Origin of the sequence: Sphaerotilus sp. (genome assembly GCF_034519685.1) — a bacterium.
GTDB lineage: Bacteria > Pseudomonadota > Gammaproteobacteria > Burkholderiales > Burkholderiaceae_C > Sphaerotilus.
In genome coordinates, this window is sequence record NZ_JAXHOF010000003.1 from 1,357,642 (window position 1) to 1,470,341 (window position 112,700).

A 112,700-nucleotide genomic window follows, 5' to 3' on the forward strand; every position below is an offset into this window, starting at 1 on the left:
CCACCGAAGTCTGTTCCAGATCATTGGTCACCACCCATTCCGTGCGACCGTTTCCCGTCGCCACCCGAAACAGCTTGACCTTGAGGCTGCCTGGAAACTTGTTCACCTTGACGAGCTTGCCGTGCGCGGCGCCTTGGTCGCTCCACTGCAACTCACTGACGGCCTGATAGGGCGCCTGCGCCTGACTGTCATCGACCAGGCGATTGCTCTTGAGCGGGCAGTAGAAGATCTTGCCCGCACGATGGATGTGCACCATCAGCTCCTTGGTGGCGTACCAGGAGTCCATCAGCACCACGCGGAATGGCAGCTTCTTGCCCGTCATGGCCTCGTCGAACATCTCCTGGACGTGCTGGAGCTTGGTCTTGTGGTCCACCTGCGGGGCGAACACTCGCCAGTCGATGATCCAGTAGCGACCGCTGCGGGGGTTGACGTACAAGCAGTTGACCACACCGATGCCCTTGATCAGGCCATGGGCATTGCCGCTGTACTGCCGCCGCACCAGCTCGATCGCATGGGAGTGGTTCTTGTCCGAGACGCTGTCGTCGAACAGCAAGAAAGCGTTCGGATCAGGTTCGATGGATTTCTCCACCTGCTCCCAGACGATGGCAGGCGTTATGTTTTCGTCTTGCAGGTAACGGTTGATGGCGTCATGCGAGAAATGCGGGTGATGGTCGGCGAAGTAGGTTTGGGTATAGTTGGTCTGGGTGGAGATCAGAAACTGACAGTAGTCGCGTCTTGTCGGCTTCATCATGGCTCCTGTTGAGTTGAGGCAAGCCAATTGTAGGCATATTTAATGAATCCGAACAGCCAGTTGAAACAAGATATTTCAGTGCACATCGGGTGCCGGATCAATCCATGGATCAGAATATGGCACTCAAAACTCAGTTGAGTTTGAAAGTTTCTTTTGCGTAAGTCCTATAAATTTTCTGTCGTGAGGCACTGAGCGCGGCCACAGGGCGAGCGTGCAAACTGAGGTTCCGAAGACAGGAAGCTGAGTGAGCGACGATGAGCGAGAAGGCGAAGCTGGGCCTGCTGGAGCACTTTGCGCAGGTGCCGGACCCGAGGATGATGCGCACGAGGCGGCACGGGCTGCTGGACATGCTGGCGATGTCGGTGTGCGCGGTGATCGGCGGAGCAGACTGCTGGACGGAGGTGGTGAGCTTCGCACGAGCGCGCCGTGGATGGTTTGAGACGTTCCTGGAGTTGCCCAACGGGATTCCGTCGCACGACACGTTCGCGCGGGTGTTCCGACTGTTGGACGCGGACGCGCTGGAAGGGGCGTGCGTGCAGTGGTTGCGCGGGGTGGCGGGCGCGGTGGACGGGGTGGTGGCGATCGACGGCAAGAGCGTGCGGGGCTCGGCTGACGGGGGCCGGCATCCGCTGCACGTGGTGAGCGCGTGGGCGGCGCAGCGGGGGCTGCTGCTGGGGCAGGTACGCACCGAGGAGAAGTCCAACGAGATCACGGCGATTCCGGCGCTGCTGAAACTGCTGAGCGTCAAGGGGTGCATCGTGACGATCGACGCGATGGGGTGCCAGAAGGCGATCGCCGGGGAGATCCGCAAGGCCGAGGCGGACTACGTGCTGAGCTTGAAGGCAAACCATCCGACGCTGCACAACGATGCGTCGCTGCTGATGCAGGTGTGCGTGGACAACGGGTTTGCGAACCGCAAGCACGCCTATCACCTCAGCGACGAGGGCAAGTGCGCGCATGGGCGCATGGAGCGGCGCGAACACTGGGTGATCGAGGTGCCGGAGCATCTGAGGAAGAAGGCGGCGCAGTGGCCGGGGCTGCAGACGCTGGCGATGGTGCGCCGGCACCGTCAGGTGGGCGACAAGTGCAGTGTGGAGGACAGCTACTACCTCAGCAGTCTGGGCTTGAGCGCGGGGGCGAAGGTGGTGGCGGATGCGGTGCGCAGCCACTGGGCAGTGGAGAACGCGCTGCACTGGTCGCTGGATGTGGGCTTCCGCGAGGACGCCAGTCAGGTGTGCAAGGACAACGCGCCGGCCAATCTGGCGGTGATCCGACGCATCGCGCTGACGCAGATCAAGCGGGAGAAGACCCTCAAGCTGGGCGTTCAGGGCAAGCGCCGCACCGCTGGGTGGGATCTGGACTACCTGGAGACGGTCTTGGGGATGGTCAGAATTTAGATGCGATCGCCCTGGGGCGATTACCGAAGCTAGAAATTCTGGTGCATCGGGGAATTGGAATTTATCAGCCGGGAAAAATTTCTTCGACTTGCAGGCATGGTCTTTAATTCTAGGCGTCTTAACACTAGCCGTAACAATATTATTAAGCGGAGAAACAAAGGATTCTGAACTCGATAAAAAAGTTGAGATTTTAGAAAAAAAATTAATTGCCCTTGAAATAGCAAGCCATGGGGAATTTCAGAAAATACATTCCGCAATTAAGGCAAAAGAAACCCAAGTCGACCAAAAAACAAAGTAGAATCCAGTAACAGTCTCATGCAAATATATTAACCGCATGAAAACCCAGTTCTACACCGCCTCCAGCCTCGACGGCTTCATCGCCACCGAAGACAACTCGCTCGACTGGCTGTTCCCGCTGGGTGACATCAACGACACAAGCTACCCAGCCTTCATCGCCGAGGTCGGCGCGCTGGCCATGGGCGCGCATACCTACGAATGGATGCTGCGCCACGCCCAGACCGTCGCCGCCGAAACCGGCTCGGCGTGGCCGTACACACAACCCACCTGGGTGTTCTCGACCCGCACCCTGCCCGCCATCCCGGGCGCCGACCTGCGTCCAAGAGTAGCGGCCTGTCACCGCCCAGTCACCGGATCGCCGACAACGGAATGAACATCGGCGACGGGTCCGGACGCTTGTCACCCTCCAGCAGCCAGAAGCCCAGTCGCTGATAGAAGGAAACCGCCCCGGCATCCGCATCCAGGTACAGGCCATAACTGCCGATGTCCTGCGCACTGCGCTTGACGACATCAAAGGCATGGTTCATGAGGTGGCGACCATGACCATTTCCTGCGTCACTCGCCTGGATACCCAGCATGATCAGGCGAATGCAGGGAATGATTCGGGGAAGTGACCCCAACTGCATGGCAGAAAACACGGAGATCGGAACGGAATGGTTGGCGATCGTGTAGAAGCCGACAAATCGGTCGAGGCCACCGTCTTGCCCTTCCTCCAGCATCACATAGGCCACGCTGAGCCCCTGCTTGACCTGCTTTTTCAGCGAGTCCTTGACAAACTTGTTGACCAGGTGCAATCCGCAATCGAACTGATTGAAACCAGCGTACTTGACGGCCGGGTCAAAGCGGTCAATCACGAAACTCATTCGCCGCGCACCTTCACGCGAGGCTGGCTGCGCAGGGCGATCATCGCTTCAGTGGGTTCAGGTGGTGCCTGCAGCAGTTTCACGAGTTGCCGCTGCCCCTCGGCAGACAGCGTGATCGCCGTGTGGTCGCGCAAGATGGTGCGCGCCTTCTCGATCGCCGACGCCAGCATGAAAGCGGACAGATCCATCCCGTCCAGGATGGCCGCCTTGCTGAGCAACTCTTTCGTTTCCCTCGTCGTCTTCAGTTCCATGCGTGCGTCTTTGAGTGTCATGGCTCTCATGAGGCCTCCGTACAAAAAGAAAAAAGGAGCACCGAAATCATACGGCCATCGCCCGTACCAATCAAGTCACTATGCGGCTGACCCTTACGGGATTCCCCGTTAACCACAGGTCATCATTCATCATACGATCGCCGCACCCCCTTCGGGACATCAACCGTGACGAACGACACGAGGAGACACGCGATGCAGGCGAAGACATGGATGAGCAGCGCCCTGGCCGCTGCGGCACTGCTGGCGATGGCGCCGGCCCAGGCTCAAACCTCCGAGACCCTCACCGTCTGGTGGGGCAAGGGCTTCTACAAGGCTGAGGACGATGCGCTGTTCGCGGCCATCAAAAAGTTCGAGGCCAAGAACAAGGGCGTCAAGATCGACCTGTCGCTCTACGCGCCCCAGGAAATGATCCCGAAGTCGGTCGCCGCACTGGACGCCGGCAACCCGCCCGACGTGGCCTATGGCGACGTCTACGACTTCCAGGTCACCGCCAAGTGGGCCTACGACGGCAAGCTCGAAGACGTCTCGTCCATCATCGACCCGCTGCGCAACAAGTTCGAGGCCCAGGCGCTGTCCACCACTTTCTTGCTGAACAACACCGACGGCAAGCGTGCCTACTACGCCTACCCGATCAAGCAGCAGACCATGCACATCCAGTATTGGAAGGACATGCTCGCCGACGCTGGTTTCAAGCCCAGCGACATCCCGACCAACTGGAAGGACTACTGGAGCTTCTGGTGCGAGAAGGTCCAGACCGGCTACCGGCAGAAGACCGGCAAGCGCGCCTTCGGCACCGGCTTCCCGATGGGCGTCGATTCGAGCGACTCGTTCTTCTCCTTCCTGACCTTCATGGACGCGCACAACGTCAAGCTGGTCAACGACTCCGGCAAGCTGCTGGTCGACGACCCCGCCGTGCGCCAGGGCCTCATCAACGCGGTCACCGACTACACCTCGGTCTACGCCAAGGGCTGCACCCCACCGTCCTCGACCAGCTGGAAGGATCCGGACAACAACGTCGCCTTCCACAACAAGACCATCGCGATGACCCACAACGCCACGATCTCGATCGCGGCGAAATGGCTCGATGACATGAACAACGCCACCCTGACCGAGGCACAGCGCGCCGAAGCCAAGAAGAATTACACCGAGCTGATCGCCACCGCTGGCTTTCCGACCAAGCCCGACGGCACGAAGATGCAGTACCGCGCCGCCGTCAAGACCGGCGTGATCTTCAAGGACGCGAAGAAGAAGGATCTGGCCAAGAAGTTCGTCGCCTTCCTGCTCGACGACGCTAACCTGACCCCGTATGTCGAAGGCTCGCTCGGACGCTGGTTCCCTGTGACCAAGGCAGCACAGGAAAGCGCATTCTGGAAGGCCGATTCCCACCGTCTGGCGGTCTACAACCAGTTCAAGTCGGGCACGGTGCCGTTCGAATTCACCAAGAACTACAAGTTCACGGTGCTGAACAACGAAAACGTCTGGGCCAAGGCGATGAACCGGGTGCTCAGCGAGAAGGTGCCAGTGGACAAGGCCGTGGACGAGATGATCGCCCGCATCAAGACCGTCGCCGCCAACTGACCCGGATCGTGTCGTGACCGCCACCGCCCTGCCCGCCGCCGAACGGCCGAAGTCACGTACCAGCACCTGGACCTTCTGGGGCCGGCTGCTGCTGGTGCCCTACGTTCTGGTGTTCCTTGTCTTCGTGCTGTTCCCGGTGGGTTACGGGCTGTGGCTGGCGCGTGATCCGCAGAACTACGTCAAGCTCGCGGAAGACCCGATCTTCTTCCGCACCGTCGTCAACACCGTCATCTTCCTGCTGGTGGCGGTGAACCTGAAGATGGTGATCGCGCTGGGCCTGTCGGGCTTCTTCGTGCAGACCCGCTGGTGGATCAAGGCGCTGTCGCTGGTGTTCATCCTGCCGTGGGCGGTGCCGTCGATCCCGACCATCCTGTCGGTGCGCTTCATGCTCAACCCAGAGTGGGGGGTCATCAACAGCACCTACTTCAGCATGACGGGGCTGGACGGCCCGAACTGGCTGAACGAGCCGACGCTGGCGCTGTGCCTGTCGATGTTGATGCACATCTGGAAGTCGCTGCCGTTCTGGACCGTGATCCTGATCGCGGGTCGGCTGGCGATCCCGACCGAGCAGTACGAAGCCGCCAGCGTGGACGGCGCCACCCGCTGGCAGAAGTTCCGCTTCATCTCGTGGCCGGCGATGCGCGACCTCTACCTGACCTGCACGCTGCTGTCGATGATCTGGACGCTGGGCGACTTCAACAGCGTCTACCTGTTGACCGGAGGCGGGCCTGCGGACCTGACGCATGTGCTGGCCACGCTGGGCATCCGCTACCTGCGGCTCGACCAGATCGAACTGGCGATGGCCTCGATCGTGGTGGCCCTGCCGCTGGTGCTGCCGATGGTCGGCGTGATGATGAAGAGGCTGTCCAAATGAGTCGCCGAAGCAAGTTCTCCTGGAAGGCCGTCTCTCGGGAGGCACAACTGCTGCTGGTCGGCATCCCTGTGCTGCTGTGGACGCTGCTGCCGATCTACCACCTCGTGCTGTTCGCGATCTCGCCGCGCGACAAGGCCACCTCGGGCCGCCTGTGGCCCGAGTCACCGACGCTGCAGAACTTCGACGTGGTGTTCGGGCAGAAACATTTCTACCTCGCCCACTTCTGGACCCAGCTCGGCAACTCGCTGTTCATCGCCCTCTCGGTCGGCGCACTCACGCTGTTCGTCGCCACCTGTGCGGCGTTCTCGATCAGCCGGCTGCGGGTCAAGGGCGGGCGCACAGTGATGAACCTCGCCCTGTTCACTTACTTCATTCCGGCCGCCTTCCTCGCCGTGCCGATGTACAAGACGATGGCGACCTACGGGCTGCTGAACAACCGCTGGTCGCTCATTCTGGCGATGGTGACGATCGCCTCGCCCTACTGCATCTGGGTGCTCAAGCAGGCGTCCGACAAGCTGCCCTGGGAGCTGGACGAGGCCGCGCGCATCGACGGCGCGTCGCCGATGCAGCTGTTCCGGCTCGTGTACCTGCCGCTGATGGTGCCGTCGCTGGTCGCCGTCGGGACGTATGCACTGCTGCTGGCGTGGAACGAGTATCTGTATGGTTTCCTGCTGCTGTCGAAGGAAACCGACCTGACGCTGGCGGTAGCGCTCGGCAACTTCCTCGCGGCGGACGACTCGCCCTGGGAGCTGCTGATGGCCACCGGCCTCGTCTACGCGCTGCCCCCAGCGGCGATCTACTACGCCTTCAAGCGTTACATGGTGTCCGGCCTGACGGCGGGCGCGGTGAAGAGCTGAGTTGGTCTGAGCTAGCTAAGAAAGAACCCGATGGCTTCCGTATCGTTCCGCAACGTCCAGAAAACCTATGGCGGCAAGGTCAAGGTGCTGCACGGCCTGAGCTTCAACATCGTCGATGGCGAGTTCGTCGTGCTGGTGGGTCCGTCCGGTTGCGGCAAGAGCACACTGCTGCGCATGCTCGCTGGGCTGGAGGAGATCACCGACGGCGAGATCCTGATCGACAACACCATCGTCAACGACCTGGAATCCAAGGACCGCGACATCGCCATGGTCTTCCAGAGCTACGCGCTCTACCCGCACATGACCGTCGGCGAGAACATGGGCTTCAGCCTGCGCCTGCGCAACGCGCCGCAGAGCGAGATCGACCGCCGCGTCGGCGAGGCGGCCAAGATCCTGAACCTCGACACCCTGCTGCACCGCCACCCGCGCGAACTCTCCGGCGGCCAGCGCCAGCGGGTCGCGATGGGCCGGGCGATCGTGCGCGACCCGAAGGTGTTCCTGTTCGACGAGCCGCTGTCCAACCTCGACGCCAAGCTGCGCGTGGCGATGCGCGCCGAGATCAAGGCCCTGCACCAGCGCCTGAAGACCACCACCGTCTACGTCACCCACGACCAGATCGAGGCGATGACGATGGCCGACCGCATCGTGGTGATGCACGACGGCATCGTCGAGCAGATCGGCACGCCGCTGGAGCTGTTCGACCGGCCGGACAACCTGTTCGTCGCGCAGTTCATCGGCTCGCCGGCGATGAACGTGTTCAGCGGCACGGCGCGTGGCGACACGGTCGAAGCGCTAGGCGCGCGCTGGCCGCTGCCACCGGACGCCGCCCGCGCGGCCGACGGCACGGCGGTGCATTACGGCATCCGCCCGACCGATCTCTCGCTGGCGCCCCAGGGCATCGCGGCCCGCGTGGTCGTGGTCGAGCCGACCGGCGCCGAGACCGAGCTGCTGGTGCAGATCGGCGACACGCAGCTGGTCGTCGTCATCCACGACCGCACCGACGTGCAGCCGGGCGACACCGTCCACCTCGTGGTCGAAGCCACCAAGGCGCATGTCTTCGACAGCCAGTCGCAACAGCGCCTCTGACACACCACGCGACGATGCCCAGCACCGAGACGCCGCGACTGCCCGTCATCGTCGTGATGGGCGTGAGCGGCTGTGGCAAGTCCACATTCGGCCTGGCGCTCGCCCAGGCGCTCGGCGTGCCCTACATCGAAGGCGACGCGCTGCACCCGCCGCGCAACGTGGCGCTGATGGCCGCCGGCACGCCGCTGACCGACGCCGACCGCGCCGGCTGGCTCGACGTGATCGGCGACCGGCTGGCGCAGGCGGGTGAGCACGGCGCGGTGGTGGCCTGCTCGGCGCTGCGGCGCGTCTACCGCGACCGGCTGCGCACGGCATCGCCGGGCCTGCGTCTGGTCTACCTGGACGGCGACCCGGCGCTGCTCGCCGAGCGCATCGGCCAGCGCACCGGCCACTACATGCCACCGGCGCTGCTGCCGAGCCAGCTCCAGACGCTGGAGCCCCCGGACCCGGACGAAGCGGCGCTCACATTCGACATCGCGCAGCCGCCCGAGGCGCTTGTCAGGCGGGCGCTGCAGGCGCTGCGCTAGGCTCGCCGCCATGAAAACGAACCAGAACGTCCTTGGTCAGACACTCGACCAGCTCGGTGAAGCCATCGTCTGCGGCCGCCACGCCCCCGGCAGCACCATCCCGCCCGAACCCGTGCTCGGTGAACAGCTCGGCGTCAGCCGCACCGTGGTGCGCGAGGCCATCAAGTCGCTGGTCGCCAAGGGACTCGTCGTCACCGGGCCGAAGGTGGGCACGCGCGTGCTGCCCGCCGACCAGTGGAACTGGTTCGACCAGTCGGTCGTGCGCTGGCACACCCGGGTCGGGCTGTCGCACGAGTTCCTGCGCGACCTGCAGGAGCTGCGCCGCGTGGTCGAGCCCGCCGCAGTGCGCCTGGCCGCCACGCGCGCCACCGCCGACGACCTCGCCGAGATCGAGACCGCCTACGCCGGCATGAAGCACGCCATCGAACACGGCGGCGACTACGTGACACACGACCTGCGCTTCCACCAGGGCCTGCTGCGCGCCTGCCACAACCGCATGCTGGTGCAGATGAGCAAGGCGCTCGGCGCGCTGCTGCGCACGAGCTTCGAGCTGTCCACCGCCAAGCCGCACGGCCCGGCGCAGTCGCTGCCGCTGCACCGCGCGGTGCTCGACGCCGTGCTCGCCCACGACGCGGACGGGGCCGAGCGGGCGGCGCTGGTGCTGATCGACGGGGCTTACGAAGACATCCAGGCCGTGCTCGCCTCGCGGCGGACCCTGCCGTCGCTCGCTGCCCAGGCATCACCCCTCAAGGCGCCGCTGCCACCCCCTCCCCTCGCTTCCCTGTTGCCATGAACCTGCTCATCACCGGCGCGGCCGGTTTCCTCGGCGCGCGGCTGGCGCGCACGCTGCTGGCCCGCGGCACGCTGGGCGGCCGGACGGTCCGGCGCCTCGTGCTCACCGACCTGTTCGACCCGCCCGCCGACCTGCTCGCCGACGCCCGGGTCGAGGCCCGCACAGGCCCGCTGCTGGTACAGACCGCGGCGCTGCGTGATGAACATTTCGACGGCGTGTTCCACCTCGCCTCGGCCGTCTCCGGCGAATGCGAGCTGGACTTCGACCTCGGCATGGCGTCCAACCTCGACTCGACACGGGCGCTGCTCGACGCGCTGCGCCATCGGGTCACGCAGCAGGGCGATGCGCCCACCCGGCTGGTGTTCGCCAGCTCGGTCGCGGTCTTCGGCCCGGACGAGGACCACCCGCTGCCCGCGCTCGTCACCGACGCCACGCTGCCCACGCCGCAGACCAGCTACGGCATCCAGAAACACGTCTGCGAGCACCTGATCGCCGACTACACCCGCAAGGGCTTCCTCGACGGCCGCGCCGCCCGGCTGATGACGGTGACCGTGCGCCCGGGGCGGCCCAACGGCGCGGCGTCCTCGTTCTTCAGCGGCATCGTGCGCGAGCCGCTGGCGGGGCTGGAGGCCATCTGTCCGGTGGACCCGGACGTGTCGCATCCGCTGACCTCGCCGCGTGCGACGGTCGAGGGGCTGATCCGCGTCTTCGAGTGCAGCCGCGCCGAGTTCGGTGGCCGCACCGCGCTGAACCTGCCCGCGCTCAACCTGACGGTGGCGCAGATGCTCGACGCGCTGGAGGCGGTGGCGGGGCCGGCCGTGCGGGCGCGGGTGCGCTTCGAGCGCGACGAGCGCATCGCCGGCATCGTGGCGCGCTGGCCAGCGGGCGCCACCGCCGAGCGCGCCGCGCGGCTCGGCCTGCAGCCCGAAACCGCGTTCGAGGACATCATCCGGCAGTACATCGCCGACCACGCCGACCATCCCACCGCCTTGCAAGGCCTGGAGCGCCCATGCGCATGAACCAGATCGACCTCCACGGCCGTGTCGCCGTCATCACCGGCGGTGCCCAGGGCATCGGCTACGCCACCGCCGAGCGGCTGCTGCGCTCGGGCGCCACGGTGGTGCTGTGGGACGCCGACGCGGCGCGCCTGCCGGACAGTGTCGCGGCGCTGTCGGCGCTGGGGCCGTGCCACGGGCTCGTGGTCGAGCTGACTGAGGAGGCGTCGGTGACCGAGGCCACGGCCCGCACCGTGGCCGACCATGGCGGCATCGACCTGCTCATCAACAACGCCGGCATCACCGGCGGCAATGGCCCGACCTGGGCGCTGCCGCCGGACGTGTGGCGCCGGGTGCTGGAGGTGAATCTGGTGGCGCCGTACCTGACCTGTCGGGCGGTCGTGCCGGGGATGGTCGCGCGCGGCTGGGGGCGCATCGTCAACATCGCCTCCGTCGCGGGCAAGGAAGGCAACCCCAACGCCAGCCACTACAGCGCGTCCAAGGCCGGCCTGATCGCGCTGACCAAGTCGCTGGGCAAGGAACTGGCGCAGACCGGCGTGCTGGTCAACGCCATCACGCCGGCGGTGGCCAAGACGGCGATGTTCGACCAGATGACGCAGCAGCAGATCGACTACATGCTCGGCAAGATCCCGATGGGCCGCTTCGTGCAGCCCGACGAGATCGCGGCGATGGTGGCGTGGCTGTGCAGCGAGGACTGCTCGTTCACGACCGGCGGGGTGTTCGACATCACGGGCGGTCGGGCGACGTACTGAGCCGGAGCCGCCAAACGCGGCAGCGGCAGCGCCGGGATCAGCTCCCGGCCACCATCATCTTGTCGACCAGCACCGAGCCGATGGTCTTGCTGCCCATCGTGTACTCGTCCGCGCCGACGGCGACGATGCCCTTGAACATCTCGCCGAGGTGGCCGGCGATGGTGATCTCCTCGACCGGGTAGGCGATCTGGCCGTTCTCGACCCAGAAGCCCGCCGCGCCGCGCGAGTAGTCGCCGGTCACGTAGTTGACGCCCTGCCCCATCAGCTCGACCACGAACAGGCCGCGGTGCAGCTTGCGCAGCATGGCGTCCAGGTTGTCGCCGGCGGCGGTCAGGCGGCTGCGCAGGTGCAGGTTCTGCGAGCCGCCCGCGTGGCCGGTGGTCTTCATGCCGAGCTTGCGCGCGGAGTAGCTCGACAGAAAATAGCCCTGCGTCACGCCAGCATCCACCACCTTGCGCGCCCGGGTGCGCACGCCTTCGTCGTCGAACGGGGCGCTGCCCTTGGCCTTGCGGATGTGCGGGTCTTCGTCGATGTCGATGTGGTCGGGGAAGATCGGCTGGCCGAGGCTGTCGAGCAGGAAGGTCGCCTTGCGGTAGAGCGCGCCGCCGCTGGTGGCCTGCACATAGGCGCCCAGCAGCCCGGCCGCCACCGTCGACTCGAACAGCACCGGCATCTCGCCAGTCGGAATCTTGCGGCCCTTCAGGCGCGAGAGCGCGCGCTGCGCGGCGTAGCGGCCGACCGCCTCGGGCGAGGCCAGGTCGGCGGCGTCGCGCATCGAGCTGTACCAGGCGTCGCGCTGCATGTCGCGGCCACGGCCGGCGATGGGCGAGACCGAGATCGAATGGCGCGAGCTGGCGTAGCCGCCGCAGAAGCCGCGGCTGTTGGCGGTGTAGAAATGCGACTGCTGGGCCGACACGCCCGCACCGTCCGAGTTGGTGATCATCGGGTCGGTGGACAGCGCCGCCGCCTCGCAGCGCAGCGCGAGTTCGGCCGCCTGCTCGGCGTTGACCGACCACGGGTGGAACAGGTCCAGGTCACACTCCGCCGCCCAGCCCAGCGCCAGATCGGACGCTTCGGGCAGGCCCGCGGCGCTGTCCTCGGCGGTGAAGCGGGCGATGTCGTAGGCCGCCTGCACCGTCTGGCGCAGCGCGGCGGGCGAGAAGTCGGAGGTGCTGGCGTTGCCGCGGCGCTGGCCGAGGTAGACCGACACGCCGATGGCCTTGTCGCGGTTGCGCTCGACGTTCTCGATCTTGCCCTTGCGCACCGAGACCGACAGGCCGGCGCCCTCGGACACCTCGACCCCCGCGTCCGTCGCGCCGAGCGATCTGGCCACCGCCAGGGCGTCCTCGACCAGGGTGCGGAACTGGTCCCGCGTGTAGGAAAAACCGGAGTCGGGACGGGTCATCGCGGCAGTCGTGTCGGTCGTGGCAGTCATGTACGGGTCGGGCCGGTGGTGGTCACTCGTATCATAGCGGTCGCTTTCATCCCGCCTGCCCATGCCTGCCCACGAACACTTTGACCACGACGACGAATTCGCGCCCGCACGGGACGATGATTTCGCCGACCGACCGAGCAAGACCCGGCTCAAGAAGGAGATGCACGACCTCCAGGCGCTGGGCAAGGAGCTGATCGAGATGCCGGATGCGCGCCTGACCGCGCTGGGCATGCCCGAGTTCCTGCTCGACGCGCTGCTGCAGCTCAAGCGCACCCGCTCGCACGAGGGCCGCCGCCGCCAGTGGCAGTACGTCGGCAAGCTGATGCGCCGCGTCGATGCCGAGCCGCTGCGCGAGGCGGTGGCCTCGTTCAAGGTGCCCGGCGCACGGGAGACGCTGGCCCTGCACACCGCCGAGCGCTGGCGCGAGCGCCTGCTGGCCGAGGACGACGCCCTCACGCAATGGATGGCCGAGCACCCCGACACCGATGCGCAGTCGCTGCGCACGCTGATCCGCAACACCCGCAAGGAACAGCTCGCCGCCGCTGCCGCACAACCCCACGACGGCGTCATCGAGCGCAAGGGCCGCGCCTACCGCGACCTGTTCCAGCGCATCAAGTCGGCGCTCGAAGCCGCCGCCAAGGCGGACGAACAGGCGGCCGCACTGGACGATGGCGATGACGAGGAAGACGACGATGAGTGACCTGACCAACGCCGTGGCCACCCTGCCGCCACCGGAGCCGGTGCGCATCGGACTGGTGTCCATCAGCGACCGCGCCAGCAGCGGCGTCTACGAGGACAAGGGGCTCCCGGCCCTGCAGGACTGGATGGCCCGCGCGCTGCACAACCCCGTCACCTGGGTCACCCGGCTGATCCCCGACGAGCAGGACGGCATCAGCGCCACGCTGCGCGAGCTGGTCGACGTGCACCAGTGCAACCTCGTGCTGACCACCGGCGGCACCGGCCCGGCGCTGCGCGACGTGACGCCCGAGGCGACGCTGGCGGTGGCCGACAAGGTGATGCCCGGCTTCGGCGAGCAGATGCGCCAGATCAGCCTGCGCTTCGTGCCGACGGCGATCCTGTCGCGCCAGGTGGCGGTGATCCGCGGCCAGGCGCTGATCCTGAACCTGCCCGGCCAGCCGAAGTCGATCGCCGAGACGCTGGAGGGGCTGCCGAACGCGGTGCCGCCGTGTCCGGGCATCTTCGCGGCCGTGCCCTACTGCCTCGACCTGATCGGCGGGCCGTACATCGAGACCCGCGACGCGGTCTGCAAGGCGTTCAGGCCGAAGACGGCGCAGCGGCCGCCGCGCGGCTGAACGACGGCGTCAAGGCAGCTCGGTCGCCCCCAGATCGGCGGCCGCGCCCCGCACACCACGGGGCTGCGAGCGTCCGCTGGCGTCCAGTTGCCACTCGACCCGCACCGCCAGCGGCCCCGCCACCGCCGCATCCACCAGCGCACTGCCCGCCTGCGGCACCCAGCCGCCTGCCACCAGCGGCGAGCGCAGGCCCGTCAGCGGCGGCGCCGGCACATTCAGTTGCCCGCCCACCGTGTGCCATTGGTCGATGTCCTGCCAGCCGATCGACAGCCAGTTGCGGCCCAGGTTCAGCACGCCCCCGCTGGTCCAGGCGGGACCGACCGACTGGCTCATGCGCAGGCTCTTCTCGGCCACGGTGCTGGCGAACACGAAGGCGTTGTTCCAGACCTCGGCACGCTCCTCGGTGGTCGAGAGCTGGAACACCGCCGCGCTGCGCCCGGTGACGATGACCGTGTTGTGGAAGAAGTACAGCGTTCCCTTGCGGTAGACCGGCTCGCCCCAGGATGCCCCGGGTGTGCTGCCGTAGTGGTCACCGCCGTAGTGGATGAGGCTGCCGGTCTCGCCGTTCTTGCGGATCTGGTTGCCGTAGACCAGCGTGGTGCGGTAGTCGGCCCGGGACATGGCCAGCAGCGGGAAATCCTCCGCTTCGACGAGGTCGAGGGCGCGTGCGCCCTCCTCGATGCGGTTGTAGCGGACGACCAGCCCCGCCGAGCGGTCCTTGATCGCGTTGCCCCGGGCGCCCGGGCGCAGCGGTCCGAAGACGTTGTGCTCGATCACCACGCCCAGGCCCTGGGTGTAGGTGTTGTGCTCCGATTCGCTGCCCGCCAGCCCGTTGCCATGGACCACGTTGCCGACGATGCGCAGGTTCTCGGTGATCGCGCCGCTGCCGTCGTCGGTGGTGCGGCTGAAGACACCCATCACACAGTCGGTCAGTTCATTGTCGGCAATGGTGATGTGGACGCCCCGGTCGATCCAGAGGCAGGCGCCAAAGTCCGAGTAGGGCTTCACCGCCCCGGCTGCATCGCGGAAACGGTAGGCCGGCTGGGCATGGGTGAACCGGAGTCCGTCGATCTGGAGGTGGGACGGTCGCTCGGTCCAGGCCTGCGAGGCCAGCTTCGTGACCATCACGAGCGCACGGCTCTGCTGGATCTCGCTCACGTTGTCGCCCAGCGCTGCGGCCAGCGCCGGGCGGGTCGTGGCGTCCTGGCCATCGATCACCGGCCGCTCGCCATTCGGACCGCGCACGCCACAGACCCGCACGGGCCGGGCGGCCGTGCCCTGTGCCGCGAGCACGAACTTGCCGCGGTAGGGGGTGGCGCGGTGAAAGATGCGCACGGTGTCACCCGGAGCCAGACGCTCCCAGGGAACATCGTCCAGCGCCGCCAGCGCCTGGCCGGGTCCGACGGTGTAGTCCACACCCGATCCGGACGGCTCACAGGCCGGCCAGGCCACCAGGGGACGCTCGTCCGGCGCGGGAAACGGTGCGGTCATCGGCTCGACATTGGACGCCATCGACACCGCCGTGCCACCGCGCGCGGCCACCGATGCGGCATCGCTCGCCCCCCCGCCGCAGCCAACCAGAAACAAGGCCAGCGTCACAGCCAAGGCAGGCATGCCGGCACGCACGCCAGGGGAAGCGTCGGACTGGAGTCGACTGGATTGCATGCACGGTCCCGACACAGAATGTAACGGGACGTAAGGTAGCGCGGAACGCCTCCGCCTACCTTGGCTGGTGCTTTTCAGTACCGCCGGAAAACTGCGCTACTTGACGAGACGGTTCAGGCGCTCTGCGTCGAACTGTTCGGTGGTGTGGGCATCCTGCGGCACACACGCATCGACGGGCAGCTCGCGCGACCGGGCGGACAGCTTCTCGATCGCCTGCCACAGCAAGGCGATCTGGTGCTCATGGCCCGAGGCGTTGTCGATCAGCCCCTTCATCGCCTGCGCGACCGGGTCTTCGCCCTGCGTCACGCCGTAGGCGGAGAAGCCCATGCGGGCGGCGACGGCCTCGCGCTGGGCATCCACCTGGGCAGCGATGATGCGCGCCGGATTGCCGACCGCCGTGGCCCCTTCCGGCACCGGCTTGGTCACGACCGCCCCGGATCCGACCCGGGCACCATCGCCCACCGTGAAGCCGCCGAGCACGCTGGCATGCGCGCCGACGATCACGCCTTTGCCCAGCGTCGGATGCCGCTTGGCACCCTTGACGAGCGAGGTGCCACCCAGCGTGACACCCTGGTAGATGGTGCAGTCGTCGCCGACTTCAGCCATCTCGCCGATCACCACGCCCATGCCATGGTCGATGAAGACACGGCGGCCGAAGGTGGCACCGGGGTGGATCTCGATGCCCGTGAAGAAGCGTCCCAGATGCGACAGGAAACGCCCGGGCCAGCGCAGTCCGCGCACCCAGCACCAGTGCGCCATGCGCTGGATCCACAGCGCATGCAGGCCCGGATAGCAGGTCACCACCTCGAAGGCCGACCGGGCGGCCGGATCGCGTTCCAGGATGCAGGCGATGTCTTCTTTCAGGCGACGGAACATGGCGGTCTCGGGAGGACGGACAGGGGTTCCGAGTGTAGGCGCGGCAGGAAAACCGCGCCTGACATGGTCGGTCGCGCGCGAACCGGGCAGCCCCGGCCCGATCAGCGCATGGCGGCGCGAGGCTCCATCTCGTTCGCCGCCATGGCCGAGGCCGGGTCCACGGCAGACGAGCGCTTGCGGGGCGCAACCAGCGCACGCAGCCATCCCGACATCGGCCGCTCGATCCAGTGGTGGACCATCCAGGACACCCCCACCACCGCCGCGACCACCAGCAGCACCCGCAGATGGAAGTCCAGCGCCCGCCAGGACTCCACCGGGGCCATCAGGGCGATGTAGCCGATGTTCTGGTGCAGCAGGTAGACCGGGTAGGTCAGCACCCCGAACCAGAACACCAGCGGCGAGGCCCGCATCTGCAGCTTGCCGCTGACCATCGCGAGGAACAGGGCATAGAACAGCGTCAGGCAGAGCATGACCTGCGCCGGCAGGCCCAGCCAGACCACCTCATTGCCCAGCTTCGCCCCCGCCGCACCCACCCAGCCGTACCACAGCGTCAGACCGAAGGACCACAGCAGCAGCAGATAGCGCTGCAGGTTCCAGCCCTTGCGGCTGACACGGTAGAACAGCATCCCGGCGGAGAACAGCGGCGCCCAGCGCACATCGAGCCAGAATTCCAGCGGGTACATCGGCCGCAGCGCGTTCACGCTGGACAGCAGCAGCCAGACCCCGACCCAGCGCTCGACCCGGCGCAACTGGCCAAAATGCAGCAGGGCGATCACCATCAGGTAGAACTGCAGCTCCACCGCCAGCGACCAGTAGGCCCCATCCACGAACTCGACCTGCACCCACTGCGGCACCATCGTGAGGTTGACCAGCACCTGCGACGGCGTCACCGCGAACGACTCGCTGCCAGCCGACCATGTCACCACCCCCGTCAGCAGCACGCTCACCCAGAACGCCGGGTACAGCCGCGCCACCCGCGACGCCACGAAGCCACGCACGGTGGTGCCCTGTGCGCTCATCAGGATCACGAAGCCGCTGATCATGAAGAACAGGTGCACCCCCAGATGGCCGAGCGCTGCCAGCGACTGCAGCCAGGGCCAGGTGGTGTCGACCAGCCAGCCGCCCTGCTGTCCGCGGTGCAGGAAATGGAAAGCGACCACGGCCAGACAGGCCAGGCCGCGCAAGAAATCGAGCTGGTGGAAACGGGGTGCTGCGTGCATGCCCGAATCATGTTGGCGCGCCCCCCCCAGCATCGAGGACGGATTTTGCAATTCCGCGCAAAATGTGAATTTCTTCCACGCTCAACTGCGTTCGATTGCACAGTTGGTTCAATCTAGGCAACAGTTTTCGCGGAACTTTCGGATCCAGGAAGCCGATCCGGACCAGCGCCTCCTCCCAGTGCGCCAGCGCGCCTTGCACCATGTCCGCCGACGCCAGCCGCGGGTCGCGCGTGCGCGGCGTCACCGCGAAACCGCCCAGCGCCTGCCGCCAGTCGTAGGACAGCAGTTGCACCGCCTGCGCCAGGTTGAGCGAGCCGTAGTCCGGATTGGTCGGGATCGACAGGCAGACATGGCAGCGGTACACGTCCTCGTTCGACAGGCCGTAGCGCTCGCTGCCGAAGACGAAGGCGACGCTGGCTGCGCTGGCGGCGAGTTCCTCGAAATACGGGCGCGGCGCCACGGTCGGCGGGCCGAAGTCGCGCGGCGTCATCGCCGTGGCGCAGGCGACCTGCACGCCATCGAGCGCCTCGTCCAGCGTGGCGACGATGCGCGCCCGCACGAGGATGTCGGCCGCGCCGCTGGCCATCGCCACCGTTTCCTCCTGGCTGAGCACATTGCCAAAACGCGGCGCCACCAGCACCAGATCGGTGAAGCCCATCACCTTCATGGCCCGGGCGGTGGCCCCGACATTGCCCGGGTGGCTGGTGTTCACCAGCACGAATCGGGTGGAATCGGGCGTCGAAGCCGGGGTGGAGGTCGTGGAATCTGGCATGGGAGGGTCGCGAATGGATCAAAGCACCGTAAAATGGACGGTTATCTTAGGCCCGCAGCACCGCACTGCACGCCCCCGCTCTTTCCTACCGCCAGCCCCTTGCCTTGTCGCCGCGCGTGCCGCGCCGCGACCATCCGCCATTCGAGCCCCCGGAGTTCCATCGCCATGTCGCAAACCAACTTGCATCCCATGCTCAACATCGCCATCAAGGCCGCACGCGCGGCCGGGGCGATCATCAACCGGGCCAGCCTCGACGTCGACCGCCTGACGGTCACCAGCAAGGGGCCGAACGACTTCGTCACCGAAGTCGACCAGGCGGCCGAGCGCGCCATCATCGAGACCCTGCTGACCGCCTACCCGGACCACGCCATCCTCGCCGAGGAATCGGGCCGTTCCATGGGCTCGCAGACCAGCGACTACGTCTGGATCATCGACCCGCTGGACGGCACCACCAACTTCATCCACGGATTCCCGCAGTACGCGGTGTCGATCGCGCTGGCGTTCAAGGGCAAGGTCGAGCAGGCCGTCGTCTACGACCCGGCGCGCAACGACCTGTTCTACGCCACCAAGGGCCGCGGCGCGTTCCTGAACGACAAGCGCCTGCGCGTGTCCAAGCGCATCCGGCTGGCCGACTCGCTGATCGGCACCGGCTTCCCCTTCCGCAAGGGCGACAACTTCAAGCGCTACCTGAAGATCATGGAAGAGCTGATGCCGCTGTGCGCCGGCCTGCGCCGTCCGGGGGCCGCGGCACTTGACCTGTGCTACGTCGCCGCGGGCTGGTACGACGCCTTCTTCGAGACCGGCCTGAGCCCGTGGGACGTGGCGGCAGGCTCGCTGATCGTCACCGAAGCGGGCGGTCTGGTCGGCAACTTCACGGGCGAAGCGGACTTCCTGTACCAGCGCGAAGTGCTGGCTGGCTCGCCCAAGGTCTACGCACAACTGGTCCCGGTCCTGGCGCCCTACACCCGCGTGATCACCGAAGACGACGCTGCGCCCGCCGCCCCGACCCCGGCCGCGGCCACCCCCAAGACCCGCACCCCCAAGGTCCGCGCCAAATCCACCACCCCCGGCACGGACACCATCGCGCCGACCCGCAGCAGCTCCTCGACGCTGACGCCACTGGACGTGTTCATCGCCGAGACGCAGCCGGAACTGGTCGCCGAGCTGGCTGCCGAGGAAGCCGCGGAGCAGGCGGCAGAACTGGCCGCCGAGAAGCCCGTGTACGACATCCCGCTGTCGCCCGCCGCCGCGCTGGCCGCCGCCTTCGAGCCGATGCCGGACGCCGAAGCCGCGCCCGCCCCGGTCGTGACGATCCGCAAGCCGACGCGCATCAAGAAGGAAGACATGCCGCCGAAGGAGGAGCCGGCGCCGGAGCGCAAGCGTGGTCGTCGTGGTGATGACGCGCCGTTCTGACCCCGAATCACCTGGATTCAGGCCATGCCGCCCCCCGCACTGCTGATCGACCAGCCGTCTCTGGACGGCTTCTGTCCGATTGCCGAGGCCGTAGAGCTGCTCGCGCAGAGCGCCAGCACCGATGCGCGTGGGGCGGTCTACACGCGGCGTGAAGTCGTGGAGTTCATGCTGGATCTGGCCGGGTACACGCCGGACAGGCCGCTGTACCGCATGAAGCTCCTTGAACCGTCGTTTGGCAGCGGTGAATTCCTGCTGGCTGCAGCACGCCGGCTGATGGCCTCTGCTGCATCAGCCTACCCCCCAGAGGATCTGGCGGACTGCATCCGGGCGGTCGAATTGCACCGTGACACCTTCGACAGGACGAAGACACGGCTGTCCGGACTGCTGTCCGAATTCGGACTGGAGGCAGCCGAGCGTTCTCGCCTGCTCTCGACCTGGCTGGTGTGCGCTGACTTTCTGCTCTCGCCCATGCCGGATCGCTTCGACGTCGTGGTCGGCAATCCGCCGTACGTGCGCCAGGAACTGATCCCGGCCGCACTGCTGGCGCAGTACCGCCTGCGCTACACCACGCTCTACGACCGGGCGGACCTCTACGTTCCGTTCATCGAGCGCTCGCTGAGCCTGCTGGCCGAACGAGGCCAGCTCGCGTTCATCTGCGCCAACCGCTGGACCAAGAACCAATACGGCCGTCCCCTGCGGGCCATGGTGGCCGAAGGCTTCCACCTTCGGGCCTACGTGGACATGGTGGACACCCCGGCTTTCGATGCCGAGGTGATTGCCTACCCAGCCATCACCCTCATCGAAAAAACCTCCCCGGGGGCCACGCTGGTGGCCACACAACCCGACATCCAGACCTCCACGCTCACCCCCCTCGCGCAGGCGCTGCGCGGGGACGAACCACGTCCTGAACTCGGTGTGTCGCTGGTCGAGCGGGTCGGCACCGGCGACGCGCCGTGGGTGTTGAGTTCTTCCGACCGGCGCGTCTTGCTGCGTCGCCTGGAAGCGCTGTTCCCGACACTGGAGGAAGCTGGCTGCAAAGTGGGCATCGGTGTGGCGACCGGGGCGGACAAGGCCTTCATCGGTCCGATGGACACCCTGGACGTGGAGCCGAGCCGCAAGCTGGCACTGGTCACCACCAAGGACATCGCCAGCGGGTTCGTGCGCTGGCGCGGATTGGGCGTGATCAACCCCTTCGAGGACGACGGTCGGCTGGTCGATCTGGCGCAGTACCCCAGGTTGAGCGCCCACCTGGACCGCCATCGGGACGTCATCACCAAACGCCATGTCGCACAGAAGTCACCCGCAAGCTGGTATCGAACCATCGACCGCATCACGCCCTCGCTGGCGGCACGGCCCAAGCTGCTGATCCCGGACATCAAGGGCTCAGCCCATGTGGTGTTCGAGGAGGGCTGGCTCTACCCGCACCACAACCTCTATTTCGTGGCCTCCGAGGAATGGGATCTGCGGGCCTTGCAAGCGGTGCTGCTCTCGTGTGTCGCACGGCAGTTCATCACGGCTTACTCGACGACGATGCACGGTGGCTTCCTGCGCTATCAAGCTCAGTATCTGCGGCGCATTCGGCTGCCCCGGTGGGAGTCGGTGCCCGAGCCCATGCGCGCCAAGCTCGCCATGGCCGCTCAGGCGTTGGACATCGCCGCATGCGACCAGGCGGCGTGTGAACTCTATGGACTGACCTCCACAGAAGCCCACCTGCTGGCCCAGGGCTGACTCGAAAACAAGAAACGATCACATGGCACTGAATCTCTGCGACTACGAACACAAGGCCCGGGACGCGATCAGGGCGTTCTGGCAAACCCGCGAGCAAGCCCGTCAGAAGCAGGCCAGCACGGGCCAATCCGACCAAGGTGAACGCGCCAGCGTGACCGGCGGCAAGAACCTGGACGGTTTCTCGGATCTGGTGACCGCGCTGGTGCGCGCCAACGGCCTGCCGGATGCGCAGATTCACCACCAGCGAACCGTGCTGACACTGCCCGGTTATTTCCGCCCGACCAAGCTGTGGGATCTGCTGGTGATCGACAAAGGCCACTTGGTCGCCGCCGTGGAGTTCAAGAGCCATGTCGGACCCTCCTTCGGCAACAACTTCAACAACCGGACGGAAGAGGCCATCGGCACGGCACATGACCTCTGGACCGCGTACCGGGAAGGCGCCTTCGGACAGCAGGAGCGGCCCTTTGTGGGCTGGCTGATGGTGGTCGAGGACGCGCCCGGGTCACGAACCGCCGTCCGCGAGGTCTCACCCCACTTCCCGGTGTTCCCGGAGTTTGCGGGAGCCTCGTACCTGCAACGCTACGATGTGCTGTGCCAGAAACTCGTCAGGGAGCAGCTCTACTCGTCAGCGACGGTGCTGGCGACGCCACACTCCGCGATCACCGACGGACACCATGCCGAGCTGTCGGCCATGACAGGCCTGCGCTCCTTCGTGGCCTCTCTGGCCGGACACATTGCCACCCGCGCCGCCCTGTGATGCCCGCCATCATGCAACCGCATACCCCCATGATGGCCCAGTATCTGGGCCTCAAGGCCGACTTCCCCGACACCCTCCTGTTCTACCGGATGGGGGATTTCTACGAAGTCTTCTTCGACGACGCCCGCAAGGCGCACCGCCTGCTCGACATCACGATCACCACGCGCGGCCAGAGCGCGGGCGAGCCGGTGGTGATGGCGGGCGTGCCGGTGCATGCGCTGGAGAGCTACCTCGCCAAGCTGATCCGGCTCGGCGAGGCGGTCGCGATCGCCGAGCAGGTCGGCGAGGTCGGAGCGACCAAGGGGCCGGTCGAGCGCAAGGTGGTGCGCGTGGTCACCCCTGGCACGATCACCGACACCGAGCTGCTGAACGAGCGCGAGGACACCCGGCTTCTCGCGCTGGCTGTGCGCGGCAGCGGGGCGGCGCCGGTGTTCGGGCTGGCGTGGCTCGCGCTGGCCAGCGGGCAGCTCGGGCTGACCGAGTGCAGCGAGCGCGAACTCGGCGCGTGGCTGGCCCGCCTGTCGCCCGCCGAGGTGCTGGTCAGCGGCGAGCTGAACGCCGAGAAGCGCCCGGCCGCGCTGCGCCAGCTCACCGTGCCGGTGATCGGCCGGCCGCACTGGCAGTTCGACCCCGCGCTCGGCGAGCGCAAGCTGCGCGAGCAGTTGAAGGTGGCGCACCTCGCCGGCTTCAATGCACAGGATCTGCACGCCGCCCACGCCGCCGCCGCCGCGCTGCTGGGCTATGCCGAGCACACGCAGGGCCGCGCGCTGTCGCACGTCAACGCGCTGACGGTGGAGCGCGCCCGCGAGCTGCTGGAGCTGCCCCCGGCCACGCACCGCAACCTGGAGCTGACGCAGACGCTGCGCGGCGAGCCGGCGCCGACGCTGCTGTCGCTGCTCGACACCTGCCGCACCGGCATGGGCAGCCGCGCGCTGCGCCAGTGGCTGACGCACCCGATGCGCGACCGCGCCGTGGCGCGCAGCCGGCATGGCGCGATCGCCGCGCTGATCGCCGCCCGCGCTGCCGCCCCGCTGCGCGACGCGCTGCGCCACGTCAGCGACGTGCAGCGCATCACCGCCCGCACGGCGCTGCGGCAGGTCCGCCCGCGTGAACTCGCCGGCCTGCGCGAGACGCTGGCCACCCTGCCCGACCTGCGCCAGCGCGTGCCGGACACCGCGCCGCTGCTGCAGGCGCTGCACGCCGCGCTGACGCCGGACGAGGCCATCGCCACGCTGCTGAAGAGCGCCATCGCCGAGGAGCCGGCGGTGCTGCTGCGCGACGGGGGCGTGATCGCCAGCGGCTTCGATCCGCTGCTGGACGAACTGCGCTCCATCGCCACCAACTGCGACACCTTCCTGCTCGACCTGGAAACCCGCGAGCGGGCGCGCACCGGCATTGGCAACCTGCGCGTGCAGTACAACAAGGTCCACGGCTTCTACATCGAGGTCACCGCCGGGCAGGTGGACAAGGTGCCGATGGACTACCAGCGCCGCCAGACGCTGAAGAACGCCGAGCGCTACATCACACCCGAGCTGAAGGCGTTCGAGGACAAGGCGCTGTCGGCGCAGGAGCGCTCGCTGTCGCGCGAGAAGTGGCTGTACGAGCAGGTGCTCGACGCCCTGCAGCCGCACCTGAACCCGCTGTCCGAACTCGGCCGGGCGCTGGCCAGCCTCGACGCGCTGGCCGCCTTGGCCGAGCGCGCCGAGACGCTGAACTGGTGTGCGCCCGAGTTCGTCGCGCACCCGTGCCTGGACATCGAGCAAGGCCGCCACCCGGTCGTCGAAGCCCGGCTGGCCGAGACCGGCGGCGGCAACTTCATCGCCAACGACTGCCGGCTCGACGCGGCGCGGCGCATGGTCATCCTCACCGGCCCGAACATGGGCGGCAAAAGCACCTTCATGCGGCAGGTGGCGCTCACCGTGCTGCTGGCGGCGATCGGCTCATATGTGCCGGCCGCGCGCTGCCGCCTCGGGCCGATCGACGCGATCCACACCCGCATCGGCGCGGCCGACGACCTGGCGAACGCGCAGTCCACCTTCATGCTGGAGATGACCGAAGGCGCGGCGATCCTGCACAGCGCGACCGAGCACTCGCTGGTGCTGATGGACGAGATCGGCCGTGGCACCTCGACATTCGACGGTCTGGCACTGGCCGGCGCGATCGCCACGCACCTGCACGACCGCAACCGCGCCTTCACGCTGTTCGCGACCCACTATTTCGAGCTGACCGAGTTCCCGGCGCGCCACCGCCATGCGGTGAACATGCACGTCTCGGCAGCCGAGTCGGGCGACGACATCGTCTTCCTGCACGCGATCGAGCCGGGGCCGGCCAGCCGCAGCTACGGCGTACAGGTGGCGCGGCTGGCGGGGATGCCGCCAGCCGTGCTGCGCCAGGCGCGGCAGACGCTCGACACGCTCGAAGCGCAGCAGCACGCGGGCGAAGCGCAGATCGACCTGTTCGCCCCTGCACCGGAGCCGGAGCCAGAACCTGCATCCGCGGCCGGGGCGTCGTCAGTGCCCGCTGTGGCGTCCGCGCCGACGGACCCGCTCGCCGACGAGGTGCTGCAAGCCTTGCGCGCACTCGACCCTGATACCCTCACCCCCCGCGCCGCGCTGGATGCGCTTTACCGGTTGAAGACGCTCGCCGTGGCCCCGAATTCATCGAATCCCTCCCTCAGCTCCTGACCCTCCCATGACTTACTGTGTCGGCATCCGGCTCAACGCCGGTCTCGTGTTCCTCTCCGATTCACGCACCAACGCGGGACTCGACGCGATCAGCACCTTCCGCAAGATGATGGTCTACGAGAAGGCCGGTGACCGCTGCATGGTGCTGCTGTCGGCCGGCAACCTGAGCATCTCGCAGTGCGTGCGCGAGATCCTGCAGACCGAGAAGATCCCCAACGGTGACGGCGAACCCATCACCATCTGGAACGCCAAGAGCATGTTCGACGCGACCCGCGTGCTCGGCTCGGCCGTGCGGCGGGTCTACGAGACCGACGGCAAGGCGCTGCAGAACGCCGGCATCGACTTCAACTGCTCGATGATCTTCGGCGGCCAGATCGGCGACGAGGCGATGCGGCTGTTCCTGGTCTACTCGGCCGGCAACTTCATCGAGGCCACACGCGAGACCTGCTTCTTCCAGGTCGGAGAGTCCAAGTACGGCAAGCCCATCCTCGACCGTGTCCTGACGCCCGACACCCCGCTCGACGAGGCCGCCAAGTGCGCGCTGGTGTCGATGGACTCGACGCTGAAGTCGAACCTGTCGGTCGGGCTGCCGCTGGACCTGCTGGTCTACCGCGAAGGCGAGCTGAAGACCGACAGCATCGTCTGCATCGACGACAAGAACCCCTACTTCAAGATGATCCACGACACCTGGGGCCAGCGCCTGCGCGAGGTGTTCGAGGGCATCGACGACCCAGCCTGGAATGGTGCAGCCGCCGAATTCCCGCTGATGCAGGACTCGCAGCGCTACGAGTCGATGCGCAAGATCACCCACCCGGGCGAGCGCATCGTCTGAGCCGCGCCATGACCCCCGGCGTCATCGTCTTCAGCCACGGCAACAGCTTCCCCGCGGGCACCTACGCGCAGCTCTTCGCGCACTGGCGCGCGGCGGGCTGGCGGGTCGAGGCGGTGGAGAAATACGGCCACGACCCGCGCTACCCGGTCACCAGCAACTGGCCGCGGCTGCGCGACCAGCTCATCGACTTCGTGGAGGGGCTGGCGCTGGGCGCCCCGGTGGTGTTCGTCGGGCATTCGCTCGGCGGCTTCCTGAGCCTGAAGGCGGCGCTGAAGCGGCCCGATCTGGCGCGGGGCGTGGTGCTGCTGGACTCGCCCGTGCTGGCGGGCTGGAAGGCGCACAGCGTGCAGGTCGCCAAGGCGACGCGGCTGATCCAGCGCGTCTCGCCCGGCAAGGTGGCGGCGCGTAGGCGCCACCACTGGGCCTCGGTGGACGAGGCGCGGGCGCATTTCGTGGCCAAGCATGTCTTCGCCCGCTGGGATCCGCGCTGCCTAGAGGATTACCTGCAGGCCGGGCTGGAGCCTGCGCCACAAGGGGGCGTGCAACTGGCATTCGACCGCCAAGTGGAGGCCAGGATCTACAACACGCTGGCCCACAACCTGGGCCACGTGCTGCGCCGCCATCCGCCACGGTTTCCGGTGGCCTTCATTGGCGGCACGCAATCGCGCGAAGTGCGGCAGGTGGGACTGGCGGCGACACGGGCGCTGGTGCGCGAGCGCTTCCAGTGGATCGAAGGCTCGCACCTGTTCGCACTGGAAAAGCCCGAGGAGACGGCCGAGCGTGTATCGGCGCTGATCGGCGCGTTCACCACCCCCTCCAGCGGGCCTTAGCGCGTCCGCAGCCGTCTTCAGCCCACGTGCCGCCAGGTCACGCAGCGGTTGTTCGCCGGCATCGCCCGGTCCTCGACCAGCACCAGCCCCGCCGCCCGCGCCAGCGCATCGACCAGCTCGAATTCCCGCACCCCGCGCTGCGCATCGGACGCACGCAGCGTGGCATCGAAGGCGGCGTTGCTGGCGCTGGTGTGTTCGCCCAGGTACTTGAACGGCCCGTAGACGATCACCAGACCGCCCGGCGTCAGCACCGACCCGACACGGTCGAAGAAGGCCTGCACCTCCGACCAACCCATGATGTGCAGCGTGTTGGCGGTGTAGACGGCGTCGTACTGGGCCGTCGGCCAAGGGCCGGTGACGTCCAGCGCGATCGGCGCCGGCGTGTTCGGCAACGCCGCATCCGCCAGCCACAGGCAGATGCCAGGCAGATTGGCCCGCACATCCGATGTCTGCCAGCGCAAGTGCTGGAGCGTTGCAGCAAAATGCACCGCATGCTGCCCGGTGCCGCTGCCCACTTCCAGCACCGAGCGTCGATCGGCCAGCAAGCCTCGCAGCACGCCGAGGATGGGCGTGCGGTTGCGGTCACAGGCTGGTGCGAAGGGCTTGTCGACGGTCATGGTGAGAACATCGGGCAGTGGATGGATAGGAACGCACGGCGGCGGGTCGTAAAGTATCACTGCTGCAGTGCAACAACGCTGACTAGAATGCCTCAGACCTCTGCAGAACGGGGGTCCGTACCTGAAAAATATTCGCCTGGAGACCCGAATGAGCTCTCATGCACAGCCTGCCACGAACCCGAACAGCCGCAAGCCTGCCACGCTGCACTCCCTGCGCGCCATGCACGCACGAGGGGAGAAAGTCACCATGCTGACCGCCTATGACGCCACTTTTGGGCGTCTGGCGGACGAAGCAGGCCTCGATACGCTGCTGGTCGGCGACTCGCTGGGCATGTTGCTGCAGGGCCACAGCAGTACCATTCCGGTCTCATTGGATGAAATGGCATACCACACCCGGTGTGTCGCCCGCGGCCTTCAAGGCGGCGGCGCAGCCTGGCTGATCGCCGACCTGCCCTTCGGCAGCTACCAGCAGGGCACGGCGCAGGCGATGGCCTCGGCCACCGCGCTGATGCAGGCCGGCGCGCAGATGGTCAAGCTCGAAGGCGGCGGCTGGACGACCGAGGTGGTGCGTTTCCTGGTCGACCGGGGCGTGCCGGTGTGCGCGCACCTGGGGCTGACGCCGCAGAGCGTGCATGCGCTGGGCGGCTACCGCGTGCAGGGCCGGGACGCCGACAGCGCCGCGCTGCTGCGCCGCCATGCCAAGGAGCTGGCGGACGCGGGTGCCGCGATGATGGTGCTGGAGCTGATGCCCACCGCCGTGGCCGCCGATGTGCAGACCGACAACCCCGGCATGATCACCATCGGCATCGGCGCCGGCCCGGACACCGCGGGGCAGGTGCTGGTGCTGCACGACATGCTCGGCGCCACCCGCGGCAAGCTGCCCCGGTTCGTGCGCAACTTCATGGCCGAGGGCGGCAGCATCGAGGATGCGCTGCGCCGCTACGTCGCCGCCGTGAAGGATGGCAGCTTCCCCGACCGGGTCGCCCACGCCTACGCCGCCGCCTGAATCCGCCCGACGCCGCTCGAATCCCACCGACTGCCCCCGACCTGCTCCCTCCATGCGTGTCCTTCACACCCTTGCCGAGCTGCGCGCCGCGCTGGCCGACACCGCCCGTCCCGCCTTCGTGCCGACGATGGGCAACCTCCACGACGGCCACCTGAGCCTGATCCGGCAGGCGCGCACGCTGGTCGGGCCGGACGTGCCGGTCGTCGCCAGCATCTTCGTCAACCGGCTGCAGTTCGGCCCGAACGAGGACTTCGACCGCTACCCGCGCACGCTGGCGCGCGACTGCGAGCTGCTCAACAGCGCCGGCTGCGACCTCGTGTTTGCGCCGGACGAGCGCGAGCTGTACCCCGCGCCGCAGACCTTCAAGGTGGTGCCGGATGCCGCGCTCGCCGACCTGCTGGAAGGGCATTTCCGGCCCGGCTTCTTCACGGGCGTGTGCACCGTGGTGATGAAGCTGCTGCAGTGCGTGCAGCCGTCGGTGGCGGTGTTTGGCCGCAAGGACTACCAGCAACTGATGGTGATCCGGCGCATGGTCGAGCAGTTCGCGATGCCAGTGCAGATCGTCGCGGGCGACACCGCGCGGGCGGACGATGGCCTGGCGCTGTCCTCGCGCAATGGCTACCTCAGCGAGGCTGAGCGCGCCGAGGCGGTGCAGCTCTCGCGGGCGCTGCAGGCGATGCAGGCGGCGATCCAGTCCGGCGAGCGCGACATGGCTGCGATCGAGGCGCGCGCCATGGCGACCATGGCCGCCCGCGACTGGAAGCCCGACTACATGACGCTGCGCCGCCGCGCCGACCTGCTGGCGCCGACCGACGCCGACCTGGCCGACGGCACGCCACTGGTGGCACTGGCGGCGGCCAAGCTGGGCGCGACGCGGTTGATCGACAACCTGGAAATCTGAGCGCCGAGCGCGGGCGGCGGCCCCCTGCTCAGGCCGTCTGGCGGCTGATCTGGTGCGCCGCCCGGTGCAGGTGGGCGATGAAATGCCGCATCGCCGGCTTGAGCGCCGTGTCGGTGCGGGTGATCGCGCCGATCGACAGCTCCAGCGCCCCTTCGCGCAGCGGCGGCATCGCCAGGAACGGCGCCGCCGCCGGGTGCAGCGCCAGCGGACGCGGCATCAGCCCCACATAGTCGCCGCTGCCGATCAGCGACAGCAGCCCGAGCGTCGAGTTCACCGTCGCGCCCACCTGCGGCGGCGGCAGCCCGTTCTGCTCGAACATCCGGCGCGCGTAGCCGGTGACGCCCGACATGCCGGTGTAGACCCAGCGCGCCTCGCGCAGCTCTGACAGTGAGCGTGCCTCGGCCAGCGGGCTGCCCCGGCGCACCACCACGACCATCGACACCGGCATCAGCACCTCGGCGTGGAACTCGCCCGGCGGCAGGTGGTCCGGGATCGGGCCAAGCGCGATGTCCACATCGCCGCGGCGCAGGTTGGTGAGCTGCTCGATGTACAGCTCCTCGCGGATCTGCAGGTGCACGCCGCGGAACGCGCGGCTGAACGTGCGCAGCGTCTCCGGCATCAGCAGCAGCACCGCCATCGGCACCGCCCCGATGCGCAGCTCGCCCACCATCTGCCCGCCGAGCTGCGCGATCTCCTCCACCGCGCCGGACAGCTCGCGCACTGCGACACAGGCGCGCTCGTAGAGCACCTTGCCCTGCGGAGTCGGGACAACACCGGTCGTGGAGCGGGTCAGCAGCGTCGCCGACAGCTCGCGCTCCAGTTCGCGCACCGTCTTGGTCAGCGCCGGCTGTGACACACCGACGCGGCGGGCCGCAGCGCGCAGGCTGCCTTCTTCGATCGCGGCGATCAGGGCTTGCAGGGCATGGAGTTTCATGCGGGCGCATGGTAGGCCCTTCGCGCACGCACAGAGCAATAACCAGACGTTATCGCGACCACGCACGCCACATCTCCACCACCGCACCGTCCATCCCTAGAGTTCGCAGCCACCGGTTGACTCACATCAAGGGCTCGTCGATCAGACCGAGGCCCGACGACCGGTTCCCTGGAACGAGGAGACAAACATGACCCCTGACGGAAACGCTGGTGATGCGATGCATCGCCGACTGGAGCGGCTGTGCGACCTGAGTGCTGCCATCGGCGGGCTGGTGCTCGTGGCGATGGCGACCATGACCGTGGTCAGCGTGGTGGGACGCGCCTTCTTCTCGCACCCGATCCTGGGTGACGTCGAACTGGTGCAACTGGGCTGCGCGGTGGTGGTGGCGTCGTTCCTGCCGTATGCGCAGCACCGCCGCGCCAACCTCATCGTCGACTTCTTCACCAATCAGGCGTCGGCCGCGGCCCAGCACAGGATGGACACCTTCGGCACCGCGCTCTACACGGCCGTGATGGCGCTGGTGTGCTGGCGGGTGGCGGCAGGCGGCCTCGACATCCACGCCAACCAGGAGTCGTCGATGCTGATGAACCTGCCGCTGTGGATTCCCTACGCGCTGATGGTGCCGGGGCTGGCGCTGTGCGTGCTGATCGGTCTGCACCAGACGCTGCAGGCGCTGCGTGGCCCGCAGGCGGCGTCCCAAGAACACGCCCAAGGAGACGCCGCATGAGCACGATGGGCATTGGGCTGACGATGTTCTGCGGCATGCTGGTGCTGATGGCCGTGCGGGTGCCGATCGCGATCGCGATGTTCGTGCCCGGCGCGATCGGCTACACGGCGCTGGCCGGCTGGCTGCCGCTGATGGCGCACCTGAAGGGCGCCGTGTACGGCAGGGTCTCGGTCTATGACCTGTCGGTGATTCCGCTGTTCATGCTGATGGGCGCCTTCGCGGTGCAGGGCGGCCTGTCCAAGGCGCTGTTCGAGTTCGCCAACGCGCTGCTCGGCCGCTTCAAGGGCGGCATGGCGATGGCGGGTGTGCTGGCCTGTGCCGCGTTCGGCTCGATCTCGGGCTCGACCGTGGCCACCACCGCCACCATCGCGCAGGTCGCCTATCCGGAAATGCGCCGCATCGGCTATTCGGGTCGTCTGGCAACGGCTGCGCTGGCCACCGGGGGCACGATGGGCGTGCTGCTGCCGCCGTCCGTCACGCTGATGGTCTACGCCATCCTGACCGAACAGAACATCACCAAGATGTTCCTGGCCGCCTACGTGCCGGCGCTGCTGGCGGCGGTGGGCTACCTGATCGCCATCGCGGTCGTCGTTCGGGTGTGGCCGGACCAGGCGCCTGGGGCGAATCCGGCCTCGGCCACCGACGTGCTGCGCGCCGCCAGCCGTGTCTGGCCGATCCTGACCATCTTCCTGGTCGTGTTCGGCGGCATCTACGGCGGCGTGTTCACCGCCACCGAAGGTGCGGCCATCGGCACTGTGCTGACCTTCGTGATCACCGTGCTGCGCGGCGACATGGATCGCCAGCGCCTGAGCGCCGCCATCCGCACCACGGCGCAGACCAGCGGGATGATCTTCCTGATCTTCATCGGCGCGGACATGATCAACGCGGCACTGGCGCTGTCGCAACTGCCGGCGCAACTGGCGGACCTGGTGGGCCACCTGCAGCTCTCGCCGCTGGTGATCATGGCCGGCGTGATGGTGTTCTACGTGCTGCTGGGCTGTGTCATGGACGAGATGTCGATGATCCTGCTGACGGTGCCGACGCTGTTCCCCGTGATCATGGGCATGGACTTCTTCGGTCTCGCGCCAGCCGACAAGGCGCTGTGGTTCGGCATCCTGATCCTGACGGTGTGCGAGATCGGGATGATCTTCCCGCCCGTCGGACTCAACGTCTACATCATGAACGGCCTCGCCAAGGACGTGCCCATGTCCGAGACCTACAAGGGCGTCGTGCCCTTCCTGGTCACCGACTTCCTCCGGCTCGGCCTGCTGATCGGCTTCCCCGTCATCACGCTCTGGCTGGTCAAGGCGCTGACCTGAGCCGCCCCACCACCCGCTCCCCGCCCCCGATCCCATTCCCCAAGGAGACATCCATGACACACGGCCTGATCAAGTCCATGACCCTCGCGCTGGCGGCTGCCGCCTTCGCTCCGCTGGCCTCGGCGCAGGAGGTGACGCTGAAGGTGCATTTTTTCCTGCCCGCCACGTCCTTCGCCAACACGCTGTTCATCCAGCCCTGGTGCGAGCGCATCGCCAAGGAGTCGAACCAGCGCATGAAGTGCCAGACCTACCCGTCGATGCAGCTCGGCGGCACGCCGCCGCAGCTCTTCGAGCAGGCGCGTGACGGCGTGGCCGACGTGGTCTGGACGCTGCCCGGCTACACGGCGGGCCGCTTTCCGTCGGTCGAGGTGTTCGAGCTGCCGTTCATGATGCAGAACCCGGAAGCCACCAGCAAGGCGCTGTGGGACTACGTCGAGAAGTACGCGCCGGCCGAGTTCAAGGACGTCAAGCCGCTGGCCTTCCACGTCCACGGCGACGGCGTCTTCCACATGACGAACAAGCCGGTCCGCACGGCCGCCGACCTCAAGGGCCTGAAGCTGCGCGCCCCGACCCGCATGACCAACAAGTTCATGGCGTTGCTGGGGGCCACGCCGGTGAGCATGCCGGTGCCGCAGGTGGGCGACGCGCTGTCCAAGGGCGTGATCGACGGGGCGGTCGTGCCCTACGAGGTGGTGCCGTCGGTGAAGATCCAGGAACTCGTGAAGTTCCACTCCGAGACCGACCCGGCCGAGCCGGCGTTCTACACCTCGACCTTCATCTTCGCGATGAACAAGGCCAAGTACGAGTCGCTGCCAGCCGACCTGAAGAAGGTGATCGACCACAACAGCGGCCAGGCGCTGTCGGGCCTGATCGGCAAGGCCTTCCTGCAGGCCGACGCCGAAGGCAAGAAGCTGACCGCGAAGAACACCACCAACGTGATCCCGAAGGCCGAACTGGAGAACTGGAAGAAGCTCGGCCAGCCGCTGACCGATGCCTGGATCGCCGACATGAACGCCAAGGGCCACAACGGCAAAGAGATGCTCGACGGCGCCCGCGCGCTGATCGCCAAGCACGCCGCCGGCAAATAAGGGTGCCTGACATGGCCAAGATCATCGGCGGCGTTGCCGTCTCCCACACCCCCACCATCGGCTTCGCCTTCGACCGCGACAAGCAGTCCGACCCCGTCTGGGCGCCGATCTTCGAGGCCTTCGCGCCGGTCAAGCGCTGGCTGGCCGAACAGCAACCGGACGTGGTGCTGGTCACCTACAACGACCACGTCACCTCGTTCTTCTTCGACCACTACTCGGCCTTCGCGCTGGGCATCGGCGAGCGCTACGAGGTCGCGGACGAAGGCGGTGGGCCGCGCGACCTGCCGCCGATCAACGGCCACCCGGCGCTGGCGGCCCACATCGGCCAGTCGCTGATGACCGACGAGTTCGACATGTCGTTCTTCCAGGGCAAGCCGCTCGACCACGGCTGCTTCTCGCCGCTGTCGGTGCTCTATGACCACGACCATGGCGAAGGCTGGCCGGTGCGGATCGTGCCGCTGCAGATGGGCGTGCTGCAGTTCCCGATCCCGAGTGCCCAGCGTTTCTGGAAACTCGGCAAGGCATTGCGCCGCGCCATCGAGAGCTACCCGGAAGACCTGCGCGTGGCCATCGTCGCCACCGGCGGCCTGTCGCACCAGGTCCACGGCGAGCGCGCCGGCTTCAACAACACGCCGTGGGATCTGCAGTTCCTGGACCTGTTCGAGCAGGATCCCGAGCGGCTGGCGTCGCTGACCCACGCCGAGCTGGCCGAACTCGGCGGCGTCGAGGGGGCCGAGGTGCTGATGTGGCTGACGATGCGCGGCGCGCTGTCGGCGCAGGTGCGCAAGGTGCACCAGGCGTACTACCTGCCCTCGATGACCGGCATCGCCGCGGCGGTGTACGAGAACCTCGCCGGGCCGACGATCGCCGGTGAAATCGAGCGCCACCGGCAGTCGATGGCCGTGCAGCTCGCCGGGGCCGAACGGCTGACGGGCAGCTACCCGTTCGACTTCACGCGCAGCGTCAAGGCGTTCCGGCTCAACCGTTTTCTGCACGGGCTGATCGTGCCGGAGACCCGCGCCCGGTTCCTGGCCGACGAGCCGACGGTGCTGGCCCAGTCGGACCTGACCGACGCAGAGCGCGACCTGGTGCGCCGACGCGACTGGCGGGGGATGATCCACTACGGCGTCATCTTCTTCATGCTGGAGAAGCTCGGCGCGGTGGTGGGGGTGTCGAACCTGCATGTCTACGCCGCCATGCGTGGCGAGTCGCTGGAGGACTTCCAGAAGACGCGCAACGCGCCCGGCGCCCTGTATTCGGTGGCGGGCAAGGATGCCCGACGAACCGACTGGAACACACCTTCGGTCCAAGAGGCCGACGCCGTCCGCTGAACGCGGGTGGTCCACATCCGGGGCACCCGCCGGCAGTCCCCGTTCCACTGATGCACGACAAGGCCCCGCAAAGGGCACCGGGAACACCCATGACAAACAAGACCACCCGGCGCGACATGAAGCGCCATGCCCTGGCCTCGGCCACCTCGCTCCTGCTGGCAGGCGGACTGCTGGCCGGCTGCGGCGGCGCGGAAGGCGAAACGCCGGCCACGCCCGACACCGAAGACACGGCGCTCAAGTTCGACGCCAGCGCCTACACGACGGTCAACGTCACCGTGGACGGCGTGGCGACGAAGGTGCGCCAGTACCGCATCGTCTACGTGGCCAAGCCGATCAGGATGGCCACCACCCAGACGGCGCTCGGCGGCGCCAGCCTCACGCTGACCGACCCCCATGCCTACCAGACGATGATCGTCTCGGTGCCGGAGTCCTCGGTCGCGGACGAGAAGACAGCCCTGTATTTCGCAGTCAACAACAGCGGCTGGTGGGCCAGCCCAGTGGCCACGACCGTCACCGAGGGCAAGGCCTTCGTCAGCACCAGCAACACCGACAACATCGGCGCTGCACTCAAGGCCGGCTACATCGTCGTCAACGTCGGCACCCGCAGCCGCGGTGGCGCCCGCGCCGAAGACGGCCGCTGGACCGGCAAGGCCCCCGCCCCGGTGGTCGATGCCAAGGCGGCCATCCGCTACCTGCGTCTGAACGACAGCCGGATGCCCGGCTCGGCCGAGCGCATCGTCATGAACGGCACCAGCGGCGGTGGCGGCCTGACCGCCGCCGTGTCCGCCAGTGGCAACAGCGCCGACTACCTGCCCTTCCTGGCCGACATCGGGGCGGCCGGCGTGACAGGTTCGGGATCGAGCGCCACCAGCACGCTGAAGGACGATGTCTTTGCGGCGGTCGCTTACTGCCCGATCAACAACCTGGGCAATGCTGACAGCGGCTACGAGTGGGAATACAACGCGGTGCGCACCGACACCAACACGCCGGCACTCAACGGTGTCGCCTACTCGGCTGGCCCGCAGGCCACCGCCTCGGCCGCGCTGGCCGCCGCCTTCCCCGCCTACGTCAACAGCCTCGGCCTGAAGCTCGCGGACGGCAGCGCGCTCACCGACGCCAGTCTGCGCGCCTTGGTCACCGCACAACTGAAGGCGGAGATCGAACGGCAGATCGCAGCAGGCACCCCCGTGCCTGCCCTGGGCGAGAACTTCACCGTCGTGCAGCGCGGCGTCCCCTCCACCGTGCCCAACGACTGGCTGACGCTGAGCGGAACCGGCACCACGGCCACAGTGGCCGCCATCGACTACCCCCGATTCCTGAAATTCGTCACCACGACGATCCCGCTCAAGACGGTGGTGGCCTTCGACGCGGTGGGGGTGACCGAGAACAAGAACGCCACCACCGGTGCGTGGAACATCAGTGGCGAGACCAACTTGTTCGGCTCGGAATCATTCCAGTACGCAAATTTCACCGAATGGGCCTGGACCAACAACGCGGTCGAGGGCGACGGCTCGGGCGTGGACGACACCGGGCTGAGCTGGTCGAACTACCTGACCAGCTCGACCAGCACGCTCGCACAGCAGCTCAAGCTGATCAACCCGCTGGCCTACCTGAACACGGCAGCCGACACCGCGCCGCACTGGTACGTCCGCCACGGCATGATCGACCGTGATACCGCGTTCTCGATGCAACTCCTGCTCCAGCACGCGATCCGCAACGACCCGTCGGTGAAGACGCTCGACTTCAAGCTGAACTACCTGACCGGCCACAGCGGCAACTATGACGTGCAGGAGGCCTTCGCCTGGATCCAGGCACGTCTGGCGGCGGCCAATCCCTGAAACGACCCGCCTGGGTCGACATCAGCGCGTCGGCCCACCCGATGGCGCCAGCCCGAGCACCTCGGCGTAGGTGTATCCGGGCAGGAATCCATCGACACGCCCGGTCCCGGCATCGACCCAGTCCAGGTTCAGCACGTCGTACACCGGCCGCCAGACCATCCGCTCCCCCGCCACCTCGTCGCCCGCTGCGGCCCGCACGCGCAACTGCATCTGCGGGTTGGGCAGGTAGTGGCCCACGCGGGTGCGGACCCAGAGCTGGCGCGCCGGCCGGTAGGTGCTGTCGCATTCGGCGCGGGCGAGCACGCTGCTGACGTAATCGCGCTTGCGCCGCTGAGCGGACCACAGGTGCAGGGGCAGACGGTCGAGCGTCAGGCGCAGGTGGTCGTTGAAGAAGCCCTGGCGATACGGGTACGGCCTCTCGGCGCGGGGCAAGACCTGCGAGCCGAGCGTCTTGAAGCCGGCCAGCATCACGCTGAGCACCCAGTACTCGGCCTGCGTCGGCACCAGCCGCACCAGCCGGTGCGCGGTCTGCACATCCAGCGCCGCCGGCATCAGCCGCTCGGCCAGTCCCGCCAGGGCACGCTCGGCAAACGCGGCGTCCTCGCCAGCCCGGTTCAGGGCCAACCACCAGGCGGTGTGGCCGAAGTCGTCACGCTGTTCCGCATCGGCACCCCGCGCCAGCAACGCATCGACGAGATCGAGGTTGCCCGCCCGTGCCGCCATCATCAGCGGGGTGGCGCCTTCCGGGACACAGTGGTCCACGCCGTACTGGTCGCATTGGCGCAGCACGTCCTTGAACTGGCGACTGGCCCACGGCTGCAGGTGGCGCTGGCGCACGAGGTCAGGGCCGCGCAGCATCGGCACAAACGTGGCCACGGCGGCAACGATCTCTTCGAGCGGGCGGTGCTGACCGTGCCACAGGGCGTATTCATAGAGGGCGTTGCGCTGCTTGGAAGACGGGAATTTCGGATCGACCACCTTCGGCAGCAGCTCCCGCGCCCACGCCTCGGACCACGGTGTCCACGGCGGCGTCGGGCGCTTCAGGAAGGCCTCGCGGATCGCCTGCGCCTGTTCCTGTTTGCCCTGAAGTTCGAGGCGCCGCGCTTCCTGCGCCCATTCTTCCTTCGACGACGTGGCCACCGCGCCGCCCTGCCCCGCCTCGCCGGGCTTCAGGTCGAGCAGTTGCAGCAGCGGATGCCCCGTGTCCTGCTCGACCAGCGTCAGCGTCTCGACCGCCCGGGTCAGCGCGACGTAGAAGGCGTTGACGTAGAACTTGTACAGCTCCAGCGACTTGTCGGCCTTGTCGCGGGCGCGGCGGTAGGCGAGGTCGTCGGCCTGCAGGTCGGCCGGGGTCACGCCGTCGCAGATGTCGGCATAAGCGGCGCGCTGGTCGGAGACGAGGCGGTAGAGGATGACGTGCGGGTACTCCAGCCCCTTGGCCTCATGGACGCTGAACACCAGCGGCGTGTGCAGCACCTGCCGGGCGGCGGCCTTGTCCTCATCGCGCAGCACGATGACGGCGTGGCGGGCGGAGGCACGGGTGCGGGTGTCGAGGTCGCGCAGCAGGCTGTCCTTCGCGGGCAGCAGCCGCACCGAACCCTCGTCGCTCGTTGCCGGCCGGACCAGGAAATTGCTCTCGCGGTCGATCGAGCCGAATCGGGCGTGCTTGATCTTCAGCACCGCGTTGGCGAGCTGGGTCACGGCACGGGTGTTGCGGAAATTGGCCTGCAGCACCGACAAGTCCTGGCGCTGCGCAGCAGCCCCGGCCAGCCCCTGCCAGAACAGCGTGCGCACGGCGGCCCAGGAGAAGAAGTTCGGATGCACGATCTGGTTCGAGTCGCCGCACAGCAGGAACTGGCCCGGCGCCTTCAACAGCGCCAGCACCAGCGCGAGCTGCACGGGCGTCAGATCCTGCACCTCGTCGATGAGCACGAAGTCGTAGGTCGGTGCGGCCAGCGCCCGCCACTCGTGCGCGACGAGGTTGAGGTCGGACTGGCCGGTCTCGCGCAGCCAGTCGCGGTACTTGCCGAACAGGCCATGCACGGCGTCGCGGGCGTCGGGGCCAAACAGCGACTGGCGCGGGCCGAGCGCGCGGTAGGCGTCGAGCGTCAGCGGCCCGGTGGCGGCGCTGCCGATGACGCCGCGAAACTCCTCGAACAGCGCATGGGCATCGGCGTCGCCGAGCGTCGTGCGCAGGGCCTGGCGGTGGCGCTGCACCCACGCCGCGAAGGCCGGGTAGCTCACCTCGCGCCCGTCCGGCACACGCAGCGTTTCCAGCAGCTCGCGGTAGCTGAGGAACTCCGGCTCCTGGTGCGGGTTCTCGTAGCCGTGGCTGGCGTAGAGGGCGCGGGCCGACTGCGCGAGGTACGCCGAGTGCGTCACGTACAGCACCGACCCGTTCGCCTCGCGCAGCTTGGCCAGCGTCACCGCCGTCTTGCCCGATCCCGCCGAGCCGACCACCACGACCGGGCACGGCAGGCGCCGCACGGCCTCCTGCGTGTCGTCAAAGAAGATCGGCTTGTCGAGCAGCTCGAAGGTGGGGCCGGCCGCGGCCTTGGTCGCCGGCGTGGTCGCGCCGGGCAGCCAGCGCAGCGGCACGACCTCGCCTGCGGGCAGCGTGGCGGGATCGGCGGGCGGCGGCTCGGCGTCGAGCTTGGTGTCATCCACCCCCGCGCCGCGCAGAAAACGCGATTTTTCGTAGGCGTGGTTCTCGATGACTTCAAGCGCCAGACAGACCGTCTCGTCCCCGCGCCGGGCGAACTGCAGCAGCAGGCGGTTACTGTCGTCTAGCTTGGCACGCCAGTAAGGGGCCAGACCCGAGCCCGCAGAGAGCTTGCGGACCTGGGCGGAGCGGAAGTCGCCAGCTTCGATCGCCTTGCGAAACTTGTCGAAGGCAGGGCGCACGCGGCGCAGGTTCAGGTCTTGGTAGGTGAGGACGCGCATGGGGCGGTATCGTAGCGAGGCCGCGATGTGGGCGGATGGCCGAAGCCCATCCCGGTCTCCCGCGCCGGAGGAGGAGAAACACCTGCTGCCGCACCAGCTTGGCCGGGCAGCCGGAGGTGGCGGAGCTGGTGGTTCATGATCGGCTCTGTCGGCCACACAGCGCCAATCCTATGGTGCATCCGGCCTCGCAACCCCGGCAAACACGTCTCCCAGCGCCACCTCGCACCCGATGCTCGCCAGCCGCAGCACCGCCCCATCGCTCATGTCATCCAGCAGCCACCCCGCCTCGGTGAGCCGAAACGCCTCGACCCGGCGCGTCTCGGGATCGATCAGCACGTATTCCTTCAGGCTCGCCAGTCGGCGGTAGAGCGCGAATTTCAGGCCACGGTCGTAGTTCCCGGTGCTCGGCGACAGCACCTCGACGATGAGCGTCGGCGCCTGCACAGGGCCTTCACCCGACACGTCACGGGGATCGCAAGTCACGACCACGTCCGGATAGCAGATGCTCTCGTGCACCTGTACCTTGCGTGATTCGCTGTAGACACGGCAAGGGCTGCCACGCAATGCGCCCCACAGCACGGCGGTCACGTTCACGACCACCTCGCAGTGCGTGCGCCGTGCACCCACCATCGCATAGGTTTCCCCCAGCACAAATTCGTGGCGTTCTTCCTGCCGCGCCTCCCATTCGAGGAAGTCGGCAAGGCTGAGTCTGGCAAGTGGCTGTCCCATGGCATGTACCCGATTGGCAAGGAGAGGCAGGTGGCGACGGCAAAGATTGTGGCACCCGCCCCCCACCCTTCGCCGCCCTATAATCTCGTTTTACCACCACGGCCCTCCTGAAAGTTGCTCGCCCGGCGCCCATCCGCCCGCAGCATCGGCAAGGGAGGGCCGCTCCACATGACCAAGTTCGTCTTCGTCACCGGCGGTGTCGTGTCCTCCCTGGGCAAAGGCATCGCCGCCGCTTCTCTGGCCGCCATTCTCGAATCGCGCGGCCTGAAGGTCACCCTCATCAAGCTGGATCCGTACCTCAACGTCGATCCGGGCACGATGTCGCCGTTCCAGCACGGCGAGGTCTTCGTCACCGACGACGGCGCGGAAACCGACCTGGACCTGGGCCACTACGAGCGCTTCATCACGACGCGCATGCGCAAGTCGAACAACTTCACCAGCGGCCAGATCTACACCTCGGTGCTGGAGAAGGAGCGCCGCGGCGACTACCTCGGCAAGACGGTGCAGGTCATCCCGCACGTCACCAACGAGATCCAGGACTACGTGCGCCGGGGCGCGGGCGTCGGCACGCCGGACGCCGTGGACGTGGCGATCGTGGAGATCGGCGGCACGGTCGGTGACATCGAGTCGCTGCCCTTCCTCGAAGCCGTGCGCCAGATGGCACTGAAGCTCGGCCCGACCAACTCCGCGTTTGTCCACCTGACCTATGTGCCGTGGATCGCGGCGGCCGGCGAGTTGAAGACCAAGCCGACCCAGCACACGGTGCAGAAGATGCGCGAGATCGGCATCCAGCCCGACGCCCTGCTGTGCCGCGCCGACCGGCCGATCCCTGACGAGGAGCGCGAGAAGATCTCCCTGTTCACCAACGTCGCGCTGCATGGCGTGATCTCGGTCTGGGACGCGGACACGATCTACAAGGTGCCACGCATGCTCCACGAGCAGGGCCTGGACGAGATGATCTGCATGAAGTTCCAGCTCCTGACCAAGCCGGCCAACCTCGGCCGCTGGGACCGGCTGGTCAAGGAAGTCGCCAGCCCGAAGGGCGAGGTCACGATCGCGATGGCAGGCAAATACACCGAGCTGTCGGACTCGTACAAGTCGCTCAACGAGGCGCTGCGCCACGCCGGCATCCACCACCACGTCAAGGTCAACATCGAGTACGTGGACTCCGAGACGCTGACGCCCGACACCGCAGCACAGCTCTCGAAGTACGACGCGATCCTGGTCCCCGGCGGCTTCGGCAAGCGCGGCATCGAGGGCAAGATCGTCGCGGCGCAGTACGCCCGCGAGCACGGCATCCCCTACCTCGGCATCTGCCTGGGCATGCAGGTCGCCACCATCGAATACGCCCGCCACATGGCCGGCCTGACCGATGCCAACTCGACCGAGTTCGAGCCGGAGACGAAGCACCCGGTGATCGCCCTGATCGACGAGTGGCAGGACGCTGACGGCTCGATCCAGCGGCGCGACGCCAACTCCGACCTCGGCGGCACGATGCGCCTGGGCGCGCAAAGCTCGGACGTCAAGCCCGGCACCATCGCCCACGCCATCTACGGCGACGTCGTCACCGAACGCCACCGCCACCGCTACGAAGCGAACGAGAAGTACCTCGGCGCGCTGCAGAACGCCGGCCTCGTCATCTCCGCGATCACGCAGCGCGAGAAGCTGACCGAGATGGTCGAGCTGCCGCAGTCGGTGCACCCGTGGTACGTCGGCGTGCAGTTCCACCCCGAGTTCAAGTCCACCCCGTGGGACGGCCACCCGCTGTTCATCGGCTACATCGACGCGGCCCTCCAGCACAAGTCATCCGGCAAGGCAGGTCAGTAAATGCAGCTCTGCGGCTTCGAGGTCGGCCTGGACCGACCGTTTTTCCTGATCGCCGGCACCTGTTCGATCGAGGGGCTGGAGATGTCGCTGGACGTGGCCGGACAGCTCCAGGAGGCCTGCACGGCGCTGGGCATCCCGCTGATCTACAAGGGCTCGTTCGACAAGGCCAACCGCTCCTCCGGCACCAGCCAGCGCGGCGTCGGGATCGATGCCGGTTTGAAGATCCTCGACGAGGTGCGTCGGCAGACGGGGCTCCCCGTGCTCACCGACGTGCATGACGAAGCGCAGATCGCCGAAGTCGCCAGCGTGGTGGACGTGCTGCAGACGCCCGCGTTCCTGTGCCGCCAGACCGATTTCATCCGCGCCGTCGCCCAGAGCGGCAAGCCGGTGAACATCAAGAAGGGCCAGTTCCTCGCGCCCTGGGACATGAAGAACGTCATCGACAAGGCCCGCGCCGCCGCCAAGGAAGCCGGGCTGTCGGAAGACCTGTTCCTGGCCTGCGAGCGTGGGGTCAGCTTCGGCTACAACAACCTCGTGGCCGACATGACCAGCCTGGCCGAGATGCGCCGCTCGGGCGCCCCGGTGGTGTTCGACGTGACGCACTCGGTGCAGAAGCCGGGCGGGCTGGGCAATGTCAGTGGCGGTGCACGCGAGATGGTGCCGGTGCTGGCGCGGGCTGGCGTGGGCGCGGGCGTGGCGGGACTGTTCATGGAAACGCACCCGAACCCGGCCCAGGCCTGGAGCGACGGGCCGAACGCGGTGCCGCTGAAGCGCATGCGGGCGTTGCTGGAACAACTCGTGGCACTGGATCGCGTCGTCAAGTCGCAACCTTTGCTCGAAAACGATTTTTCGTGTTGAGCCTTGCTTGAGCCCCACTTCAGGCTGGGGATTTAGGATCACGGGTTGCGTCGGAATGTTCAGCGGGGGTAACGCCCGGAAGGCACCATCCGCACACCAACGACCCAGGACTTTGAAACAGGAGTGAAGAGATGAGCGCCATCGTAGACATCGTCGGCCGAGAGATCCTCGACAGCCGCGGCAACCCCACCGTCGAATGCGACGTGCTGCTGGAAAGCGGCGTCATGGGCCGTGCGGCCGTGCCGAGTGGCGCGTCCACCGGCTCGCGTGAAGCCATCGAGCTGCGCGACGGCGACAAGAGCCGCTACCTGGGCAAGGGCGTGCTGAACGCCGTCCAGAACATCAACACCGAAATCTCGGAAGCCGTGCTGGGTCTAGATGCCGCCGAACAGGCCTTCCTCGACAAGACCCTGATCGACCTCGACGGCACCGACAACAAGTCGCGCCTGGGTGCGAACGCGATGCTGGCCGTCTCGATGGCCGTGGCCCGCGCTGCGGCCGAAGAATCCGGTCTGCCCCTGTACCGCTACTTCGGCGGCATGGGCGGCGTGCAACTGCCGGTGCCGATGATGAACGTCATCAACGGCGGCGCCCACGCCAACAACAACCTCGACCTGCAAGAGCTGATGATCATCCCGGTCGGTGCCCCCACCTTCCGCGAAGCCGTCCGCTGGGGCGCCGAGGTGTTCCACGCGCTGAAGAAGATCATCCACGACAAGGGCATGAGCACCGCCGTGGGCGACGAAGGCGGTTTCGCCCCGAGCGTGCCGAACCACGAAGCCGCGATCCAGATGATCCTGGACGCCATTGAGAAGGCCGGCTACCGCGCGGGCGAGCAGATCGCCCTGGGCCTGGACTGCGCCGCCAGCGAGTTCTACAAGGACGGCCAGTACCACCTCGAAGGCGAAGGCCTGGTGCTGACGGCCGAAGCCTGGACCGACATCCTGGCCACCTGGTGCGACAAGTACCCGATCATCTCGATCGAGGACGGCATGGCCGAAGGCGACTGGGCCGGCTGGAAGCACCTCACCGACCGCCTGGGCAAGAACGTCCAGATCGTGGGCGACGACCTGTTCGTGACCAACACGAAGATCCTGAAGGAGGGCATCGACAAGGGCATCGCCAACTCGATCCTGATCAAGATCAACCAGATCGGCACCCTGTCGGAGACCTTCGCCGCCATCGAGATGGCCAAGCGCGCCGGCTACACCGCCGTGATCTCGCACCGCTCGGGCGAGACCGAGGACTCGACGATCTCGGACATCGCCGTCGGCCTGAACGCCGGTCAGATCAAGACCGGCTCGATGAGCCGCTCGGACCGCATCGCGAAGTACAACCAGCTCCTGCGCATCGAAGAGGATCTGGGCGAGATCGCCGTGTACCCGGGCCGCGCTGCGTTCTACAACCTGCGCTGAACGCCTGAGGGCTGGGCATGACGACCTCGCGCGTCATCACCGTGCTGCTGCTGGGCCTGCTCGGGCTGGTCCACGGCTCGCTCTGGTTCGGCAGCAACGGCACGCCGCGCGTGCGGGAGCTGTCGGCACAAGTGGCCGACCAGCAGACCCGCAATGCCGCGGCGCGCGTGCGCAATGACCAGCTGGCGGCTGAGCTGAAGGATCTGAAGGACGGCCTCGAAGTCATCGAGGAAACCGCCCGCCACGAGCTGGGCATGGTCAAGCCGGACGAGATCCTGGTGCAGTACCCGCGGGCCCCGCGGGCGAACTGACGGCCTGCCCGCGGCGCTCACCCTCCCCCGAGCGCCGCGTCCACCACCTCCACCCAATGCCGCACCGGCGTCGCACAGCGTGACCCGGCTCCCGTCTGCAGATGCGTGATGCAGCCGATGTTGGCCGAGACGATCGTGTCTGGCTTCAGCGCGGTCAGGTTCGCCAGCTTGCGTTCGCGCAACTGCTGCGACAGCACGGGCTGCAGCACCGAGTAGGTGCCGGCCGAGCCGCAGCACAGGTGGCTTTCGTTCGGCAAGGACACCGTGAACCCCAATTCACGCAGGCCTGCTTCCAGCCCGCCCTTGAGCTGCTGGCCGTGCTGCAGCGTGCAGGGCGGGTGCAGCGCGAGCTGTCCGGCCTGTGCGGCGGCGGCCAGCTTTGGTTTGAGGATCGGCACCAGCATCGGCAGCAGCTCGCTCAGGTCGCGTGTCAGCGCGCTGATGCGTGCTGCCTTGTCGGCATAGGCCGGGTCACCAGCCAGGTGGTGGCCGTATTCCTTCACCGTCACGCCACAGCCGGAGGCGTTCATCACGATCGCCTCGACCTCGCCGCGCTCGACCAGCGGCCACCAGGCGTCGATGTTGCGCCGCATGTCAGCCAGCCCGCCGCCCTGGTCGCCCAGGTGCGCCCGGATCGCGCCGCAGCAGCCCGCGCCCGGCGCGGTCACGACTTCAATGCCCGCCGCGTCGAGCACACGCGCGGTCGCGGCGTTGATGTTCGGACTCATCGCCGGCTGCACGCACCCTGCCAGCATCAGCATCCGCCGCGTGTGTGACCGCGTCGGTGTGCCGCGTGGATCGGCCACCACCCGCTCGGGCACCTTCGCCTTCAGCACCGCCGGCAGCAGCGGCCGCACCGCCTGCCCGAGCGCCATCGCCGGCGCGAACAGCGGCGAGGTCAGCCCCTCCTTGAGCAGCCAGCGGGTGGCGCGCTCCAGCGGCGGGCGCTCGACCCGCTCGTCCACCAGCCGCCGCCCGATGTCGACCAGCTCGCCATACGGCACGCCCGACGGGCAGGTCGATTCACAGTTGCGGCAGGTCAGGCAGCGGTCCAGGTGCAACTGCGTCTCGCGCGTGGCCGGCTCGCCTTCGAGGAAAGCCTTCATCAGGTAGATGCGGCCGCGCGGGCCGTCCAGCTCGTCGCCGAGGAGCTGGTAGGTCGGGCAGGTCGCGGTGCAGAAGCCGCAGTGGACGCACTTGCGCAGGATGGCCTGCGCGGCCTCACCATCGGCGGTGCCGGCGAATTCGGGGGAGAGTTCAGTGTGCATGGGTGGAGGCGTGCGGAGAGAACAATCCGAGGGGATCGAAGGACGCGCGGACCTGCCGGTTCAGCCGCGCCAGCACCGGCGACAGCAGCGCCGTGCGGGCCTCGCCGGGCGCGGCTCCGACGTGGCACTCGGCGTGTCCGCCCGCGTGGGCTGCCGCTTCGTGCACCGCCGCCGGCGGCTCGTCGCTCAGCAGCCAGCGCTGCCCGCCATGCCACTCGATCAGCCCCTCGCCGCGCAGCCGCAGCATCGGCGCGTGCGGCGCCACCGACAGGCGCCACAGCCGCTGACCCGCCGGCAAGCCCTGCGCCGCGAACGCCCACAGCGCGTGGGTGCGGTCGCGCAGGCTGTTCCACAGCGGCATCGCCACCGCGTCGTCCAGCAGCTCGCCGCCCAGGCTCTGGCAGGCCGCGTCCACCGCCGCCTGCGCGCCGCTCAGGCGCAGCAGCAGCACACCCTCGTGCCACAGGCTGGCGTTCAGCGGCAGCGGCTGACGCGACCACGCGGTGAGCCTGGCCAGCGCCTCTGGCGCGCTCAGCGCGAACCGCAACGTCACCGTCGCCACCGGACGCGGCAGCACCTTCAGCGACACGTCGCACAGCACGCCCAGCGTGCCCCACGATCCGGCCAGCAGCCGCGACACGTCGTAGCCGGCGACGTTCTTCATCACCTGCCCGCCGAAGCTCAGCAGCTCGCCCCGTCCGTTGAGCATCGTGGCGCCCAGCACGAAGTCGCGCACGCTACCCACCGACGCCCGCGACGGCCCGGCCAGGCCGGAGGCGACCATGCCACCGACCGTGCCGCGTCCGCCCAACCGGGGCGGCTCGAACGCGAGGCACTGGCCCTGCTCGGCCAGCGTCGCCTCCAGCTCGGCCAGCGAGGTGCCGGCGCGCACGGTCACGACCAGCTCGGTCGGCTCGTAGGCGCTGATGCCGGCCAGCTGGGTCAGGTCGAGCACCCGGGCCTCGGCGCGGACCGGCTCGGGGCGCCACGCGGCCTTGCTGCCATGGCCACGAAGGTCGAGCGGCGTGCGGGTGGCCGCCGCGTCGAGGAGCTGCGCGCGCAGCGTCTGCAGTGCGTCGTCCATCAGAAACGCTCCAGTTCGGGGAACGGCAGCAGGCCGCGGCTGACGTGCATCTTTCCGTACTCGGCGCAGCGGTGCAGCGTCGGGATCACCTTGCCGGGGTTGAGCAGGCCAGCCGGGTCGAACGCCGCCTTCAGCGCCAGCATCTGCGCCCGCTCCTCGGGCGAGAACTGCACGCACATCGAGTTCAGCTTCTCCACGCCGACGCCGTGCTCGCCGGTGACCGTGCCGCCCAGGCGCACGCTGGTCTCCAGGATGTCGGCGCCGAACTGCTCGCAGCGGTGGAGCTGGTCCGGGTCGTTGGCATCGAACAGGATCAGCGGGTGCAGGTTGCCGTCGCCCGCATGGAAGACGTTGCAGCAGCCCAGGCCGTATTTCTGCTCCATCGCCTCGATGGCGCGCAGGATCTCGGCCAGCCGCTTGCGCGGGATGGTCGAGTCCATGCACATGTAATCCGGACTGATGCGGCCGGACGCCGGGAAGGCATTCTTGCGCCCCGACCAGAACCGCAGCCGCTGCGCCTCGTCCCGGCTCACCGCCAGCCGGCTGGCGCCGCAGCGCTGCAGCACGGCGGTCATGCGGCCGATCTCTTCCTCGACCTCCTCGGGCGTGCCGTCGCTTTCGCAGAGCAGGATGGCCGCGGCGTCGAGGTCGTAGCCAGCGTGGACATAGTCCTCCACCGCCGCCGTCATGCGCTTGTCCATCATCTCCAGCCCGGCCGGGATGATGCCGGCAGCGATCACGGCGGCCACGGCGTCGCCGGCGGCCTCCACCGTGTCGAAGCTGGCCATGATGCAGCGGGCGAGCTTCGGCTTGGGCACCAGCTTGACCGTGACCTCGGTCGTCACCGCCAGCATCCCCTCGCTGCCGACGACCACGCTGAGCAGGTCCAGCCCCGGCGCATCGAAGGCCTCGCCGCCGAAGGTCACCGCGTCACCCTCGGCGGTGTAGCCCTTCACGGCCAGCACGTTGTGCAGCGTCAGGCCGTATTTCAGGCAATGCACGCCGCCCGAGTTCTCCGCCACGTTGCCGCCGATGGTGCAGGCGATCTGGCTCGACGGATCGGGCGCGTAGTAGAGGCCGAACGGCGCCGCCGCCTCGCTGATCGCCAGGTTGCGCACACCGCACTGCACGACCGCCAGCCCGGCCTCGGCGTCCAGCCGCAGGATCTTGTTGAACTTCGCCAGCGACAGCGTGACGCCTTCGCGGTGCGGCATCGCGCCGCCGGACAGGCCGGTGCCCGCGCCACGGGCGACGACCGGCACGCCCATCGCGTGGCAGATGCGCAGGATGTCGGCGACCTGCGCGTCGGTCTCGGGCAGCGCCACCAGCAGCGGCCGCTCGCGGTAGGCGGTCAGGCCGTCGCACTCGTAGGGCGTGACGTCGGCGCGGCGCGACAGCAGCGCGTGGGCCGGCAGCACCGCGCGCAGGCGGGCGAGCACGGAAGCCTGGCGGGCGTCGCGGGCGGCCTCGTCCAGGCGGGGTTCGGGGGTCGGGATCGACACGGCGGGGTCTCCTCACCCAGGGCGGGTGCAGTGCCGTGGATCCTGCCGGGCCGCTGCACCGCCGACGTGAGAGTTGTTGCCCGCCAGCGTGAAGGATTTTCAGGCAACCGGGCCGAGCGCCTGCCGCAGCCAGTCCGCGAACGCCGCGCACTCCCAACGCTCCATCGCCCCCGGCCGCCAGCAGAGGTGGTGGTGCTGCGGCGACGCCACCGCCCGCGGCGACAGCCGCACCAGCCGCCCGCTGTCCAGCCACGCCGCACCCAGCCGCCGCCGCAGCAGCGTCACGCCGAAGCCGCAGGCTGCCGCGTCCAGCATCAGCCCGACATCGTTGAACTGCGCCCCCTCACGCGGCTCCGGCAGGCTCAGCCCGCAGGCGCGGAACCAGGTGCTCCATGGCTCCAGCGGGCTGCGGATCAGGCGCACACGCCCGATGTCGCCGGCGGTGTCGAAGGCGCCGAGCGGGCCCACCTCGTGCAGGTACTGCGGGCTGCAGGCCGGGAAGACCTCGTCACTCAGCAGGCGCACCTGCTCGACATCGGCGTAGGGGCCGGGGCCGTAGCGGATCTCCAGATCGGCCTCTTCGGACGTGACATTGGTGAAGGGAATCACCACCTGCAGCACGAGTTCGATGTCCGGCCACGCCTGGCGGAACAGCGCCAGCCTCGGCAGCAGGATCTCGCGCGAGAAGGTCGGCGTCACCGCCACACGCAAGGGCGTGCTGCGCCGCTCGGCCGCCGCGCCGGGTACCTGCTGCAGCGCCAGCAGGCCCTCGCGCACCCGGGCCAGATACGCCGCACCTTCCGGCGTCAGGCTGAAGTCGCCACGGGCGAAGAGCTTCACGCCGAGCTGGGTCTCCAGCTGGCGCAGGCGGTGGCTGACGGCGCTGGGCGTGACGCTGAGTTCGTCGGCCGCGCGCGTGACGCTGCGCAGCCGGGCCAGCGACTCGAAGGCGGCCAGGCAGTGGATCGGCGGAATGCGGCGGATGGCATCGGGATGCATGGCGTGTCATGATCGTCGATTTGTCACACTCTGACACCGCGAAAGACCCTGCCGATGGACGCCATCACCACTGCCCTGCAACCGATCCTCATCCCGGCGTTCACGCTCTGGGAGGCGCCCTTCACCTGGCTGGAGCTGATCGCCTTCGTGCTCGCCATCGCGATGGTCTTCGCCAACATGCGCGTGATGCCCGTCGCCTGGCCGCTGGCGATCGTGTCGTCGCTGCTCTATTTCGGGCTGTTTTGGAGCTACAAGCTCTACGGCGACGGTTCGCTGCAGATCTTCTTCGCGGTGGTCGCACTGTGGGGCTGGTGGCAGTGGCTGCGCGGCACCGATGGCGGCTCCCCCCTGGTCGTGCGCCACCTGCCACGGCAGGCCTGGGCGCCGGTGATCGGCACGGGCCTGGTGCTGTGGCCGGCGATCGGCTGGTTCCTGGACACCTACACCGACACCGACGTGCCGTACTGGGACGCCTTCCCGACCGCGTTCAGCCTGATCGGCCAGTGGCTGCTCGGCCGCAAGTACGTCGAGAACTGGACCACGTGGATCGTGGTCAACGTCGTCAGCGTCGGCCTGTTCGCCTACAAGGGGCTGTACCTGACGGTGATCCTGTACACGATCTTCATCGGGCTGTCCGTGGCGGGCTGGCAAGCGTGGCGCTCGCAGGTGAAACACCCCTGATGGCGGCCCTCGTCATTGCACTGATCGGCGCCGAGAGCACGGGCAAGTCGACCCTGGCGCGCGAACTGACCGTCTCGCTGGAGGCGGACGGGCTGGTGGTCGCCCACCTCGACGAGTACCTGCGCACCTTCTGCGACCTGCACGGCCGCACGCCCCGCCAGGACGAGCAGGTGCACATCGCCGCCGAGCAGACGCGCCGCATCGCCGCGGCGCGTGACGCGCGGCTGCTGCCGGTGGACGTGGTCGTGGCCGACACGACGGCGCTGATGACTGCGGTCTACAGCGACTACGTCTTTGGCGACACCACGCTCTACCCGCAGGCGCTGGCCGACCACCGCCAGGCCGACCTCACCTTGCTGATGGCGCTGGATCTGCCCTGGATCGCCGACGGCCTGCAACGCGACGGGCCGCAGGTGCAGCAGCCCGTCGACCAGATGCTGCGCCGCGCGTTGCTGGGGGCGGGCGTCGGCTTTTCGGTGATCGGCGGCGTGGGGCCGCAGCGGCTGGCGAATGCCCGCGCGGCCTGGGCCGCCGTGCAGCGCCAGGCCGCAGCCGGCACACCCCACCGGCCGACCGGCGGCTGGCGACACCACTGCGGCCGCTGCGGCGACCCGTTCTGCGAACAGCATCTTTTTTCACGCTGACCCCCCTTTCTGGGTGGACTTCAGGAACGCCTGCGAACCAGCATGGCAGCATCGCCGCCGTGACTGCGCGTACTCCAGCCCCCACCCTGGCTCCCGGCCATCTCGCCCACCTGCCCTCCCTGGACGGGCTGCGGGGCCTCGCCATCCTGCTGGTGCTGCTGCACAACTTCGACGTGCTGGACCTGGGGGGGGTGCACACGCTCGGGTCGGTGCTGGTCAAGGAGTCCTTCTACATCGGCTGGATCGGGGTGCAGCTCTTCTTCGTGCTGAGCGGCTACCTCATCACCCGCGGCCTGCTGGCCACACAGGACGCGCCGGACTACTTCGGGCGCTTCTTCATCAAGCGGGTGCTGCGGATCTTCCCGCTGTACTACCTGGCGCTGCTGGTGTTCCTGGTGCTGCTGCCAGCCACCGGCTGGGTGGAGCAGCGCCCCCTGCAGCACAGCAGCCTGTGGCTCTGGTTCTACCTCTCGAACTGGACCACGCCTTACGAGCCCACCGGCGGCCCGCTGCCCCATTTCTGGTCGCTGGCGGTGGAGGAGCAGTTCTACCTGGTCTGGCCGCTGCTGCTGTGGAGGCTGCGGCTGCGCCACATCTGGTGGCTGTGCCTGGGCCTGACCGCGCTGGCGCCGCTGGTGCGCTGGGCCATGGTGCAGCAGGGCTTTCCGGACGAAGCCCTCTACGAGTTCACGTTCAGCCGCATGGATGCGCTGACCGCCGGGGCCGCGCTGGCCGCCTGGGACCACGGCCGCGCGCTGCACGGCGCCACGCGCTGGCGGGCCTGGCACCTGCAGATGATCGGATTGCTGCTGCTGGTGGCCGCCGCCGTGGCCTCCCACGGCTTCCGGCGCATCGGCCCGGTGCCGCAGGTGCTCGGCTACAGCCTGCTGGCACTGAGCTTCGCGGCCTTGACCGGCTGGGCCGTGCTGACCGACCAGGCGCGCAGCCGCGGCGGCAGCGTGAGCCGCTGGAGCGCGGTGCTGCGCTGGTCGGTGCTGCGCCGCTTCGGGCACTACAGCTACGCGATCTATGTCTTCCACAAGCCGCTGCACGACCTCGTCGGCGTGCCGCTGCTGACCCATTGGACGGGACAGCCCCACACCGCGGATCTGGGCATCGCCACGCTCTACTTCGTGCTGGCCACGGTCGCTCTCTACGCCGTGGGCTGGCTGTCGTGGCACCTGTTCGAGCGCCATTTTCTCGCCCTGAAGGACCGGCTCTCCACCCCGCCACCCAAGCCGACCCGCCACGGCATCCGCGGCACGGTGACCGCCGCCCAGCGGCGCAGCTTCAAGACGCCGAAGTCGGCGGTGCGGGCTGCGCTTCTAGGAAGGCAAGCTCCTCGTCGCTGAAGCCGGCCTGCAGCCGTGCGACCCGGTTGAACGGCGGACGCAGCCGCGGCGCGGCGTACTGCGCCACCAGCACCCGGTAGTGCGCCACGGGATCCAGCCCTTCCCGGGCACAGGCCCAGCGGTACCACTGGTTGCCGATGGCCACATGCCCGATCTCGTCGCGCAGGATCACGTCCAGGATCTCCACGGCCCGCAGATCACCTGCCTTGCGCAGCTTGGTCTGGATCTGCGGCGTGGCATCCAGCCCGCGGGCCTCCAGCGTGCGCGGCACCAGCGCCATGCGCGCCACGAAGTCGCTGCGGGTCTTCCAGGTCATGGTCCACAGGCCATCGTGGGCCTCGAAGTCGCCGTAGGCGTGGCCGAGCGTGGCCAGGTGCTCGGCCACCAGCAGATGGTGGGTGGCCTCTTCGGCGGCCACGCGCAGCCAGTCGAGGTAATACGCCGCCGGCAGGCCGGGAAAGCGCCAGACCGCGTCGAGCGCCAGGTTGATCGCGTTGAACTCGATGTGCGCGATGGCGTGCATCAGCGCCGCGCGGCCCTCCAGCGTGAAGGGCGAGCGGCTCGGGACCGCATCGCCCCGCACCAGCACCGGCCGCGCGGGGCGCCCGGGCAGATCGGGGGGCTCGTCCAGCACGGCGCCGGGATCCAGCGGCAGGCTCGGCGTGCCAACCTGTGCCCAGAGGGCCTGCACCGCGTATGCTTTGCGCACCGGATCGGCGATGCGCAGGGCCTCCAGGGCCTGTTGTCGTAAGTCCATCCTTGGAATTTTCCCCCGGTTTTCAGCAAGGAGTGGCCATGGCCATCTATCAGCTCGGCGAACACGCGCCGCAACTCCACCCCACCGCCTACATCGCCGACAACGCACAGGTCATCGGCCAGGTCCACATGGCCGAGGACAGCAGCGTCTGGTTCGGCGTCGTCGTGCGTGGCGACACCGACGCCATCCACATCGGCCGCGGCAGCAATGTGCAGGACAACACCGTGCTGCACACCGACGAAGGCATCCCGCTGGTCATCGGCGAGAACGTCACCATCGGCCACCAGTGCATGCTGCACGGCTGCACCGTCGGCGACCACTCGCTGATCGGCATCGGCGCCATCGTGCTCAACGGCGCGAAGATCGGCCGCCACAGCATCGTCGGTGCAGGCGCGCTCGTCACCGAGGGCAAGGAGTTCCCGGACTACTCGATGATCCTCGGCAGCCCCGCCAAGGTGGTCAAGACGCTCACGCCCGAGCAGGCCGAACGCATCGCGTTCGGCGCGGGGCATTACGTCGAGAACGCCCGCCATTACCAGGCCAACCTGAAGGAGATCGCACGATGAGCCAAGGCACGCTGCAGGGCGGCGAACTCCACAAGTTCATCTTCGAAGGCCTGCCGGTGCGCGGCGCGCTGGTGCGGCTGACCGGCGCATGGACCGACATCCTGGCGCGCCGGGCCCAGTCCGGCGGCTATCCGGCGCCGGTGCGGCAGCTGCTGGGCGAGATGACCGCCGCGGCTGCGCTGATGCAGGCGGGCATCAAGTTCAATGGCGCGTTGATCCTGCAGGTACAGGGCGACGGGCCGGTGGCACTGGCCGTGGCCGAGGCACAACCGGACCTCTCGCTGCGCGCCACGGCGCAGATCACCGACGAGATCCCGGACAACGCCCGGCTCGAAGCCCTGCTGAATGTGCATGGCCGTGGCCGCTGCGCCATCACGCTCGACCCCAAGGACCGCCAGCCCGGCCAGCAGCCCTACCAGGGCGTGGTCCCGCTGCACGGCGACCGGGGTGAGCCGCTGCAGAACCTCTCCGAGGTGCTGGAGCACTACATGCTGCAGTCCGAGCAGCTCGACACCCGGCTGGTGCTGGCCGCGGATGACCATGTGGCCGCTGGCCTGCTGATCCAGCGCCTGCCGATCGAAGGCGAAGGCAACCTCGGCGGCCGCAGCAACGAGGACGAGATCGGCCTGAACGAGTCGTTCAACCGCATCGCCCATTTCGCCGCCTCGCTGACCCAGGAAGAGCTGCTGACGCTGGACGCGCACAGCATCCTGCACCGCCTGTTCTGGGAAGAGGAGCTGCGCCTGTTCGAGCCGATGACGCCGCGTTTCGCCTGCACCTGCTCGCGCGAGCGGGTCGGGCGGATGCTGGTCAGCCTGGGCCGGGACGAAGTGGAGAGCGTGCTGGCCGAGCAGGGACAGGTGGAGGTGACCTGCGAGTTCTGCGGCCAGCGCCAGACCTTCGATCCGGTCGATGCGGCCGAGCTGTTCCTCTCAGCGGCCGAGCACCTGCCCGGCACCGGCACCATGCAGTGACACCCGCAGCGCGGCGGCGCACAGCGCCACCGCCGTGTTCGCCTCGTCCAGCACCCGGCCCATGGTGATGAAACCGTGGATCTGGCGCTCGAAGCAGACGTACTGGGCGCGGTTGCCGGCCGCGCTGAGGCGGTCGGCGTACTGGCGGCCCTCGTCCCGCAGCGGGTCGAAGCCGGCGGTCAGCACCAGCGCCGGCGGCAGGCCCTGCAGATCCTCGCGCAGCAGCGGCGAGGCGCGCCAGTCGCTCCACTGGCCGGGGTCGGGGATGTAATGGCCGCGGTAATAGGCGATCGAGTCGGCGGTCAGCATGTAGCCCTGGCCGCACGCCGTGTGCGAGGGCGCCACCGCGCGCATGTCGGTGGCCGGGTAGATGAGCAGCTGGAACACGATCGGCAGGTCGCCCGCATCGCGCGCGGCGATCGCCACCACCGCCGCCAGGTTGCCACCCGCGCTGTCGCCGCCGATGGCCAGCCGGGTCGGGTCCAGCGCCAGTTCGGCCGCGTGGCCATGCACCCAGCGCGTGGCGGCCACGGTGTCGTCGACCGCCGCCGGGAAGCGGTGCTCCGGCCCCAGGCGGTAATCGACCGACACGACCGCGCACCCCGCGCCATTGGCCAGTTCGCGGCACAGCGTGTCGTGGGTGTCGCGGTCGCCGATGGTCCAGCCGCCGCCGTGGTAGTACACCAGCACCGGCAGCACCGCTTCGGGTGCTGCCCCGGCCGGCCGGATCAGCCGCATCGGGATGTCACCGTGCGGCCCGCTGGCCACCAGATCGCGCACCTCGGCGACCACCGGCGGGTCGGGCTGCGTGAAGAAGCGGCGCTCGCGGAAGAAGCGACGCGCGTCCTCCGCCGTGAGCAGGTGGGTCGGCAGCACGCCGCGCGCGGCGATCAGGTCCATCAGGGCGCGGGCTTGGGGGTCGAGCAGCATCATCACCTCGGCAACAGGATCGAACAGGGTTGAACAGGGATCGAATTGGAACGAATCGGGACCGCTTGCCACCGAAAACAGACAGTGGCCGCACCGGACCGGCCGGCGCTCGGGTTGTCCACCTCGGATCGGCGGGATTTGGCACTTAAACTGACAAGTCTGCGCCTTTCGCATCCGAAGGCTCCCCCATTCTCCGACTTCCCGTCAGAAGAGTACGTCCATGTCCATGCTGCATTCCCAGACGACCCGTCGCTTCCTGAAGACCTCCAGCCTGCTGATCGCCGGCCTCGTGCTGGCCGCCTGTGGCAAGCAGGAAGCCGCTGCACCGGCAGCCCCCGCCGCGTCGGCCGCCGCCGCACCGCCGCCGGCCAAGGTCTATGTCGTCGGCACCGACGCCGCCTATGCCCCCTTCGAGTCGCAGAACGAGAAGGGCGAGATCGTCGGCTTCGACATCGAGGTGGTCTCGGCCGTGGCACAGAAGGCCGGCATCGAGGTCAAGTTCGTCAACACGCCGTGGGAAGGCATCTTCAACAACCTGGCCCAGGGCGACCGCGACCTGCTGGTCTCGGCGATCACCATCACCGACGAGCGCAAGCAGACGATGGACTTCTCGGCGCCCTACTTCGATGCGCAGCAGCTCATCGCGGTCAAGGCCGATTCGAAGATCGCCAAGTTCGATGACCTGAAGAAGCTCAAGGTCGGCGTGCAGACCGGCACCACCGGCGACGAAGTCGTCACCAAGCTGCTGGGCAAGACCAGCACGGCCGTCAAGCGCTTCGAGTCCACCCCGCTGGCACTGAAGGAACTCGAATCCGGCGGCGTGGACGCGGTCGTGGCCGACAACGGCGTGGTGATCCACTACGTGGCCAACAACACCGGCGCGCAGTTCAAGACGGTCTCCGACACCTCGTTCACGCCCGAGCAATACGGCATCGCTGTCAAGAAAGGCAACGCCGAGCTGCTGGAGAAGATCAACAAGGGTCTGGCCGACGTGAAGGCCGACGGCACCTACGACAAGATCTACGCCCAGTACTTCGGCGCAGCACCGGCCGCAGCGGCCGCAGCCTCCAAGTAAGTTCGACCGGCGCGCACCACCATGGATCTCCGCTGGGACATTCTGGCCGGCTATGGGCCGCTCTTCGCCCAAGGGGTGCTCACCACGATCGAGCTGACGCTGGTGGCGATCGTGGCGGGCATGGTGCTGGGCATCGCCTTCGGGCTGATCAGCAGCTCGGTGAACGCGCCGCCCCCGCGCTCGCTGCCCGCCCTCTGGGGCATGAAGGCGCTGCGGGCGGTCACCACCGCCTACGTCACGTTTTTCCGCGGCACCCCGCTGTTCGTGCAGATCCTGCTGGTGCATTTCGCACTGATGCCGGCGCTGATCCACGCGGACAACGGCCTGCTGCTGAGCGGCGAGGCGGCGCGCACCTTCCGGCAGGAGCACGGCGCCTTCTTCTCGGGCTGTCTGGCACTGAGCCTGAACGCCGGCGCCTACATCTCGGAGATCTTCCGCGCCGGCATCCAGAGCATCCACCTCGGCCAGACCCAGGCCGGCTACTCGCTGGGCCTGACGCACGCGCAGAGCATGCGCTTCGTGATCCTGCCGCAGGCCTTCCGGCGCATGGTGCCAGCCCTGGTCAACGAGGGCATCACGCTGATCAAGGACTCCTCGCTGGTGTCGGCCATCGGACTGGCCGAACTGGCGCTGGCCGCCCGCACGGTGGCGGGGGCGTATTCGCGCTACTGGGAGCCGTATCTGGCGATCTCGGCCATCTACCTGGTGCTGACGCTGGTGCTGTCGCTGCTGGCCAGAAGGCTCGAAGCGCCCGCCCACCTGCGCGGGCGCTGACCGTCGAAGGGGTCGAAGGCGCCGAAGGGTGGTCGATCAGTCCAGCTTGAGCTTCTGGGTCTCGACCACCTTCTTGTAGACCTCGAACTCGGCCTTGATCTGCGCGGCGAACTGCTCCGGCGTGTTCGCCACGATGACCGAGCCGGTGTCCTCGATGCGCTTGCGCACGGACGGATCCTCCAGCGTCTTGCGGGTGGCGGCACTGATCTTGTCGATGACCTCACGCGGTGTGCCCTTGGGCGCCAGGAAGCCGTAGAAGGCCATCCGGTTGACGGGCTCCAGCCCCACTTCCTTGAAGGTCGGCACGTTCGGCAGCACGGCCAGCCGCTCCGGCGCCGCCACGACGATCGGGATCAGCCGGCCATCCTTGATGAACGGCAGCGCCGAGGGCAGGTTGTCGAAGATCAAGGGCACCTGACCGGCCACCGTGTCATTCAGCGCCGGGCCCGCCCCACGGTACGGAATGTGGGTGACGAAGACACCGGCCAGGCTCTTGTACAGCTCCATCTGCAGGTGGCCGATGCCACCTGTTCCGGAACTGGCAAAGCTGTACCGGCCCGGGCTCTTCTTCAGCACTTCGACGAAGGTCTTGTAGTCGCGTGCCGGGAAGCTCGGGTGGACCGCGATCACGTTCGGTGTGGCGGCGATGTTGATGATCGGCGCGAAGTCAGTCAGCGGGTTATAGGGCGTCCGGGGGTTGATCGCGGGGTTGGCGGCCGTGGTCGAGACGGTGGCCATGCCCAGCGTGTAGCCATCAGGCGCGGACTTGACCAGCTCGTTGGCGCCGATGATGCCCCCGCCGCCGGCCTTGTTCTCGACGATCAGGGTCTGGCCAAGCGCCGGCGTGATCTTCTCGCCCATGATGCGGGCGATGATGTCGGTGGTGCCCCCGGGGGCGAACGGCACGATGATCTTGACCGGTTTGGCCGGGTAGCCCTGGGCCAGCGCGGCCAGCGGAAGGGCCAGCAACGCGGTGGCCGCGGCAGTGGTGGAGAGGATCTGACGTCGTTGCATGGGGTGGGCTCCTGCGGTTCCTGGGGTGGTGGCGATTCTCATGCTACCCAGCGGCAGCGCGTTGTGGATGGTGCGTAGGGGAAAACCAGACGGCTGCGCTACGCTGGCGCGATGCTCTCCATCGCCTTGCTGCTGCTGCCCGATTTCCTGCTCATCGTCACCGGCTTTGCCCTGTGCCGCTGGACGGCGCTCGACCGGTCCGTCTGGAGCGGTGTCGAGCGGCTGGTCTACTGGCTGCTCTTTCCGGTCCTGCTGTTCACCTCGATCGTGCGCAGCCCGCTGGAGCCGGCGGCCACCGCCGGACTGGCGGCGGGCGGGCTGCTGACCGTCGCCACCGGCATCGTGCTGGCGACGCTGCTGCGCTCGGTGCCGGGCGTCGATGCACACCGGCAGGCCTCGGGCGCGCAGGTGGCGTTCCGCTTCAACTCGTATGTGGCGCTCGCGCTGGCCGAGCGGCTGGGCGGCGCGTCCTCGGTGGCGTGGGTGGCGCTGCTGATCGCGCTGTGCGTGCCGCTGTGCAACATCGGCGCGGTGTGGAGCCTGGCGCGCCACGGGGGGTACAGCACCGGGCGCGAGCTGCTGCGCAACCCGCTGATCCTGGCGACCGTGGCCGGGCTGCTGGGCAATTTGGCGGGTCTGCAGCTGCCGCAGGTGGTCGACATCACCTTCGGGCGGATCGGTGCTGCAGCGCTGCCGCTCGGGCTGATGGCGGTCGGCGCGGGGCTGCAATTCGGCGGACTGCGCCAGGCGCCGGGGCTGGCGGCCATGTTGCTGGCGATCCGGCATGCCGTGCTGCCCGCGGTCGGGCTGCTGCTGGGCGTGGCGCTGGCGCTGCCGACCGGACAGGCGCAGATCCTCGTCGCCTTCGCCGCCATGCCGACCGCGTCGAGCTGCTACGTGCTGGCCGCGCGCATGGGCGGCGACGGGGTCTACGTGGCCGGTCTGGTGACAGCGTCCACGCTGCTGGGCATGGTCAGCGTGCCGGTGGCCCTGGCGCTGTTCTCGCGGCTGCACGGCGGCTGAGCCAGCGCCCAGTCGATGTGCTCGGCCAGCAAGGCGCTGGCGCCGGGCCGCTGCGCCGCCAGCGCTGCGGCGATGGCCGGATCACCCGTCTCGCGCCACGCATTGCCCAGCGCCACGGCCACATTGCGCTGCCAGCGGGCGTGGCCGATGCGGCGGATCGGGCTGCCCTCGGTGCGCTGCAGGAAGGTGGCCTCGTCCCAGGCCCACAGCGCCAGCAGCGTCGGCGCCCGCAGCGGTTCGCGGGCGTCGAAATCGGGCAGCGTGCTGCGCCGGGCGAACTTGTTCCACGGGCACACCCGCTGGCAGTCGTCGCAGCCATAGACCCGGTTGCCCATCGCGGCACGGAACTCGACCGGGATCGGCCCATCGTGCTCGATCGTCAGGTAGCTGATGCAGCGCCGCGCGTCCACCCGGTAGGGCGCGACGATGGCCGCGGTCGGGCAGGCGTCGAGGCAGGCGCTGCACTGGCCGCAGTGCGCCTCGACCGGCGGCGTCACGGGCAGCGGCACGTCGATGAACAGCTCGCCCAGGAAGAACATCGAACCCGCCGAACGGTCCAGCAGCAGCGTGTGCTTGCCGCGCCAGCCCAGGCCGCTGCGGCCGGCCAGTTCGACCTCCAGCACCGGCGCCGAGTCGCAGAAGACCCGGTGGCCGAAGGGGCCGATCTCGGCGGCGATCCGGTCCGCCAGCCGCTGCAGGCGGGCGCGCAGCACCTTGTGGTAATCGCGGCCCCGGGCATAGACCGACACCACCGCCTCGCCCGGCTGCGCGGCGCGGGCGGCCTCGTGTGCGCGCCAGTCGTCGGGCGTGTCACGCGGCAGGTAGTCCATGCGCGCCGTGATGACCCGCACCGTGCCGGGCACCAGCTCGGCCGGGCGCGCCCGCCGCAGGCCGTGGGTGGCCATGTAGCCCATGCTGCCGTGGAAGCCTGCGTCCAGCCAGGCCACAAGACCCGGCTCGGCTGTTGCCAGATGTACATCGGCCACGCCGATCTGTGAGAATCCCAGCTCGATGGCCCATGCCCGTACCAGCCCGGCAAGCCGTGCAGGATCGGGCGCAGCCGTTCCCGGGGCGGGTCCGCCCGACGCATTTCCCTGATCCGCAAGGTTGTTCATCCGGTGATTCTAGAAACCCGCCAGCAGCATTGGTCCGACGAAGCCGCCTGCGAGGCCACGGCGCGTGCGCTGGCACGCCATCCGGGTCTGCGCCGCGCCTGCATCGAACTGCACGGTCCGCTCGGCGCGGGCAAGACCACCTTCGCCCGCCACCTGCTGCGCTCGCTCGGCGTGACCGGCCGGATCAAGAGTCCGAGCTACGCCATCGTCGAGCCGCATGAGGTGCCCGCGACCACCACAGCGGACAACCGGGACAAACTGGACAAACTGGACATCTGGCACTTCGATTTCTACCGATTCGGTGACCCCCGGGAGTGGGAGGATGCCGGCTTTCGCGACCTGTTCGCCAGTCCAGGCCTGAAACTGGTCGAGTGGCCCGAGAAAGCGGCCGGACTGCTGCCGGTGGCGGATCTTGTGCTGTCCCTGTCCCCGCAGGACGACGACAGCCGGACCGCGCACTGGCAGGCCGGCACGCCACTGGGCGCGACGCTGCTGAACGAGACCCTGCCATGAAACACCCGATTCCTGACCCGACCACAGCGGCCCACGCCACCGAGCCGGCCACCACCGACACCCGGCCCGCTGTGGGCCGCCGCGGCTGGTTCCGCCAGGCCGGTGCGCTGGTGCTCGTGCTCGGTGCGGGCGATCTGGTGCATGGCGCCACGCTGGTGGCGGTGCGGGTCTGGCCGGCAGCCGACTACACGCGGGTGACGCTCGAATCCGACACCGCGCTCGAAGCCCGGCATTTCGTCACCGAAGGCCCGGCACGGCTGGTGATCGACATCGACGGCCTCGAACTCAGCCCGCAACTGCGCGAACTGGTCGCCAAGATCGGCACCAACGACCCCCACATCGCCGGCGTGCGCCTCGGCCAGAGCCAGCCACGCCAGGTGCGCATGGTGTTCGACATGAAGCGGGCCGCCACGCCGCAGGTCTTCACGCTGTCGCCGATCGCCCCCTACCGCTACCGGCTGGTGTTCGACCTCTACCCCGCGCAAGCGCCCGATCCGCTGCTGGCGCTGGTGAAGGAGCGCGAAGCCGCGCCCACCCCGCTGCCCACTCCACCCACGGCCGCGACCACCACGGCCGACGCCTCGGCCCGCGCCGCCTCAGAGGTCGACGACGCACTCGGCGAGTTCATCGGCCGCGTCGACCGGCCGGCCCAGCCCACGCTGCCGCAGCCACCGGCGCCTCCGGCCGTCGCCGTGAAACCGGATGCCGGCAGTGGCGGCTCCGCCCCCAGCGCATCGCCCCCCATGCCGACCCCACCGCGGGTGGCCACCGCGCCCGCCACGGCCGAAGGCGCCCCCGCCGTCCCGCCGGGTCGTGGCGGCATCAACCGACTCGTCATCGTCGCCATCGACCCGGGCCACGGCGGCGAGGATCCCGGCGCCATCGGCCCGACCGGGCTGCGCGAAAAGGACGTCGTGCTGAAGATCGCCCGACAACTGCAGGAGCGCATCAACGCCCGCCCCGGCATGCGCGCCATGCTGACCCGCGACGCCGACTTCTTCGTGCCATTGCAAGAGCGGGTCAACAAGGCCCGCCGCGTGCAGGCCGATCTGTTCGTCTCGATCCATGCCGACGCCTTCATCACGCCGCAGGCGCGGGGCGCTTCGGTCTTCGCGCTGTCGGACTCGGGCGCCACCAGCACGGCCGCCCGCTGGATGGCACGCCGCGAAAACGCCTCGGACGCGATCGGCGGCATCAACATCGCCCGCAAGGACACCCAGGTGCTGCGGACACTGCTGGACATGAGCACCACCGCCCAGATCAAGGACAGCCTGCGGGTGGGCCGCGAGGTGCTGGGCCACATCGGCAAGGTCGGCCGGCTGCACAAGCCGCATGTGGAGCAGGCCAGCTTCGCCGTGCTGAAGGCGCCGGACATTCCTTCGATCCTGGTGGAGACCGCCTTCATCTCCAACCCCGAGGAAGAAGCCAAGCTGCGCGACGAGAACTACCAGACCGAACTCGTCAAGGCGGTCTACACCGGCATCGTCCGCTACTTCTCCCGCAACCCACCGCTGGCCCGAGAACGCATGTCATGAACGCCACGCCTGTCTCGACGGCCCGTGCGGCGCTCACCGTGCTCACCGCGCTGTCGCTGAGCGCCTTGGCGCTGCCCGCGGCAGCTCAATCGGCCACGCCCCCCGCCGCTGCCGCCTGCCCCAGCGGCCTGCCCGAGGGGACACGCTGCCTGAACGGTCGGGACTACCTGGGGGCCTACTACTGGATCGCCGTGCCCAGGGACTGGCAGCCCGAGACCGGCGTGCTGGTGGTGCATGCCCACGGCGGCCCGGCGCTGGGCGAGCCGACCCTGGCGCGCAGCACGGGCGACCTGCAGCGCTGGAGCGTGATGGTGCGCGCAGGCCATGCCTGGGCGGGGTCGAGCTTCCGGCAAGGCGGCGTCGAGCTGCTGGCCGCGGCCGAGGACACCGAGCGGCTGCGCCAGCTCACCGTCGCCACCATCGGACAGCCACGCCGCACCCTGCTGCACGGCCAGAGCTGGGGCGCAGGCGTCGCCGCCCGCATGGCCGAGCGCTACGTCACCCCCGACATCGACCCGCGCCGCACGGCCCCCGGCCCGCTACCCTACGACGCCGTGCTGCTGACCAGCGGCGTGCTGGCCGGCGGCACACGCTCCTACGATGTGCGGCTCGACCTGCGCGTGGTCTACCAGGCCTTGTGCCAGAACCACCCGAAGCCCGACGAAAGCGCCTATCCGCTGTGGATGGGACTGCCGCCGGACATCAAGCTGACGCGGGCGGAACTGGCCAGCCGGGTCGACACCTGCCTGGGCGTGCAGCGCAAGCCCGCCGAGCGCAGCGCCGCCCAGCAGCAGCGGCTGACCACGCTCACCCGGGTCGTGAAGCTGCCCGAGCACGAGATCCTGTCGCACCTGAACTGGGCGACCTGGCATTTCCAGGACATCACGATGCGCAAGCTGAAGGGCCGCAACCCGTTTGGCAATGAAGGCGTGCAGTACAGCGGCTCGGACGACGACGCGACCCTGAACCGCGACGTGCTGCGCTACCGGGCAGACCCGGACGCGCTCGCCGCCCTCGCGCAGGACACCGACCCGACCGGCCGCCTGCTGCTGCCCACGCTCACGCTGCACGGCATTGACGACCAGACCGCCTTCGTCGAGCTGGAATCGCATTTCCGCGAGACCGTCACCGAGGCGGGTGCGGCGGACCAGCTGGTGCAGGTCTACACCGCCGACCACGCACACAGCTACACCAGCGATGCGCACTACGTGAGCGCGGTCGAGGCGCTGCTGGACTGGGTGGACAAGGGCGACAAGCCCAGTGCGGCCCGCTTGGCGCAGCGTTGCAAGACGCTGCCGACCCAGTGGCAGCCCGCCAGCGGCTGCCGCATCCGCGTCGATTACCAGCCGGCGCCGCTCGACAGCCGCGTGCCGCAGCGTCGCCGGCCCCCTGCGGCTACGGCCCCGGCGATCAAGCGGCCTTGATCGCCTCTTCCTTGCGGCGCGCTTTCCAGGCGCCGAAAATCGCGATCAGGCCCGGGATGACGATCAGCGCCCAGATGATCTTGCTCAGATTGGCCTGCACCCAGGGCAGGTTGCCGAACAGGTAACCCGCCAGCGTCAGGCCGACCACCCAGAGCACCGCGCCGATCACGTTGAACATCAGGAACTTCGGCCGGGTCATCTCCGCCACGCCGGCCACGAAGGGCGCGAAGGTGCGGATGAAGGGCATGAAGCGCGCGATGATGATGGTCACGCCGCCGTGGCGCTCGTAGAAGTCGTGCGCCTGGTTGAAGGCCCGCTTGTTGAACCAGCGCGAGTCCTCCCACTGGAAGACCTTGGGCCCGAAATAGCGTCCGATGGTGTAGTTCGTCTGGTCTCCCAGCACGGCCGCCACCAGCAGCAGCCCCATCACCAGCGGCAGGTTCATCAGCCCCGCCCCGCACATGGCGCCCACCACGAACAGCAGCGAGTCACCAGGCAGGAAAGGCATGACGACCAGTCCGGTCTCCACGAAGATGATCGCGAACAAGAGGGCATAGACCCAGGCGCCGTACTGGGCGACGAAGGCAGCCAGATGCTTGTCCACATGGAGGATGAAATCGATCAGGAAAGGCAGGATGTCCATGGCGCGCGAGATTACCACCGCATCCTGAGCGGTATTGCGCACTACCACACGCGCGCGCCGATCGGACGCATGGCAGACATGACATTTCCACATCGGCTAGGCACACTCCACGCCGTCCATTTCAGGGATTGACAGCCATGTCACCCCCCTTCTAGCGCCCTTGCCTCCCACCCCATCCATGTTACGCAGACGCCTCGTTCTGGCGGGTGCTGCCACCGCACTGGCACGCGCCACCGGAACGGCATCGGCTGCGGCCGGCCCCGACCTCGTGCTCGGCCAGTCGGCGCCGCTGAGCGGCCCGCTGTCGCCGCCGGTACGGGCCTTCAATGCCGGGGCGCAGCTGGCCTTCGACACGCTGAATGCGCGCGGCGGCCTGGCTGGCCGGCGTCTGCGCTGGATCACGGTCGACGATCGCGGTGATCCGGCTCTGGCGCAGGCGATCTGCGACAAGCTCATCACCGAGCAGAACGCCACCGCCCTGTTCGGCTGTGCCGGCAGCCTGAGCATGGCGGCCATCGAGCCGCTGCTGCGCCGCCACGGCGTGCCGGCACTCGGCGGGCTCTGGGTGGCCGACTCGGTGCGGACGCAGTGCCGGGACATCGCCTATTTCGTGCGCGCCAGCCTCGACCAGGAAGCCTCGGCCCTCGCGCTGCATCTGGCCACGGTCGGCCTGCAGCGCATCGGCGTGGTCCATCTCGCCACCCCGTTCGGGCAGGAAGGCCTGAAGACCATCGCCGACGCCCTGACAGGCGAAGGCCTGACGCTGTCGGGCACCGCCGCCGTCACGCCCGACGGCGCCACCGCCCAGGAAGCCGCCCGCAAGCTGCTGGCACTCGCGCCGCAGGCCATCGTGCTCTTCGTCAACGGCTCGCAGGCGGCCACCGTGATGGCCACCGCCGCCGGCCTGCGCCGCCACCCGGCCTTCTACGGCCTGTCCATCGTCTCCGACGAAGACGCCATCCGCAGCATCGGCGCGCAGGCCCGCGGGCTCGCGATCTCGCAGGTCGTGCCCTACCCCTGGAGCGAGAGCGACCGCCAGATCGTCGACTACCGCGCGCTGGCCACCGCCGCCAAGGTGCCGGTCGGCTACGCCAGTCTGGAGGGCTGGCTCAATGCGCAGGTGCTCATCGAAGCCCTGCGGCGCTGCAACGGCGACCCCAGCCGGGCGCGTCTGCACGCCACGCTGAAGGTGCTGCAGTGGTATGTCGCCGGCATGGCGGTGAACTTCAGCCGACAGGAACTCAGTGGCTCGCGCTTCGTCGAGCTGGTGCAGCTCACCGCCTCGGGTCGCTACCTGCGCTGAAGCCCCGCCCCTGCAGGGTCTGGCGCGGCACGGCTTCCTACAATCCGGCCCATGTCGATGCCCGCCCCCTCCGCCTCCACCACGTCCTCTTCCTCCGCGCCCCCCCGCCGCCCGATCCGCGAACTGCCGGATGCGCTGATCAGCCAGATCGCCGCGGGCGAGGTGGTCGAGCGCCCCGCCTCGGTGGTGCGGGAGCTGCTGGACAACGCGCTCGACGCCGGTGCCGCGCAGATCACGCTGCGGCTGGCCGGCGGCGGCGTGCGCGCCATCGTGGTCGAGGATGACGGCGCCGGCATCCCCGCCGACGAGCTGCCGCTCGCGCTGCGCCGCCACGCCACCAGCAAGATCGGCTCGCTGGCCGAGCTGGAGCAGGTCGGCACGATGGGTTTCCGTGGCGAGGCGCTGGCCGCCATCGGCTCCGTGGCCGAGCTGTCCATCACCAGCCGCACCGCCGACGAACCACACGCCCGCCGCATCGACGCCCGCACCGGCGAACTCAGCCCCGCCGCCCGCGCCACCGGCACGACCGTGGAAGTGCGCGAGCTGTTCTTCTCCACCCCCGCCCGGCGCAAGTTCCTCAAGACCGATGCCACCGAGCTGGGCCACTGCCTCGAAGCGGTGCGCCGGCATGCGCTGGTCCATCCGCAGGTGGCCTTCGCGGTGTGGCACGAAGGCCGGCTGGTCGAGCAGCTGCGGCCCGCCACGGCCGAACAGCGCCTGCACGACGTGCTCGGCGCGGACTTCATCGCCGCAAGCCGGCCGGTCGAGGTCGAGGTCGGGCCGATGCGCATCCGCGGCCGGGTCGGTCTGCCCGAAGCGGCGCGGGCACGGGCGGATCTGCAGTACGCCTATGTCAACGACCGCCATGTACGCGACCGGCTGATCGGGCACGGCGTGCGCGCGGCCTACGAGGATGTGCTGCACGGATCCCGGCAGCCGAGCTATGTGCTGCGCATCGACATCGCGCCGGACCGGGTCGACGTGAATGTGCACCCGACCAAGATCGAGGTGCGCTTCCGGGATTCGCGCGAGGTGCACCAGGCGGTGCGGCGGGCCGTGGAGCAGGCCCTGGCGCTGTCGCGCACGGCGGATGCCCCCGGTGAGGCAGGACTCGGCCCCTCCACCGAGGCCTCAGCCCCCGCGTCCGGGACATGGGCCGCCCCTTCGCCTCCGATGCCGGCCTGGCGCCCGCCGACGCCGCAGATCCAGGGCACGCTGGTGCTGCAGCACGCAGCCGCCCTGCATGCCCGGGAGATGCCACCCGACTGGTCCGCACGCAGCGCCGCCACGTCACCCACCGCCAGCGCCCTGCCCGCAGCACCGGCCAGCGCACCCGCCGACGACTGGCCGCTCGGCCGTGCGCTGGCGCAGCTGGGGGGGCTGTATGTGCTGGCCGAGAACCGCCATGGGCTGGTGATCGTCGACATGCACGCCGCGCACGAGCGCATCGTCTACGAGCAGCTCAAGGCCCGGCTCGGCGAAACCCAGTTGGACGCCGAGCGGACGATCGACAGCCAGCCGCTGCTGATCCCGGCGACCTTCTCCGCCACGCCGACCGAAGTGGCCGCCGCCGAGACCCACATGCCCACCCTCGCCCGCCTCGGGCTGGACGTGGCACCGCTGTCACCGGGCGTGCTGGCGGTGCGGGCCGTGCCGGCGGCATTGCGGGAGGCGGATGCCGTGGCGCTGGCGCGGTCGGTGCTCGCCGAGCTGTCGGAGCATGACGCCAGCGCGCTGGTGCAGCGGGCACACGACGAGATCCTCGCCACCATGGCCTGCCACGGCGCCGTGCGCGCCAACCGCCGACTCACGCTGGAGGAGATGAACGCGCTGCTGCGCGACATGGAGCGCACCGAGCGCGCCGACCTGTGCAACCACGGCCGTCCGACCTGGCGGCAGGTCACGATCAAGGAGCTGGACACCCTGTTCCTGCGCGGGCGCTGAACGCACCGGAGCGACGCTCAAAGATCCGCGACCGAGCGCACCTCGTCCATGCTGGTCAGACCCGCCAGCATCTTCTCCACCGCGTCCTGGCGCAGCGTGCGCATGCCGTCGACCAGGCCCTGCCGCTGGATGTTCCAGGCCGGCGCACCGGCGCGGATCAGCCGACGCAGCTCCCGGTTGATGACCAGCAGCTCGTGCACCGCCGCCCGCCCGCGGTACCCCGACTCGCGGCAGCGCTCGCAGCCGGCGCTCTGGTAGCGGCGCAGGCGGCCTTCGCGACCATAGCGCTCCAGCCAGCTCGTGCGCAGCTGCTCGCGCTCGGCTTCGGCGGCTTCCACCGCCGCACCGTGGAAGTAGCCCTCGATCCATTCGTCGATTTCCGGCTCCTTCGCCGACCGGCTCATGCGGCAGGCGCTGCACAGCCGCCGCAGCAGCCGCTGCGCATGCACGCCCAGCAGCGCATCACCGAGATTCCACGGCTCCACCCCCATGTCCAGCAGGCGCTGGACCGCCTCGGACGCCGTGCGCCCCGGCATCGAGGCCAGCACCAGCCGGCCCGACAGCGCCGCCTCGGTTGCCAGCCGCGCGGTGGCCGCATCGCGGAGGGTGTCGATCAGGATCACGTCCGCGTCGGCCGACAGCACCGCCCGCAGCGCCTGCTCATGCGTGTGACCGACCCGCGGATTCACCTCGATCTGGCGCACGCCGGGCAGCGACATCTCGATGCGCTCCTCGATCGAGACCAGCTTGCGGTGCGGCTGGTTCACCAGCGCCAGCTCGGCAAACAATGTCGTGGTGCGGCCGGAGCGGGCCGGGCCGACCGTCAGCAGCATGCCGGACGGGCGCTGGAGCATCGTCGCGATGCGCTCCTGGTCCTGCGTGGTCAGGCCCAGACCGTCGAACTTGAAGACCTTCAGCCGCGTCGGCAGGCCCAGCACCACATCCTCGAAGCCGCCCTGCGTGGGCAGCGTCGTCACGCGCAGCTCGATCTTGTGGGCCTGCATCAGCCGCGAGAACGCCAGCCGCCCTTCCTGCGGCCGGCGGGTGTCCTGCACATCCATCTCGGCCAGCGTCTTGATGCGCGGGATCAGGCTGTTGCGGTAGCTGCCGGGCAATTCGCTGTGCGGCTCCATGCGGCCATCGCGGCGCAGACGCACCCAGAGCTTGTCCTCGCTCGGGTGGTTCTCCAGGTGGATGCTGCTGGCGCCGCGGCCCATCGCGTCGGCCACCAGCGTGATGAGCAGCTGCACGACCGGGCCTTCCGCGCGGTCCGCCCTGTCGCCCTTGGCCGACTTCGTGGCACGCCGAGGCGCCGCCGCATCGGCCGCCGCTTCACCGGGCGCCGCGTCCGGTGGCGCCGGCGGGCCGCCCAGATCCGGCATCGGCAGGCGTTCGTAGCCACGCTCGATCGCCGCCTTCAGATCGCCCGTCCCGGCCAGTGCGGGCGCGATGGTGCAGTGGGTCAGCGTCTGCAGCTGCTCCAGCACCGCCTGGCGCGTCACATCCTGCATCGCCACCACCAGCCGGCCGGCGCGGTGCACCAGCGGCAGCACCTCCAGCGTGCGCGCCAAATCGGCCGGCAGGCGTGCCAGTGCCTCGATCTGCGGCTTGAAGGTGCTCAGGTTGACGACCGGATAGCCCAGCTTGCGTGCCAGCGCCACGCGCAGCTGCTGCTGCGTCACCCACTCGCGGCTCAGCAGCACCTGCCCCAGCGGCTGCTGGCGCTCGTTGACCTGCTGGCCCAGCACATCGTTCAGCTGCTCGTCCGTCACATAGCCCAAGGCGACCAGCGCCTCGCCCAGCCGCACCATTGGCATGCGGGCCTGCTTGTCCAGCGCCGCGAGCAGCTGCTCGGGCGTCACGATCTGGCGCGCCACCAGCAGCTCGCCGAGCTTCTGGCCACGGTTCTTCTTCTGGATCTGCACCGCCTGGTCGACCTGCTCGGCCGTGACGGCCGCCTCCTCGATCAGCAGCCGGCCCAGGCGCTCGCCCACCTGCACCCGGTCATAGGCCGAGCGCGGCAGGAAGGAGGTCTGCACCGTGCCGCGGTCGTCCAGCGGCGCGAACAGGAACAGGCCCACCTCGTTCTCGACATGGCCCACCGTGACGCCGCCGACCGAGCCGCCGCCGTGCAGGTGGACGGTATAGGGCTGCGCCGCATGGTGTTCGAGCACCTGCTCCTGGTCGGGCGACACCGGCTCGGCGGACGTGGCCGCTGGTGGCTGCGACGGGCTGGCGGCGTCCGCCAGCCGGTGCACCGGCACGACCGGCACCTGCAGCGTGATGCGCCGGATCTGGTCGAAGCGCATCGGCAGCGTGATCCGCTCCGGCGGCACCTGCACCCGCGCGATGCCTGCGCCCACCTCCATCAGCACCAGCTGGCCGGTCATCAGATTGCCGGTGCGGCCCTCGATCTCGCAAGCCAGCGGCGAGCGCTGCGGCTCGGGCAGCGCGTACGCGGCAAACGGCGGCGTCGGCCAGGCAAACGGCGCCTCCCCGCCCTTGCGCGGACGCGCCGACAGCGGCAGCGGCGCCTCGGCCGGTGTGGCGGACTTCAGATGCGACTGGGACAGATCGGACATGGGCGGTTCCTGGAGGCGGGCAGACAAGCCGTCGTGTCGGCGCGCCGCGCGCACCGGGACGGATGGATGCTAGGGAACCGGCTACTAGGAGAAGGCGGGAATAGGTGAGGATTGCGGGGGCGATTCAGGTGCCGTGGGTCTTCACCCACTCGCGCATGGCATCGTTCACGCGCGTCTGCCAGCCGCGCCCGGTGGCCTTCAGCGCGTCGAGGACATCGGCATCGAAGCGGATGGTGGTGGAGCGTTTCGGTGTTTGCTTCACGCTGCCAGCCGGACGCCCGACACGCCGGGCGGCGATCTGCTCGGGCGTGTGGACAGCGGCGTGTTCGCCGCGCTTGGCCTGGCGGATCGACTCCAGCACATCGTTGGCGAAGGCTTGCATTTCTGCATCCAGCTTGGTTTCAGGCATCGTAGGCTTCCTTCCAGGACTTCAAGACAGCCACCGGCATGTTGTCGAACTTGGCCTTGGTGTAGACGGCGATCAGCACCACCTCGCCCGCGACCAGACGAGTGAAGTAGATGACCCGTGCGCCGCCGCGCTTGCCCATGCCGGGGCGAGACCACCGCACCTTGCGCAGACCCTCCGCACCGGGAATCACATCACCAGCGGACGGCGTTTCGCTGATGAATGCAATGAACTCGCTGCGCTCCACATCGTTCCAGACCTCGGTCACCATGCGCTGGAAGATGGGGGTTTCGATGACGGTCAGCATGGATTGATTGTAGTAACAAGAATTCTCCCGGCAAGATGTCTGAGCACCTGAAATTTCAACCCGTCCGCCACGACCATGCCGCCTTTGTGGCCCAGGCCCGCGAGCGGGTGGAGTTCAGGGAAGCCCATGACGCGCTGGCAAGCACGCGCCGTCGCTGGTGCCGCAAAAGTAGCGCCATCCACCCCCACCGCAGGCGCTACCGCCCCCGCACCCCCGCTCGACACCCGCTTGTTCCTCCAGCCTTTCTTGTTTCCAAAAGGTAAAAGTGTAAAAGGGCTAAAGGCGAAAAGTCCTGGCAATTCGGAAGCCGGTGCCGTAGTTCCGGCCGCCCGGTGCGCCCCCGTCGCGGTTGGCCGAGCGCAGGATCCCCGGGTCGTCGTTCCAGGAACCACCCCGCAGAACACGGCGCGATTCCGTACATTTTGTTTCCCATGACTCCCCATTCATCGGGGCATTTTCATAGGTTTCGTGCCGGCAATCCTGTGTCCATTCCAAGGCGTTGCCATGAAGGTCGTGAAGACCAAAGGCGTTGGGTTTCTTTGTGCGCACGGGATGGGTTTTTCCGTCGCTGTTGTCCGAAAACCAAGCGTAGTCACCCAACGCCGAAGAACTGTCCCGAGCGGCAGCATCGTGATGCGAGTAAGAAACGAACACAGCCGGACGCACATGCCCAGTCTGCCGAAACTTCGCACCTGCCCCCTGCCCTGCCATCTTCGTTGTCACCCTGCCGCCCCCTGGCTGCACAGTGACAAATTCTAGTTCCGGCGGTACCACCGGGCGCAGTGACTTACGCCATGCGCCGCACCAGCCACGCCACCTTGTCCAGCGCCGCCATCGCCTGCGCGACCGCCTGCGTGCGGCCCTGCACCGAGCGCGCGGCCTCCACCACCGTGCGGGCACTGGCGCACAGCCGCAGCGCGCTGACCGGCTGGCCCTCGCGCACACCACAGCCCACCGGCTGCCCGAGCTGGAAGCGGGCGCCGGCCAGCGGGTCGTCCAGCCCGGACGGGTCCGCCTCGGCCAGGGCGCGGTGCACGGCGGCGGTCTGCGCGGGGGTCAGCGGCACGCGCCCGCCCGCCGCCGTGCGGCGCAGGACGAGGAAGGGAAAGATCGTCTGCTGCCGGTCCCAGCGCCCGCCGGACCAGCGCCCGCCGCGCACGCCGTCCAGCGGCGCGACCGGCAGCGGCGCGAACGTGGCATCGCTGCGCAGCCGCTCGCCCACCGCAGCGCCCCAGTGCTGCAGGAAGCGGTCGGCCAGCGCCTCCGGCACGGCGCGGAACCGCTGCAGCTCGACCAGCGCCGCCTGCCAGCGCAGCAGCAGACCGGGGTTGGGCGGATCGTCCAGGGCGTCGGCGGCAGGCCAGTGGTCGGGCCAGTGGCTGCGCGCGGTGTAGAGCTGCAAGGCGCCGAGCGGGCGGTGCCAGCTGCGGCGGGCCAGCGCGGGCGGCAGCAGCAGCGCGCCGCAGAAGGCCGGCCCGGTGATGAACTTGGAGCCGGTGACCGCCACCATCCAGTCCTGCGCCAGATAGTCCGCCAGCGAAGCCGGCGCCAGCCGGAACTGGCAGGCGTCGACCAGCACCTCCAGGCGCTCGCCGTGGCGCTTGCGCAGCCGCGCCGCGCAGGCCGGGCTCGGCGCCAGCAGACCGGTCTTGGACAGGTCCGTCAGCACCAGCAGACAGCGCCGGCCGGCGCGCAGCACCGCCTCCACCCCGGCGGTGAACTCGGCGTCCACCACCTCGGCGCGGCGCGGCGTGCCGTCGGCTTCGCGCAGCGCCACCGCGATCGGCTCACCCACCGCCTGCGGCGACACCGGTGCACCCCGCGCCACGCTGCGGCCCTGGCAGGTGCCGGTGGCGAAATGGCAGGCGGCCAGTGCGGCCGGCACCCCGCTGCCCGTCTCCGACGCCTGCGCCATCACCGCCTGCACCGCCTGCCCCGTGCCCGCGACCAGCTGGGTGGCAAAGAGGTGCAGGTCGGTGCCGGAGGCCGCCAGCACCACCTCGGTGCCCGGCACCGCCTCGGCGCCGCTGAGCTGCAGCAGCAGACGCCGCAGCCGCGCAGCCTCTGCCACATGCCCGCCCGGCCACGCCGCCAGCCGCACGCACAGCGCCGCCGCCGATTCGAACGCCGCGCCAGAAATCACCGAGGCCGTGGACGACCCCAGCGCCACCAGCGCCGGATCGGGCCGTGGCGGGCAGCCATAGGCATTGGCGCCCGCCCCACCCAGGCGAATGCGCGCATCGCCCCCTTCGGTCAAGGCCTGTGCCGCAACGGACCACATGGTGTCGGCGCCTCAGGCCAGCAGGTGGGGACGCACGGCCACCGACCGCTCCAGCAGCGCGCGGAAGGCCGTGCGCACCTTCTCCATCGCCGGCCGCTTGTAGGGAAACAGATCGGGCGGGTCCATCGAATGCACGGCCGCACCCGGGTCGATCTCGAACACCAGCAGATCGCCATCCGGCATCTCGGCGCAGTCGATGACGAGGTAGTCCAGACCGATGCGTTCGCCGATGCCCCGCAGCGCTGCGGCGTGGCGCCGAGCGAAACCGGTGTCGGTGTCGAACTCGGCCATGAAACGTTCCTCCTCGGCGCGCTTGGCAGCGGACTCGGTCATGCCAGCGTTGAGGTAATGCACCATCCAGTGCGAGGACACGCCCAGGTGCACGGCGTAGGCGACACCGTCCACCAGCACGACGCGGAACTTGCGGAACTGGCCGTCGGCGCTGGCGTAGTCGACGAAGCGGGACAGGAAGAACTCGGCATCCGGCATGGTCGCGAGGTAGCGCGTCAGGTCGAAGGGCGAGGTGAGCTTCTCCAGCCCGCGGCCGGCGTGGGAGTCGACCGGCCGGATGATCAGCGGCCAGGCGCCGTCCGACAGCAGCTCGGCCGGGTCGCTCTCGCAGCGCACCAGCCGCTGCAGCAGCGCCCGGTCGGCCCGGATGGTCTGCGGAATGTGCAGGCCCGGCACGCCGTGCAGCTCGGCGCAGGCCTGCGTGCGTCCGGTGCGCAGCGTGCGCGCCGGGTGGTTGATGGCCGGCGTGCCCCAGTCCACGCAGGCCAGCGACAGGTCTTCGAGCAGCCCACGCACCGGATCCGACTCGGACACCGCGATCCACAGCGCGTCGTGCGGCGGCAGCCAGTGCGGCAGCGGCTCGCCGGGCTGCACATAGAGCATGGTCAGCGCCACATCCGACCGCTCGGCGAGAAACGCCAGCGGGGCGTTGGTCATCAGGTCGCCCGGCGTCATCACGGCCAGCAGCCGCAGCGCCGGTGTGTGCGCAGCGGGGAGGTCGAACACACGCTGGCAGGCCAGAGCCTGCGCCTGCGTCGCCAGGCCGATGTCCCGCAAGCCCTGCAGCAGCAGGAGGGTGGACAGGTCCATCAGGGCGTTGGCGTCGTGCTCGTCGTCGGTCGCGCGGGCGATGAGGGTCTGGGCCAGCGGCATCAGGTCAGTGCCCTGGAAGGCCATGGCCATCAGGCGGGCCAGTCCCATCAGCGCCGGGGGCTCGGACGGCTCGGCCGCCGTGTGCGGGCGGGGCTGGAACTCGATGCAGGGCATGTTCATGGTGCGGTCTCGCAAGAAAAAACGGGGTCGAAAGCGGATTCAGGGCTGGACGGATTCGCCGCCAGCCGGTGGCGCCGGGCGCCCAGCCGCACGACGGCGTCGAGCAGCACGTCAAGGTCAGCCGCCTCGGTGCGGTGGTTGACCAGCGCGACGCGGATGGCGGTGCGCCCGCCCAGCGTGGTGGTGGACGGCACGGCCAGGCCGGACTCGTGCAGGTCGGCCACCAGCTCGGCGTTGAAGCGGTCGGTGGCCACCTCGTCGCGGGTGTGGCCGTCCTCGACCGGGTCGAGGTAGCGGAAACAGACGATGTTGAGCGACACCGGGGCGAGCAGCGCCAGCGCCGGCTGGGCGGTGATGCGCGCCTGCAGCCGGCGGGCGAGCCGGCACGACTGCGCGATGGCGGCGCCGAGCCGGTCGGTGCCGTGGGTGACGAGGGTGAACCAGACCTTCAGCGCCCGGAAGCCGCGCGACAGGTCCGGCCCCAGGTCGCACGGCCACGGCGAACCGGCCGCCAGCCCGCGCGGATGGCGCGCCAGGTAGGCGGCGGGCGAGGCGAAGGTGGCAAGCTGGTCGGCCTGGTCGCGCACGAGGATGAAGCCGGCGTCGTAGGGCACCTGGCCCCATTTGTGGAAGTCCAGCGCGACCGAGTCGGCGCGTTCGATGCCGCGCAGCCGGGGGGCGACCTCGGGGGACAGCATGCCGAGGGCGCCGAATGCACCATCGATGTGGAACCACACCTGCTCGCGCTGCGCCAGATCGGCCAATGCGTCCAGGTCGTCGATCGCGCCGGTGTCCACGGTGCCGGCAGTGCCGACGACAAGGAAGGGCCGCAGGCCGGCGGCGCGGTCGGCGGCGATCTGGCGCCGCAGCGCGGTCAGGTCCATGCGGTGGTCGGCGTCGACCGGCACGCGGCGCAGCGCCTGCGTGCCCAGGCCGCTGATGGCAAAGGCCTGCGCGACACAGCCGTGCGCGCTCGCGGCGGCGTAGGCGACGAGGGGCCGGCCGAGCGCTGGATCGGCCACGCCGGTCTCGCGCGAGCCGACGCCGAGCGCCCGCGTGCGCGCCACCAGCACGCCGATCAGGTTCGCCATCGACGAGCCCGTGACCAGCAGCCCGCCGGCGGTGGCCGGGAAGCCGAACAGGTCGCGCATCCAGCGCACGATCTGGCGCTCGACTTCGAGCGGCATCTGGTCGCGCCCGCCGAGGTTGGCGTTCAGGCCGGCGGCGAGCATCTCGGCCAGCATGCCCTCGACCGTGCCGCCGCCGTGGACCCAGCCCATGAAACGCGGGTGCGTGTTGCCAACCGCGTAAGGCAGTACCTGGGTCATGAAACGCTCATGGGCCACGGCCAGTGGCACCGGGTCGGCGGGCAGCGGCGTGTCGAAGGCGGTCCGCACGTCCGCGGGGATCGGCTGCCAGACCGGGCGCTCGCGGATGCGCTCCAGATGGTCGAACAGGTCGTCGAGCATGCGGTGGCCCTGCAGGCGCACAGCGGACCAGTCGGCGGGGCTGGCGGGGTCCAGCGAAAAGGATTCAAGTTCGGGCATGGGGTGACGACTTTCGGCGTTCCCCGAGCGTAGGCGCCACCTCCCGGGCTGTCCGAGCAAACAGGGCGGCGTTCAGGCCGCTGTTCGCCCGGCTGCCCGGGGCATTACCAGCCCATGAAACGCGGCCAGCGCGCCACCACCTGCCCCGCCGCGTCGAGCACGTCGTAGGCCGGGTGCTGCGCCGCCGTCGCGCAGACGTGCTGCGGCAGGATGCGCAGCAGCGTGCCCACCGGCGCGTCGAGCCGCCGGGCCGGGTCGCTGCTGCGGTGGGCGATCAGGCCGTGCTCCTGGTTCGCGGCGGTGACGATCCAGTCGCCGCCGTCGATCGGCTGGCCCGCCGCGTCGCACACCAGCCCGAGCCCGTGGTCGGTGAACTCGCCCGCCAGCCCCCGGTCGCGCGACAGCGCCATCCAGCCCGCGTCCACCAGCGTCCAGCCCTTGTCCGGCCGGTGGCCGATCACGCTGGTCAGCACGGAGACGGCGATCTCGTCGAGCGTGCAGGCGCCCAGCGCTTCCATCATCAGGTCGTGGAAGACGAACACCCCGGGCCGCGCCTCGGTCACGCCGTCCAGGTGGGCGGCGAACAGCGCCGTCGGCGTGGCGCCGACGCTGACCACCGGCGCGGCAAACCCGGCCGCCCGCAGCCGCTCGGCCGCGCGCACCGCCCCGGCGCGCTCCTGCTCGGCCATCGCCCGCAGCGCGTCGGCGCCGTGGCAGTGGTACGACCCGCCGCAGTGCGTCAGCACCCCGTCCAGCCGCACCCCCGGCCCGACCAGCGCCGCCGCGATGTCCAGCAGCGCGGGCGCGTCGGGCGGCAGGCCGGCGCGCTGGCCGTCGGTGTCGATCTCGATCAGCACCGCCACGGGTGTCGGCCAGCCCGCCGATGCGGCGGCCAGCGCCCGCGCCGCCTCCACGCTGTCGAGGATCACCCGCAGCGCCACGCCCTGGTCGAGCAGCCGCCGCACATGGGCGAACTTGTTCGACGTGAGGCCGACGGCGTAGGTGATGTCGGTCCAGCCGTGCGCGGCGAACTGGTCGGCCTCGCGCAGCGTGGACACCGTGATCGGGCCGGGGGGCGCGTCCGGGCCGTCGGTGGCGCGGGCGACCTCGATGCACTTGGCCGTCTTCACATGCGGGCGCAGCGTGACGCCGAGGGCTGCGGTGCGCGCCTTCATGCGGGCGATGTTGGCGTGCAGGCGCGGGGCGTCGAGCAGGAGGGCGGGGGTTTCGAGGGTGGACAGGGTGGTCGTCATGCGGCGCTCACCCCTGCGAACACATCCGCCATCGCGACTTCGCAGCCCAGGCTGGCGAAGGTCAGCACGGCCGCATCGCTCATGTCATGCACCACCCAGTCCGTGTCACGCAGGCGGAAGGCTTCGACGCGGAGGGTTTCCGGGTTGACCAGCACGTATTCCTTCAGGCTCGGCAGGCGGCGGTAGAGGGCGAATTTCAGGCTGCGGTCGTATTCGCCGGTGCTGGGGGAGAGGACTTCGATGATGAGCGTCGGGGCGGTGAACACCCGGTCGGTGGTCAAGTCAGTGGCATCGCAGGTGACAAACAAGTCCGGGTAGAACAGATCCTGTTCGACGCGGAGTTGCATCGACTCGGCAAAGACTCGACAAGGCGATCCGTCCAGCGCATTGCCCAGATGGCGACCCAGGTTCATCACGACCAGACCATGCACACGCCGAGCACCCACCATCGCGAAAATCTCGCCCCGCACAAACTCATGGCGCTCGTCGCGCTGCCGGTCTTCCCAGGCGAGGAAGTCGTCCAGGCTCATCGTCGGTTGCGGCACACCCATGTTCATTCCCTCTTGGCAAAAACATCACCAGTTGATTGTGGCAGCGCCTTGCCGCCCCCGACAATGAACCCATGAACACCCCGCACGCCCCCCTCCTGCTGGTGCATCAGGCCAACCTGATCGCCACCTTCGACGACACCCGCCGCGAGCTGCGCGGCGCGAGCCTGCTGGTCCGCGGTGAAGCGGTGGCGGCGGTCTATCCGGCGGGCGAGGTGCCGCCCGAGGTGCTCGACGAGGTGCGCGTCCACGGCGAGGTGATCGACGCGCGCGGCCATGTCGTCACGCCGGGGCTGGTGAACACGCACCACCACATGTACCAGTCGCTGACCCGCGCCATCCCCGCCGCGCAGGACGCCGAGCTGTTCGGCTGGCTGAAGACGCTCTACCCGATCTGGGCCGGGCTGACGCCGGAGATGGTGCAGGTCTCGACGCAGGTGGCGATGGCCGAGCTGCTGCTGTCGGGCTGCACGACGACCTCGGACCACCTCTACATTTTCCCGAACGGCGTCACGCTCGACCACCAGATCGAGGCGGCGCAGCCCGTCGGCATGCGCTTCCACGCCGCGCGGGGGAGCATGAGCGTGGGCGAGTCGGCGGGCGGGCTGCCGCCGGACCACCTCGTCGAGCGCGAAGACGCCATTCTGGCCGACACGCAGCGGCTCATCGAGACCTACAACGACACCGGCCGCTACAGCCGGCTGCGCGTGGTGGCGGCGCCGTGTTCGCCGTTTTCGGTCAGCCGCGAGCTGATGCGGGACTCGGCGGCGCTGGCGCGCAGCCTCGGCGCCCGGCTGCACACGCACCTGGCCGAGAACGACCACGACCTCGCCTACAGCCAGTTCAAGTTCGGCATGACGCCCACCGAGTACGCCGAGAGCGTCGGCTGGCTCGGGCACGACGTGTGGCACGCGCACTGCGTCAAGCTCGACGCGCACGGCCTGGCCCGCTTCGCCGCCACGGGCACCGGCGTGGCGCACTGCCCGTGCAGCAACATGCGGCTGGCGTCGGGCATCGCGCCGGTGCGGCGGATGCTGAACGCGGGCGTGCCGGTCGGCCTTGGCGTGGACGGCAGCGCGAGCAACGACGCGGCGCACCTGTTGAACGAGGCGCGTCAGGCGCTGCTGCTGGCGCGGGTCGGGCGGGCGATGCAGCCGCCGGAGGTCGGCGCGGACGGCGTGACGCGCTACGGCTGCGACCTCGGGCCGGCGGAGATGACGGCGCGCAACGCGCTGGAGATCGCCACGCGGGGCGGCGCGCAGGTGCTCGGGCGCGATGACATCGGGCACCTGTCGGTGGGCATGGCGGCCGATCTGGTGCTGTGGCGCACGGGCGGTCTGGCGATGGCCGGCGGCGCGGTGCATGACCCGCTGGCAGCGCTGCTGCTGTGCGCGAGCCCGCAGGCGGCGTGGAACATCGTCGGCGGGCGGGTGCTGGTGCGCGAGGGGGAGTTGACGACGGTGGATCTGGGGCCGCTGGTGGAGCGGCATGATCGGTTGGCGGTGGGGTTGGTAGGGGGGTGAAAAAGATACTCGGCGCGCGCTGACAGGTGTGGACCGGAACGGGCTGGTTCGGTATGCTGGGTGGCCTTGTGGCGGCGTAACGGGTTACGCAGGCAATGCAGAGGGAGAACCATGTAAGAGTTAAAAAATCACTGGTAACAGATATTTATGATACTTTGCCGGCGAGTTGATAGGCAGCAGCAAGGAGTCACGTCAATATTAAGTTAGGCCGCATTAAACTGGAGCAGGAATATGCGCGCAACTACAGAAAACTCTAGCCGCCGCCTCTGTAATTCAAATTTCAACGGGGTTAATTCAAGTGCGACATAAATCATTTGCCACATTAGTCGTAACATCGGTTATATCGATGAGCTGCTTTGCAAAACCATTCACGATATTGTGCACAGGAGAGCGAAAGACAGTGGAGAAATCTGGAGGAGCGGAGAAGGTGACGGACAGAAGACCCACCAAGTTCTCCTACTTAATTGACACCGAAGCCATGACCGCCACAGGGCAAATATTTAAACATCCTTTGCCAATGACCGCCAATGGTGTACGTATTCAGCCCCCCGGCATTGACAACATCGTCAAGCCGGTGAAGTCCGGGTAGCGCGCGGAGCGAGCGAGGCGGAGAGTGCTGGGATGGACCAACCCGAAGCCCCTGGCCGTGAGGCCACCGCAGTGCCGAACAAGCCCGAGACGCTGGAGCAATGCCACGCGGTGATCGAGCAGATGGGGCAGGAGCTGGCGAAGCTGCGCGAGCAGGTCAGTGCGCTGCTGGACAAGAAGCTGAACTCACGCAACTCGTCGAAGCCGCCATCGTCGGACGGGCCGGGGGACAGCGGCAACCGGGCACAACGCCGGACCAGCGGCCGGGTGCGGGGCGCGCAGCCTGGGCACAAGGGCACGTACCGGGCGCTGCTGGCGGAGTCCGAGGTGGACGTGATCCACGACTGCCCGCCGCCTGCGGCATGCGAGTGTGGCGGTCCGGTGGCGGCGGGGCGGCCGATACGGCACCAGGTGTTCGACGTGCCGGCACAGGTGAAGGCCGAGGTGCAGGAGTACCGGCTGTACCACGGGGTGTGCGGGCACTGCCGCAAGACACACGCATCGGTGTTGCCGGCGGGGGTGCCGCGCGGACAGATCGGGCCGAGGGCGCTGGCCCTGGTGGGGCTGCTGGGCACGGCGTACCACCTGACGCAGCCCAAGATCCGGGATCTGCTGGCGCAGGTGCTGGGGGTGCGGTTCAGCGTGGGGGCGATCTCGCAGGCGCACGGGCTGGTGGCGCAGGCGTTGAAGGAGCCGGTGCAGGCGGCGGTGAAGACGCTGGCCGCAGCGCCGGTGGTGCATGTGGACGAGACCAGCTACGCGCGAGAAGGCGCGGGGCGGCACTGGGTGTGGACGGTGACGCAGCCCAAGCTGGTGGTGTACCAGCTCTGGTCTTCGCGGGCGCGCTACGTGGCCAAGGAGATGCTGGGCGAGAGCCCGAAGGCCAAGCTGGTCACGGACCGCTATGCGGTGTACGACTGGGTGGACGCCGCGCAGCGGCAGGTGTGCTGGGCGCACCTGCTGCGGGACTTCACGCGCATCAGTCAACGTGCGGGGCAGGCCGGACGGATCGGGCGCCGACTGCTGGGGCTGGGCTATGTGCTGTTCCGGCGCTGGCACCGCAAGGACCAGCAGGTCGCCGCGCAGATGGCGCAGGTGCAGCACCACGTGCGCCGGGCGCTGGAGCGCGGCATCGCCGGCGCCTGCCAGCGCACCGCACTGACCTGCGCCAACGTGCTCAAGCTCTGGCCGGCGCTGTGGACGTTCGTGAGCGACGCGGCCGTGCCGCCGACCAACAACGCCGCCGAGCAGGCGCTGCGCACCATCGTGCTCAAGCGCAAGATCTCGGGGCTGACGAGATCACGCCGGGGCGAGGAGTTCATCGCCCGGGGCTACACGGTGGTGGAGAGCTGCAAGCGCCAGGGCCGTGATGCGCTGGCGTATCTGCGTCAGGCGATGCAGGCGCACTTCACCGGTGGTCTGGCGCCCTCGCTGGTGCCCTCGGGCTGAGTGCGTGGCCGCAGGCTCGGTCCTGCGGTCCTTCAGGTCATCTTCGAACTCGCGCTGCGTCCTTCTCGACGCGGCGTGCCCAGGGCTTTGCGGGTGTCAATACCGGGGGGCTGAATACGTACCCAATGGTGGCGCAATGATGGCATCTCAAATTTTTAATATTGACGGTGTGCCAACCCAGATATCGTTTGATTGGGCAAAAATATCCAATACAACCATTGCAGGAACCGAAGTAATAGGGTTCATTGGGCTCGAACCAAGAACATCGATTGTATCCTCCGGAGTTTGCACAATCATCAAGCATTAATTTCTACAACTCGACCATCTTTTTCTACAACGCAGCTCAATCCGCTGGTCGAGCCGACCCGCTACGGCATGCGTCGTAAGCTAGGTCTGCACCAATTGGGCTGTTAGCGCATTCCAAGCTAACGCCGCCTGCCTTGACGGGCGACTCACCAGCAACGTTACCTGCAAACGCCTGGAAAACACATGCCCACCCGCCTCGGAAAATGCCTCTGCGGCTCCGTCCGCTTCCGCCTCTCGGCTGAACCGATTGCCACCCGGGTCTGCTGGTGCCGCGACTGCCAGCACCTGGCGGCGAACGGCACGGTCAACATCATGGTGCCGACCGCCGCCCTCGACATCGACGGACCGACCAGCGAATACACCAGCACCGCCGACAGCGGCAACACCATGCGGCGCCGGTTCTGCCCAACCTGCGGCACGTCGCTGTTCGCCAACTCGTCCGCCCGCCCGCAATTCACCGTCGTGCGCGTGGGCGCGCTGGACGATCCCTCGTCCGTCAAGCCGACGATGAATATCTGGACCAGCAGCGCACCGACGTGGGCCTGCCTCGATCCGACGCTGGAGCAGGTGGAGCGGCAACCCGTGCCGCCGCCGACTGTCAGCCCGGGCTGATCTGGTGTCGTGTCAGGCGGTGATGGAGGGTTGGCGCGACCCGAGCCCCCACCCCACCCCTCCCCCGCTGGGGGGGGGAGCAAGACCAGATCACCCGGGGTCTGATCTCTTTCTCCTCCCCCCAGCGGGGGGAGGTCGGGAGGGGGGCCTTCGGGGTCAGCCGACCGATGTCGGCTTCACGAGTTCCCATGGGCGTCTCACTTCAGTTCAGTTCACGGCGCATAGCAGATCCGATTGCACACGGCTGCGGGCGGTGTATACACTGGGATGAACACCCCGGAACACAACGCACACCGTCGATCTCCCATGCGCCACAGCCCGTTCCTGACGTCGAATGCCCTGGAGTCCGGTCGGGAGCCGTCCGTGCCCGAGTCGATGGCCCCGACCGCCCCTGCGGACGAACACCCCACCAGCACCACGCAGCGCATCGTCGATGCGATCACCACCGCCATCGTCGAGCGCCGCCTGATGCCCGGCACCAAGCTGGCCGAGCAGCCGATCGCCGACATCTTCAAGGTCTCGCGCACCCTCGTGCGGCAGGCGCTGATGCAGCTCAGCCGCGACCGGCTCATCACGCTGGAGCCGGCACGCGGCGCCTTCGTCGCACAGCCCAGTGTCGAGGAAGCGCGGCAGGTCTTCGCGGTGCGCCAGATGCTGGAGACAGCGCTCATCCGCCAGCTGGCGGCCTGCATCACGCCGGCGCAGATCGGCGATCTGCGCGCCCACCTTGTCGCCGAGCGCGAAGCCGTGCTGCGCACCGATGTGCCGGGACGGACGCGGCTGCTGGCGGATTTCCATGTTGTGCTGGCCCGCCAGCTCGGCAACGAAGTGCTGGCGCAGCTGCTCACCGACCTGCTCTCGCGCTCTTCGCTGATCTCGCTGATGTACCAGTCCTCGCATTCGGCCGAGCATTCGCAGGACGAGCATGTGGCGATCGTCGAGGCCCTGGCGCGTGGCGATGCGGACACCGCCGTCGCGCTGATGGCGGACCACATCGGCAGCGTGGAGCGCAATCTGAGCCTGCATCCGCGCGTCCACGATCTGGCGACCGCCCTCACGCCGTCCATGGGCTGACCTTGGGTCGGCGGCTGCCTCGGCCGGACGAGGGTTCGACCCGATCCCGGAACTGGTGAGTGGCACGCAAACTGCTTTCCCGAATCGTCCACCAAACTGTATACGATCCGGAGCACACCATGATGACCCACTCGCCGATCCGTCGCACCATGCTGGTGCTTGCCTGTGCCTCCATGCTGGGCACGCTGCCGCTGGCCGTGCATGCGCAGGAAACGCCGATCAAGTTCCAGCTCGACTGGCGCTTCGAAGGTCCGGCCGCGCTGTTCCAGGTGCCCGCCACCAAAGGCTTCTTCAAGGCCGAAAAGCTCAACGTCACCATCGACGCCGGCAACGGCTCAGGCGGCACCGTCACCCGCGTCGCCTCCGGCACCTACGACATGGGCTTCGCGGACCTCGCCGCACTGATGGAATTCCACGCCAACAACCCGACTGCGCCGAACAAGCCGGTCGCGGTGATGATGGTCTACAACAACACGCCGGCTGCGGTGCTCGCGCTGAAGAAGAGCGGCATCAAGACCCCGGCCGACCTGAGCGGCAAGAAGCTCGGCGCCCCGGTGTTCGACGCCGGCCGCAAGGCATGGCCGATCTTCGCCAAGGCCAACGGCATCAACAACGTGGCCTGGACCGCCATGGACCCGCCGCTGCGCGAGACCATGCTGGTGCGCGGCGACATCGACGCGATCACGGGCTTCTCGTTCACCTCGCTGCTGAACCTGGAGGCGCGTGGCGTCAAGGTCGAGGACGTGGTGGTGCTGCCCTATCCGCAGTTCGGCGTGAAGCTCTATGGCAACGCCATCATCGCCAGCGAGGAGTTCGTCAAGAAGAATCCGGAAGCGATCAAGGCCTTCCTGCGTGCGTTCACCAAGGGCGTGAAGGACGTGATCGCCGATCCCAAGGGCGGCGTCGAGACGGTCAAGGCCCGCGACGGCATCATCAACGCCGATCTGGAACTGCGCCGCCTGAAGCTGGCACTCGACGCCACCGTGCTGACGCCGGACGCCAAGGCGGAAGGCTTCGGCGAAGTGAAGGGCCCGCGCCTGTCGCTGATGGCCAGCCAGGTGTCGGATGCTTTCGGCACCAAGGAGCGTGTCAAGGCCGAGGCCGTGTGGAATGGCAGCTTCCTGCCCGCCGCCGCCGAGCGCAACATCTTCGCTGCGGCGAAGAAGTAAGCCAGCTGGTCAGCCCCGGAGCACGCCACGATGACGACCGCCTTCGTCGATTTCCAGGATGTCTGGCTCGCCTACAACGATGAACTGCTCGCCAGCGGGCAGTTCGCGGTGGAGAACATCAACCTGACCGTCGGCGAGGGCGAGTTCATCGCCATCGTCGGGCCTTCCGGCTGCGGCAAATCCACGTTCATGAAACTGGCCACCGGCCTGAAGCGCCCGAGCAAGGGCCGTGTCGTGATCGACGGGCACGAGGTCACCGGCCCGCTGAAGATCACCGGCATGGCCTTCCAGGCGCCGAGCCTGCTGCCGTGGCGCACCACGGTGGAGAACGTGCTGCTGCCGCTGGAGATCGTCGAGCCCTACCGCTCGTCGTTCAAGCAGAAGAAGGCCGAGTACACCGAGAAGGCGCGCAAGCTGCTGCAGAGCGTCGGTCTCGGCGGCTACGAGGACAAGTTCCCGTGGCAGCTCTCGGGCGGCATGCAGCAGCGGGCGTCGATCTGCCGCGCGCTGGTGCATGAGCCGAAGATGCTGCTGCTGGACGAGCCGTTCGGGGCGCTGGATGCGTTCACGCGCGAGGAGCTGTGGTGCGCGCTGCGCGACCTGCAGGCGGTGCAGAAGTTCAACGTCATCCTGGTGACGCACGACCTGCGCGAGAGCGTGTTCCTGGCCGACACGGTCTACGTGATGAGCAAGAGCCCGGGGCGCTTTGTCGTCAAGCGCGAGATCGACCTGCCGCGTCCGCGTGACCTGGAAATCACCTACACGCCCGAGTTCACCGCCATCGTGCATGAACTGCGTGGCCACATCGGCGCGATGCGCAAGCCCGCCACCTCGACGACGGAGATCGCGCAATGAACAACAAGACGATGGAACGCTGGTCGCCGTGGATCCTGCTGGTGGCGGTGCTGCTGCTGTGGCAGGTGCTGTGCTCGGTGTTCAACGTGTCCGAGTTCATCTTTCCGAGCCCGGCCTCGATTGGCGCCGCCCTGATGGAGCACGGCGCCACGATCGCCGGCCACGCCTGGCGCACCTTCTGGGTGACGATGGCCGGCTTCGGGTTGTCGATCGTGGTAGGTGTGCTGCTGGGCTTCCTGATCGGCAGCTCGCGCATGGCCTACACCGCCGTCTACCCGCTGATGACGGCATTCAACGCACTGCCCAAAGCGGCGTTCGTGCCGATCCTGGTGGTGTGGTTCGGCATCGGCGTCGGCCCGGCGATCCTGACGGCGTTCCTCATCAGCTTCTTCCCGATCATGGTCAACATCGCCACGGGACTGGCGACGCTGGAGCCGGAGCTGGAGGACGTGCTGCGCGTGCTGGGCGCCAAGCGCTGGGATGTGCTGACCAAGGTGGGGCTGCCGCGCTCGCTGCCCTACTTCTACGGCTCGCTGAAGGTGGCGATCACGCTGGCCTTCGTCGGCACCACGGTGTCGGAGATGACGGCCGCGAACGAGGGCATCGGCTACCTGCTGATCTCGGCGGGCAGCTCGATGCAGATGGGGCTGGCCTTCGCAGGGCTGGTCGTGGTGGGCGCGATGGCGATGGTGATGTACGAGTTCTTCTCGGTGGTGGAAAAACGCACCACGGGCTGGGCACACCGCGGATCGAATGCCCACTGAGGCGCAAATCGTCGCATCATCCAGGGCATGAACGCCTTCACATGCCCTGACCCCACTGCGGCGCAGATGCTGGTGCATCTGCGTCAGGCCGCCGACATCGCCCGCGCCGCGATGGAGCAAGGCCACCATCCCTTCGGCGCGCTGCTGGTGGCACCGGACCATGAGACGGTGCTGCTGATCCAGGGCAACGTCGACAGCGTCAACCACGCCGAAGCGGTGATCGCGCGGCAGGCTGCAGCCAAGTTCGATGCCGACCTGCTGTGGGACTGCACGCTCTACACGACGGTCGAGCCGTGCTGCATGTGCTCGGGCACCCAGTACTGGGCTGGCATCGGCCGGCTGGTCTACGGCATGAGCGAGACCCGGCTGCGCTCGATGACCGGGCGCCACCCGGAAAATCCGACGCTGGATGTTCCCTGCCGTGAGGTCTTTGCGCGGGGCCAGAAGCCGATCCGCGTCTGGGGCCCGGTCCCCGAGATCGAGGACGAACTGGCCGAGGTGCATGAACGGTTCTGGCAGGCACGGTGACCCGGGCCCCTTCTGTGGTCTTCGAATAAATTGAGCACGAACCGGAAACTGCGACTACACTGCAGCCACAGACATGCACAAGACCGTTTCTAAAAGGTCTTGCTCCTCTTCCGCTTCGCCACCATGCAGTACTCGGCGGAGCCGGCCCAGGTCATCAAATCCCCGGTTTGACGTTTCTTGAGTGTCTCTGTCCCTGCGACTGCCATGTGGTTTTTGGCATGCGCCGGGTGCTCTTCATTTTTCAACACTCAACAAGGAACATCATCCATGAGTACGACCCAAACTGGCACCGTGAAATGGTTCGACGACGGCAAGGGCTTCGGCTTCATCACGCCGGCCGACGGTAGCAAGGACCTGTTCGCTCACCACAGCGAAATCCGCAACAACGGCGGCTTCCGCTCGCTGGCCGAGAACCAGAAGGTTCAATTCGAAGTCAAGCAAGGCCCCAAGGGTCTGCAGGCCTCGAACATCGTCGCGCTGTAATCAGACACGCGGCAGGCCTTCGGGCCACCAGAAAGAACCGCCGCCCTCGTGGCGGTTTTTTTTCGCCCGGGTCTTCTACACTGGCGCGGCATCCCCCATGCATTGACCCGATCTCACCACCACCACCACGACCCACCACGGTTTCCCCATGAGCTGGCCAGGACAACTGAACCTTCAATACTCCCTGGACGGTCACAGGACGATCGCGCTGGATCGGCACCACGGCCCGCTGAGAGTGCTGCAGCGCCTGTACCCGGAAGGCGAGGCCATCTGTCACCATGTCCTGGTGCATCCGCCCGGCGGCATCGTCGGTGGCGATGTGCTGGAAATCAACGCCGAGCTCGCCAGCGGTACCCACGCACTCATCACCACACCAGGCGCCACCCGCTACTACCGCAGCGCAGGACCAGCGGCCGTGCAACAGGTGCGCGCAAGACTCGACACTGGTGCGCGGCTCGAATGGCTCCCGATGGAGACCATCGCTTACCCCCAGTGCATCGCCGAAAACCGGCTGCAGTTCGATCTGGCACCCGGCGCAGAGATGATCGGCTGGGATCTGCTGGCCCTGGGCCTGCCCGCGGCAGGGGAACACTGGAAACGCGGCCGCTATACCCAGCGCCTGGAGTTGCCGGGAGTGTGGCTGGAGCAGGCCGTCATCGATGCCGAAGACCGGCGCCTGCTCGACAGTCCCGTCGGCTGGGCTGGCCGTCGCTTGCTGGGTACTCTGTGGTTTGCCGCAGGTACCGCGCTGCCCACCGACCAGCGCACCGACCTGCTGGACCGCGCGCGCGCCGCCATCGGCAATTCCGCCCTGTCCAGCACTGGCGGCGCCACTGCACCACATCCCCGTCTGGTCGTGGTCCGCGTACTGGCCGACCGGGTGGAGCCTGCGATGCAACTGCTGGTGGCGGTGCGCAACGCCTGGCGGGCAGCGGCCTGGCGACTCGATCCCCACGCACCGCGCATCTGGCGCACCTGAAACGCATCCGTTTCTGATGCCTTCTGCACAGCCTTGGTCCGGAACGGACCGCTAGACTGGCCACATGGACTCCCCGAATGCTCTGGCACCCCCCCCGTCCGGTCCGATCGGGCTGCTGCTGACGGGTGGTGGCGCACGCGCGGCCTATCAGGTGGGTGTGCTCAAGGCCGTCGCGCGCATCGGGCGTGAATGCGGGGCACCGCGCACCAGCCCCTACCAGGTCATTGCCGGAACCTCTGCCGGCGCCATCAATGCCGCGGCGCTGGCTTGCCAGGCCGACCGCTTCGATGCGGCCGTGGGAGAGGTCGCGGATGTCTGGTCCCAATTCCGCTCGGAGCAGGTCTATCGCACCGACTCGCTGGGGGTCATCCGCGCGGGTGCGCCCTGGCTGACCATGATGTCCTTTGGCTGGGCGCTGCACCGCTGGCGGCGTGTCCGACCACGGTCCCTGCTCGACAACAGTCCGCTGGAGACGCTGCTGCTGCGCATGGTGCGCTTCGACCGGCTGCCCCGCGTGATGGCCGAGGGGCATCTGCACGCCCTGGCCGTGACGGCCTCCAGCTACTCCAGCGGCGAACACATCACGTTCTACGAGTGTGCTCAGGACATCGCACCGTGGACACGGTCGCAGCGGCAAGCGGTCCGTACCCGGCTGGGCGTGCGACATCTGCTGGCCTCTGCCGCCATTCCCTTCGTGTTCCCGGCGACCTCGCTGCCTGTGGACGACCGGCACGGCTGGTTCGGCGATGGCTCGATGCGGCAGGCGGCCCCCATCTCGCCTGCAGTGCATCTCGGCGCCGAGCGGATCCTGATCGTCGGCGCGGGCCGCATGCACGAGCCCCCCCGGCGGTCACCTGGAGATTGCCGGTTACCCCAGCATCGCGCAGATCGCGGGCCACGCACTGTCCAACATCTTTCTGGACGCACTGGCCGTGGACATCGAACGCCTGCAGCGCATCAACAGCACCCTGGCTTTGCTGCCCCCAGAGGCCCGGGCGCGCACCCCGCTGCGCCCCATCGAAGCGCTGGTGATCGCGCCCAGCCAGCGTCTGGATGACATCGCCAGCAAGCACCTGGACACGCTGCCCCGGACGATCCGGGCCCTGCTGCGGGGCGTGGGGGTCACGGGCCAGGGCGAGACGGCCCGCGGTGCCGCGCTGGCGAGCTACATGCTGTTCGAGTCCGCGTACACCCGCGAGCTGATCGCCCTCGGTGAAGCCGACACCCAGGCCAAGCGGGAGGAAGTTCGCGCATTTTTCGGCTGGGGCCACGGTGCAGGGGTGCAGGCCCTGGCGCGGCAGCGGGCACCGGCACTGCCGCCAGAAGCGCAGAACGTGGCGCGCCTTACTTCTTCTCGGTCTTGAGGTCGCCGGCAGGGGCAGCGGCGGCAGCCACCTGCGTTCCGACCGCCTGGTCGAAGGTGCGGCCGTTGACCGTCAGCCCACCCGTCGAGAACTTGCTGGCCGTCGCCTGCTTGACCCCCTTGACACGCTCCATCACGTCGGCCCAGTCCTTGAACGGCGCCTTCTTGCGCTCGTCGAGGATCTTGCCGGACATGGCCGGGCCGATGCCCTTGATCGATTCGAGTTCGGCCTGGGTGGCCTTGTTGATGTCGGCCGCAGCCAGGCAAGTGGCGGCAGCCAGACTCAGCACAACGCTCAGGATTTTCCGGATCAGCATGGTGATTCCCCTTGGTGGTCATGGGCACATGGACTCATGTGCACGACATGCAAGGTCACGATACGGACCGCGGGCACAGCCCGCATCCCTCCTAAGGGTCACACCGATGGGGGATGTCCCCGGACTGGGTCATTGGTCTTCGAGGCGTCGCGGCGGAAAGGTATCCCAGCCGTGGCACCCGGGGCATTGCCAGAAATACTGCTGCGCCTCGAAGCCACAGGCTGCGCAGCGGTAGCGTTGCAGCGGTTTCAGCGCCTGCGCGACGCTGACCTCCACCGCCTGCAATTCCTGCGGATCCAGCGGCTCGCGGCCGTGTTCGCGCAGCAAGCTGAGCGCCGGGCCGAGTCCGGGCTGGGTCTGCAGATGTGTCAGCAGCAGCTGGCGGCGGGACTGGGCATCGCCGTCGAGCCGGAGCAATGCCGCCAGCAGATCCGAAGTCGGCGCCCGTGCATGCAGTTCACGCAGCACGGCCCGCGCCTCGTCGCCCCGGCCACAGGCGAGCGCGCTGGTCGCCAGCTCGGTGGCAATCACCGAGAGGGCCCCAGGATGCACGCCCGCCAGCGGCAACCACCAGCCCAGAGCCTGCTCGTGCCGTCCAAGCCGGGCGCAACGCTGACCTGCGAGGACCAGCGGACGGGCGGCCTGCGGAGCGGCCTGGCGGGCCTTGTCCAGCGCGGCGAGCGCGTCCTCGCCCTGGCCGCGGGCATCGGCTTCCAGCGCCAGTTCGCAGCCGTAGTGGGCGATGCGCTGGCCGAACGATCCAGCGGCCACCGTCTCCAGACCACGCGCCACTTCGATGGCGGACTTCCAGTCGCGCGAACGCTCGTGCAGGGTCAGTAGCGCCAGACGGGCATCCGTGGCAAACGCCGTGCCCTCCAGTGCCTTGAACGCAGATTCGGCGCGGTCGAACAGGCCGGCCTTCAGATAGTCCTGGGCCAGCGCATGCTGCGCACGGTCACGTTCGGTGGCGGGAAGGTCGGCACGGGCCAGCAAGTGCTGGTGGACGCGAACGGCACGCTCATATTCGCCACGGCGGCGGAACAGGTTGCCCAGCGCGAAATGCAGATCGGAGCTGCCCGGGTCATGCTGGACAGCCTCGATGAAGGCATCGATTGCCTTGTCCTGCTGTTCGTTGAGCAGCAGGTTGAGCCCCTTGAAATAGGCGCGCGGCGAGGATTCAGCATCGCGGCGCCACTGCCGCAGATCGAGACGAGACGCCAGCCAGCCAAACCCGAAGGCCAGCGGCAGCCCCAGCAGCACCCACTGCAGATCAAATTCCATCACGCGAAGGAGGACTCAGGGGCACGTCAGGCACGACCGGCACGGCGGAAGCCGGCATCGCGGCGGGATTGGCCGGAGCCGTGGCAGTGGCAAGGGGCTTGCCGGGAAGACGACGACGCTGACGCCACCAGTTGGGTGTCATCGCCAGCACGCCAAACACCGCACCCGCGGCAAAGACCACGAGCACCATCAGCACCATGGGTGCGCGGAACTCGAAGCCGAAGAACCATTTGAGTTGCGCTTCGTGCTGATTGTTCAGCGCAAAGGCGAAGAGAACGAAGAAGACGGCGGCCCGGAAGAGCCAGGAAAGAAATCGCATGGCACTGCGATTCTAGTGCTCAGCCGTCGGCGCGGTCGGCGCTGGGCTGGTCGACCGCCTCGCGCAAGGCTTTGCCAGGCTTGAAATGCGGCACGAGCTTTTCAGGAATGGTGACCGGCTCGCCGGAGCGGGGATTGCGCCCCACACGCGGCGGCCGGTGGTTGATCGCGAAGCTGCCGAAACCACGGATCTCGATGCGGTGACCTTTTCCGAGCGCATCCGACATCGCGTCGAGCATCGTCTTGACGGCGAACTCGGCATCGCGGTGCGTGAGCTGGCCAAAGCGGTTGGCCAGCAATGTGACGAGGTCGGAGCGGTTCATGCAGCGAGGACCGTGGTTCAGCAGCGTGTCACGCGATCAGTTGCCCTGGTCGAGCTTGGCCTTGAGCAGAGCGCCCAGGCTGGTGGTGCCGGCGTTGCCGACGGTCTCGCGGTTGTCGACCGACAGGCGCTGCAGGGCTTCTTGCTGCTCGACGCTGTCCTTGGCCTTGATCGACAACTGGATCGAACGCGTCTTGCGGTCGATGTTGATGATCATGGCGGAGACATCGTCGCCTTCCTTGAGCAGGTTGCGGGCGTCTTCGACACGCTCGCGGGCCAGCTCGGAAGCACGCAGGTAGCCGGTGACTTCGTCGCTCAGCTGGATCTCGGCGCCACGGGCGTCCACGGTCTTGACCTTGCCGGTCACCGTCATGCCGCGGTCGTTGACCGAGGTGTAGTTGGTGAACGGATCGGCGTCGAGCTGCTTGATGCCCAGCGAGATGCGCTCGCGCTCGACATCGATGCCCAGCACGACGGCTTCGACGTCCTGGCCCTTCTTGAAGTTGCGCACGGCCGCTTCGCCGGTCTCGTTCCAGCTCAGGTCGGACAGGTGCACCAGACCGTCGATGCCAGCGGCCAGACCCACGAACACGCCGAAGTCGGTGATCGACTTGACGGGGCCCTTGACCTTGTCGCCGCGCTTGAAGTTCTGCGCGAACTCGTCCCACGGGTTGGCACGGCACTGCTTCATGCCCAGCGAGATGCGACGCTTGTCTTCGTCGATCTCCAGGACCATGACTTCCACTTCGTCGCCCAGGGCCACGATCTTGGAAGGCGCCACGTTCTTGTTGGTCCAGTCCATTTCGGAGACGTGGACCAGGCCTTCGATGCCAGGCTCGATTTCCACGAACGCACCGTAGTCGGCGATGTTCGTGACCTTGCCGAACAGGCGGGTGCTCGACGGGTAGCGACGCGACACGCCGTACCACGGGTCGTCGCCCATCTGCTTCAGGCCCAGCGAGACGCGGTTCTTCTCGGCGTCGAACTTCAGCACCTTGGCGGTCAGCTCCTGACCCACCGTCACCACTTCGCTCGGGTGACGGACACGGCGCCAGGCCATGTCGGTGATGTGCAGCAGGCCGTCGATGCCACCCAGGTCCACGAACGCACCGTATTCGGTGATGTTCTTGACCACGCCGTTGACGAAGGCACCTTCGCGCAGCGTTTCCAGCAGCTTGGCGCGCTCTTCGCCCATCGAAGCCTCGACCACCGCGCGACGCGACAGCACAACATTGTTGCGCTTGCGGTCGAGCTTGATGACCTTGAACTCCATCGTCTTGCCTTCGTACGGGCTCATGTCCTTGACCGGACGCGTGTCCAGCAGGGAACCCGGCAGGAAGGCGCGGATGCCGTTGACCAGCACGGTCAGGCCGCCCTTGACCTTGCCCGACACGGTGCCGGTCACGAAGTCGCCGGACTCCAGCGCGGTTTCCAGCGACAGCCACGAGGCCAGACGCTTGGCCTTGTCGCGCGACAGGATGGTGTCGCCGTAGCCGTTTTCGATGGCGTCGATGGCCACCGACACGAAGTCGCCGATCTGGACTTCGAGTTCGCCCTTGTCGTTCTTGAACTCTTCCAGGGGAACGTAGGCTTCGGACTTCAGGCCGGCGTTGACGACGACGAAGTTGTGCTCGATGCGGACGACTTCCGCCGAGATCACTTCACCAGGACGCATGTTGGCCTGCTGGAGCGACTCCTCGAACATCGACGCGAAGGAATCCATGCCGAAATCGGCCATAGCTGCTTGGGACATTGGGGGACTTTCTGCACCGGGACTGTCCCGGTGGCGGGTACCACTTCCGTGGCGGGGTTAGGTTGCGGATCCGTGCGGGGCGTCAGTGGGCGGGCGCCGACGTGGCCTCGAACGGTTGTCTCGCGTCCCACCAGACCACCACCTGCTGCATCGAGGCATCGATGCCGAGCTGCGAGTTGTCCAGCAGAACCGCGTCTTCAGCCGGCTTCAAGGGGGCGGTGGCGCGGGATCTGTCCCGCTCGTCGCGCGCATCCAAGTCGGCTCGAAGGTCGTCGAGACTAGCAGGAATTCCCTTGGAAATCAATTGGTTGTGGCGCCGCGCGGCCCGCGCAGCGGCTGTAGCCGTCAGGAAGATCTTGAGCGGCGCGTCGGGGAAGATCACGGTGCCCATGTCGCGTCCGTCGGCCACCAGCCCCGGCAGTTGCCGGAAACCACACTGCAGGTCGAACAGCGCCGCCCGCACCGCCGGCCACGCCGAGATCTGCGAGGCCATCGTGCCGACCGCCTCCTCGCGCAGCTCGTCGCTCACGTCCTCGCCCGCCAGCAGCACGCGCACGCCCTCGAAGCGCAGCCCCATCGAACGGGCGATCGCCGCCAGTCCGGCCTCGTCGGCCGCCGACACCCCGGCGCGGCGCGCGGCCAGGGCCGTGACGCGGTAGAGCGAGCCGGAATCGAGCGTGTGGTAGCCCAGCCGGTTGGCCACGCAGGCCGACAGCGTGCCCTTGCCGGAAGCGGTCGGCCCGTCGATGGTCAGCACGGGAATGTCCGCCGGCCGCGCCGTGACGACCGAGAACAGCGCCTCGAAGTAGTCCGGGAAGGTCTTGGCGACGCACTTCGGATCGAGGATGCGCACCGGCACCGCGTGCTCGCCGTCACCCGCCGGGTTCAGCCGGTTGAACGCCGCCAGCGACAGGCACATCGCCATGCGGTGGTCGTCGTAGGTGTGGATCGCCGCCGGCTGGAAGGTCGCCAGTGGCTCGACGCGGAGGTAGTCCGCGCCCTCCTCCACCGTGGCGCCGAGCTTGCGCAGCTCGCAAGCCATCGCGGCGATGCGGTCGGTTTCCTTCACGCGCCAGCTCGCGATGTTGCGCAGCGTGCTCGGACCGTCGGCGTAGAGCGCCATCACGGCCAGCGTCATCGCCGCGTCGGGGATGTGGTTGCAGTCGAGGTCGATCGCCTTCAGCGGCCACGCCCCGCGCCGGATCTCCAGCGCGTTCGGCTCGGCGCGCACCAGCGCGCCCATCGCCTCGGCCGCCTCGACAAAGCGGATGTCGCCCTGGATCGAGGCCGCACCCACACCCTCGATGCGCACCGGCGCGTCCACGCCGGCGATGGCACCCAGCGCGATGAAGTAGGACGCCGACGACGCATCGCCCTCGACGTGGACCTCGCCCGGCGTGACGTAGCGGCTGCCGGCGGGGATGACGAAGCGCTCCCAGCCGTGGCGCTCGACGGCGATGCCAAAGCGCTGCAGCAGGTTCAGCGTGATCTCGATGTAGGGCTTGGAGATCAGCTCGCCGACCACCTCGATCGTCACCGCCCGCTCGGTCGCCGCCAGCGGCAGCGCCAGCAGCAGCGCGGTCAGGAACTGGCTCGACACATCGCCGCGCACACGCACCGGCGTGTCCAGCGCCAGCGTGCCCCCGGCCACGCGCAGCGGCGGATAGCCTTCGACGCCCAGGCACTCGACCACGCTACCCAGCCCGCGCAGGGCGTCGACCAGGTCGCCGATCGGCCGCTCGTGCATGCGCTTGACGCCGCCGAGCGTGAACGCGGTGTCCGCCACCAGCGTCGAGACCACCGACAGCGCGGCGGTCAGCGGGCGCATCGCGGTGCCGGCGTTGCCGAGGAACAGCGTGGCCTCATGCACGGCGGGGCGGCCAGCGAACCCGGTGATGCGGGTGAAACGTCCCTCCACCACGATCGTGCAGCCCAGCGTGCGCAGCGCGTCCAGCATCACCCGCGTGTCGTCCGAGTCGAGCAGATCGACCAGCGTCGTCGTGCCCTCGCTCAGTCCGGCCAGCAGCAGCAGGCGGTTGGAGATGCTCTTGGAGCCCGGCAGGTGGACCGTGCCGGCGGCGTGGCCGAGCGGCGGGAGATCGAGAAACGGAATCGAATACATGGCGCGGACGGGAGATTTCAGCGGGCGGTGGCCGGGCGGGCATTCATCTGCCAGCCGGCACGGCCATCGGAGGCGGTGCGGATGAGGTCTTCGAGGGCTTCCTGGTTGCCCGAGCGCATGACGACCTCGAAGGCGTCGAGCGCATGGCGCAGGCGCTGCGACTGCTTGAGGATCTCCTCGCGGTTGCTCTGCAGGATGTCGCGCCAGACGGTCGGATCACTCGCGGCGATGCGCGTGAAGTCGCGGAAACCCGGGCCGGCCAGCGACAGGAACTCGCGCCCGGCCGGCTGCAACATCACCGCGTTGAAGTAGGCAAAGGCCAGCAGGTGCGGCAGGTGGCTGACGGCGGCAAACGCCGTGTCGTGGTTCTCCGGCGTCATGCGCAGCACCTGGCAGCCGATCGCCGCCCACACGTCGGTGGCCTTCTGCACCATCACCGGGTCGGTCTGCGCCAGCGGGGTGAGGATGACCTGCTTGCCCTGGTAGAGCTGCACATCGGCGTGCTCGACCCCGGCGACTTCCTTGCCTGCGATCGGGTGCGCGGGCACGAAGCTGCCGATGCGCTCCTTGAGCACACGCCGCGCCACATCGACCACGTCGCGCTTGGTGCTGCCCACGTCCATGAACAGCGTGCCCGGCTCGACCATGTGGCGGATCGCCTTGAACGTGGCCTCGCTCGCGGCGACCGGCACCGCGATCAGCACGATGTCCGAGCCCGACACCGCCAGCAGCGCCGACTCGGCCGCGATGTCGATCACGCCCATGCGGCGTGCCCGCTCCACCGTGGACGGCGACTTGCTGTAGCCCACCACGCGCTGCACCAGCCCGGCTCTTTTCAGCGCCAGCGCGAAGCTGCCGCCCATCAGGCCGCAGCCGATCACCCCCAGTTGATTGAACATGATGATGGTCGGAGCCGTGCTCAGTGAACGTCGATCGGGTAGGTGCCGAGCACCTTGAAGAAGGCGCAGGACTCGCGCAGCTCATGCAGCGCGGTCTGCACTGCGGGCTGGTTCGGGTGGCCCTGCACGTCGATGAAGAAGTAGTACTCCCACTGGCCCGAGCGCGCCGGGCGCGACTCCAGCCGGCTCATCGACACGCCGTGCTTCTTCAGCGGCGCGAGGATGTCGTACATCGCACCGGGGCGGTTCTCCACCGACACCACCAGACTCGTGCAGTCGTGGCCGGAGGCCTGCGGCGCCGGGTGGCGCAGCGGGTCGGTGACGATGGCGAAGCGGGTGCGGTTGTGGGTGTCGTTCTGGATCGCCGGGGCGACGACGTGGACGCCGTATTCGCTGGCCGCGCGGGTGCTGGCGATGCCAGCAATCGACGGATCGAGTGCGGCCAGGCGCGCGCCTTCGGCGTTGCTCGACACCGGGCGGCGCTCGGCGTGCGGCAGGTGCAGCGAGAGCCATTCGTGGCACTGCGCCAGCGCCTGCGGGTGGGCACAGACTGCAGTGATGCCCTCCAGCGCGTTCTCCTTGCGCAGCAGGTTGTGGCGCACGAACAGGCTGGTCTCGCCGATGATGAACAGCGGCATGGTCAGAAAGATGTCCAGCGAGCGCGCCACCATGCCCTCGGTGGAGTTCTCGACCGGCACGACGCCGAAGTCGGCCACGCCGGCCGAGGTGCTGCGGAAGACCTCGTCGATGCTCACGCACGGCACGCGCACGATGGACGAGCCGAAGTAGCCGAGCGCGGCTTCCTCGCTGAAGGTGCCGGCCGGGCCGAGGTAGGCGACGCGGGTGGGCGTCTCCAGCGAGCGGCAGGCCGACATGATCTCGCGCCAGATCGGGGCGACGCTCTCGTTTTTCAGCGGGCCGGAGTTGCCGGACTTCAGGCCGTCGATGACCTGCGCCTCGCGCTCGGGGCGGAAGACGACCGAGCCTTCCTTCTTCTTGATCTCGCCGACCTCCAGCGCCAGCCCGGCGCGTCGGTTGAGCAGCGCGAGCAGCTCGCGGTCGAGGGCGTCGATCTTGTCGCGCAGCTCCGGCAAGGTGGGCAGGGTCGGCGTGGTCATGGCGAGGGTCTCGTGGTGTTGTTCTGTTCGGTCGGGTCAGCCGTTCGCGGCGGCAAAGTCGCGCAAGTAGTCCACCAGCGCCTGCACGCCAGCCAGCGGCATCGCGTTGTAGATCGAGGCGCGCATCCCGCCGACGCTCTTGTGGCCCTTGAGCTGCAGCAGGCCGCGCGCCTTCGCGCCGGCGAGGAAGGCCTCGTTGCGCGACTCGTCGCGCAACTGGAAGGGCACGTTCATGCGCGAGCGGCAGACCGGGTCGATGCGGTTGACGTAGAAATTCGCGCCCTCGCCATCGAGGCAACCATAAAGCAGCGCGGCCTTCTCGACCGCACGGCGCTCCATCTCGGCCACGCCACCCTGGCGCTTCACCCACTGGAACACCAGCCCGGCGATGTAGATGCCGTAGGTCGGCGGCGTGTTGTACATCGAGGCGTTGTCGGCGACCGTCTTGTAGTCGAACGCACTCGGGCAGATCGCCAGCGCGTGGCCGAGCAGGTCTTCGCGCACGATCACGATCGTGACGCCGGCCGGGCCGATGTTCTTCTGCGCGCCCGCGAACGCCAGACCGACCTTGGACCAGTCGACCGTGCGCGACAGGATGTGCGAGGAGCAGTCGATCACCAGCGCCGCGTCGCTGCCCAGCGCCTTCAGGTCCGGCAGCGTCTGGAACTCGACGCCGTGGATCGTCTCGTTGGTGCAGACGTGGACATAGCGCGCCCCCGGCCGTAGCGCCCAGCCCGCCGGGTCCGGCATCGTCAGGTGACCGCCTTCGGCATTGCTGGCGATGACCTTGGCGTCGCAGTAGCGCAGCGCCTCCTTGGCCGATTTCTGCGACCACGAGCCGGTGACGACGAAGTCGGCCGCCTCGCCGCGCGACAGGTTCATCGGCACGATCGCGTTCTCGGCCAGCCCGCCGCCCTGCATGAACAGGATGCGGAAGTTCGCCGGCACCGCAAGCAACTCGCGCAGGTCGGCCTCGGCGGCTTCGGCGATGGACATGAACTCGCGGCCACGGTGGCTCATCTCCATCACGCCCATGCCCGAGCCGTGCCAGTCGAGCATCTCGGCCGCGGCTTCGCGCAGGACTTCCTCGGGGAGCGCCGCCGGGCCGGCGGAGAAGTTGTAGGGACGCTGGGACATCGTCAACTCACAGGCAGGACTGGGGACCAGGAAAACGGCGTGGCTTCCTGAATCACTTCTTGGCCGGGGCCGACGCCCCCTTGGCCGGCGGCGGCGGCAGGCCCAGGCGGCCACTGACGCTGCGGTCCAGCGCCTGCAGCTTCGGCTCGACCAGCGAGCGCGTCTCGGCGACGAGCTTCTCGGACAGCCCCTTCTGGATCTCCGGCGTGAGTTGCTGGTAGCGGCGCACGACCGGCGATTCCAGCCAGCCCACCAGCTGCTTGAGTTCGTCCTCGGTGAACTTCTCCTCCAGCAGCGGCCCCATCACGCTCGGCGCCAGCTTCAGCGCCTTGTCGCGCAGCAGCGGATTGGTTTCCTCGACGTACTTGCGGATGTCGGCCTGGATCGCCTTGGCCATCTCCTCGCGCTTCTCGGGCGCGATGCGGGTCTGCAGCACCTGACCGGCCTGCTGCATCAAGGCCATCGCCGGCTGCTCGACCAGGCTGCGGGCGATGCCCTCGACGCCGCCCTGCTGCAACTGGACCACCTTGGCGACCAGCTCCTTCTTGGTGGGGCTGCTCTGGGCCGATGCCAGCATCGGGGCGGTCATCAGCACACACAGGGCGCCGGTCGTCAGCGCCGAGCGCCACAGGTTGGAAGTCATCAGAGGCTTTCCCCGGCGGTGTCGCCGGCATCGGTTTCAGGATTGGCGGAGTCGGTCACCGACACGGCGTCGGCGGCCGCGTCGTTCTCGACGATGCGCTGCAGACCCGAGAGTTTGGCGCCTTCGTCCAGTGCGATCAGCGTCACGCCCTGGGTGGCACGGCCGAGTTCGCGGATCTCCGACACCCGGGTGCGCACCAGCACGCCCTTGTCGGTGATCAGCATGATCTCGTCAGCCGGTCGCACCAGCGTCGCGGCGACCACCCGGCCGTTGCGCTCGCTCTGCTGGATGGCGATCATGCCCTTGGTGCCACGGCCGTGGCGGGTGTACTCGCCGATGGAGGTGCGCTTGCCGTAGCCGTTTTCGGTGGCGGTCAGCACGCTCTGGGTCTCGTCCTCGGCGACCAGCATCGCGATGACGCGCTGCCCTTCTTCGAGCGCCATGCCGCGCACACCGCGCGCCTGCCGACCCAGCGGACGCACATCGTTCTCGTCGAAGCGCACCGCCTTGCCGCCATCGCTGAACAGCATCACGTCGTGCGCGCCATCGGTCAGCGCCGCGCCGATCAGGTAGTCACCCTCGTCCAGATCGACCGCGATGATGCCGGCCTTGCGCGGGTTGCTGAAGTCGTCGAGCGCGGTCTTCTTCACCGTGCCGCGCGCGGTGCACATGAAGATGAAGTGGTCGGCCGGGAAGGTGCGGTTGGCACCCGTCAGCGGCAGCACGACCGTGATCTTCTCGCCCGGCTGCAGCGGGAACATGTTGACGATCGGCTTGCCACGGCTGGCGCGCCCGCCCTGCGGCACTTCCCAGACCTTGAGCCAGTACACGCGCCCGCGGTCGCTGAAGCACAGGATCCAGTCGTGCGTGTTGGCGATGAAGAGCTGGTCGACCCAGTCGTCGTCCTTGGTGGCGGTCGCCTGCTTGCCGCGCCCACCGCGCTTCTGCGAGCGGTATTCGGCGAGCGGCTGGCTCTTGATGTAGCCGGTGTGACTCAGCGTCACGACCATGTCGGTCGGCGTGATCAGGTCTTCGGTGCCGAGTTCCTGCACGTTGTGCTCGACCACCGAGCGGCGGGCGCCGACCTTGGTCTGGCCGAACTCCAGCTTCAGCGCCGTCAGCTCGTCCCCGATGATCGTGGTGACGCGCTCCGGCCGGGCCAGGATGTCGAGCAGGTCGGCGATGACGGCCATCACGTCCTTGTACTCGCCGATGATCTTGTCCTGCTCCAGCCCGGTCAGGCGCTGCAGGCGCATCTGCAGGATCTCGCCGGCCTGGTCGTCCGACAGGCGGTACAGGCCGTCCGGCTGCATGCCGAAGTGCGTGGGCAGCCCTTCCGGCCGGTAAGCCTCGCGGCCGCCGAGCGTGCCGGCCTCTTCGGCGCGGGCGAGCATGTCGCGCACGAGCTGCGAGTCCCAGCTCTTGTTCATCAGCGCCGCCTTGGCCACCGGCGGCGTGGGCGAGGCCTTGATGATCTGGATGAAGTCGTCGATGTTGGCCAGCGCGACCGCCAGCCCTTCCAGCACATGCCCGCGCTCGCGTGCCTTGCGCAGCTCGAACACCGTGCGGCGCGTCACCACCTCGCGGCGGTGCTCCAGGAAGATCTCCAGCAGCAGCTTCAGGTTGCACAGGCGCGGCTGACCGTCGATCAGCGCAACCATGTTCATGCCGAAGCTGTCCTGCAGCTGCGTCTGCTTGTACAGGTTGTTCAGCACCACCTCGGGCACTTCACCGCGCTTCAGCTCGATCACCACCCGCATGCCGGACTTGTCCGACTCGTCCTGGATGTGGCTGATGCCGTCGATCTTCTTCTCGTGGACCAGCTCGGCGATGCGCTCCAGCAGCGTCTTCTTGTTCACCTGATAGGGAATCTCGTCGACGATGATGGACTGGCGGGCACCCCGGTCGATGTCCTCGAAGTGGACCTTGGCGCGCATCACGACGCGGCCGCGGCCGGTGCGGTAGCCCTCGCGCACGCCGCTGACGCCGTAGATGATGCCGGCGGTCGGGAAGTCCGGCGCCGGGATGATCTCCATCAGCTCGTCGATCGTCGCCTCGGGGTGCTGCAGCAGGTGCTGGCACGCGCTCACCACCTCGTTGAGGTTGTGCGGCGGAATGTTGGTGGCCATGCCGACCGCGATGCCGGAGGATCCGTTCACCAGCAGGTTGGGCAGCCGGGCCGGCATCACCAGCGGCTCCTTTTCGCTGCCGTCGTAGTTCGGCCCGAAGTCGACCGTTTCCTTGTCCAGATCCGCCAGCATCTCGTGGGCGATCTTGGACAGGCGGATTTCGGTGTACCGCATGGCGGCGGCGTTGTCGCCGTCGACCGAACCGAAGTTGCCCTGCCCGTCGACCAGCATGTGGCGCAGCGAGAAGTCCTGCGCCATGCGCACGATCGTGTCGTAGACCGCCGTGTCGCCGTGCGGGTGGTATTTACCGATCACGTCGCCGACGATGCGGGCAGACTTCTTGTAGGGGCGGTTCCAGTCATTGTTCAGTTCGTGCATCGCGAACAGCACGCGCCGATGCACCGGCTTGAGCCCGTCGCGCGCGTCCGGAAGCGCCCGACCGACGATCACGCTCATCGCGTAATCCAGATAAGAGCGGCGCATCTCCTCTTCGAGGCTGATGGGCAGTGTTTCTTTGGCGAATTGAGTCATGCGGTCAGGGTCCCAGCGCGGACGGTCGAGCCCTGCATTCTACGAGCCACGCAATGTCGCCAGCGCGCAACAGCCCGTCAGGAGGCCCCCGTTCCCCCTAACGATCCGCTTGACCTCGTATGGCACAATCAATTTGTCGGTCCCTAGCGCCGCGCTCTCATCGGCAAGCATGGGCCGCCGCTTTTTCTGCATCTTGCAGCCCGATTTGCGGCTTTTCTCGAGAGGAGAACCATGAACAAACTCAACAAGGTTGCACTGCTGTTCGCGTCGGCCGCACTGGCCGCCTGTGCGACCGGTGGCTCGACCTCCGGCGCCATGGACAACTGGCGTGCTGCTGACGGCACCGTCGTCAAGAACGGCTCCAACGAACTCTGCTGGCGCGATGCTACGTGGACTCCGGCGACCGGCGTGCTGCCGTGCGATGGCGTTCCGGTTCCGGCAAAGCCTGCTGCTCCGGCACCTGCTCCCGCACCGGCCCCGGCTCCCGCTCCGGCTCCTGCTCCGGTCGCTCCTGTGGCGGCTCCGAAGCCGGCGCCTGTGGTGGCCCCGGCCGCCCCGGTCAGCGAGAAGGTCACCTTCGCTGCCGACGCATTCTTCGACACCAACAAGTCGGTGCTGAAGAAGGAAGCCGGCGCCAAGCTGGACGATCTGGTCAGCAAGGTCAAGGGCATCAACCTCGAAGTCATCATCGCCGTCGGCCACACCGACAGCGACGCTTCGGACGCCTACAACCAGAAGCTGTCGGTCCGCCGTGCGGAAGCCGTCAAGAAGTATCTGGTCAGCAAGGGCATCGAGCCGAACCGCGTCTACACCGAAGGCAAGGGCGAGAAGCAGCCCGTCGCCGACAACAAGACGAAGGAAGGCAAGGCCAAGAATCGCCGCGTCGAGATCGAAGTCGTCGGTACGCGCATCAAGAAGTAAGCACACTCGTCAGCAGCTTCGGCTTGCTCACGGCGAAACCCCGCTCCGGCGGGGTTTTTTCATGGGCGGACCACTTTGCCATTTCGACTAGGATCACCGGATGACGACGATGACCAACGCCGACCCCAAGGAACTCGCCAAGTTCAGCGAACTGGCCCACAAGTGGTGGGATCCCGAGAGCGAATTCCGACCCCTCCACCAGATCAACCCGCTGCGGCTGGGCTGGATCGAACAGTGCGCCGGCCCGCTTGACGGGCGCCGCATCGTCGATGTTGGCTGTGGCGGCGGAATCCTCAGCGAGGCCATGGCGCGCAAGGGTGCGCAGGTGCTGGGCGTCGATCTGGCCGAACGTTCGCTGAAAGTGGCCCAGTTGCACGCGATGGAAGCGGGCATCGACAACGTGGCCTACCGCGAGGTCGCCGCCGAGGTGCTGGCCGATGAGCAGCCCGGCCAGTTCGACCTCGTCACCTGCATGGAAATGGTCGAACACGTGCCCGATCCGGCGGCCATCGTCGCGGCCTGCGCGAAGCTGGTGAAGCCGGGCGGCTGGGTGTTCCTGTCCACGCTGAACCGCAATCCCAAGTCTTTCCTGTTTGCCATCGTCGGTGCGGAATACCTGCTGCGCCTGCTGCCGGCCGGCACGCACGAATACGCCAAGTTCATCCGCCCCAGCGAGCTGGCGACCTGGTGCCGCTCGGCCGGACTCGACCTGCAGCACACCCGCGGCATGGAATACAACCCGCTGACCAAGCGCTACTGGCTCAGCGACGACACCAGCGTCAACTACCTGCTGGCGTGTCGCAAGGGGACAGTGTGACAGCGGCACAGCGCATCCATGCGGTGTTGTTCGATCTTGACGGCACGCTGCTCGACAGTGCGCCCGATCTGGGGGGCGCGGGCAACGACCTGCGCGAACGGCGTGGCCTGCCCGCCCTGCCGCTGGCCGCCTTTCGGCCGATGACCGGCGCGGGCGCACGCGGCATGCTGGGCGTGGCGCTGCAGATCACGCCCGAGCATCCCGAGTTCGAGACCCTCAAGCACGAGTACCTGGCGATCTACGAAGCCCGCATGACCCGGCTGACGCGGGTGTTCGCGGACATGGCGCCGGTGCTGGACGCGCTCGACGCTGCGGGCATGCCCTGGGGCATCGTCACCAACAAGCACAGCCGCTTCGCCGTGCCGGTCGTGGCGGCGGCTGGGCTGCAGCAGCGCAGCCGCACGCTGGTCTGCGGCGACACCACGCCGCACGCCAAGCCCCACCCCGAGCCGCTGTTCGAAGCCGCCCGGCGCATGGGCGTCGATCCGGCACACTGCCTCTACGTCGGCGACGACCTGCGCGACGTGCAGGCCGGCCGGGCGGCGGGCATGGGCACGGTCGCCGTGGCCTGGGGCTACCTCGGCCAGGGCGAGCCGATCGAGGCCTGGGGTGCCGATCACCTCATCAATTTGCCGGCCGAGCTCTTGAACCTGCCCGGAATGGCCTAAGATACGCGGTTCAGGGGCCGACCTGGTTTCGACGTGGGTTCGGAATTGGAGCAGGGCGTGTCGAGCACCAGTTCGCTCGTAAAACCACTGGAAACAAAGTAACTGCGAACGACTCTACGTACGCTCTCGCCGCTTAACACCGGTGAGCCTCTCAACGGTTGGCCGATGGGCCGGGCCCGCAAGGGCTGAGAGGTAATCTACATGGGCTGGTCTTCGGTGGGGTCACACAGCCGGAGACAAGACAAAGTGACTGGTGTTGTCTGAAGGGTGTTCCTGCCCGTCAGCGACATGAGACTCAAATCAGAGAACTACACACGTAGAACTGCCTGAGGATGGCTTGCGGACGGGGGTTCGATTCCCCCCGGTTCCACCACTCACCCGAAAAGCCCCGGAGATTCCACACTCCGGGGCTTTTTCTTTGCCCGCCTCCCGAAAAACCGGCGTCAGACCGGACCGGTGGTGGATTCTGGACAATGCGCCAAGAACCAGAACCTGAGGGGGAATCCATGCACAAGCGCCTGCTCAACGAGAGCGACCTCTGCGACAAGGTCATCCGTCCGGCCATGGAGCGTGCCGGTTGGAACGGCCAGGACCAGATCTACCGCGAATACCCGCTGCGCGCCGGCCGGGTGGTCGTGCGAGGGCGCAAGGCGCGGCGGGACGCAGCCACCGTGCTGCGCGCCGACTACGCGCTGTTCCACAAGGCCAACATCCCGCTGGCCGTGGTCGAGGCCAAGCACAACGGCCTGGCGGTCGGCGCCGGCATGGCGCAGGCGATCCAGTACGCGCAACTGCTCGACGTGCCGTTCAGCTTCTCCAGCAACGGCGATGGCTTCCTGTTCCGCGACGCCACGCTCGCCGACGGCGTGCTGGAGCGCTACCTGACGCTCGACGAATTCCCCTCCCCCGCGGCACTGTGGGCGCGCTACTGCGCCTGGAAGGGCTGGACACCCGAGGTGCAGCGCGTCGCCGCCTTCGATTACCAGCCGGGCAAGACCCCGCGCTACTACCAGCTCAATGCCATCAACCGCACCGTCGAGGCCATCGCCCAGGGCCGCCAGCGCGCGCTGCTGGTGATGGCCACCGGAACCGGCAAGACCTACACCGCGTTCCAGATCATCTGGCGGCTGTGGAAGAGCGGCACGAAGAAGCGCATCCTGTTCCTGGCCGACCGGAACATCCTGATCGACCAGACCATGGTCAACGACTTCCGCCCCTTCAAGGGCGCGATGGCCAAGCTCAGCCCGAATGCCAAGGGCATCGAGCAGGTCGAGGACGTGACGCTCGCCGTCCACAAGACCACCCGGCAGGTGGACAAGAGCTACGAGATCTACCTCTCGCTCTACCAGGCGGTCACGGGCACCAGCGAAGAAAGCCACCTCTACAAGCAGTTCTCGCCCGACTTCTTCGATCTGGTCATCGTCGACGAATGCCACCGCGGCAGCGCGGCCGAGGACTCCTCCTGGCGTGAGATCCTGCGCTACTTCGGCAGCGCCACGCAGGTCGGCCTGACCGCCACGCCCAAGGAAACCGACGCCGTCTCGAACACCGACTACTTCGGCGAGCCGGTCTACACGTACAGCCTGAAGCAAGGCATCGAGGACGGCTACCTCGCGCCCTACAAGGTGGTGCGCATCGACCTCGACCGCGACGCCTTCGGCTGGCGGCCGACGCAGGGCATGACCGACAAGCACGGCCACGTCATCGAGGACCGCATCTACACCGGCGCCGACATGAACCGCCGGCTGGTGCTGGAGCGGCGCGACGAGGTGGTGGCGGCGAAGATCACCGAGTACCTCAAGGCCACCGACCGCCATGCCAAGACCATCGTCTTCTGCGAGGACATCGACCACGCGGCCCGGATGCGCTCCGCCCTGAGCAACGCCAACGCGGACATCTGCGCCACACAGCCGCGCTACGTGGTGCAGATCACCGGCGACAACCCCGAAGGCCAGCGCGAACTCGACAACTTCATCGACCCGGAGAAGACCTACCCGGTGATCGCGACCACGTCCCGGCTGATGAGCACCGGCGTGGACGCGCAGACCTGCAAGCTCATCGTGCTGGACCAGAACATCCAGTCGATGACGCTGTTCAAGCAGATCATCGGCCGCGGCACCCGGCTGCGCGAAGACCTCGGCAAGACGTGGTTCACGATCCTCGACTTCAAGCGGGCGACCGAGCTGTTCGCAGACAAGGATTTCGACGGCGAGCCGGTGCAGGTCTACGAACCGAAGGGGGATGAGCCGGTGGAACCGCCCGAGCCGGCAGCGCCTGTCAGCCCGGACGGCCAGCCCGGCGAGGGCGAGACGCCCACCGGGGACGGCGCAGCGCCCGACGATTGGCCGCCGCCCGGTCCGCTCGGCCCCTTCGGTGGGGGCGCTGGCGACGGCGCGCCGCGGAAGTACGTCCTCGGCAGCACGGTGAACGTGTCCGTGGCGCGCGAGCGGGTGCAGTACCTCGACGCCAACGGCAAGCTGGTGACCGAGAGCCTGCGCGACTACACCCGCATCCACCTCGGCAAGCGCTTCGATTCGCTCGACCAGTTCCTGCAGACGTGGAACAGCGCCGAGCGCAAGGCCGCGCTGCTGGCCGAACTCGAAGCGCAGGGCATCTTCTTCGACGCGCTGGCCGACGAGGTGGGACGGGAGCTGGACCCCTTCGACCTGCTGCTGCACGTCGCCTACGGCCAGCCGCCGCTGACGCGCCGCGAGCGGGCGCGGCGGGTGAAGCAGCGCAGCAACGTCTTCACCGACTACGGGCCGATGGCGCGCAAGGTGATGGAGGCGCTGCTGGACAAGTACGCCGACGAGGGCATTGCCACGATCGGTACGTATTCAGCCCCCCGGTATTGACACCCGCAAAGCCCTGGGCACGCCGCGTCGAGAAGGACGCAGCGCGAGTTCGAAGATGACCTGAAGGACCGCAGGACCGAGCCTGCGGCCACGCACTCAGCCCGAGGGCACCAGCGAGGGCGCCAGACCACCGGTGAAGTGCGCCTGCATCGCCTGACGCAGATACGCCAGCGCATCACGGCCCTGGCGCTTGCAGCTCTCCACCACCGTGTAGCCCCGGGCGATGAACTCCTCGCCCCGGCGTGATCTCGTCAGCCCCGAGATCTTGCGCTTGAGCACGATGGTGCGCAGCGCCTGCTCGGCGGCGTTGTTGGTCGGCGGCACGGCCGCGTCGCTCACGAACGTCCACAGCGCCGGCCAGAGCTTGAGCACGTTGGCGCAGGTCAGTGCGGTGCGCTGGCAGGCGCCGGCGATGCCGCGCTCCAGCGCCCGGCGCACGTGGTGCTGCACCTGCGCCATCTGCGCGGCGACCTGCTGGTCCTTGCGGTGCCAGCGCCGGAACAGCACATAGCCCAGCCCCAGCAGTCGGCGCCCGATCCGTCCGGCCTGCCCCGCACGTTGACTGATGCGCGTGAAGTCCCGCAGCAGGTGCGCCCAGCACACCTGCCGCTGCGCGGCGTCCACCCAGTCGTACACCGCATAGCGGTCCGTGACCAGCTTGGCCTTCGGGCTCTCGCCCAGCATCTCCTTGGCCACGTAGCGCGCCCGCGAAGACCAGAGCTGGTACACCACCAGCTTGGGCTGCGTCACCGTCCACACCCAGTGCCGCCCCGCGCCTTCTCGCGCGTAGCTGGTCTCGTCCACATGCACCACCGGCGCTGCGGCCAGCGTCTTCACCGCCGCCTGCACCGGCTCCTTCAACGCCTGCGCCACCAGCCCGTGCGCCTGCGAGATCGCCCCCACGCTGAACCGCACCCCCAGCACCTGCGCCAGCAGATCCCGGATCTTGGGCTGCGTCAGGTGGTACGCCGTGCCCAGCAGCCCCACCAGGGCCAGCGCCCTCGGCCCGATCTGTCCGCGCGGCACCCCCGCCGGCAACACCGATGCGTGTGTCTTGCGGCAGTGCCCGCACACCCCGTGGTACAGCCGGTACTCCTGCACCTCGGCCTTCACCTGTGCCGGCACGTCGAACACCTGGTGCCGTATCGGCCGCCCCGCCGCCACCGGACCGCCACACTCGCATGCCGCAGGCGGCGGGCAGTCGTGGATCACGTCCACCTCGGACTCCGCCAGCAGCGCCCGGTACGTGCCCTTGTGCCCAGGCTGCGCGCCCCGCACCCGGCCGCTGGTCCGGCGTTGTGCCCGGTTGCCGCTGTCCCCCGGCCCGTCCGACGATGGCGGCTTCGACGAGTTGCGTGAGTTCAGCTTCTTGTCCAGCAGCGCACTGACCTGCTCGCGCAGCTTCGCCAGCTCCTGCCCCATCTGCTCGATCACCGCGTGGCATTGCTCCAGCGTCTCGGGCTTGTTCGGCACTGCGGTGGCCTCACGGCCAGGGGCTTCGGGTTGGTCCATCCCAGCACTCTCCGCCTCGCTCGCTCCGCGCGCTACCCGGACTTCACCGGCTTGACGATGTTGTCAATGCCGGGGGGCTGAATACGTACGCCACGATCGAGAACCCTGACGTGCTCAAGATCCAGCCCTTCACGAACCTCGGCCGCTCAGGCGAACTCATCAAGAGCTTCGGCGGTCGGCCGCAGTACCTGCAGGCGCTGACCACGCTGGAGCGCGAGCTGTACGCACCCGCACAATCCTGACTCTGCGCGCCGCCGCTCTGCCGATCTCCCGATCCCAACCAGCTCCGACTGGTCCCGCCCTTCCCTACCTGCTTCTACATGTCGAATCTCTCCGCCGTCATCAAATCCATCCAAGACGTCATGCGCCAGGACAGCGGCCTGGACGGCGATGCCCAGCGCATCTCGCAGCTCACCTGGCTGCTGTTCCTGAAGGTGTTCGACGCGCTCGAAGAGGAGCTGGAGCTGACCCGCGACGACTACCGCAGCCCGATTCCCGAGGACATGCGCTGGCGGCACTGGGCGGCGGACGCGGAAGGGATCACGGGCGAGGCGCTGCTGAGCTTCGTGGACAACGAGCTGTTCTCGACGCTGAAGAGCCTGAGCGCCGACCCGGTGCGCAACCCGCGGGGGTTCGTGGTGCGCGGGGTGTTCGAGGACGCCTACAACTACATGAAGAGCGGGCAGTTGCTGCGGCAGGTCATCAACAAGCTCAACGCCATCGACTTCAACCGCCAGAGCGAGCGCCACCAGTTCAACGACCTGTACGAGAAGATCCTCAAGGACTTGCAGAGCGCGGGCAATGCGGGCGAGTTCTACACGCCGCGGGCGGTGACGCAGTTCATGGTGGACATGGTGGACCCGCAGCTGGGCGAGCGGGTGTTCGATCCGGCGACGGGCACGGGCGGCTTCCTGGTCTCCCGAGTTCGACACCAACCGCTGTAAGTGCTTGATTCGCATAGGCTGCCCTCGCGAATTGCCACTACAGGAGGTTCAACTGGGTATCGCCGGGTGGTTTCTTGAGCCTCAATGCGGCCAGCAGCGTGGCCTGTTCGTCGTTGATGGTGGACACGCCGCTGATGGGCGCGCTGTCGTTGATGCAGACGGTCTGGCGCTGAATGCGCCGCAGCCGCGCCAGGGCGGTTTCCGGCGAGGCGGCATGCCCGGCGGCCTTGAGCCGCTGGCGCATGAGCCGGTACAGGATCAGCGCCATGAAGCAGAGGCTGGCGTGCGCCCGGATGCGCTCGGGCAGCCGGTGGTAGACCGGCGCGATCTCGATCTCGCTCTTGAGCACCCGGAAGCCCCGCTCGATGTCGGCCAGCGCCTTGTAGCGCTGCACCACCTCGGCAGGCTTCAAGTCGGCCACGTTGGTCACCAGCAGCAACTTGCCGTCCATCAATTCGGCGCGCGCGAGCGCCTGCGCGTCGATCTCGTAGCGGAACAGCTCGGACTTCAGGTCGACCCTGATGATGCGCGCGAGATGCGCGTCGGCCACCTCGTGGAAGAAGCGCGCCTTGGCACCCGAGTCCGACAGCGCCCGGCCACGGCTGCGCTGGCCATCGTCCTGCGCTGTGAGCTTGTCGGCGAGTGCCTGCGCCCGCGCGAGCAGCTCGGCGATGCGCGCCGTGCGCTTGGCCGACTGCTCGGCCGCCCGCTCGGGCTGGTGCGCCACCACCAGACGGCGCCCCAGCCAGCGGGCCTCGTCCACCGTCTCGTCCGCCGTGGCAGGCTGCCCCGCATCGCGCAGCACCTGCGCTTGCCGAGCCTGCGCGGTCACCTTGGCCTGGAAGTCCTGCAGCACCGACTCGAACTCGCCGTAGCGCCGCCCCGGCACCGCCAGGATGTACTCCAGCGTGCGCGGTCCATCGGGTCCGGCCGGCAGCTCCAGCGCTTCCAGCGCGTCGAGGTTGTCCAGCGACAGCAGCCCCCGGTCCGCCACCAGCACCAGACGGCGGATGTGCGGGAACCGCCCCAGCAGCCGCTCCAGCACCGGCAGCAGCGTCTGCGCCTCGCTGGCATTGCCGTCGAACACCTCGTGGTGGATCGGCAGGCCGTCGGCCGTCTGCACCACGCCCAGCAGGAACTGTCGCGCGATCACGCCTTCCTTGCTCATGCCGTGCTGGCGCACATCGTCAGGCTGTTCGCTCAGGCCGGCCGCACGGATGGTGGTCAGGTCGTATAACACCACCGACAGCGTCTCGTCGATGAGCGGACGCAACAGGTGCGCCACGCAGGCATCGACCTCACCCTGGTGGTCCATCAGCGCATCCATGGCGCGCAGCAGATGCTGATGGTTGAATCTGGAAGCGTCCACCCCGGGCAAGCTCACCGTCTGTGCCCAGCGCAGTACCCCGAGCTTGGAGTCGGCATCACACAGCCGGTTGAACACCATCATGCGGATGGCCTGTTCGATGGGGGTGGTGTAGCGGGCGCGCCGGAACACGCCGGCCAGCGCGTCGAAGCCGATCTCGCGCCAGAGCTGGTCGAGCGCCCACACGTCACCCAGGGCCAGGGCGGAGTCGAAGCGCACCTCGGGGGCCGAGGTATCGCGCCCGGCCAGGCCGCGCACCTTCAGCAGCGACTGCAGCAGCCGGTCGACCTGGCCGCCGTTCTCGTCGACGCGGCCGAGCGTCATGACGTTGCGCTGGCGGGGTTGGCCGTGTTCGTCGCGAAAGGACTCGACGAGCTGGGCGTAGCTGTGGCCCTTGGCGCGGGTGACCTTGATGAACATGGCCGGAGTGTAGTCCGGGATCGGGAAATAAGAAAACTACATCACATTCATGGGTTTAGACTACAAAACTCTGCAGCAAACCATGCCAAGTCCTTGATTCGTATGGGGTTGGGCTGGGTCGGAGGGCGGCAAAGTGTCGAACTCGGGTGGTCTGCGCGATCGAGCATTTGCGGCGGCAGGTCCACAACACCGATCAGGAGGCGGTGTTGCAGGCGAGTGTGCTGGGGGTGGAGAAGAAGCAGTTGCCGCACATGCTGTGCGTGACGAACCTGATGCTGCACGGGATCGAGGTGCCGAGTGCCGTGCGGCACGACAACACGCTGGCGCGTCCGCTGCGGGACTACGGGGCGGCGGACCGGGTGGATGTGGTGCTGACGAACCCGCCGTTCGGGGGCATCGAGGAGCCGGGGATCGAGCAGGGCTTTCCGGCCGACGTGCGGACCAAGGAGACGGCGGACCTGTTCCTGGTGCTGATCCAGCATTTGCTGAAGCCCAACGGGCGGGCGGCGCTGGTGCTGCCGGACGGGACGCTGTTCGGCGAGGGCGTGAAGTCGCGCATCAAGGAGCAACTGCTGACCGGGTGCAACCTGCACACCATCGTGCGGCTGCCGAACGGGGTGTTCGCGCCGTACACGGGGATCAAGACCAACCTGCTGTTCTTCACCAAGGGGGCGCCGACCAAAGAAATCTGGTACTACGAGCATCCCTATCCGGCGGGGGCGAAGAGCTACAACAAGACGCGGCCGATCCGGATCGAGGAGTTCGAGGCCGAGAAGGCGTGGTGGGGCAGCGAGGCGGACGGGTTCGCAGCGCGGGTGGAGAACGAGCGGGCGTGGAAGGTGGACATCGCGGCGATCAAGGCGGCGGGCTGGAACCTCGACCAGAAGAACCCGCACGCGCCGGACGCGGTGAGCCATGACCCGGAGGCGCTGCTGGCGGACTATGTGCGGCTGCAGGCGGAGGCGCAGGGGTTGCGGGATCGGCTCAAGGCGATCCTGGCGGAGTCGCTGCAGTAACTTATACGTTACCATCCAATCATGGGCATCCAAGTTCAAGAGTACGTCCGGGCGGACGGCTGCAACCCCTATCAGGCTTGGTTTGATGGTCTGGATGCGCAGGCGGCAGCCAAGATCACCGTGGCCAAGGTGCGGCTGGAACTGGGCAACACCTCCCG

At 68.3% G+C, this 112,700-nt stretch carries 97 protein-coding genes, 1 other RNA gene and 7 pseudogenes (2 of these 105 only partly in view); 62 read left to right on the top strand and 43 right to left on the bottom strand.

All coding sequences use genetic code 11. The annotated features are described in order from the left end of the window. On the bottom strand, positions 1-748 hold the 5' portion of the coding sequence (locus U5O44_RS10000; protein WP_322586630.1) for an IS701 family transposase. Its footprint begins 266 nt before the window's first position; 748 of the gene's 1,014 nt are visible here — the first part of the coding sequence; it begins with the start codon at positions 746-748; its stop codon lies off the left edge, out of view. A gap of 257 nt (positions 749-1,005) precedes the next feature. Between U5O44_RS10000 and U5O44_RS10005 the strand changes: the two genes are divergently transcribed. Both U5O44_RS10005 and U5O44_RS10010 read left to right on the top strand, forming a co-directional pair. Next, complete coding sequence (locus tag U5O44_RS10005) at positions 1,006-2,148, top strand: ISAs1 family transposase (RefSeq protein ID WP_322588280.1); 1,143 nt, start codon at positions 1,006-1,008, stop codon at positions 2,146-2,148. Positions 2,149-2,482: 334 nt separating this feature from the next. Then, positions 2,483-2,764 (top strand): annotated as a pseudogene (locus tag U5O44_RS10010) (dihydrofolate reductase family protein); the annotation flags it as partial. A gap of 28 nt (positions 2,765-2,792) precedes the next feature. Here the strand turns inward: U5O44_RS10010 and U5O44_RS10015 are convergent. Together U5O44_RS10015 and U5O44_RS10020 are read right to left on the bottom strand one after the other, a co-directional pair. After that, complete coding sequence (locus U5O44_RS10015) at positions 2,793-3,308, bottom strand: GNAT family N-acetyltransferase (RefSeq protein WP_322588281.1); 516 nt, start codon at positions 3,306-3,308, stop codon at positions 2,793-2,795. Then, complete coding sequence (locus U5O44_RS10020) at positions 3,305-3,559, bottom strand: type II toxin-antitoxin system TacA family antitoxin (RefSeq protein ID WP_322588282.1); 255 nt, start codon at positions 3,557-3,559, stop codon at positions 3,305-3,307. Before U5O44_RS10020 ends, U5O44_RS10015 begins: the two co-directional genes overlap by 4 nt. Before the next feature lie 213 nt (positions 3,560-3,772). Here U5O44_RS10020 and U5O44_RS10025 point away from each other — a divergent pair, with 213 nt between their 5' ends. Genes U5O44_RS10025 through U5O44_RS10060 form a run of 8 tightly spaced genes read left to right on the top strand, consistent with a single transcriptional unit; the run spans position 3,773 to position 11,063 of the window. After that, complete coding sequence (locus tag U5O44_RS10025) at positions 3,773-5,158, top strand: ABC transporter substrate-binding protein (RefSeq protein WP_322588283.1); 1,386 nt, start codon at positions 3,773-3,775, stop codon at positions 5,156-5,158. A 13-nt stretch (positions 5,159-5,171) separates the two neighbouring features. Then, positions 5,172-6,032, top strand: a complete 861-nt coding sequence (locus tag U5O44_RS10030; RefSeq protein ID WP_322588284.1) for a carbohydrate ABC transporter permease — start codon at positions 5,172-5,174, stop codon at positions 6,030-6,032. Next, complete coding sequence (locus U5O44_RS10035; protein WP_322588285.1) at positions 6,029-6,889, top strand: carbohydrate ABC transporter permease; 861 nt, start codon at positions 6,029-6,031, stop codon at positions 6,887-6,889. The genes U5O44_RS10030 and U5O44_RS10035 overlap by 4 nt, the downstream gene beginning before the upstream one ends. A 30-nt stretch (positions 6,890-6,919) precedes the next feature. Further along, the gene (locus U5O44_RS10040; RefSeq protein ID WP_322588286.1) at positions 6,920-7,975 is read left to right on the top strand and encodes an ABC transporter ATP-binding protein; all 1,056 of its coding nucleotides are present in this window, start codon (positions 6,920-6,922) and stop codon (positions 7,973-7,975) included. A gap of 14 nt (positions 7,976-7,989) precedes the next feature. After that, positions 7,990-8,502, top strand: coding sequence for a gluconokinase (locus tag U5O44_RS10045; RefSeq protein ID WP_322588287.1), 513 nt, complete (start codon positions 7,990-7,992; stop codon positions 8,500-8,502). A gap of 10 nt (positions 8,503-8,512) precedes the next feature. Continuing rightward, positions 8,513-9,295, top strand: a complete 783-nt coding sequence (locus U5O44_RS10050; RefSeq protein WP_322588288.1) for a FadR/GntR family transcriptional regulator — start codon at positions 8,513-8,515, stop codon at positions 9,293-9,295. Beyond that, on the top strand, positions 9,292-10,314 hold the full coding sequence (gene denD, locus U5O44_RS10055) for a D-erythronate dehydrogenase (protein WP_322588289.1): 1,023 nt from the start codon (positions 9,292-9,294) through the stop codon (positions 10,312-10,314). Before U5O44_RS10050 ends, denD begins: the two co-directional genes overlap by 4 nt. Next, entirely contained in the window at positions 10,311-11,063 is a 753-nt protein-coding gene (locus U5O44_RS10060) for an SDR family NAD(P)-dependent oxidoreductase (RefSeq protein ID WP_322588290.1), read from the top strand. Before denD ends, U5O44_RS10060 begins: the two co-directional genes overlap by 4 nt. 37 nt (positions 11,064-11,100) lie before the next feature. Here the strand turns inward: U5O44_RS10060 and pmbA are convergent, their stop codons facing one another. Then, positions 11,101-12,498 carry a metalloprotease PmbA gene (gene pmbA / locus U5O44_RS10065; protein ID WP_322588291.1) on the bottom strand — a complete coding sequence of 466 codons (1,398 nt, stop codon included), beginning with the start codon at positions 12,496-12,498 and terminating at the stop codon, positions 11,101-11,103. 61 nt (positions 12,499-12,559) lie between these two features. On the opposite strand from pmbA, the gene yjgA reads away from it, so the two are divergent. Together yjgA and mog are read left to right on the top strand one after the other, a co-directional pair. Then, positions 12,560-13,198, top strand: coding sequence for a ribosome biogenesis factor YjgA (gene yjgA, locus U5O44_RS10070; RefSeq protein ID WP_322588292.1), 639 nt, complete (start codon positions 12,560-12,562; stop codon positions 13,196-13,198). Beyond that, a complete protein-coding gene (gene mog / locus U5O44_RS10075) occupies positions 13,191-13,811 on the top strand; it encodes a molybdopterin adenylyltransferase (RefSeq protein ID WP_322588293.1) in 621 nt (206 codons plus the stop codon). Before yjgA ends, mog begins: the two co-directional genes overlap by 8 nt. A 9-nt stretch (positions 13,812-13,820) precedes the next feature. On the opposite strand, the gene U5O44_RS10080 is transcribed toward mog, so the two are convergent. The 4 genes from U5O44_RS10080 to U5O44_RS10095 all read right to left on the bottom strand — a co-directional run bounded on the left by U5O44_RS10080 (position 13,821) and on the right by U5O44_RS10095 (position 18,344). Further along, positions 13,821-15,476, bottom strand: coding sequence for a right-handed parallel beta-helix repeat-containing protein (locus U5O44_RS10080; protein WP_322588294.1), 1,656 nt, complete (start codon positions 15,474-15,476; stop codon positions 13,821-13,823). A 96-nt stretch (positions 15,477-15,572) separates the two neighbouring features. Continuing rightward, positions 15,573-16,352, bottom strand: coding sequence for a serine O-acetyltransferase (gene cysE / locus U5O44_RS10085; protein WP_322588295.1), 780 nt, complete (start codon positions 16,350-16,352; stop codon positions 15,573-15,575). A gap of 101 nt (positions 16,353-16,453) precedes the next feature. After that, on the bottom strand, positions 16,454-17,572 hold the full coding sequence (locus tag U5O44_RS10090; RefSeq protein WP_322588296.1) for an acyltransferase family protein: 1,119 nt from the start codon (positions 17,570-17,572) through the stop codon (positions 16,454-16,456). 7 nt (positions 17,573-17,579) lie between these two features. Then, complete coding sequence (locus U5O44_RS10095; RefSeq protein WP_322588297.1) at positions 17,580-18,344, bottom strand: RNA methyltransferase; 765 nt, start codon at positions 18,342-18,344, stop codon at positions 17,580-17,582. 165 nt (positions 18,345-18,509) lie between these two features. On the opposite strand from U5O44_RS10095, the pseudogene U5O44_RS10100 reads away from it, so the two are divergent. The 6 genes and pseudogenes from U5O44_RS10100 to U5O44_RS10125 form a co-directional block, all read left to right on the top strand. Continuing rightward, positions 18,510-19,424, top strand: a pseudogene (locus tag U5O44_RS10100) (inositol monophosphatase family protein); the annotation flags it as partial. A 357-nt stretch (positions 19,425-19,781) separates the two neighbouring features. Then, positions 19,782-21,485, top strand: a complete 1,704-nt coding sequence (locus U5O44_RS10105; RefSeq protein ID WP_322588298.1) for an Eco57I restriction-modification methylase domain-containing protein — start codon at positions 19,782-19,784, stop codon at positions 21,483-21,485. Positions 21,486-21,507: 22 nt separating this feature from the next. Beyond that, complete coding sequence (locus U5O44_RS10110) at positions 21,508-22,242, top strand: PaeR7I family type II restriction endonuclease (RefSeq protein ID WP_322588299.1); 735 nt, start codon at positions 21,508-21,510, stop codon at positions 22,240-22,242. Then, positions 22,242-24,926, top strand: a complete 2,685-nt coding sequence (mutS, locus tag U5O44_RS10115; RefSeq protein WP_416222147.1) for a DNA mismatch repair protein MutS — start codon at positions 22,242-22,244, stop codon at positions 24,924-24,926. The genes U5O44_RS10110 and mutS overlap by 1 nt, the downstream gene beginning before the upstream one ends. Positions 24,927-24,933: 7 nt before the next feature. Next, the gene (locus tag U5O44_RS10120) at positions 24,934-25,758 is read left to right on the top strand and encodes a proteasome-type protease (protein WP_322588301.1); all 825 of its coding nucleotides are present in this window, start codon (positions 24,934-24,936) and stop codon (positions 25,756-25,758) included. Positions 25,759-25,766: 8 nt separating this feature from the next. Next, positions 25,767-26,588, top strand: coding sequence for an alpha/beta hydrolase (locus U5O44_RS10125; protein WP_322588302.1), 822 nt, complete (start codon positions 25,767-25,769; stop codon positions 26,586-26,588). Between the two features lie 17 nt (positions 26,589-26,605). Here the strand turns inward: U5O44_RS10125 and U5O44_RS10130 are convergent, their stop codons facing one another. Continuing rightward, positions 26,606-27,205 (bottom strand): DUF938 domain-containing protein, encoded by a 600-nt coding sequence (locus U5O44_RS10130; RefSeq protein WP_322588303.1) that lies wholly within the window; start codon positions 27,203-27,205, stop codon positions 26,606-26,608. Positions 27,206-27,353: 148 nt separating this feature from the next. Between U5O44_RS10130 and panB the strand changes: the two genes are divergently transcribed. Continuing rightward, positions 27,354-28,211, top strand: a complete 858-nt coding sequence (gene panB / locus U5O44_RS10135) for a 3-methyl-2-oxobutanoate hydroxymethyltransferase (RefSeq protein ID WP_322588304.1) — start codon at positions 27,354-27,356, stop codon at positions 28,209-28,211. A 52-nt stretch (positions 28,212-28,263) separates the two neighbouring features. Continuing rightward, complete coding sequence (gene panC / locus U5O44_RS10140; protein WP_322588305.1) at positions 28,264-29,112, top strand: pantoate--beta-alanine ligase; 849 nt, start codon at positions 28,264-28,266, stop codon at positions 29,110-29,112. A gap of 28 nt (positions 29,113-29,140) precedes the next feature. Here the strand turns inward: panC and U5O44_RS10145 are convergent, their stop codons facing one another. Then, positions 29,141-30,046 carry a LysR family transcriptional regulator gene (locus tag U5O44_RS10145; RefSeq protein WP_322588306.1) on the bottom strand — a complete coding sequence of 302 codons (906 nt, stop codon included), beginning with the start codon at positions 30,044-30,046 and terminating at the stop codon, positions 29,141-29,143. A gap of 187 nt (positions 30,047-30,233) precedes the next feature. On the opposite strand from U5O44_RS10145, the gene U5O44_RS10150 reads away from it, so the two are divergent. The 5 genes from U5O44_RS10150 (at position 30,234) to U5O44_RS10170 (ending at position 36,349) form a co-directional block, all read left to right on the top strand. Next, positions 30,234-30,773, top strand: a complete 540-nt coding sequence (locus U5O44_RS10150) for a TRAP transporter small permease (protein WP_322588307.1) — start codon at positions 30,234-30,236, stop codon at positions 30,771-30,773. After that, entirely contained in the window at positions 30,770-32,092 is a 1,323-nt protein-coding gene (locus U5O44_RS10155; protein WP_322588308.1) for a TRAP transporter large permease, read from the top strand. The genes U5O44_RS10150 and U5O44_RS10155 overlap by 4 nt, the downstream gene beginning before the upstream one ends. Positions 32,093-32,145: 53 nt before the next feature. Further along, positions 32,146-33,180 (top strand): TRAP transporter substrate-binding protein, encoded by a 1,035-nt coding sequence (locus U5O44_RS10160; protein ID WP_322588309.1) that lies wholly within the window; start codon positions 32,146-32,148, stop codon positions 33,178-33,180. Positions 33,181-33,191: 11 nt separating this feature from the next. Beyond that, positions 33,192-34,511, top strand: a complete 1,320-nt coding sequence (locus U5O44_RS10165; RefSeq protein WP_322588310.1) for a gallate dioxygenase — start codon at positions 33,192-33,194, stop codon at positions 34,509-34,511. A gap of 89 nt (positions 34,512-34,600) precedes the next feature. Next, a complete protein-coding gene (locus U5O44_RS10170; protein WP_322588311.1) occupies positions 34,601-36,349 on the top strand; it encodes a subtype B tannase in 1,749 nt (582 codons plus the stop codon). 21 nt (positions 36,350-36,370) lie between these two features. Here U5O44_RS10170 and U5O44_RS10175 read toward each other — a convergent pair whose 3' ends face one another. Then, positions 36,371-39,292, bottom strand: a complete 2,922-nt coding sequence (locus tag U5O44_RS10175; protein WP_322588312.1) for a UvrD-helicase domain-containing protein — start codon at positions 39,290-39,292, stop codon at positions 36,371-36,373. Between the two features lie 168 nt (positions 39,293-39,460). Continuing rightward, entirely contained in the window at positions 39,461-40,021 is a 561-nt protein-coding gene (locus U5O44_RS10180; protein ID WP_322588313.1) for a Uma2 family endonuclease, read from the bottom strand. Positions 40,022-40,189: 168 nt separating this feature from the next. Between U5O44_RS10180 and U5O44_RS10185 the strand changes: the two genes are divergently transcribed. From U5O44_RS10185 to ftsB, 4 genes are all read left to right on the top strand, one after another. Beyond that, complete coding sequence (locus tag U5O44_RS10185) at positions 40,190-41,848, top strand: CTP synthase (protein ID WP_322588314.1); 1,659 nt, start codon at positions 40,190-40,192, stop codon at positions 41,846-41,848. Continuing rightward, a complete protein-coding gene (kdsA, locus tag U5O44_RS10190; RefSeq protein ID WP_322588315.1) occupies positions 41,849-42,706 on the top strand; it encodes a 3-deoxy-8-phosphooctulonate synthase in 858 nt (285 codons plus the stop codon). Positions 42,707-42,837: 131 nt separating this feature from the next. Beyond that, positions 42,838-44,121, top strand: coding sequence for a phosphopyruvate hydratase (gene eno / locus U5O44_RS10195; RefSeq protein ID WP_322588316.1), 1,284 nt, complete (start codon positions 42,838-42,840; stop codon positions 44,119-44,121). Between the two features lie 17 nt (positions 44,122-44,138). Beyond that, positions 44,139-44,432, top strand: coding sequence for a cell division protein FtsB (gene ftsB / locus U5O44_RS10200; RefSeq protein WP_322588317.1), 294 nt, complete (start codon positions 44,139-44,141; stop codon positions 44,430-44,432). Positions 44,433-44,449: 17 nt separating this feature from the next. Here ftsB and glcF read toward each other — a convergent pair whose 3' ends face one another. The 4 genes from glcF to U5O44_RS10220 form a co-directional block, all read right to left on the bottom strand. Further along, positions 44,450-45,700: a glycolate oxidase subunit GlcF gene (glcF, locus tag U5O44_RS10205; RefSeq protein WP_322588318.1), complete on the bottom strand. Its 1,251-nt coding sequence runs from the start codon at positions 45,698-45,700 to the stop codon at positions 44,450-44,452. Then, entirely contained in the window at positions 45,690-46,784 is a 1,095-nt protein-coding gene (gene glcE / locus U5O44_RS10210; protein ID WP_322588319.1) for a glycolate oxidase subunit GlcE, read from the bottom strand. Before glcE ends, glcF begins: the two co-directional genes overlap by 11 nt. Next, positions 46,784-48,259: an FAD-linked oxidase C-terminal domain-containing protein gene (locus U5O44_RS10215; protein ID WP_416222165.1), complete on the bottom strand. Its 1,476-nt coding sequence runs from the start codon at positions 48,257-48,259 to the stop codon at positions 46,784-46,786. Before U5O44_RS10215 ends, glcE begins: the two co-directional genes overlap by 1 nt. A 126-nt stretch (positions 48,260-48,385) precedes the next feature. Continuing rightward, the gene (locus U5O44_RS10220; protein WP_322588321.1) at positions 48,386-49,285 is read right to left on the bottom strand and encodes a LysR substrate-binding domain-containing protein; all 900 of its coding nucleotides are present in this window, start codon (positions 49,283-49,285) and stop codon (positions 48,386-48,388) included. A 54-nt stretch (positions 49,286-49,339) separates the two neighbouring features. Here U5O44_RS10220 and pnuC point away from each other — a divergent pair, with 54 nt between their 5' ends. The 3 genes from pnuC to U5O44_RS10235 are packed head-to-tail and all read left to right on the top strand — an operon-like array spanning position 49,340 to position 51,962. Beyond that, on the top strand, positions 49,340-49,966 hold the full coding sequence (pnuC, locus tag U5O44_RS10225; RefSeq protein ID WP_322588322.1) for a nicotinamide riboside transporter PnuC: 627 nt from the start codon (positions 49,340-49,342) through the stop codon (positions 49,964-49,966). Then, on the top strand, positions 49,966-50,610 hold the full coding sequence (locus U5O44_RS10230) for an AAA family ATPase (protein ID WP_322588323.1): 645 nt from the start codon (positions 49,966-49,968) through the stop codon (positions 50,608-50,610). Before pnuC ends, U5O44_RS10230 begins: the two co-directional genes overlap by 1 nt. Positions 50,611-50,669: 59 nt before the next feature. Continuing rightward, on the top strand, positions 50,670-51,962 hold the full coding sequence (locus U5O44_RS10235) for an acyltransferase family protein (RefSeq protein WP_322588324.1): 1,293 nt from the start codon (positions 50,670-50,672) through the stop codon (positions 51,960-51,962). On the opposite strand, the gene U5O44_RS10240 is transcribed toward U5O44_RS10235, so the two are convergent. Further along, positions 51,901-52,719: a ferritin-like domain-containing protein gene (locus tag U5O44_RS10240; RefSeq protein WP_322588325.1), complete on the bottom strand. Its 819-nt coding sequence runs from the start codon at positions 52,717-52,719 to the stop codon at positions 51,901-51,903. The two genes, U5O44_RS10235 and U5O44_RS10240, sit on opposite strands and share 62 nt — an antisense overlap. Positions 52,720-52,757: 38 nt before the next feature. Between U5O44_RS10240 and U5O44_RS10245 the strand changes: the two genes are divergently transcribed. Both U5O44_RS10245 and hslO read left to right on the top strand, forming a co-directional pair. Beyond that, complete coding sequence (locus U5O44_RS10245) at positions 52,758-53,285, top strand: gamma carbonic anhydrase family protein (RefSeq protein ID WP_322588326.1); 528 nt, start codon at positions 52,758-52,760, stop codon at positions 53,283-53,285. Further along, the gene (gene hslO, locus U5O44_RS10250; RefSeq protein WP_322588327.1) at positions 53,282-54,259 is read left to right on the top strand and encodes an Hsp33 family molecular chaperone HslO; all 978 of its coding nucleotides are present in this window, start codon (positions 53,282-53,284) and stop codon (positions 54,257-54,259) included. Before U5O44_RS10245 ends, hslO begins: the two co-directional genes overlap by 4 nt. On the opposite strand, the gene U5O44_RS10255 is transcribed toward hslO, so the two are convergent. After that, entirely contained in the window at positions 54,218-55,186 is a 969-nt protein-coding gene (locus U5O44_RS10255; RefSeq protein WP_322588506.1) for an alpha/beta hydrolase, read from the bottom strand. The two genes, hslO and U5O44_RS10255, sit on opposite strands and share 42 nt — an antisense overlap. A 223-nt stretch (positions 55,187-55,409) precedes the next feature. Here U5O44_RS10255 and U5O44_RS10260 point away from each other — a divergent pair, with 223 nt between their 5' ends. Both U5O44_RS10260 and U5O44_RS10265 read left to right on the top strand, forming a co-directional pair. Next, the gene (locus U5O44_RS10260; protein ID WP_416222148.1) at positions 55,410-56,264 is read left to right on the top strand and encodes a basic amino acid ABC transporter substrate-binding protein; all 855 of its coding nucleotides are present in this window, start codon (positions 55,410-55,412) and stop codon (positions 56,262-56,264) included. Positions 56,265-56,285: 21 nt separating this feature from the next. Next, on the top strand, positions 56,286-57,038 hold the full coding sequence (locus U5O44_RS10265; protein ID WP_322588328.1) for an amino acid ABC transporter permease: 753 nt from the start codon (positions 56,286-56,288) through the stop codon (positions 57,036-57,038). A 36-nt stretch (positions 57,039-57,074) separates the two neighbouring features. Here U5O44_RS10265 and U5O44_RS10270 read toward each other — a convergent pair whose 3' ends face one another. Next, positions 57,075-58,052, bottom strand: a complete 978-nt coding sequence (locus U5O44_RS10270; protein ID WP_322588329.1) for a tripartite tricarboxylate transporter substrate binding protein BugE — start codon at positions 58,050-58,052, stop codon at positions 57,075-57,077. Positions 58,053-58,163: 111 nt separating this feature from the next. Between U5O44_RS10270 and U5O44_RS10275 the strand changes: the two genes are divergently transcribed. Further along, positions 58,164-59,075, top strand: a complete 912-nt coding sequence (locus U5O44_RS10275; RefSeq protein ID WP_322588330.1) for an AEC family transporter — start codon at positions 58,164-58,166, stop codon at positions 59,073-59,075. Here U5O44_RS10275 and queG read toward each other — a convergent pair. After that, entirely contained in the window at positions 58,982-60,190 is a 1,209-nt protein-coding gene (queG, locus tag U5O44_RS10280) for a tRNA epoxyqueuosine(34) reductase QueG (RefSeq protein ID WP_322588331.1), read from the bottom strand. The genes U5O44_RS10275 and queG overlap by 94 nt on opposite strands. 3 nt (positions 60,191-60,193) lie before the next feature. Here queG and tsaE point away from each other — a divergent pair, with 3 nt between their 5' ends. The 3 genes from tsaE to U5O44_RS10295 are packed head-to-tail and all read left to right on the top strand — an operon-like array spanning position 60,194 to position 63,662. Continuing rightward, complete coding sequence (gene tsaE / locus U5O44_RS10285; protein ID WP_322588332.1) at positions 60,194-60,703, top strand: tRNA (adenosine(37)-N6)-threonylcarbamoyltransferase complex ATPase subunit type 1 TsaE; 510 nt, start codon at positions 60,194-60,196, stop codon at positions 60,701-60,703. Next, a complete protein-coding gene (locus tag U5O44_RS10290) occupies positions 60,700-62,238 on the top strand; it encodes an N-acetylmuramoyl-L-alanine amidase (RefSeq protein WP_322588333.1) in 1,539 nt (512 codons plus the stop codon). The genes tsaE and U5O44_RS10290 overlap by 4 nt, the downstream gene beginning before the upstream one ends. Continuing rightward, entirely contained in the window at positions 62,235-63,662 is a 1,428-nt protein-coding gene (locus U5O44_RS10295) for a hypothetical protein (RefSeq protein WP_322588334.1), read from the top strand. The genes U5O44_RS10290 and U5O44_RS10295 overlap by 4 nt, the downstream gene beginning before the upstream one ends. Here the strand turns inward: U5O44_RS10295 and U5O44_RS10300 are convergent. Continuing rightward, a complete protein-coding gene (locus tag U5O44_RS10300; RefSeq protein ID WP_322588335.1) occupies positions 63,649-64,305 on the bottom strand; it encodes a DedA family protein in 657 nt (218 codons plus the stop codon). The two genes, U5O44_RS10295 and U5O44_RS10300, sit on opposite strands and share 14 nt — an antisense overlap. A gap of 178 nt (positions 64,306-64,483) precedes the next feature. Between U5O44_RS10300 and U5O44_RS10305 the strand changes: the two genes are divergently transcribed. Further along, positions 64,484-65,608 carry an ABC transporter substrate-binding protein gene (locus U5O44_RS10305; RefSeq protein ID WP_322588336.1) on the top strand — a complete coding sequence of 375 codons (1,125 nt, stop codon included), beginning with the start codon at positions 64,484-64,486 and terminating at the stop codon, positions 65,606-65,608. A 51-nt stretch (positions 65,609-65,659) separates the two neighbouring features. Continuing rightward, entirely contained in the window at positions 65,660-67,552 is a 1,893-nt protein-coding gene (gene mutL / locus U5O44_RS10310) for a DNA mismatch repair endonuclease MutL (RefSeq protein WP_416222149.1), read from the top strand. A gap of 17 nt (positions 67,553-67,569) precedes the next feature. Here the strand turns inward: mutL and U5O44_RS10315 are convergent, their stop codons facing one another. From U5O44_RS10315 to U5O44_RS10350, 9 genes are all read right to left on the bottom strand, one after another. Next, positions 67,570-70,134, bottom strand: a complete 2,565-nt coding sequence (locus tag U5O44_RS10315) for a GspE/PulE family protein (RefSeq protein WP_322588337.1) — start codon at positions 70,132-70,134, stop codon at positions 67,570-67,572. 124 nt (positions 70,135-70,258) lie between these two features. Next, positions 70,259-70,543, bottom strand: a complete 285-nt coding sequence (locus U5O44_RS10320; RefSeq protein ID WP_322588338.1) for a BrnA antitoxin family protein — start codon at positions 70,541-70,543, stop codon at positions 70,259-70,261. Next, the gene (locus U5O44_RS10325) at positions 70,536-70,847 is read right to left on the bottom strand and encodes a transcriptional regulator (RefSeq protein WP_322588339.1); all 312 of its coding nucleotides are present in this window, start codon (positions 70,845-70,847) and stop codon (positions 70,536-70,538) included. Before U5O44_RS10325 ends, U5O44_RS10320 begins: the two co-directional genes overlap by 8 nt. 276 nt (positions 70,848-71,123) lie before the next feature. After that, positions 71,124-71,558 (bottom strand): formylglycine-generating enzyme family protein, encoded by a 435-nt coding sequence (locus U5O44_RS23035; RefSeq protein ID WP_416222166.1) that lies wholly within the window; start codon positions 71,556-71,558, stop codon positions 71,124-71,126. A 76-nt stretch (positions 71,559-71,634) separates the two neighbouring features. Then, positions 71,635-73,128, bottom strand: coding sequence for a hypothetical protein (locus tag U5O44_RS10330; RefSeq protein WP_322588340.1), 1,494 nt, complete (start codon positions 73,126-73,128; stop codon positions 71,635-71,637). A gap of 12 nt (positions 73,129-73,140) precedes the next feature. Next, positions 73,141-74,412, bottom strand: coding sequence for an ATP-grasp domain-containing protein (locus U5O44_RS10335; protein WP_322588341.1), 1,272 nt, complete (start codon positions 74,410-74,412; stop codon positions 73,141-73,143). Then, positions 74,409-75,959 carry a pyridoxal phosphate-dependent decarboxylase family protein gene (locus U5O44_RS10340; protein WP_322588342.1) on the bottom strand — a complete coding sequence of 517 codons (1,551 nt, stop codon included), beginning with the start codon at positions 75,957-75,959 and terminating at the stop codon, positions 74,409-74,411. Before U5O44_RS10340 ends, U5O44_RS10335 begins: the two co-directional genes overlap by 4 nt. A gap of 104 nt (positions 75,960-76,063) precedes the next feature. Further along, a complete protein-coding gene (locus U5O44_RS10345) occupies positions 76,064-77,212 on the bottom strand; it encodes an alanine racemase (RefSeq protein WP_322588343.1) in 1,149 nt (382 codons plus the stop codon). After that, on the bottom strand, positions 77,209-77,763 hold the full coding sequence (locus tag U5O44_RS10350; RefSeq protein WP_322588344.1) for a Uma2 family endonuclease: 555 nt from the start codon (positions 77,761-77,763) through the stop codon (positions 77,209-77,211). Before U5O44_RS10350 ends, U5O44_RS10345 begins: the two co-directional genes overlap by 4 nt. A gap of 71 nt (positions 77,764-77,834) precedes the next feature. On the opposite strand from U5O44_RS10350, the gene U5O44_RS10355 reads away from it, so the two are divergent. The 11 genes and pseudogenes from U5O44_RS10355 to U5O44_RS10405 all read left to right on the top strand — a co-directional run bounded on the left by U5O44_RS10355 (position 77,835) and on the right by U5O44_RS10405 (position 89,454). Continuing rightward, positions 77,835-79,283 (top strand): 8-oxoguanine deaminase, encoded by a 1,449-nt coding sequence (locus U5O44_RS10355; protein WP_322588345.1) that lies wholly within the window; start codon positions 77,835-77,837, stop codon positions 79,281-79,283. A 621-nt stretch (positions 79,284-79,904) separates the two neighbouring features. Further along, positions 79,905-81,320 carry an IS66 family transposase gene (gene tnpC, locus U5O44_RS10360; RefSeq protein WP_322586439.1) on the top strand — a complete coding sequence of 472 codons (1,416 nt, stop codon included), beginning with the start codon at positions 79,905-79,907 and terminating at the stop codon, positions 81,318-81,320. 489 nt (positions 81,321-81,809) lie between these two features. Next, complete coding sequence (locus tag U5O44_RS10365) at positions 81,810-82,238, top strand: GFA family protein (protein ID WP_322588346.1); 429 nt, start codon at positions 81,810-81,812, stop codon at positions 82,236-82,238. A 375-nt stretch (positions 82,239-82,613) separates the two neighbouring features. Then, complete coding sequence (locus U5O44_RS10370; protein WP_322588509.1) at positions 82,614-83,312, top strand: GntR family transcriptional regulator; 699 nt, start codon at positions 82,614-82,616, stop codon at positions 83,310-83,312. 149 nt (positions 83,313-83,461) lie between these two features. Next, the gene (locus U5O44_RS10375; protein WP_322588510.1) at positions 83,462-84,481 is read left to right on the top strand and encodes an ABC transporter substrate-binding protein; all 1,020 of its coding nucleotides are present in this window, start codon (positions 83,462-83,464) and stop codon (positions 84,479-84,481) included. Positions 84,482-84,511: 30 nt separating this feature from the next. Further along, entirely contained in the window at positions 84,512-85,336 is an 825-nt protein-coding gene (locus U5O44_RS10380; RefSeq protein WP_322588347.1) for an ABC transporter ATP-binding protein, read from the top strand. Then, positions 85,333-86,100, top strand: a complete 768-nt coding sequence (locus tag U5O44_RS10385; RefSeq protein WP_322588348.1) for an ABC transporter permease — start codon at positions 85,333-85,335, stop codon at positions 86,098-86,100. The genes U5O44_RS10380 and U5O44_RS10385 overlap by 4 nt, the downstream gene beginning before the upstream one ends. A 27-nt stretch (positions 86,101-86,127) precedes the next feature. Then, positions 86,128-86,628 (top strand): nucleoside deaminase, encoded by a 501-nt coding sequence (locus U5O44_RS10390; protein WP_322588349.1) that lies wholly within the window; start codon positions 86,128-86,130, stop codon positions 86,626-86,628. A 267-nt stretch (positions 86,629-86,895) separates the two neighbouring features. Then, on the top strand, positions 86,896-87,111 hold the full coding sequence (locus U5O44_RS10395) for a cold-shock protein (protein ID WP_322588350.1): 216 nt from the start codon (positions 86,896-86,898) through the stop codon (positions 87,109-87,111). A 148-nt stretch (positions 87,112-87,259) separates the two neighbouring features. Then, positions 87,260-88,090 (top strand): urease accessory protein UreD, encoded by an 831-nt coding sequence (locus U5O44_RS10400; RefSeq protein WP_322588351.1) that lies wholly within the window; start codon positions 87,260-87,262, stop codon positions 88,088-88,090. Positions 88,091-88,154: 64 nt separating this feature from the next. Further along, positions 88,155-89,454, top strand: a pseudogene (locus U5O44_RS10405) (patatin-like phospholipase family protein). Here U5O44_RS10405 and U5O44_RS10415 read toward each other — a convergent pair. The 11 genes from U5O44_RS10415 to gyrA form a co-directional block, all read right to left on the bottom strand. After that, positions 89,435-89,770 carry a ComEA family DNA-binding protein gene (locus U5O44_RS10415; RefSeq protein ID WP_322588354.1) on the bottom strand — a complete coding sequence of 112 codons (336 nt, stop codon included), beginning with the start codon at positions 89,768-89,770 and terminating at the stop codon, positions 89,435-89,437. The pseudogene U5O44_RS10405 and the gene U5O44_RS10415 sit on opposite strands and share 20 nt — an antisense overlap. A 129-nt stretch (positions 89,771-89,899) precedes the next feature. Then, positions 89,900-91,051: a lipopolysaccharide assembly protein LapB gene (gene lapB / locus U5O44_RS10420; protein WP_322588355.1), complete on the bottom strand. Its 1,152-nt coding sequence runs from the start codon at positions 91,049-91,051 to the stop codon at positions 89,900-89,902. Beyond that, positions 91,041-91,370, bottom strand: coding sequence for a LapA family protein (locus U5O44_RS10425; RefSeq protein WP_322588356.1), 330 nt, complete (start codon positions 91,368-91,370; stop codon positions 91,041-91,043). The genes lapB and U5O44_RS10425 overlap by 11 nt, the downstream gene beginning before the upstream one ends. Positions 91,371-91,389: 19 nt before the next feature. Next, positions 91,390-91,692 (bottom strand): integration host factor subunit beta, encoded by a 303-nt coding sequence (locus U5O44_RS10430; protein ID WP_322588357.1) that lies wholly within the window; start codon positions 91,690-91,692, stop codon positions 91,390-91,392. A 36-nt stretch (positions 91,693-91,728) separates the two neighbouring features. Next, positions 91,729-93,444: a 30S ribosomal protein S1 gene (rpsA, locus tag U5O44_RS10435; RefSeq protein ID WP_322588358.1), complete on the bottom strand. Its 1,716-nt coding sequence runs from the start codon at positions 93,442-93,444 to the stop codon at positions 91,729-91,731. 82 nt (positions 93,445-93,526) lie between these two features. Continuing rightward, on the bottom strand, positions 93,527-95,566 hold the full coding sequence (locus U5O44_RS10440) for a bifunctional 3-phosphoshikimate 1-carboxyvinyltransferase/cytidylate kinase (RefSeq protein WP_322588359.1): 2,040 nt from the start codon (positions 95,564-95,566) through the stop codon (positions 93,527-93,529). Positions 95,567-95,583: 17 nt separating this feature from the next. Then, the gene (locus tag U5O44_RS10445; protein ID WP_322588360.1) at positions 95,584-96,465 is read right to left on the bottom strand and encodes a prephenate dehydrogenase; all 882 of its coding nucleotides are present in this window, start codon (positions 96,463-96,465) and stop codon (positions 95,584-95,586) included. Between the two features lie 20 nt (positions 96,466-96,485). Further along, the gene (gene pheA, locus U5O44_RS10450; protein WP_322588361.1) at positions 96,486-97,583 is read right to left on the bottom strand and encodes a prephenate dehydratase; all 1,098 of its coding nucleotides are present in this window, start codon (positions 97,581-97,583) and stop codon (positions 96,486-96,488) included. Between the two features lie 36 nt (positions 97,584-97,619). Next, entirely contained in the window at positions 97,620-98,720 is a 1,101-nt protein-coding gene (gene serC / locus U5O44_RS10455) for a 3-phosphoserine/phosphohydroxythreonine transaminase (protein ID WP_322588362.1), read from the bottom strand. A gap of 52 nt (positions 98,721-98,772) precedes the next feature. Further along, positions 98,773-99,363, bottom strand: coding sequence for a DUF2059 domain-containing protein (locus U5O44_RS10460; protein WP_322588363.1), 591 nt, complete (start codon positions 99,361-99,363; stop codon positions 98,773-98,775). Then, positions 99,363-102,023: a DNA gyrase subunit A gene (gene gyrA / locus U5O44_RS10465; RefSeq protein ID WP_322588364.1), complete on the bottom strand. Its 2,661-nt coding sequence runs from the start codon at positions 102,021-102,023 to the stop codon at positions 99,363-99,365. The genes U5O44_RS10460 and gyrA overlap by 1 nt, the downstream gene beginning before the upstream one ends. Positions 102,024-102,254: 231 nt before the next feature. On the opposite strand from gyrA, the gene ompA reads away from it, so the two are divergent. The 5 genes and pseudogenes from ompA to hsdR all read left to right on the top strand — a co-directional run. Further along, positions 102,255-102,944: an outer membrane protein OmpA gene (gene ompA, locus U5O44_RS10470; RefSeq protein ID WP_322588365.1), complete on the top strand. Its 690-nt coding sequence runs from the start codon at positions 102,255-102,257 to the stop codon at positions 102,942-102,944. Positions 102,945-103,044: 100 nt separating this feature from the next. Then, complete coding sequence (gene ubiG, locus U5O44_RS10475) at positions 103,045-103,761, top strand: bifunctional 2-polyprenyl-6-hydroxyphenol methylase/3-demethylubiquinol 3-O-methyltransferase UbiG (RefSeq protein ID WP_322588366.1); 717 nt, start codon at positions 103,045-103,047, stop codon at positions 103,759-103,761. Next, positions 103,758-104,429 carry a phosphoglycolate phosphatase gene (gene gph / locus U5O44_RS10480; protein ID WP_322588367.1) on the top strand — a complete coding sequence of 224 codons (672 nt, stop codon included), beginning with the start codon at positions 103,758-103,760 and terminating at the stop codon, positions 104,427-104,429. Before ubiG ends, gph begins: the two co-directional genes overlap by 4 nt. Positions 104,430-104,442: 13 nt before the next feature. Continuing rightward, positions 104,443-104,802, top strand: a transfer-messenger RNA (tmRNA) gene (gene ssrA / locus U5O44_RS10485). 133 nt (positions 104,803-104,935) lie between these two features. Next, a pseudogene (hsdR, locus tag U5O44_RS10490) lies at positions 104,936-107,257 on the top strand (EcoAI/FtnUII family type I restriction enzme subunit R); the annotation flags it as partial. A gap of 123 nt (positions 107,258-107,380) precedes the next feature. Here hsdR and tnpC (U5O44_RS10495) read toward each other — a convergent pair. Then, positions 107,381-108,796 (bottom strand): IS66 family transposase, encoded by a 1,416-nt coding sequence (gene tnpC, locus U5O44_RS10495; RefSeq protein WP_322586439.1) that lies wholly within the window; start codon positions 108,794-108,796, stop codon positions 107,381-107,383. An 89-nt stretch (positions 108,797-108,885) separates the two neighbouring features. Between tnpC (U5O44_RS10495) and U5O44_RS10500 the strand changes: the two are divergent. Both U5O44_RS10500 and U5O44_RS10505 read left to right on the top strand, forming a co-directional pair. Further along, a pseudogene (locus U5O44_RS10500) lies at positions 108,886-109,038 on the top strand (type I restriction-modification enzyme R subunit C-terminal domain-containing protein); the annotation flags it as partial. Positions 109,039-109,116: 78 nt separating this feature from the next. Beyond that, positions 109,117-109,728 (top strand): annotated as a pseudogene (locus U5O44_RS10505) (type I restriction-modification system subunit M N-terminal domain-containing protein); the annotation flags it as partial. 49 nt (positions 109,729-109,777) lie between these two features. Here U5O44_RS10505 and U5O44_RS10510 read toward each other — a convergent pair. Further along, entirely contained in the window at positions 109,778-111,526 is a 1,749-nt protein-coding gene (locus U5O44_RS10510) for an IS1634 family transposase (protein WP_322588370.1), read from the bottom strand. Between the two features lie 146 nt (positions 111,527-111,672). Between U5O44_RS10510 and U5O44_RS10515 the strand changes: the two are divergent. Further along, a pseudogene (locus U5O44_RS10515) lies at positions 111,673-112,542 on the top strand (N-6 DNA methylase); the annotation flags it as partial. 21 nt (positions 112,543-112,563) lie between these two features. Continuing rightward, positions 112,564-112,700, top strand: partial view of a type II toxin-antitoxin system RelE/ParE family toxin gene (locus U5O44_RS10520; protein WP_322588371.1) — the 5' end (the start) only. It continues 217 nt past the right edge of the window; 137 of the gene's 354 nt are visible here — the first part of the coding sequence; the start codon lies at positions 112,564-112,566; the stop codon falls past the right edge of the window.

Bases quoted from the DNA above. Each gene is read 5' to 3' on its own strand.
- pnuC (WP_322588322.1), top strand. From the start codon at position 49,340: ATGGACGCCATCACCACTGCCCTGCAACCGATCCTCATCCCGGCGTTC.
- U5O44_RS10230 (WP_322588323.1), top strand. From the start codon at position 49,966: ATGGCGGCCCTCGTCATTGCACTGATCGGCGCCGAGAGCACGGGCAAG.
- U5O44_RS10165 (WP_322588310.1), top strand. From the start codon at position 33,192: ATGGCCAAGATCATCGGCGGCGTTGCCGTCTCCCACACCCCCACCATC.
- U5O44_RS10300 (WP_322588335.1), bottom strand. From the start codon at position 64,305: ATGGACATCCTGCCTTTCCTGATCGATTTCATCCTCCATGTGGACAAG.
- U5O44_RS10275 (WP_322588330.1), top strand. From the start codon at position 58,164: ATGCTCTCCATCGCCTTGCTGCTGCTGCCCGATTTCCTGCTCATCGTC.
- U5O44_RS10170 (WP_322588311.1), top strand. From the start codon at position 34,601: ATGACAAACAAGACCACCCGGCGCGACATGAAGCGCCATGCCCTGGCC.
- U5O44_RS10425 (WP_322588356.1), bottom strand. From the start codon at position 91,370: ATGCGATTTCTTTCCTGGCTCTTCCGGGCCGCCGTCTTCTTCGTTCTC.
- panC (WP_322588305.1), top strand. From the start codon at position 28,264: ATGCGTGTCCTTCACACCCTTGCCGAGCTGCGCGCCGCGCTGGCCGAC.
- ompA (WP_322588365.1), top strand. From the start codon at position 102,255: ATGAACAAACTCAACAAGGTTGCACTGCTGTTCGCGTCGGCCGCACTG.
- ftsB (WP_322588317.1), top strand. From the start codon at position 44,139: ATGACGACCTCGCGCGTCATCACCGTGCTGCTGCTGGGCCTGCTCGGG.
- U5O44_RS10020 (WP_322588282.1), bottom strand. From the start codon at position 3,559: ATGGAACTGAAGACGACGAGGGAAACGAAAGAGTTGCTCAGCAAGGCG.
- U5O44_RS10120 (WP_322588301.1), top strand. From the start codon at position 24,934: ATGACTTACTGTGTCGGCATCCGGCTCAACGCCGGTCTCGTGTTCCTC.
- hslO (WP_322588327.1), top strand. From the start codon at position 53,282: ATGAGCCAAGGCACGCTGCAGGGCGGCGAACTCCACAAGTTCATCTTC.
- rpsA (WP_322588358.1), bottom strand. From the start codon at position 93,444: ATGTCCCAAGCAGCTATGGCCGATTTCGGCATGGATTCCTTCGCGTCG.
- U5O44_RS10045 (WP_322588287.1), top strand. From the start codon at position 7,990: ATGCCCAGCACCGAGACGCCGCGACTGCCCGTCATCGTCGTGATGGGC.
- queG (WP_322588331.1), bottom strand. From the start codon at position 60,190: ATGAACAACCTTGCGGATCAGGGAAATGCGTCGGGCGGACCCGCCCCG.
- U5O44_RS10265 (WP_322588328.1), top strand. From the start codon at position 56,286: ATGGATCTCCGCTGGGACATTCTGGCCGGCTATGGGCCGCTCTTCGCC.
- U5O44_RS10415 (WP_322588354.1), bottom strand. From the start codon at position 89,770: ATGCTGATCCGGAAAATCCTGAGCGTTGTGCTGAGTCTGGCTGCCGCC.
- eno (WP_322588316.1), top strand. From the start codon at position 42,838: ATGAGCGCCATCGTAGACATCGTCGGCCGAGAGATCCTCGACAGCCGC.
- U5O44_RS10325 (WP_322588339.1), bottom strand. From the start codon at position 70,847: ATGCTGACCGTCATCGAAACCCCCATCTTCCAGCGCATGGTGACCGAG.
- U5O44_RS10150 (WP_322588307.1), top strand. From the start codon at position 30,234: ATGACCCCTGACGGAAACGCTGGTGATGCGATGCATCGCCGACTGGAG.
- U5O44_RS10305 (WP_322588336.1), top strand. From the start codon at position 64,484: ATGTTACGCAGACGCCTCGTTCTGGCGGGTGCTGCCACCGCACTGGCA.
- U5O44_RS10270 (WP_322588329.1), bottom strand. From the start codon at position 58,052: ATGCAACGACGTCAGATCCTCTCCACCACTGCCGCGGCCACCGCGTTG.
- U5O44_RS10175 (WP_322588312.1), bottom strand. From the start codon at position 39,292: ATGCGCGTCCTCACCTACCAAGACCTGAACCTGCGCCGCGTGCGCCCT.
- U5O44_RS10345 (WP_322588343.1), bottom strand. From the start codon at position 77,212: ATGACGACCACCCTGTCCACCCTCGAAACCCCCGCCCTCCTGCTCGAC.
- U5O44_RS10290 (WP_322588333.1), top strand. From the start codon at position 60,700: ATGAAACACCCGATTCCTGACCCGACCACAGCGGCCCACGCCACCGAG.
- kdsA (WP_322588315.1), top strand. From the start codon at position 41,849: ATGCAGCTCTGCGGCTTCGAGGTCGGCCTGGACCGACCGTTTTTCCTG.
- mutL (WP_416222149.1), top strand. From the start codon at position 65,660: ATGTCGATGCCCGCCCCCTCCGCCTCCACCACGTCCTCTTCCTCCGCG.
- U5O44_RS10430 (WP_322588357.1), bottom strand. From the start codon at position 91,692: ATGAACCGCTCCGACCTCGTCACATTGCTGGCCAACCGCTTTGGCCAG.
- panB (WP_322588304.1), top strand. From the start codon at position 27,354: ATGAGCTCTCATGCACAGCCTGCCACGAACCCGAACAGCCGCAAGCCT.
- U5O44_RS10350 (WP_322588344.1), bottom strand. From the start codon at position 77,763: ATGGGTGTGCCGCAACCGACGATGAGCCTGGACGACTTCCTCGCCTGG.
- U5O44_RS10245 (WP_322588326.1), top strand. From the start codon at position 52,758: ATGGCCATCTATCAGCTCGGCGAACACGCGCCGCAACTCCACCCCACC.
- mutS (WP_416222147.1), top strand. From the start codon at position 22,242: ATGCCCGCCATCATGCAACCGCATACCCCCATGATGGCCCAGTATCTG.
- U5O44_RS10180 (WP_322588313.1), bottom strand. From the start codon at position 40,021: ATGGGACAGCCACTTGCCAGACTCAGCCTTGCCGACTTCCTCGAATGG.
- U5O44_RS10145 (WP_322588306.1), bottom strand. From the start codon at position 30,046: ATGAAACTCCATGCCCTGCAAGCCCTGATCGCCGCGATCGAAGAAGGC.
- U5O44_RS10095 (WP_322588297.1), bottom strand. From the start codon at position 18,344: ATGCCAGATTCCACGACCTCCACCCCGGCTTCGACGCCCGATTCCACC.
- U5O44_RS10260 (WP_416222148.1), top strand. From the start codon at position 55,410: ATGTCCATGCTGCATTCCCAGACGACCCGTCGCTTCCTGAAGACCTCC.
- U5O44_RS10365 (WP_322588346.1), top strand. From the start codon at position 81,810: ATGCCCACCCGCCTCGGAAAATGCCTCTGCGGCTCCGTCCGCTTCCGC.
- U5O44_RS10380 (WP_322588347.1), top strand. From the start codon at position 84,512: ATGACGACCGCCTTCGTCGATTTCCAGGATGTCTGGCTCGCCTACAAC.
- U5O44_RS10355 (WP_322588345.1), top strand. From the start codon at position 77,835: ATGAACACCCCGCACGCCCCCCTCCTGCTGGTGCATCAGGCCAACCTG.
- U5O44_RS10025 (WP_322588283.1), top strand. From the start codon at position 3,773: ATGCAGGCGAAGACATGGATGAGCAGCGCCCTGGCCGCTGCGGCACTG.
- U5O44_RS10015 (WP_322588281.1), bottom strand. From the start codon at position 3,308: ATGAGTTTCGTGATTGACCGCTTTGACCCGGCCGTCAAGTACGCTGGT.
- glcE (WP_322588319.1), bottom strand. From the start codon at position 46,784: ATGGACGACGCACTGCAGACGCTGCGCGCGCAGCTCCTCGACGCGGCG.
- U5O44_RS10050 (WP_322588288.1), top strand. From the start codon at position 8,513: ATGAAAACGAACCAGAACGTCCTTGGTCAGACACTCGACCAGCTCGGT.
- U5O44_RS10105 (WP_322588298.1), top strand. From the start codon at position 19,782: ATGCCGCCCCCCGCACTGCTGATCGACCAGCCGTCTCTGGACGGCTTC.
- U5O44_RS10335 (WP_322588341.1), bottom strand. From the start codon at position 74,412: ATGAACATGCCCTGCATCGAGTTCCAGCCCCGCCCGCACACGGCGGCC.
- U5O44_RS10005 (WP_322588280.1), top strand. From the start codon at position 1,006: ATGAGCGAGAAGGCGAAGCTGGGCCTGCTGGAGCACTTTGCGCAGGTG.
- U5O44_RS10460 (WP_322588363.1), bottom strand. From the start codon at position 99,363: ATGACTTCCAACCTGTGGCGCTCGGCGCTGACGACCGGCGCCCTGTGT.
- U5O44_RS10160 (WP_322588309.1), top strand. From the start codon at position 32,146: ATGACACACGGCCTGATCAAGTCCATGACCCTCGCGCTGGCGGCTGCC.
- U5O44_RS10185 (WP_322588314.1), top strand. From the start codon at position 40,190: ATGACCAAGTTCGTCTTCGTCACCGGCGGTGTCGTGTCCTCCCTGGGC.
- glcF (WP_322588318.1), bottom strand. From the start codon at position 45,700: ATGCACACTGAACTCTCCCCCGAATTCGCCGGCACCGCCGATGGTGAG.
- U5O44_RS10080 (WP_322588294.1), bottom strand. From the start codon at position 15,476: ATGCAATCCAGTCGACTCCAGTCCGACGCTTCCCCTGGCGTGCGTGCC.
- U5O44_RS10330 (WP_322588340.1), bottom strand. From the start codon at position 73,128: ATGTGGTCCGTTGCGGCACAGGCCTTGACCGAAGGGGGCGATGCGCGC.
- U5O44_RS10375 (WP_322588510.1), top strand. From the start codon at position 83,462: ATGCTGGTGCTTGCCTGTGCCTCCATGCTGGGCACGCTGCCGCTGGCC.
- U5O44_RS10400 (WP_322588351.1), top strand. From the start codon at position 87,260: ATGAGCTGGCCAGGACAACTGAACCTTCAATACTCCCTGGACGGTCAC.
- U5O44_RS10295 (WP_322588334.1), top strand. From the start codon at position 62,235: ATGAACGCCACGCCTGTCTCGACGGCCCGTGCGGCGCTCACCGTGCTC.
- ubiG (WP_322588366.1), top strand. From the start codon at position 103,045: ATGACGACGATGACCAACGCCGACCCCAAGGAACTCGCCAAGTTCAGC.
- mog (WP_322588293.1), top strand. From the start codon at position 13,191: ATGAGTGACCTGACCAACGCCGTGGCCACCCTGCCGCCACCGGAGCCG.
- U5O44_RS10130 (WP_322588303.1), bottom strand. From the start codon at position 27,205: ATGACCGTCGACAAGCCCTTCGCACCAGCCTGTGACCGCAACCGCACG.
- denD (WP_322588289.1), top strand. From the start codon at position 9,292: ATGAACCTGCTCATCACCGGCGCGGCCGGTTTCCTCGGCGCGCGGCTG.
- tnpC (WP_322586439.1), top strand. From the start codon at position 79,905: ATGGACCAACCCGAAGCCCCTGGCCGTGAGGCCACCGCAGTGCCGAAC.
- tnpC (WP_322586439.1), bottom strand. From the start codon at position 108,796: ATGGACCAACCCGAAGCCCCTGGCCGTGAGGCCACCGCAGTGCCGAAC.
- U5O44_RS10220 (WP_322588321.1), bottom strand. From the start codon at position 49,285: ATGCATCCCGATGCCATCCGCCGCATTCCGCCGATCCACTGCCTGGCC.
- U5O44_RS10125 (WP_322588302.1), top strand. From the start codon at position 25,767: ATGACCCCCGGCGTCATCGTCTTCAGCCACGGCAACAGCTTCCCCGCG.
- U5O44_RS10395 (WP_322588350.1), top strand. From the start codon at position 86,896: ATGAGTACGACCCAAACTGGCACCGTGAAATGGTTCGACGACGGCAAG.
- U5O44_RS10035 (WP_322588285.1), top strand. From the start codon at position 6,029: ATGAGTCGCCGAAGCAAGTTCTCCTGGAAGGCCGTCTCTCGGGAGGCA.
- U5O44_RS10040 (WP_322588286.1), top strand. From the start codon at position 6,920: ATGGCTTCCGTATCGTTCCGCAACGTCCAGAAAACCTATGGCGGCAAG.
- U5O44_RS23035 (WP_416222166.1), bottom strand. From the start codon at position 71,558: ATGGCAGGGCAGGGGGCAGGTGCGAAGTTTCGGCAGACTGGGCATGTG.
- U5O44_RS10390 (WP_322588349.1), top strand. From the start codon at position 86,128: ATGAACGCCTTCACATGCCCTGACCCCACTGCGGCGCAGATGCTGGTG.
- U5O44_RS10110 (WP_322588299.1), top strand. From the start codon at position 21,508: ATGGCACTGAATCTCTGCGACTACGAACACAAGGCCCGGGACGCGATC.
- U5O44_RS10440 (WP_322588359.1), bottom strand. From the start codon at position 95,566: ATGTATTCGATTCCGTTTCTCGATCTCCCGCCGCTCGGCCACGCCGCC.
- U5O44_RS10370 (WP_322588509.1), top strand. From the start codon at position 82,614: ATGGCCCCGACCGCCCCTGCGGACGAACACCCCACCAGCACCACGCAG.
- serC (WP_322588362.1), bottom strand. From the start codon at position 98,720: ATGTCCCAGCGTCCCTACAACTTCTCCGCCGGCCCGGCGGCGCTCCCC.
- U5O44_RS10385 (WP_322588348.1), top strand. From the start codon at position 85,333: ATGAACAACAAGACGATGGAACGCTGGTCGCCGTGGATCCTGCTGGTG.
- U5O44_RS10090 (WP_322588296.1), bottom strand. From the start codon at position 17,572: ATGCACGCAGCACCCCGTTTCCACCAGCTCGATTTCTTGCGCGGCCTG.
- U5O44_RS10155 (WP_322588308.1), top strand. From the start codon at position 30,770: ATGAGCACGATGGGCATTGGGCTGACGATGTTCTGCGGCATGCTGGTG.
- pheA (WP_322588361.1), bottom strand. From the start codon at position 97,583: ATGACCACGCCGACCCTGCCCACCTTGCCGGAGCTGCGCGACAAGATC.
- U5O44_RS10510 (WP_322588370.1), bottom strand. From the start codon at position 111,526: ATGTTCATCAAGGTCACCCGCGCCAAGGGCCACAGCTACGCCCAGCTC.
- U5O44_RS10320 (WP_322588338.1), bottom strand. From the start codon at position 70,543: ATGCCTGAAACCAAGCTGGATGCAGAAATGCAAGCCTTCGCCAACGAT.
- U5O44_RS10315 (WP_322588337.1), bottom strand. From the start codon at position 70,134: ATGTCCGATCTGTCCCAGTCGCATCTGAAGTCCGCCACACCGGCCGAG.
- lapB (WP_322588355.1), bottom strand. From the start codon at position 91,051: ATGGAATTTGATCTGCAGTGGGTGCTGCTGGGGCTGCCGCTGGCCTTC.
- cysE (WP_322588295.1), bottom strand. From the start codon at position 16,352: ATGTTCCGTCGCCTGAAAGAAGACATCGCCTGCATCCTGGAACGCGAT.
- U5O44_RS10240 (WP_322588325.1), bottom strand. From the start codon at position 52,719: ATGGACTTACGACAACAGGCCCTGGAGGCCCTGCGCATCGCCGATCCG.
- gyrA (WP_322588364.1), bottom strand. From the start codon at position 102,023: ATGACTCAATTCGCCAAAGAAACACTGCCCATCAGCCTCGAAGAGGAG.
- U5O44_RS10445 (WP_322588360.1), bottom strand. From the start codon at position 96,465: ATGTTCAATCAACTGGGGGTGATCGGCTGCGGCCTGATGGGCGGCAGC.
- yjgA (WP_322588292.1), top strand. From the start codon at position 12,560: ATGCCTGCCCACGAACACTTTGACCACGACGACGAATTCGCGCCCGCA.
- U5O44_RS10060 (WP_322588290.1), top strand. From the start codon at position 10,311: ATGAACCAGATCGACCTCCACGGCCGTGTCGCCGTCATCACCGGCGGT.
- U5O44_RS10340 (WP_322588342.1), bottom strand. From the start codon at position 75,959: ATGCCCGAACTTGAATCCTTTTCGCTGGACCCCGCCAGCCCCGCCGAC.
- pmbA (WP_322588291.1), bottom strand. From the start codon at position 12,498: ATGACTGCCACGACCGACACGACTGCCGCGATGACCCGTCCCGACTCC.